Genomic DNA, 115343 nt, shown 5'->3' with positions numbered 1-115343 from the left:
GTTCTTCCACTTTCGCCTTGTGGCTGCTTTTCAAGTGGGTCAGCAGGGATTGCTTCTCACTGTCAGTCACATTTTCTTCGGCGGCGGTGTGCGGCAGACCTGCCTCACGCATCTGCTGCAACAGGCGCTCTACCGGTGTTTTGACCTCATCGGCCAGTTGTTTCACCGTGACTTGCGTCATGCACTTCTCTCCTCAGGCCGCGCCCAATTACTCGAACCAGTGGGCTCGGGCGGCCATGATCAACTTGCCGGCACGATCATCGTCAATGCCGTCGATGTCGAGCAGGTCGTCAATAGACTGCTCGGCCAGGTCTTCGCGGGTAATTACGCCGCGCACCGCCAGTTCCATCGCCAAATCCTTGTCCATACCCTCAAGCGAGAGCAGGTCTTCGGCCGGATGGGCGTCTGCCAGCTTTTCCTCAGTAGCGATGGCTTTGGTCAACAAGCGATCCTTGGCACGAGCGCGAAGCTCGTTGACGATGTCTTCGTCAAAGCCGTCGATGTTGAGCATTTCTTCCAACGGTACGTAGGCAATCTCTTCCAGGCTGGTGAAGCCTTCGTCTACCAGCACCTGAGCCAGCTCTTCGTCGACTTCCAGCTCGTCGATGAAGTTGCGCAGGATGTCGCCGGTTTCCGCTTGTTGCTTAGCCTGGATGTCCGATTCGGTCATCACGTTCAGGGTCCAGCCAGTCAGCTGGCTCGCCAGACGCACGTTCTGACCACCACGACCGATGGCCTGAGCCAGATTGTCTGCGCCAACGGCGATGTCCATGGCATGGGCATCTTCGTCAACGATGATGGCCGCCACTTCTGCCGGCGACATGGCATTGATCACGAACTGGGCCGGGTTGTCGTCCCACAGGACGATGTCGACACGCTCGCCACCCAACTCGCCCGACACGGCCTGGACGCGCGAACCGCGCATACCGATGCACGCGCCTTGCGGGTCGATGCGTTTGTCCTTGGAGCGGACAGCGATCTTGGCACGCGAACCCGGATCACGGGATGCGGCCATGACTTCGATCAGGCCTTCAGCGATTTCCGGCACTTCGATACGGAACAGCTCGATCAGCATTTCCGGCGCGGTACGCGACAGGATCAGCTGAGGGCCGCGGTTCTCGGTGCGGATTTCCTTGAGCAGCGCACGCAGACGCACGCCGACACGGAAGGTTTCGCGAGAGATGATGTCTTCACGGGCCAGCAACGCTTCAGCGTTATTACCCAGGTCGACGATCACGTTGTCGCGGGTCACTTTCTTCACGGTGCCGGAGATGATTTCTCCCAGGCGCTCGCGATAAGCGTCAACCACTTGAGCGCGCTCGGCCTCGCGCACTTTCTGCACGATGACCTGCTTGGCGGTCTGTGCAGCGATGCGGCCGAACTCGATGGACTCGATCTTTTCTTCAACGACGTCGCCAACCTTGGCGCCAGGGTGCGTTTCAGCAACCTTGCTCGGCCAGGTTTCAATGGCCGGATCATCGAGATCATTCTCTTCGACGACCGTCCAGCGACGGAAAGTTTCGTAAGAACCGGTGTGGCGGTTGATTTCCACACGCAGATCAACTTCGTCTTCAAAACGCTTTTTGGTAGCAGTGGCCAGAGCCAGCTCCAGCGCTTCAAAAATTACGCTTGCCGGTACACCCTTTTCATTGGATACCGACTCAACAACCAGCAGTACTTCTTTGCTCATCGTACGCCTCGCCTTTCGCAAGCCATTGGATCCGCGGGATCCGCGTCTCAGTCAAAACTGGGAATAATGTTGGCCTTGTCGATCATATCGATCGGCAACAGGAACTCATGGTCATCTACCTGCACCACGACATCCTGCTCTTCTACACCGCGCAGAAGGCCCTGAAAGTTGCGTCGACCTTCAAAAGGCGAGCGCAGCTTGATCTTCACTTGTTCACCGACATATTTGGCAAACTGCTCAAGAGTGAACAGTGGGCGTTCCATGCCTGGCGAGGAAACTTCAAGGGTGTATTCAACGGAGATTGGATCTTCAACATCCAGTACACCGCTGATCTGGCGGCTGACGATGGCACAATCGTCCACCAGTACGCCGCCTTCCTTATCGATATAAACGCGCAACATTGAGTGCCGACCTTGAGCCGAAAACTCAATACCCCAGCATTCATAGCCTAGGGCCACGACCACCGGGGCCAGCAAGGCCTGCAACTCTTCTAGCTTGCTCGACACCTGAACCCCCTCGTGCATGTATGTGCATGCTATGCAAAATAAAAAAATGGGCGAAACGCCCATCCTTGAAACGCCGTCGAACAGCGGCGTTGAAAGTGTCCAGCTAACAAAAAGCCCCTTAAAAGGGGCTCCTTAAACTGGTTGCGGGGGCCGGATTTGAACCGACGACCTTCGGGTTATGAGCCCGACGAGCTACCAGACTGCTCCACCCCGCGACAAAGCTGGGGCGGAAGTATACGACCGATCCCTTATAGGGTCAATGTAACCTTCCACCTGCAAGAAAGCCCGCAACAGCGGGCTCTCCTGACTAATTGGTACCGAGAAGGGGACTCGAACCCCTACACCCTATGGGCACAACCACCTCAAGGTTGCGTGTCTACCAATTCCACCACCTCGGCAATACTACGTTTGAAACCCTTCTTACTTCTGCTCTTGAGCTGGAGGTACGTCAGTCGCTGGAGAAGCCGACTTTTGCTCTTGAAGCACCGGTACATCATCAGAAGCCGGTTGTTGCTTTGGAACTTCCAACACTGCCGGATTTGGCAAGCCTGCTTGAGTCAGCTGATGAGCCTTCTCTTTAGCAAAGTAACCTAACCCCAAGCTGGTTATGAAGAAACCGGCGGCAAGTATAGCAGTAAACTTACTAAGAAAGGTAGAGGAACCTTGGCTTCCGAACACAGTATTTGAAGCACCTGCTCCGAAAGACGCGCCAGCATCCGCACCTTTACCCTGCTGCAGCAAAACCAGAGCAACTACGCCCAATGCACCCAGCAGATGAAAAACGACTACGACTGTTTCCAGCATTTTTTCAGTTTCCCGCGGCGCGACAAATCGCACCGAACTCATCTGCATTCAGGGAAGCTCCACCAATGAGCCCCCCATCGATATCCGGCATGCCGAACAGTTCGACCGCATTGGCCGCCTTCACGCTGCCGCCGTATAGAAGCCGCACACCTCGTGCCACTTCAGAATTCTCTGCCGCCAACTGCTCGCGAATGGCTTTATGCACATCCTGAGCCTGCTGCGGCGTTGCAGTCAGCCCGGTACCAATCGCCCAGACCGGCTCGTAAGCGATCACTGCGTTGGCAAAAGCACCTACACCCAGCTCCTCGATGATACTGCCCAGCTGACGCCCGACAACCTCAAGAGTTTTTCCCGCTTCGCGCTGCTCCAGGGTCTCCCCTACGCACAACACCGGGATCAAGCCACATGCCTGTGCCGCTGCGAACTTGCGATTCAGCATTCCGTCTCGCTCGCCCATGATCTGGCGGCGTTCGGAGTGCCCGACAAGCACCAGGGAACAACCTGCATCCACCAACTGACTCGGCGCAATCTCGCCCGTCAACGCACCTTGCATGGATTCCACCGCAGAGTTCTGCGCACCGACCGAAATCGATTTGCCTTTCAAGCCATCAATCACTTGATTGATATACAAGCAAGGCGGGAATACCGCGACATCAACACCGCTTGGCAAGGCCAGATGACGAAGGCCGTTGATCAGCTCAGCGACGCTGGCGCGGGTACCGTGCATCTTCCAGTTACCAGCTACCATAGGGCGACGCATGCTGTACCTCGTCGGTCAAAGTGGGCGCAGATGTTACCCAACACAATCATGGCTGGCAAGCCGAATCAGGCAGAAACTTCAGTTACCAGTTTTGCCAGTTCTTCGGCATAGCCACGAACCTGCGTTTCGTCCTCACCTTCGACCATCACACGCACCAGAGGCTCTGTTCCGGACTTGCGCAGAAGCACACGCCCCCGCCCCGCCATCGCCTGCGTTACGCGAGCACTCGCTTCCTTGACAGCCGGGTGTTCCAGCGGACTATCGCCCCCACCGAATCGCACGTTTATCAGCACCTGCGGACACTTGCGCAACGCCTGGCGAGTTTGAGCAAGCCCCTCGTTACGCGTCTTCAGCGCCATCAGCACCTGCAAAGCCGCGATGATCGCGTCACCCGTGGTGGTGTGATTGAAGCACACGACATGCCCCGAATTCTCGCCACCCACCAGCCAGTTACGCTCCAGCAGTTCGGCGATCACATAGCGGTCACCGACATTGGCGCGCACAAAAGGAATACCCAGATCCGCGAGCGCAAGCTCAAGCCCCAGGTTACTCATCAAGGTACCGACCACACCACCCTGCAACTTGTCGCGATCATGCAGATCACGCGCAATGATGTACAGCAGCTCGTCACCATCAACAATCGCACCGGTGTGGTCGACCATCAGCACCCGGTCACCATCGCCATCGAAGGCGATACCCAGATCCGCATGTTCGGACAACACCGCCGCCTGCAATTGCCCCATGTGCGTGGAGCCACAGTTGTCATTGATGTTCAGACCGTTAGGCTGAGCCGACAGAACGACGACCTCAGCACCCAGCTCACGGAAAACACTCGGCGCAACTTTATAAGTGGCACCGTGTGCGCAGTCGATAACAATCTTCAGACCGGAGAAACTGGTGCCGGTCGGCACGGAGCTCTTGCAGAACTCGATATAGCGACCGGACGCATCATTGATGCGCGACACCTTGCCGATCTTGCTCGACTCGACAACGGTCATCGGCGTATCGAGCAATTCCTCAATCATCAGCTCCAGCTCATCAGGCAGCTTGGTGCCCTTGCCGGAGAAAAACTTGATGCCGTTATCGTCATGCGGATTGTGCGAAGCACTGATCACGATTCCGGCCTCAGCCTGGAATGTACGCGACAAATAGGCAATTGCCGGAGTCGGCATCGGGCCCAGCAGCATCACATCGGCACCTGCGGATGTCAGGCCAGCCTCAAGGGCCGATTCGAACATGTAGCCGGAAATCCGCGTGTCCTTGCCGACCAGCACCTTGCAGGCACCCATCTTGCGAAAGGCCATACCGGCAGCCCAGCCGAGCTTGAGCATGAAGTCAGGAGTAATCGGATATTCCCCGACGCGACCACGAATGCCGTCAGTACCAAAATATTTCTTGCTCATAAGTGCTCCATCATTCTTATTCGGCTGATTCCACGGCCGCGAGCATTCGCACCACGTCCACCGTTTCCGCCACATCATGGACGCGCAATATACGCGCACCTTTCACCGATGCCAGTGCAGCCAGTGCCAAACCACCATATAGACGCTCACCCACAGGGCGATTCAATGCATGTCCGATCATGCTTTTGCGCGAAACGCCCACCAACAGCGGCCGCCCCAATGCATGCAAGGCTTCCATATGCTTGAACAAGCTTAGATTGTGCTGCAGGGTTTTGGCGAAGCCGAAGCCCGGATCGAGAATGATCCGCTCGGCCGGAATACCTGCCAACTCACACTGAGTCATGCGCTCGGCGAGAAATTCGCCCACTTCCCGGGTGACATCCTGATAACGCGGATAGTCCTGCATATCGCCAGGTTCACCGAGCATATGCATCAGGCACACGGGCAATCCCGTGGCAGCAGCAGCATCCAACGCGCCATCCCGCCGTAGCGAACGAACGTCGTTGATCAAGCCAGCGCCCAACCGCGCCGTTTCGCGCATGACCGCCGGAGTGGACGTATCGACGGATATGACCACGTCCAGCTCACGATTGATCAGCTCCACGACAGGAGCGACACGCTCCAGCTCCTCCAAGGGAGAAACTGCCCGCGCACCCGGCCGGGTCGACTCGCCGCCAACATCGATCAGCGTTGCACCCGCCGCAACCATGGCTTCGGCATGGCGCAAGGCCGCATCGAGCTGGCTGTATCGGCCACCGTCGGAAAAAGAATCGGGAGTGACATTGAGAATGCCCATGACATGCGTCCGGGCCAAATCAAGAACCCGGTTGCCGCAAGGCAACCGGGTCAGGGACTGTACAGAAGTCATTTCAAACCTTAAACGTCGGCAGCCGGGCCGCCAATCGGTGTTTCCGGACGCTCGCCCTGAATGACAGGAGGCGTGCCAGTACCGGTACCACCCGACCAGTCGCGAGGTTCGCGAGGTGTTCGACCAGCCATGATGTCGTCGATCTGCTCGGCATCGATCGTCTCGTACTTCATCAGAGCGTCCGCCATCGCATCAAGCTTGTCGCGGTTGTCCGTGAGGATCTGCTTGGCCGTGCCGTAGCACTGATCGATGATGCTGCGCACTTCAGAATCGATCAGCTTGGCCGTCTCACCGGAGAAGCTTGCGTTCTGACCGCCACCACCGCGACCGAGGAATACTTCACCCTCTTCTTCCGCGTACATCAGAGGACCCAGCTTTTCCGAAAGGCCCCACTTGGTCACCATGTTCCGCGCAATCTGACTCGCTCGCATGATGTCGTTGGAAGCGCCAGTGGTCACACCATCAAAGCCCAAAGTCATTTCTTCAGCGATACGGCCGCCGTACAGCGAGCAGATCTGACTGATCAGCGCACGTTTGGACAGGCTGTAGCGATCCTCTTCCGGCAGGAACATGGTCACACCCAACGCACGACCGCGCGGGATGATCGATACCTTGTAGACCGGATCATGCTCAGGCACAACGCGACCAACAATGGCGTGACCTGCTTCGTGATAAGCGGTGTTCTGCTTTTCTTTCTCGGACATGACCATGGATTTGCGCTCGGCGCCCATCATGATCTTGTCTTTGGCCAGTTCGAATTCCTTCATCTCGACAATGCGCTTGCCGGCACGGGCTGCGAAAAGCGAAGCCTCGTTGACCAGGTTCGCCAGATCCGCACCGGAGAAGCCCGGAGTACCACGTGCGATAACGGCCGGAGCAACGTCGTCACCCATTGGCACTTTACGCATGTGAACCTTGAGGATCTGTTCGCGACCACGGATGTCCGGCAAGCCGACCACCACCTGACGGTCGAAACGACCAGGACGCAGCAATGCAGGGTCCAACACGTCAGGACGGTTGGTCGCGGCGATGACAATGATGCCGTCGTTCATTTCGAAACCGTCCATCTCGACCAGCAACTGGTTGAGAGTCTGTTCGCGCTCGTCGTGACCGCCACCCATGCCGGCGCCACGATGGCGACCAACGGCGTCGATTTCGTCGATGAAAATAATGCATGGAGCGTGTTTCTTGGCCTGTTCGAACATGTCGCGAACGCGGCTGGCACCGACACCGACGAACATTTCGACGAAGTCGGAACCGGAAATGGTGAAGAACGGCACTTTTGCTTCGCCGGCAATCGCTTTGGCCAGCAAGGTTTTACCGGTACCCGGAGGACCGACCATCAGCACGCCACGAGGAATGCGACCACCCAGGCGCTGGAACTTGCCCGGATCACGGAGGAACTCGACCAGCTCGCCAACTTCTTCCTTGGCTTCGTCGCAACCGGCAACGTCAGCCAGGGTGGTTTTCACCTGATCTTCGGACAGCAGACGCGCCTTGCTCTTGCCAAAGCTCATCGGTCCGCCTTTGCCGCCCGCGCCGCCCTGCATCTGGCGCATGAAGAACATGAACACCGCGATGATCACGAGGATCGGGAAGCTGGCCACCAGAAGCTGGGTCCAGATGCTTTGCTGCTCGGGCTGCTTGCCTTCGACCACAACGTGGTTGTCAACCAGATCGCCGATCAGACCATTGTCCTGAATTGCCGGACGAATGGTCTTGAAGCTGTCGCCATCATTGCGCTTGCCGGTAATCACATAGCCGTCAACGGCCACGCGCTCGACCTTGCCATCCTTGACCTGCTGGATGAAGTCGGAATAGTTGAGGGTCTGCGGCTCGTTAGGGCTGGAGAAGTTGTTCATCACCGTCACCAGGACAGCCGCGATGATCAACCACAGGATCAGATTCTTTGCCATATCGTTCAATTAACTACCCTCTGAAGCAAGCTCCGCTACTGGCGCGCGCTTCGCATGATATTCACCGGCCTAACTTACTACATTACCTACAGCTCTGGCAGGCGCCGTCTGTAACCCTTTGTGAAACACTTTCTACACAATATTCGCTTATGCACCCGGGGCGAAATACGAAAAACCTATCACCCCGCCAAAAAACCTCGTTTTACTCACTACGCCCGCGGTAGCCCCAAGCCAGCATGTATTGCTCACGAGAGCTGCCACGAGAAGAGTCCGGCTTGATCATCTGGATCTTGTCGAACTTCTTGCGAGCGTCCTTCAGGTAAGTATCGAACCCTTCGCCCTGAAAAATCTTGATCAGGAAATTACCGCCCGGCTTGAGTATCCGCTCCGCCAGATCAAGCGCCAGCTCGCAAAGAAACATGGCTTTGGGCATGTCCACTTCAGGCGTACCACTCATATTGGGGGCCATATCGGAAATCACAAGGTCTACCTGCGAATTACCCACAGCCTCGAGAATCTGAGCAAGCACTTCGTCCTGGGTAAAGTCCCCCTGAATGAAGGTCACGTCCGGAATGCTGTCCATTTCCAGGATGTCCGATGCGATCAGACGGCCCTGACCACCGATCAGCCGGCTGGTGACCTGAGACCAGCCGCCGGGCGCTGCGCCCAGGTCGACGACGCTCATACCCGCACGGATCAGCTTGTATTTTTCCTGGACCTCGAGAAGCTTGTAACTCGCACGCGAACGGTAACCGTCCTTTTGCGCCTGCTTCACATAGGGGTCATTGACATGTCTTTTCAGCCAACCAAGGCTTGTCTTGGAACGCGCCATTGGGCACCTCGTTGATTAGGGTCGTGATTAATTGGGCGGATCCACGAGCCCTCGGGTAAAATGGCCGCCATTTTACAGAATCCAGACGAAAGGGTCAGATTATGCCGCTCAATAACGAGCAGAAGAAACAGTACAAATCCATTGGTCACGACCTGAAACCGGTCCTGATGGTGGCAGGCAATGGCCTGACCGAAGGAGTTCTCGCCGAACTGGAACGCGCACTGACCGATCATGAGCTGATCAAGGTGCAGGTCAAGCTCGAAGATCGCGATGATCGTCGTGCCGTCATGGAAGAGCTGGCCAAGGCTGGCCGGGCCGAACAAGTGCAAGTCATCGGCAAGATGGTTCTGCTTTATCGCAAGAACCCGCAGCCAAACAAGCAATTGTCGAACATCCACCGTTACAAATAACGGTGATCCGGTCAGCGGTGCGATTCTCGCACCCTGACCGGCACGGATTGTGCCACCAGCACGATTCCGCTGATCCCCAGCACCACGAAACAGAACATCTGCCAACGCTCGCCGACAGACATCCCGTATCGCAACGTGTAATAGCCAAAGCAGGCGGCCAAGCCGACCAGCAGTATCTGACCACTGAACGCCCGCCACCATGCCGAGATACCGGCAACCCTCGCCAGCACCACCAGCTGTGTCAACACCCCCAGCGCCGCAACACCGATCAGCCAGCGATCGATCTGCACAGAGATATCCTCAACCAGCAGCGGTGCCAACCCGCTGACTTTCAGCGCCGGCACCAGGCCGACGTGAAACACCCAAAGGCCGCCGACCCAGAAAACCTGGGACAGCTGCCAAAGGATGGCCTCAATGGAGGGCGCCCGGAGTATCGCGTCAGATGTGTTTGACTTCGACAATCTCGTACTCGATATCGCCACCTGGCGTTTTCACGACGACCGTATCGCCCTCTTCCTTGGCGATCAAGGCGCGAGCGATCGGTGAGCCGACCGAAATCTTGCCGAGTTTGATGTCCGCCTCATCCTCACCCACGATCTGGTAAGTCACGCTTTCATCAGTCTCGACGTTGGCGATTTCGACGGTAGTGCCGAAAATCACTTTGCCGGTGTGCGGAATGGTCGTCACGTCGATGATCACCGCGTTCTGCAGGCGACCTTCGATATCACGGATCCGCGCCTCGACCATGCCTTGCTGTTCGCGCGCGGCATGGTATTCAGCGTTTTCTTTCAAGTCACCCAACTCGCGGGCCGTACCGATGTCCTGGCTGAGCTTCGGACGAACGACCTTGGTCAGGTGAGCATGCTCTTCTTCCAGGGCCTTGGAGCCCTGGACGGTCATTGGGTATTTATTCATGCCTTCAATCCTGCGTGTAGATCCTGCAAGCGGCGCACGGTCTTCTCGGGACCGAACTTCAGCGCTTCACAGATAGCTTCGCCAGCAGCAATGGTGGTGGTGCAGTAAATCTTGTGCTGCAAGGCGTTACGGCGAATGGAATAGGAATCGGCGATCGACTGGCGACCTTCGGTGGTGTTGATGATCAGGGTGACTTCGTCATTCTTGATCATGTCGACCACGTGCGGACGACCCTCGGTCACCTTGTTCACGCGACGCACTTTCAGACCTGCGGCTTCGATCAGCTTGGCAGTGCCGGCAGTGGCGACGACTTCGAAGCCCAAGTTGATCAGATCACGAGCTACGCCTGCAACCAGTGGCTTGTCATCATCACGTACGCTGATGAATGCGGTACCGCCGGTCGGCAGCACTTCGCTGGCGCCCATCTGGGCTTTCGCAAAGGCTTCACCGAAGGTGTCGCCGACGCCCATCACTTCACCGGTGGACTTCATCTCAGGGCCGAGGATCGGGTCAACGCCTGGGAACTTGGCGAACGGGAACACCGCCTCTTTCACGCTGTAGAAATTCGGGATGATTTCCTTGGTGAAGCCGATTTCCTTCAGGGTTTTACCGGCCATCACGCGAGCTGCGATCATCGCCAGGGAAACACCGATGCACTTCGACACGAACGGTACGGTACGGGAAGCACGCGGGTTGACTTCGATGACGTAGATGTCTTCGCCTTGCAGCGCCAACTGAACGTTCATCAGGCCGACCACGCCCAGCTCCAGGGCCATTTTCTTGACCTGTTCGCGCATCTCGTCCTGGATGTGCGCCGGCAGCGAGTACGGCGGCAGCGAGCACGCGGAGTCACCGGAGTGAACGCCCGCCTGTTCGATGTGCTGCATGATCGCGCCGATCACTACGTCCTTGCCGTCGCAGACCGCATCCACGTCCATCTCGATGGCGCAGTTGAGGAAGTGGTCGAGCAGCACCGGGCTGTCGTTCGACACTTGCACCGCGTCACGCAGGTAACGCTTGAGTTCTTCTTCCTTGTAGACGATTTCCATCGCCCGGCCGCCCAATACGTAGGACGGACGCACCACCAGCGGGTAACCGATCTTCGCGGCAGCACGAACGGCTTCGTCCTCGCTGCGCACGGTGGCGTTTGGCGGCTGACGCAGGTTCAGACGCTCAACCATCTGCTGGAAGCGCTCACGGTCTTCCGCACGGTCGATGGCGTCAGGGCTGGTGCCGATGATCGGCACGCCGGCGGCTTCCAGGGCGCGAGCCAGTTTCAGTGGAGTCTGGCCACCGTACTGGACGATCACACCTTTCGGCTTCTCGACGCGGACGATTTCCAGCACGTCTTCCAGTGTTACTGGCTCGAAGTACAGACGATCGGACGTGTCGTAGTCGGTCGATACGGTTTCCGGGTTGCAGTTGACCATGATGGTCTCGTAACCGTCTTTGCGCAGCGCCAGTGCCGCGTGTACGCAGCAGTAGTCAAACTCGATGCCTTGACCGATACGGTTAGGGCCACCGCCGAGGATGATGATCTTGTCGCGACCGGACGGCGCGGCTTCACACTCTTCCTCGTAGGTCGAGTACAGGTAGGCGGTGTCGGTGGCGAACTCGGCTGCGCAAGTGTCGACGCGCTTGTAGACCGGGAACACTTCCAGCTTGTGGCGGTGAGTACGCAGGTTCTTCTCGGTGACGCCCAGCAGCTTGGCCAGACGCTGGTCGGAGAAACCTTTGCGCTTGAGCTTGTACATCAGGTCGCGGTCGATAGCGGACAGACCGAGGGTCTTGACCTTTTCTTCGTCCTTGATCAGATCTTCGATCTGCACCAGGAACCACGGATCGATCATGTTCATGCCGAAGATTTCTTCGACGGTCATGCCGGCGCGGAAGGCGTCCGCCACATACCAGATACGCTCGGCGCCCGGCACGGTCAGCTCGCGCTTGAGCACGCTCATGCTTTCCGGGTTGCTCAGGTCGACTTTCTCGTCCAGACCGCAAACGCCCACTTCCAGACCGCGCAGAGCTTTCTGCAGGGATTCCTGGAAGGTACGGCCGATGGCCATGACTTCACCGACCGACTTCATCTGAGTGGTCAGGCGCGCGTCAGCGTTGGCGAACTTCTCGAAAGCGAAGCGCGGCAGCTTGGTCACGACGTAGTCGATGGACGGCTCGAAGGACGCCGGGGTACGGCCGCCGGTGATGTCGTTCTGCAGTTCGTCGAGGGTGTAACCGACGGCCAGCTTGGCCGCGATCTTGGCGATCGGGAAGCCGGTGGCTTTCGAGGCCAGAGCCGACGAGCGGGATACGCGTGGGTTCATCTCGATCACGACCATACGGCCGGTGTCCGGGCAGATACCGAACTGAACGTTGGAACCGCCGGTCTCCACGCCGATCTCGCGCAGCACCGCCAGCGAGGCGTTACGCAGGATCTGGTATTCCTTGTCGGTCAGGGTCTGAGCCGGGGCAACAGTGATCGAGTCACCGGTGTGCACGCCCATCGGGTCGAAGTTTTCGATCGAGCAGACGATGATGCAGTTGTCCTTTTTGTCGCGGACAACTTCCATTTCATATTCTTTCCAGCCGATCAGGGATTCGTCGATCAGCAGCTCTTTGGTTGGCGACAGGTCCAGACCACGGGCGCAGATTTCTTCGAACTCTTCACGGTTGTAAGCGATACCGCCACCGGTGCCGCCCATAGTGAAGGACGGACGGATGATGCACGGGAAGCCCAGGCGCTCGAGCACCGCGTTGGCTTCTTCCATGCTGTGGGCGATACCGGAACGCGGGCATTCCAGGCCGATGGCTTTCATCGCCTTGTCGAAACGCGAACGGTCTTCAGCCTTGTCGATGGTGTCGGCGTTGGCACCGATCATCTCAACACCGAACTTTTCCAGAACGCCTTCGCGCTCCAGGTCCAGGGCGCAGTTCAGAGCAGTCTGGCCGCCCATGGTTGGCAGCACGGCATCCGGGCGCTCTTTCTCGATGATCTTGGCAACGGTCTGCCACTTGATCGGCTCGATGTAGGTCGCGTCGGCCATGTCCGGGTCGGTCATGATGGTGGCCGGGTTGGAGTTCACCAGGATGACGCGGTAACCCTCTTCGCGCAGGGCTTTACAGGCCTGGGCGCCGGAGTAGTCGAATTCGCAGGCCTGGCCGATAACGATCGGGCCAGCGCCGAGAATCAGGATGCTTTTAATGTCTGTACGTTTTGGCATGGGTTTGTCACTCAAATCCGCAGGTCAGTCGGCAAGCCGTCTTGATCGATTTCTGAAGTCCCGAGGGGGCCGCCGGTTCCGGGGCCGCCCTCGAGGGGCTTCTCGCTACAGTCTCAAGGCGAGCGCTTAGCGTCGCTTGGCCATCTCGTTGATGAAGCGGTCAAACAGAGGGGCCACATCGTTCGGGCCCGGGCTCGCTTCAGGGTGACCCTGGAAGCTGAACGCGCTCTTGTCGGTGCGCTCGATACCTTGCAGGGTGCCGTCGAACAGCGATTTGTGGATCGCGCGGACGTTGGCTGGCAGGGTCTCTTCGTCAACCGCGAAACCGTGGTTCTGGCTGGTGATCATCACGACGCCCGTGTCCAGATCCTGGACCGGGTGGTTGGCACCGTGGTGGCCGTGGCCCATTTTCAGGGTCTTGGCGCCGGAGGCCAGAGCCAGCAGCTGATGACCGAGGCAAATGCCGAAGACCGGAATTTCGGTTTCCAGCACTTCCTTGATCGCCTTGATCGCGTAGTCGCAAGGCTCCGGATCACCAGGACCGTTGGACAGGAACACGCCGTCCGGTTTCAGAGCCAGTACGTCGGCAGCCGGAGTTTGCGCTGGAACGACAGTGACGCGGCAGCCGCGCTCGACCAGCATGCGCAGGATGTTGACCTTGACGCCGTAGTCGTAGGCAACCACGTGATAAGGCAGCTCGGAGGCTTCGATGGTCGCGTGACTGTCGGTTTTCAGATCCCAGACAGTGGAGCGCCATTCGTATTGGGTCTTGGTGCTGACGACTTTCGCCAGATCCATGCCCTTCAGGCCCGGGAAGCCTTGCGCCGCGGCGATGGCCGCTCCTTCGGAGATGTTGTCGCCGGCCATGATGCAGCCGTTCTGTGCGCCTTTTTCACGCAGGATGCGGGTCAGGCGGCGGGTGTCGATACCGGCGATCGCCACAACATTGTTGGCTTTCAGGTAGTCGGACAGGGACATCGTGTTACGCCAGTTGCTCGCTACCAGCGGCAGGTCACGGATAACCAGGCCAGCGGACCAGACGCGATCGGACTCGGCGTCTTCCGGCGTGGTGCCGGTGTTGCCGATGTGCGGGTAAGTCAGGGTAACGATCTGTTGGGCGTAGGAAGGATCGGTAAGGATTTCCTGATAGCCGGTCATTGCGGTGTTGAACACCACCTCACCAACGGTCTGACCGTCGGCTCCAATGGCTTCGCCGCGAAAAATGCTGCCATCAGCAAGGGCGAGTATGGCTGGCTTAGTCAAGAAGACCTCCCGTAAATAACGCATGAAAGGGCAATCGCAGGTTGTAAAAAAGCGGAGTGACGTATGGACACGTCACCCCGCTTCTTCACTGAATTATTCTGCGCGCTTTTAGTGGACACACTAAAGCTGTAGCTTACAGAAAAAGGGTTTTTTGGTCTACCGCCAATGAGCCTGAAAGGCCGGAGAATGCGACAGGGCGTCGCTCGGCGGAGCAAAACCGGCACAAACAGGGCGTTTGCGCCGGTTTCAGAACATCTCAATGCAGGTCGAGCACGTCCTGCATGTCGTACAAACCAGGCTCACGAGCATCCAGCCACAACGCCGCACGTACAGCGCCCTTGGCGAACGTCATGCGACTTGAAGCCTTGTGCGTGATCTCCAGTCGCTCGCCCTCGCAGGCGAACAACACCGTGTGATCACCCACCACATCACCACCACGAACAGTGGCAAAACCGATGGTTTCACGCTCACGGGCACCGGTGTGGCCTTCACGACCATAGACCGCGACTTTTTGCAGATCACGATCCAGCGCATTGGCAATCACCTCACCCATGCGCAGAGCCGTACCCGACGGCGCATCGATCTTGTGCCGGTGATGGGCTTCGATGATTTCGATGTCCGCGTCTTCCGCCAACACCCGTGCCGCCATGTCGAGCAGCTTCAGCGACAGGTTGACGCCGACACTGAAGTTGGCGGCGAACACGATCGGAATATCCTTGCCCGCCTCGGCCAGCAACTGTTTCTGCGCAGCGTCCAGCCCGGTCGTGCCGATCACCATCGCCTTGCCGGCCTTGCGGCAGAAGGCCAGGTTTTTCAGCATGACTTCCGGCAGGGTGAAGTCGATCAACACATCAAACTCTTCCGCCACCGACTCCAGATTTCCGGACAGCGGCACGCCGATTCGACCGAGCGAAGCCAGCTCACCGGCATCCACACCGATCAGCGTACTGCCAGGGCGGACAATCGCGGCCGTCAGACAGGTCAGTGGCGCGCGCTGCTGCACGGCCTCGACCAGAATCTTGCCCATGCGCCCGGCAGCGCCCATCACAGCTATACGTCGCATGCCGACTCCTTACAGATCGCCGAAGAAGCGTTTCACACCGTCGAACCAACCGGTGGTTTTCGGGGAGTGACTGTTGTCGTCCGCCAGGGAGCTGCGGAACTCTTCCAGCAATTCGCGCTGACGACGGTTCAGATTGACCGGCGTCTCGACGGCCACACGGCACATCAGGTCGCCCGCACCACCGCCACGCACTGGCGCAACGCCTTTGCCGCGTACGCGGAACTGCTTGCCGGTCTGAGTCCCTTCCGGAATCTTCAGTTTGACACGACCGTCGAGGGTCGGAATTTCCAGCTCGCCGCCCAGGGCCGCGTCGACGAAGCTGATCGGCACTTCGCAGAACAGGTGCTTGCCGTCACGCTGGAAGATGTCGTGTTCGCGAACGTTGATCACCACGTACAGGTCGCCGGTCGGGCCACCTTGAGTACCCGCTTCGCCTTCGCCGGACAGACGAATGCGGTCACCGGTATCAACACCGGCCGGCACTTTGACGGAGAGGGTTTTGTATTCTTCAACGCGACCGTCACCGTGGCAGGAATCGCACGGATCGGAAATGATCTTGCCCTGACCATGGCAGCGCGGGCAGGTCTGCTGCACCGAGAAGAAGCCTTGCTGCATGCGCACCTGACCGATGCCGCCGCAAGTCGGGCAAGTCGAAGGCGACGAGCCCTTCTTAGCGCCCGAACCATCGCAAGGCTTGCAATTGACCAGTGTCGGAACGCGGATATTCACGGTCGTACCGCGCACCGCTTCTTCCAGATTCAACTCCAGGGTGTAGCGCAAATCGCTGCCGCGCTGGGCGCCGCCACGGGAACCGCCGCGACCGCCACCGAAGAAGTCACTGAAGACATCGCCGAAGATATCGGAGAAGTTCTGACCGCCGAAGCCTGCACCGCCGCCACCCATGCTAGGGTCGACGCCGGCATGACCGTACTGGTCGTACGCTGCACGCTTGCTGGAATCGGACAGCACTTCGTAGGCTTCGTTGGCCTCTTTGAACAGCTCTTCCGACGCTTTGTCATCGGGATTACGGTCCGGGTGGTGCTTCATCGCCAGACGGCGATAGGCCTTTTTCAGGTCTGCTTCGCTTGAGCCGCGCTCAACACCCAACACTTCGTAATAGTCACGCTTAGCCATAAGTTCTTCATACTCTTGAGGACGTTCGGCAAATCCCTCCTGAGCTTCGCCAAACTCGTTGAGCCCCAATACAGGCCCGGACCCAACTCACGTCAATTCAACGATCCTGGTCTTTTGGTTCATGCGGTATTTGCGGCGCGAAAAGCAGGAGCATTCCCGGCCATACCGCCAGCACCCGAACCTTGTCGCATGCTGTAAAAATTCGCGTATTCCAGATACGCCAACGCGGGAGCAAGCTCCCGCGCGGCGACATCCTACCAGTCAGTGCCCAAAGGCAGTCAACCGGCCGACCAACAACTTACTTGTGGTCTTTGACTTCTTCGAACTCGGCATCGACAACATCGTCAGCCTTGTCAGCTTTCTCGTCGTGCGGTGCCGCGCCTTCAGCAGGCTGAGCCTGTTCGGCGTACATCTTCTGGGCAACCGGTGCAGAGACTTTCGACAGTTCTTCAACCTTGGCGTCGATGGCAGCCTTGTCGTCGCCTTTGACGGCGGCTTCCAGGGCAACCACGGCCGCTTCGATTGCAGTCTTCTCTTCTGCAGTCACTTTGTCGCCAGCGTCAGCGATCATCTTGCGAGTCGAGTGAACCAGTGCATCACCCTGGTTACGGGCAGCGGCCAGCTCTTCGAACTTGCGGTCTTCCTCGGCATTCAGCTCGGCGTCGCGCACCATCTTCTGGATTTCTTCATCCGACAGACCGGAGTTGGCCTTGATGGTGATCTTCTGCTCTTTGCCGGTTGCCTTGTCTTTCGCGCCGACGTGCAGGATGCCGTTGGCGTCGATGTCGAAGGTTACTTCGATCTGTGGCACACCACGTGGAGCTGGTGGAATCTCGGCCAGATCGAACTTGCCCAGGGACTTGTTCTGAGCGGCTTGCTTACGCTCACCTTGCAGGACGTGAATGGTCACGGCGCCCTGGTTGTCGTCGGCAGTCGAGAACACTTGCGATTTCTTGGTAGGAATCGTGGTGTTTTTCTCGATCAGCGCGGTCATCACGCCACCCATGGTTTCGATACCCAGGGTCAGCGGGCTGACGTCGAGCAGCAGAACGTCTTTCACGTCACCGGCCAGAACGGCGCCCTGGATGGCAGCACCCATGGCAACAGCTTCGTCCGGGTTCACGTCTTTACGTGCTTCTTTACCGAAGAAATCGGTAACTGCCTTCTGCACCAGAGGCATACGAGTCTGGCCACCGACCAGAATCACGTCGTCAATTTTGCTGGCGTCGATGCCGGCGTCTTTCAGAGCGATGCGGCATGGCTCGATGGTACGGTTTACCAGATCTTCGACCAGCGACTCGAGCTTGGCACGAGAGATCTTCACGTTCAGGTGCTTAGGACCGGTCGCATCTGCTGTGATGTACGGCAGGTTGACGTCTGTCGACTGCGAAGAAGACAGTTCGATCTTGGCTTTCTCAGCAGCTTCTTTCAGACGCTGCAGGGCCAGAGGATCGTTCTTCAGGTCCATGCCGGACTCTTTCTTGAACTCGTCGACGAGGTAGTCGATCAGACGCATGTCGAAGTCTTCACCACCCAGGAAGGTGTCACCGTTGGTGGCCAGTACTTCGAACTGGTGCTCACCGTCAACTTCAGCGATTTCGATCACGGAAACGTCGAAAGTACCGCCACCCAGGTCGTAAACGATCACGGTGTGATCGCCCTTGGCCTTGTCCATACCGTAAGCCAGCGCAGCTGCGGTTGGTTCGTTGATGATACGTTTTACGTCCAGACCGGCGATGCGACCGGCGTCTTTGGTCGCCTGACGCTGGCTGTCGTTGAAGTAGGCCGGAACGGTGATCACCGCTTCGGTCACTGCTTCGCCGAGGTAGTCTTCGGCGGTCTTCTTCATCTTCTTCAGGACTTCGGCGCTGATTTGCGGCGGAGCCATCTGCTTGCCGGAGGCCTCGACCCAAGCGTCACCATTGTTGGCCTTGACGATCTTGTAAGGCACCAGCTTGATGTCTTTCTGCACGACTTCTTCGTCGAAGCGGCGGCCGATCAGGCGCTTCACCGCGAACAGTGTGTTGTGCGGGTTGGTCACAGCCTGACGCTTGGCGGACTGACCGACCAGGATTTCACCATCGTTGGCGTAAGCGATGATCGACGGCGTGGTACGCGCGCCTTCGGCGTTTTCAATAACTTTGGCTACGCCGTTTTCCAGCACGGAGACGCAGGAGTTGGTAGTCCCCAGGTCGATACCGATAATTTTGCCCATGTTCACTCTCCCGAAACTTTGGATTTGGTTGCCGCAGCAGTGGTGGCTAACTGCGGTAATACTTAAACGCTTGACTTCTAAATGGGGGCCTTGCGGCTAATTTCAAGCCTTCTCGTCAATCGAAGGCGAAACTGGCGCCGGCGCCTTGCTGACCACAACCATCGCCGGACGCAGCAGGCGGCCATTGAGCTGATAGCCCTTCTGGAACACTTTCAGAACACTGTTCGGTTCCAGGTCAGCACTTTCCTGCATGGCCATCGCCTGATGTTCCACGGCGTTGAACGGCTCGCCTTCCTGCGGGCTTACAGCGACAAGCTGATAGCGCGCGAGGGTGTCGTGAAACATTTTCAGGGTCAGCTCGATGCCTTCGCGCATCGGACGGATGCTCTCGTCATCCGGGTTCGACAGCTCTAGGCCGCGCTCCAGGCTGTCGACGATCGGCAGCAGGTCGCCGGCGAATTTTTCCAGCGCAAACTTGTGCGCCTTTTCGACGTCCTGCTCGGCACGGCGGCGGACGTTCTGCAGATCGGCAGCTACGCGCAGCGATTGATCCTGCGCGGCGGCCAATTGCTCTTCGAGCACTTGTACACGGGTCGCCAGGTCATCACCCGAAGTCTCGGGCGCCTGATTGGCTTCTGGATTTTGCGTATCTACTGTCTGTTCGTCAGCCATAGAATTCTCCTTTCAATATCGTCCGCGAGTTCGATTCGCGCTTCTGCCCCGGTATATGGGGCCGCAAAATCAGGCTTCAAGGGCTGACAACGATTAACCCTACAAAAAAGTGCTGCATTGTCATTCCCTGGCGCGACAAGCATTTGATCGGATCCTCCCCATCGAGCTAAGCGAGGGCATTGTCAGCGCGAAACAAAACACTGTATAAATAACCAGACCTAAAGCCTGGGAGCGGCCTTTATGCTGGTGCACCTGTCCGTACACAACTACGCCATCGTTGAACATCTCGATCTCGAACTTGATCGCGGCATGAGCGTGATTACCGGGGAAACCGGCGCCGGCAAGTCGATCATGCTCGACGCCCTGGGCCTGACGCTCGGTGATCGCGCCGACAGCGGCGTGGTTCGACCAGGCGCCGACAAGGCCGATATCCTGGCGACCTTCGATCTGGCCGACATCCCCGAAGCCAGTGCCTGGCTGGCGGAACGCGACCTGGAAATCGACGGGCCGTGCATCCTGCGCCGGGTCATCACTTCCGAAGGTCGCTCACGCGGCTATATAAATGGCACGCCCTGCCCGCTTGGCGACCTCAAGGCGCTCGGCGAGCTGCTGATCGATATCCACAGCCAGCACGAACACCAATCCCTGCTCAAGACTGATACCCACCGACGCCTGCTCGACGAGTACGCCGGGGCTACCGATCTGGCGCGCCAGGTTCACCTCGCCGCCCAGCGCTGGCGTCAGACCCGTCAGGAGCTGGAACGCCTTTCCAACTCCGGCGACGAACAGCGCGCGCGCCATCAGTTGCTCAGCTACCAGCTCGAAGAACTGGAAAACCTCGGCCTCGGCGAAAACGAGCTGGAAGAACTGGAGCAGGAACACAAGAACCTGACCAATGCCGAAACCCTGCTCGGCATTTGCCGGCAAGTAGTCGAGCAATGCAGCGAAAGCGATTCCGGCAACGTACTGAATGCCCTGACGGCCAGCCTCAATCGGCTGTCGAGCGTGAACAACTCGGTCGGCGCACTGGGTGAGGCGAGCAGCCTGCTGACCAGTGCGCAGATCCAGGTCGAAGAGGCTGTCGGCGAACTCAATCGTTTTCTCGACAACTTCGACGCCGATCCGGCGCGCCTGCAATACCTGGAAGAACGTCTGGACTCTATTTACACGCTGGCACGCAAGCACCGCATTCAGCCGACGGAAGTGGCAGAGATGCAGCAGAAGCTGCTCGACGAAATCGAAGCCTTGGACGCCAACGATGAATCCATCGAACGTCTTGCCGAAGAACTCGCATCCTATGCCCGCCACTATCAGGAAAAGGCCCGGGAACTGAGCGAGCTGCGTCATCAGGCGGCCGGCAGCCTGGCAAGCGCGGTGGAGCAGGAGATTCAGCGACTGGGTATGCCCGGCGGTCGCTTCACCATCGAATTGCGCGCCAACAACAGCAGCGAACTGCAGCCCAACGGACTGGAGCAAGTCGAGCTGCTGGTCAGCGCCAACCCGGGCCAACCCTTGAAGGCCCTGGCCAAAGTGGCGTCCGGCGGTGAGCTGTCACGGATCAGCCTGGCCATCCAGGTGATCACCGCCCAGACCTCTCGCGTACCGACGCTGGTGTTCGACGAAGTGGACGTGGGGATTGGCGGTCCGACGGCCGAAATCGTCGGCCAGTTGTTGCGTCGCCTCGGGGATCGCGGACAGGTACTGACGGTCACGCATTTGCCGCAGGTCGCGGCTCAGGGGCATCAACATCTGTTCGTGCACAAGGTGCGCGGTGAACAGGCCACTCACACAGCCGTTTCGAAGCTGAGCAAGAATGACCGTATAGAAGAAGTCGCGAGGATGCTTGGTGGCATTGACCTGACCAAAGAGTCTTTGGCGCACGCGAAAAAGATGGTCGTGACCGCAAAGGTTTAAGTACGACAGAAAGCACGAAGGCGACCCTTGGGTCGCCTTCGCTCGTTTCGCGAACCTGAAATTCGCGCGACATGCTTATTTTTTCTTGCGTACGTACAGCACCAGGTTGTGATCCACCAACTCGACACCGTGCTCCTCGGCGATTGCCTTCTGGAGTTTTTCGATTTCGGTGCTGACGAATTCGATGACCTCACCGGATTCCACGTTGACCATATGGTCGTGGTGGCCACCGTCGGCCAATTCGAATACCGCGTGGCCGCCGTCGAAGTTGTGACGGACCACGAGGCCAGCCGCTTCGAACTGGGTCAGAACACGGTAAACCGTGGCCAGACCGACGTCCTCGCCAGCTTCCATCAACGCCTTGTAGACGTCCTCGGCACTCATGTGACGCTGCTCTGTAGAGTCGAGCATTTGCAGGATCTTGACCCGTGGCAGGGTCACTTTGAGGCCGGCTTTGCGTAGTTCGCTATTTTCAACCATGGTCAGCTTTCTCGCGATGCTGCTTCGCAGCTTCTCTTAATGCGGGTATGATCGGCGTTTACGTTGTCCCAGCCAAGATAGTGGAAGTCGCCCACCGATGCAAAACACCAAGCTCTTGCTAACCAGTTTCACCTTTGTGGGACTGCTCGCACTCGCCGGTTGTTCATTCCCCGGGGTTTACAAAATCGACATCCAGCAGGGCAATGTCGTCACGCAGGACATGATAGACCAGTTACGCCCGGGAATGACCCGGCCGCAAGTACGGTTTATCATGGGCAACCCTCTGCTTGCCGACACGTTCCATGCCAACCGCTGGGATTATCTGTACAGCCTGCAACCTGGTGGCGGTGAACGCCAGCAGGAACGCATGAGTGTCATTTTCGACTCGAATGACCGTCTTGTCAGCCTGTCCGGTGACTTCATGCCGGGTGTCAGCCGTGACGAAGCCATTCTCGGTAAGGACAGCGGCACCAGCGTGACCGCTCCTGCCGAAAACGTCGAGCAGCCTAAACCGGAAAAACCGGTCAAGCCTGGCTCCTTGCTGGATCAGATCCAAAAGGACGTCGATGGTGTGGAAACCGTTCCGGTTCCAACGCCAGAACCGCTGGACACCTCGCCGCAATAATTTGCGACGCAATAAAAAACCCGGAAATACCGGGTTTTTTATTGCCTGCCGTTTGGCCAGCCTACTGGTTTCGCGCCTTGGCTTCGGCAGCCTTGGCGGCACGCAGACGGCGCACTTCTTTCGGATCAGCCAACAGTGGCCGATAGATCTCGATGCGATCACCTTCCTGAACCCGTCGAACATCCGGATCAGTGATCACTTTGCCGAAGATCCCCAAGGGACAGCTCTTCAGATCCAGCTCCGGAAATTCAGCATCAATCCCGGACGCCATCAGCGCCGCACGCACCGTCGTCCCCTCAGCGACGCTGATTACACGCAAAACCTGACGATCAACGGCGGCATACACCACTTCGATTTCGACCACCGGCTCAACCATGCATCTGCTTGGCGCGCTGGCAGAACGCATCCACCAGCGTATTGGCCGCCTGATTGAACAAAGGGCCAAGCGTCGCGCGGACCAGCGGGCCGGCGTAGTCGAAGGACAGATCCAGACTGATCTTGCAGGCTTTCTCGTTCAGCGCCTTGAACACCCAAACACCGTGCAACTGATTGAACGGGCCTTCTTCGAGATTCATCTCGATCGACTGCCCCGGCACCAGCGTATTGCGCGTCACGAAGTGCTGACTGAGGCCGCCCTTGGCCACGCCGACACTGGCGCGCATATGCTCGGGCGAGCTTTCCAGGACTTCAGCAGACGAACACCACGGCAAAAACTCCGGGTAACGCGCCACGTCATTGACCAGGTCGTAGAGAAATTGCGCCGGGTAAGGCAGCAGCGCCGATCGTTGAATATGTGTCGTCATGTAAGCGTCACTTCCAGAGCTGGGCGGCAAACACTACAAGAATGCCGATGGGCGCCACATAGCGCATCAAGAACAGAGACAGGGCGAACAGCGCCGGACTGCGAATCGACAATTCGTCACGCACCGCTTCACGCCCCATCACCCAACCGGCAAACAGCACGAAGCACAGCCCGCCGAGCGGCAACATGATCCGCGAGGTGAAGAAGTCGATCACACCAAAGAAGTCCAGGCCACCGGCCGCCCCCCATTGGTAGAGATGGAACACCCCGCCATCGTTCACGAAAAATTTGGCTTCCTTCCAGATATTGAAGGAGAACACCGTGCCCAGGCCGACGAACCAGCAGGTGAACGCCAACCAGAATGTCACCCAGGCACGACTGATTTTAGTCCGCTCGACCAGATAGGCGACCATCGGCTCCAGCAGGGAAATCGCCGAGCTCCAGGCGGCAATCGCCACCAGAACGAAAAACACCACGCCCATCAACTGGCCGAAAAGCACGTTACCGAAAGCAAATGGCAGGCTGACGAACATCAGCCCCGGGCCTTCGCTCGGGTTCAAACCACCGGCGAACACAATCGGAAACAAGGCCAGACCGGCCACCAGCGAAACGAAGGTATCAAGCAGCGCCACACCCACGACCGTGCCGGACAGCGAGGCTTCCTTGGTCATGTAGGCGCCGTAGATCATGATCGAGCCCACGCCCACACTCAGGGAGAAGAACGCGTGGCCCATGGCCGGCAGCAAGCCGTCGAGGACTTTCTCCGGGTGGAAGTCGAACATGAAATGCACGCCCTCCATGAAATGCCCGGTGGTCATGCTGTAACCCAGCAACACCAGCACCATCACGAACAGCAGCGGCATCATGATACGCAAACTGCGCTCAAGCCCGGCGACCACGCCTTTGGCGATCACTACAGCCGACAACAGCATGAAAACCGTGTGCCACAGCGTGATGCGCCACGGGTCGGCGATGACATTGCCGAAGTACGCCCCGACCTGATCGGCCGTCGCGCCCTGGAAGTCTCCGCGTCCCATATCAATGATGTAATCCAGCGACCAGCCGCCGACCACACTGTAGAAAGACAGAATCAGCAACGCCGTGATCATCCCGGCGAAAGCGCCCCACGACCATTTGCCCGAATGCCCGGCTTCCAGCGCCAGCACCTTCAAGGCATTCGCCGGACTCTGACGGGCACGCCGACCGATCAGGGTTTCAGCGAGCATCACCGGGATGCCGATCAGCGCGATACACGCCAGAAACATCAGCACGAAGGCGCCGCCACCGTAGACCCCGACCATGTAGGGGAATTTCCAGATGCTGCCCAATCCCACGGCCGAACCGGTCGCGGCGAATATGAAAACCCAGCGGCTAGCCCAACTGCCGTGGACAGAAACCTTGTCTGTCGACATCGTTTATCACGCCCAAGCGTTAGAAAAAGAGGCCGCATTGTCCGGGATTCACTCAACCTGCTCAAGCACGCAGCATCACCGTAGCCGACAGCCGTTTATCTCCATATAATGCCGCCCCTATGGCTAAACAGAAGAAACACCCAACAGGGACCATCGCGCAAAACAAAAAGGCGCGACACGATTACTTCATCGAGCACAAGTTCGAGGCTGGTCTGGTCCTGGCCGGCTGGGAAGTAAAAAGTCTGCGGGCAAGCAAACTGCAACTGGTCGACAGTTACGTGTTGCTCAAGGATGGCGAAGCCTGGTTGCTCGGCAGCCACATCACGCCTCTGATGACCGCCAGCACCCACGTCATTGCCGACCCGGTGCGTACCCGCAAGTTGCTGCTCAACCGCCGCGAGCTGGACAAGCTCGCCGCCGCCGTGCAGCAAAAGGGTTACGCCTGCGTGTGCCTCTCCTGGTACTGGAGCAAGCACATGGTCAAGTGCGAGATCGCACTGGGCAAGGGCAAGAAGGAATACGACAAGCGTGATACCGAACGCGAACGCGACGCCGGTCGCGAGTTGCAGCGTGCGGTGCGCAACAAGGGCAAGGAAGACTGATTCTTCTGCCCTGATGACCGCTCCCGCGCCCGGCACGGGAACGGTCATGCCTACATCCCTTTGCGTCGCTCGGCGCGAGCCATGCGCTGCACTTCCTGACGCACCTCTTCCAGCACTTCCTGCACATACAGAATGTGTCGGCTGGAAACCTCACGCGCCTGTTCTGCGCGCCCTTCGATAATTGCCAGATACAATTCCCGATGCTGTGTGATCAGCATGTCGCGGGTTTCCGTGCGCTGTTTGTACATGCCGCCGATATTGGTCACAACGTTGCGCTTGAGCAGATCGAACAGCCCGCGAATGGTGTGCAGCAACACCGCGTTATGACTGGCTTCGGCAATCGCCAGGTGGAATTTCGCATCCGCCGCGCCCTCTTCCGCCCGGCTCACTTCGTCGTGACGCGAATAGCAGTCCTGTAACTCTTCAAACGCAGCCGTCAGCCGCTCGCGGTCCACATCAGTGGCGCGCAATGCTGCGTAATAGGCACACGATGCCTCCAGCGTGTGGCGAAATTCCAGTAGATCACGCTGCGCCTCGGGATTGCTTTCCAGCAATTGCAGCAGCGGATCGCTGAACGTCGAACCGAGGCTTTCCACGACATAGTTGCCACCGCCCTGCTTGCTGACCAGCAAACCCTTGGCCGCCAGCTTCTGAATCGCCTCGCGCAACGATGGCCGGGAAACGCCGAACTGTTCCGCCAGCACTCGCTCGGCCGGCAGACGTTCGCCGGACTTCAGCGTGCCCTCGAGAATCATCCCTTCCAGTCGCTCGACAATGTCGTCAGACAAACGGCGCTGACGTATCTGATCAAACCCCATCACTCAACTCTCCACCATCCCGACCGCTCGCCGGGCTCTCTATTCTGGCCTATCGACGCTGCGGCGACACCTGCCAGATGACGCCAATTCAACCGGTGCAATCCGACTCGCCGTCCGGTTGTTCGACAAAAGTTTTAGGGCGGCAAATTGACACACCGATATCAAGGCTTTTACCCTAGCCAACAGCGATTGTAAATTGGTCTTACCAATTAACCAAGAACGCTGACAGTGCCTGACCAACAACAATTAGGGGCCACCCCATATGCAAACCTGGCAACAGCTCTATAGCCCGCTCGGCAGTCTCGGCGTGTCCGCACTCGCGGCCGTCATCCCCATCGTTTTCTTCTTCCTCGCTCTGGCGGTGTTCCGCCTCAAAGGTCATGTAGCCGGCAGCATCACGCTCGCCCTGGCCATCGCAGTGGCGATCTTCGCGTTCCAGATGCCGGTCGACATGGCATTCGCCGCTGCCGGATATGGCTTCGCCTATGGTCTGTGGCCGATTGCCTGGATCATTGTGGCGGCGGTGTTCCTGTACAAACTGACGGTCAAGAGCGGTCAGTTCGAGGTCATCCGCAGCTCGGTGCTGTCGATCACCGATGACCAGCGTCTGCAGGTGCTGCTGATCGGTTTCTGCTTCGGTGCATTCCTCGAAGGTGCCGCCGGTTTCGGTGCGCCAGTGGCGATTACCGCTGCACTGCTGGTGGGCCTGGGCTTCAACCCGCTGTACGCCGCCGGCCTGTGCCTGATTGCCAACACCGCACCGGTGGCGTTCGGCGCACTGGGGATTCCGATCATCGTGGCCGGGCAAGTCACCGGCATCGACGCGTTCAAGATCGGCGCCATGACCGGCCGCCAGCTGCCGCTGCTGTCGCTGTTCGTGCCGTTCTGGCTGGTGTTCATGATGGACGGTCTGCGCGGTGTACGTGAAACATGGCCCGCAGCGCTGGTCGCCGGCTTGAGCTTCGCCGTGACCCAATACTTCACTTCGAACTTCATCGGCCCGGAACTGCCGGACATCACGTCGGCCCTGGCCAGCCTGATTTCGCTGACCCTGTTCCTGAAGGTCTGGCAGCCGAAACGTGCCGCCGGCCAGCACATTGCCGGGGCCGTTTCCGCTTCGGTGGTGACTGCAAGCGTCGGCGGTTTCGGCCAGAAGCGCACCACCGTCGCTTCGCCTTACAGCCTCGGGGAAATTTTCAAGGCGTGGTCGCCGTTCCTGATCCTCACCGTGCTGGTGACCATCTGGACCCTCAAGCCTTTCAAAGCCATGTTCGCCGCCGGCGGTTCGATGTACGCCTGGGTGTTCAACTTCGCGATTCCGCACCTGGATCAACTGGTAATCAAGACCGCGCCGATCGTGGCCGCCCCGACCGCGATCCCGGCCGTGTTCAAACTCGATCCGATTTCCGCGACCGGCACGGCGATTTTCTTTTCCGCGCTGATCTCGATGCTGGTGCTGAAGATCAACTTCAAAACTGGTCTGACCACTTTGAAAGAGACCTTCTACGAACTGCGCTGGCCGATCCTGTCGATCGGCATGGTGCTGGCGTTTGCCTTCGTCACCAACTATTCCGGCATGTCCTCGACCATGGCTCTGGTACTGGCAGCAACCGGCGCGGCATTCCCGTTCTTCTCGCCGTTCCTCGGCTGGCTCGGCGTGTTCCTGACCGGTTCCGATACCTCGTCCAACGCCCTGTTCAGTTCGCTGCAAGCGACCACCGCGCACCAGATCGGGGTCAACGACACCCTGTTGGTGGCGGCCAATACCAGCGGCGGCGTGACCGGCAAGATGATCTCCCCGCAATCGATCGCCGTGGCCTGCGCCGCGACCGGTCTGGTGGGCAAGGAATCCGATCTGTTCCGCTTCACTCTCAAGCACAGCCTATTCTTTGCCACGATCGTCGGCCTGATCACTTTGGCTCAGGCCTACTGGTTCACCGGCATGCTGGTGCATTAAGACTACAAGCGACATGGAAATAACCGACGCCGGTTCGTGATTCCGGCGTCAGCAATTCACAACCCGGTCTGTAAGGCTGCTGAAAGCAACGCGCTCTATATTCGGCAGCCTCAACAGACGGATAACCGGGCCCACCCGGAGACACGCCTGATGAGCGAGCTTTTTTACAACGCTGTGCCCAACGCCACTCGCGTCGCACCGCCACTGCCCGAACCCCGGCAATACCCCGGCGAGAAACCGTCGCGGGTCTACCTGTTCGGCACGTGCGTGGTCGACCTGTTCTACCCGGAAGCCGGGATGGACGCGATCCACTTGCTGGAACGCGAAGGCATCCGGGTCGACTACCCGCAAGGGCAGAGCTGCTGCGGACAACCGGCCTACACCTCGGGTTACACCGAGCAGGCACGGACGGTAGCGCGCTCGCAACTGGCGCTGTTTGCCGGGGACTATCCGGTGGTGGTGCCGTCGGGTTCCTGCGCCGGGATGATCCGCGAGCATTACGCCGACTTGTTCAAGGACGAGCCGGAAACGTTGAAACAGGTTCAGGCCCTCGCGGCCCGCACCTATGAATTGGCCGAGTTTCTGTTGTTCGTCTGCAAGGTGCAACTCAAGGACAGCGGCGAGCCGGTGAAAGTGGCGCTGCACACCTCGTGTTCGGCGCGACGGGAAATGAACACCCACCTGCACGGCCGCGAGTTGTTGGCGCAGTTGAGCAACGTGGAACGGGTCAACCACGACCATGAAAGCGAATGCTGTGGCTTCGGTGGGACATTCAGCGTCCGTATGCCAGACATTTCCGGCGCGATGGTGGCTGACAAGACCCGGGCGTTGAAGGAATCCGGCGCACATCAGGTACTCGGTGCCGACTGCGGCTGCTTGATGAACATCAACGGCTCGCTGGAAAAACAGAAGGAAGCGCTGCGCGGGCAACACCTGGCGAGCTTCCTCTGGCAACGAACCGGAGGTGCGCGATGAGCACCTCCACGATTATTCCTACGGTTGCCGTAGAAGAAGATTTCCGCACCCGGGCACACAATGCCCTGGGCGATTCGCAGTTACGGAACAACTTCCGCACCGCGATGGATTCACTGATGACCAAGCGGGCAGCGGCTTTCAGCGATGCCCACGAAAGAGAACATCTGCGCGAACTGGGCAATGCGATCCGTGCCCGCGCGCTCTCCAAGTTGCCCGACCTGCTCGAGCAACTGGAACAGAACCTGACCCGCAACGGTGTGACAGTGCACTGGGCGGAAACGGTGGACGAGGCCAATGGCATCGTCCTTTCGATCATCCGCGCTCACGAGGCACGGCAAGTGATCAAGGGCAAATCGATGGTCAGCGAAGAGATGGAGATGAACCATTTCCTCGAGGCTCGGGACATTGAATGTCTGGAGTCCGACATGGGGGAGTACATCGTCCAGCTCGACCACGAGAAGCCTTCACACATAATCATGCCGGCAATCCACAAGAATGCCGGTCAGGTCGCGTCCTTGTTCCACGACAAACTTGGCGTGGAATACACCAAGGACGTTGACCAACTCATTCAGATCGGTCGCAGGGTCCTGCGGCAGAAATTCTTCGAAGCGGACATCGGCGTCTCCGGCGTCAACTTCGCCGTGGCCGAAACCGGCACCCTGCTGCTGGTGGAAAACGAAGGCAACGGCCGCATGACCACCACCGTGCCGCCGGTGCACATCGCCGTCACCGGCATCGAAAAGGTCGTGGAAAACCTGCGCGACGTGGTGCCGCTGCTGTCATTGCTGACCCGCTCGGCGCTGGGCATTCCGATCACCACCTACGTCAACATGATCTCCGGCCCCCGCAAGGAACATGAACTCGACGGCCCGCAGGAAGTGCATCTGGTGTTACTCGACAACGGTCGCAGCCAGGCGTTTGCCGACAGCGAACTGCGTCAGACATTGAACTGCATCCGCTGCGGTGCGTGCATGAATCATTGCCCGGTCTATACCCGCGTCGGCGGTCATACCTATGGCGAGGTTTACCCCGGGCCGATCGGCAAAATCATCACCCCGCACATGGTCGGTCTGGCGAAAGTCCCGGATCACCCGAGTGCGTCTTCGTTGTGCGGCGCCTGCGGTGAAGTGTGTCCGGTAAAAATTCCTATTCCCGCACTGCTGCGCCGCCTACGCGAAGAGAACGTCAAAGCCCCCGACAGTCCTCATCAAGTGATGCGCGGCCAGGGCAGCAAGTATTCGCGAAAGGAACGCTTCATCTGGAACGCCTGGGCGAAGCTCAACAGCTCGCCGACTCTGTATCGGCTGTTTGCGTTTTTCGCCACACGCCTGCGCGCATTGGCGCCGAACAATGTCGGCCCCTGGACGCAGAATCACAGCGCGCCGAAACCCGCCGCCCGCTCATTGCATGACATGGCTCGCGAACACCTGGCCAAACAAGGAGACCGTTGATGAGCGCCAAGCAAAACATCCTCGGCAAGTTAAGGAAAAGCCTGACCGGCACCACACCGATTGCCGACAACTTCGACGTCGATCTGGTGACCCAGCCTTACACCTACAGCGCCGAACAACGCATCCCGCAACTGCGCAAACTGATGGAAGCGGTGCACACCGAAATCCACCTGACTTCCGCTGAAGCGTGGCCGGCGCTGCTGGCGCAATTACTGCGCGACCGTCAGTTGCCAAGCCTGTTGATCGCACCGACTACGCCTCACGGGCAGCGCATCACACAACACTGGGCGAACAATCCTGATCTGCCGGCGCTGAAGTCCTACGATCGGCCGATGGAGGAATGGAAAGCCGAGTTGTTCAACGACACCCCGGCCAGCCTCACCGGCACCCTCGGCGCCATTGCCGCCACCGGCAGCCTGATTCTGTGGCCGACCCGCGAAGAACCACGGCTGATGAGCCTGGTACCGCCGGTGCATTTCGCCCTGCTCAAGGCCAGCCAGATCCGCGACAACTTCTATCAGGTGCAGCAGGAGTTCGAGTGGGCACAAGGCATGCCGACTAATGCATTGCTGGTGTCCGGCCCGTCGAAAACCGCCGACATCGAACAAGTCCTGGCCTACGGCGCCCACGGCCCGAAAGACCTGGTGGTGTTGATCCTGGAGGACCAATGACCTTACCGGCGACTTTCCTGCGCGATGCGCAGCAACTGATTCCTGCCGAACGCCGTTTCGACGATCCGCTGTCGACCCTGGCCTTCGGCACCGACGCCAGCTTCTACCGGTTGATTCCGCAACTGGTGATCCGCGTCGAATCCGAAGATGAAGTGGTGGCACTGCTGAAACTGGCCCAGCGTGATCAGGTCCCGGTGACCTTCCGCGCCGCCGGCACCAGCCTGTCCGGTCAGGCGATCAGCGATTCGGTGCTGATCGTGCTGGGGGATAACTGGAACGCCCGTGAAATTCGAGGGCAAGGTACGCAAATCCGCCTGCAACCGGGCGTGATCGGTGCCCAGGCTAACGCATGGCTCGCGCCATTCGGGCGCAAGATTGGCCCGGATCCGGCCTCGATCAACGCCTGCAAGATCGGCGGCATCGTCGCCAACAACGCCAGCGGCATGTGCTGCGGCACCGCGCAAAACACCTATCACACGCTGGCCGGGATTCGTCTGGTGCTGGCCGACGGCACACGCCTCGATACCGAAGATGCCGCCAGCGTCGCGGCGTTTCGAGTCAGCCACGGTGAATTGCTGGAACGCCTGGCGACTTTGGGCCGCGAGACCCGCGCCAATGCCGAACTCGCCGCGCGAATTCGCCACAAATATCGTCTGAAAAATACCACCGGCCTGTCGCTCAACGCCCTGGTGGATTTCGATGAGCCTGTGGATATCTTGAGCCACTTGCTCGTCGGTTCCGAAGGCACCCTCGGCTTCATCAGCGCGGTGACTTACGACACGGTGATCGACCACCCGAACAAGGCCTCGGCGCTGATCGTATTCCCTGACGTCGAGACCTGCTGCAACGCCGTCACCGTGCTGAAAAGCCAACCGGTGTCCGCCGTGGAACTGCTAGACCGCCGCAGCCTGCGCTCAGTGCAGGACAAACCCGGCATGCCGGATTTCGTACAGCAGCTGTCGAACAATGCCTGCGCGCTCTTGATCGAATCCCGCGCCGCCTCTTCCACTTTGCTGCAGGAACAACTGGCGCAGATCATGGCGTCGCTCAGCGCCTTTCCGGTGGAAAAACAGGTCGACTTCACCGAAGACCCGGTCGAAAACGCCCGCCTCTGGGCGATCCGCAAAGACACCTTCCCCGCCGTCGGCGCCGTGCGCAAGACCGGCACCACGGTGATCATCGAAGACGTGACCTTCCCGGTGGAACAACTGGCGATCGGCGTGAACCGCCTGATCGAGCTGTTCGACAAACATCACTACGACGAAGCGATCCTTTTCGGACACGCACTGGAAGGTAATCTGCACTTCGTCTTCACCCAAGGCTTCAACAGCCCGGAAGAAGTCGCACGCTATCAGGCGTTCATGGACGACGTGGCGCAACTGGTGGCCGTGGAGTTCGGCGGTTCGCTGAAGGCGGAACACGGCACCGGACGCAACATGGCGCCCTTCGTCGAACTGGAATGGGGCAGCGACGCCTATCAGTTGATGTGGCAGCTCAAACGCCTGCTCGACCCCAACGGCATTCTCAATCCGGACGTGGTGCTCAGCGAAGATCCGCAGATCCACCTCAAGCACCTGAAACCGCTGCCGGCGGCTGACGAGATTGTGGATAAATGCATCGAGTGCGGTTTCTGCGAGCCGGTCTGCCCTTCGAAAGGTCTGACCCTGAGCCCGCGCCAGCGCATCGTGATCTGGCGTGACATTCAGGCGCGAAAGCGCGCCGGAATCGACACCACCGAACTGGAAAAAGCCTACGAGTACCAAGGCATCGATACCTGCGCCGCGACCGGTTTGTGTGCGCAACGCTGCCCTGTAGGCATCAACACCGGCGAGCTGGTGAAAAAGCTTCGCGGCCGTCACGCCACGCATACGAAAACCGCCAACTTGATCGAAGGAAATTTCGCCACCACCCTGCAAGGTGCGCGTTTCACCCTGCACGTGGCCAACGGTGCGCGGATGTTGTTGGGGACACCGCGCCTGGCGAAGCTTTCGGCCACCCTTACGCGGCTGTCCAAAGGTCAGGTGCCGCTGTGGACCAACGCGATGCCGCAGCCGGAAAAAGCCATTCGCTTCAGTCCGGCGGTGTCGGACGAACGCCCGCGCGTCGTGTATCTGGCGGCCTGCGTCTCGCGTGTTATGGGGCCGGCGGCGGGCGACAAGGAGCAGATGTCGCTGTACGACAAAACCCGCAGTCTGCTGGAAAAGGCCGGTTATCAGGTGGTGTTCCCGGACAATCTGGACAACCTCTGCTGCGGTCAGCCTTTCGCGTCCAAGGGCTATGCCGAACAGGCCGAGCACAAGCGTCAGGAACTGATCGGCGCATTGCTTCAGGCCAGTCGCGGCGGGCTTGATCCGATCTATTGCGACACCAGCCCTTGCACGCTGCGGCTGGTGCAGGATGTGGGAAATATTCGCCTTGATCTGTATGACCCTGTGCGATTCATCCGTACGCATCTGATGGATCGTCTCGAGTTCACGCCGCAGGAAGCACCGATTGCCGTTCACGTGACCTGCAGCACTCAGCATCTGGGGGAAAGCCAGGCGCTGATCGACCTGGCGCGCAAATGCAGCAAGAACGTGGTGATCCCGGAAGGCATTCACTGCTGCGGTTTCGCTGGTGACAAGGGTTTCACCACGCCGGAGCTCAACAGCCACTCACTGCGAACGCTCAAGGATGCGGTGCAACAATGCAGCGAGGGGATTTCCACCAGCCGTACCTGTGAGATCGGTCTGACGCAACACGGCGGAATCGACTACCACGGTCTGGTGTATCTGGTGGACCGGGTGACCCGCGCCAAAGCCCCCACAACCGCCGTCTGAAGAAAAATAGAACCCTTGCGAGCGACCGCAGTCCACAGAACAGGCCCCGAACAATCGGGGCTTGTCCTCCATTCGGTTGCCCGTCCTGACGGCCAGCGAAGTCTGGATCCCTCAGTTCAAGGAGATTCATATGAAACGTTCTGTACTGTTAGGTCTGTTCGTTACTGCCTCGATGATGGCGTCTGCTTCGTTCGCCGCCGACAAGCCCGCCGATTTGTGCGATGCCAATCTGCAAACCATCAACAACGCCAAGGCGCAGGCAATGGCATCGCCCGATCTGAATCAACGGGTAGAAGCCAGTGTGCAGAAGGCCCAGGCGCTCAAGGCCCAGGGCAAGATCGACGAATGCGTGGCTGAAACCCAGCAAACCATTCTGGAACTCCGCAAAACCAGCGGAACCAACAACTGATCGAAGCTCAGGCCAACCTTCGGGTTGGCCTTGTGAGCCGTTTGGCGTACACTGCGCAGGCTTGTTGCTCACAAGATACACAGAGCACCAGGCTCGGGGCCGTTTAGGATTCGACGCCGGTTGCGAAACTCTAGGTGCATGCCGACTTGGTAACAGAAGTCGTAAATCCACTGTTGCAACTTCTTATAGTTGCCAATGACGACCAATACGGTGCTGCTCTCGCTGCTTAATTGCAGCTGACATGCACTCCTGGTACCTTCGGGTCCAGCAATCATCAGGGGATGTCTGTAAACCCAAAATGATTGTCATATAGAACAGAATCGCCGTGCAGTACGTTGTGGACGAAGCGGCTAAAACTTACACAACTCGCCCAAAGCACCCTGCCCGTCGGGTCGCTGAGGGTTAACTTAATAGACACGGCTACGCATGTAGTACCGACAGCGGAGTACTGGCGGACGGGGGTTCAAATCCCCCCGGCTCCACCAAATAGCGATCTAGACATGTTTCAGACAGTCTACGAAACACCTCAAGAAGCCCGCCTTATGCGGGCTTTCTTGTTTCTGGATATCCATCTCAATCTACCCCTATCCTAAAGCTCCATGTATCCTCACCTGTACCACGGATGAAAATTGAAACTGAGGGGTACATAGCAATGAAACGTAGTGACATCAAGCGTCGCCCCTTGGCTGACACGGTCATAGCGACGCTTGAGCCTGAAATGAAGGAGTACCGCGAACACGATGGCAATAGCCTTTACCTGCGAGTTCGGTCGGACGGCAACAAGTCATGGCAGTTTCGTTATAAAAAGCCGGACGGGAAGTGGTCTTGGTTGGGACTAGGCAGTTATCCGGAGGTAAGCGGTTCTCTAGCCCGACAGAAAGCCGCAGAGCTGCGGGCAGACGCTGCGAATGGAAGCAATCCCATGGCAACCAAGCGCGCCAGAAAAGCAGCAGAGCTCGAAGCCACCAACAGTACATTCGAGCGTCTTGCGCGTGAGTGGTACGCATCTAAACGTAAAAATTGGACTGACGGAACGGCGGTTAGAACCATCGGAGCGTTGGAGCTGCACGTTTTTCCTATCTTCGGTAAACGCATTTACCAAGAAATCCTACCGATGGAATGGATGGAGTTTCTACGCTCGATGGAGCGCAAAGGAATAATCGAGCAAACCAGCCGTGTTCGGGGCATGTGCCGAGAGATATACGACCTCGCTCGTGTGACCGGCAGAGCAACTCATAACCCACTGGAGGGTCTGCACAAATTCCTGCAAACCAAGCCTGTTGAAAACTACGCGCATGTATCCCTAGAAGAGCTGCCTCCCCTTCTAAGAGCAATACGCTCATATCCAAGCGCACCGGACATCCGTATAGGCCTGCACCTTCTATCCATGCTCGCATGTCGCCCCTCTGAACTTCGTGAAGCCAGGTGGACAGAATTCGATTTAGGTAAAGCGCTTTGGACTATACCTTCAGAACGAATGAAGCGTCGGCGTGAACATCTAGTGCCTCTGCCTCATCAAGCGATTGAACAGCTGCTGCTGCTTCAAAACCTCACCGGTCACTATCAGCTTCTTTTCCCAGGGCGCAGCGATTCAACCAAGCCTAGATCTAACACCGTCTTCTTGATGGCGCTGAGGCGCCTCGGTTACGAAGGCAGACAGACAGGCCACGGTTTCCGACATATCGCCAGCACGATCCTCAACGAACATGGTTTTGAAGAAAACCACATCGAGGCTCAGCTTTCTCATGTTAAGGAAGGTGTTGCAGGTGTATATAACAAGGCAATTTACCTGAAATCTCGCACGGCAATGATGCAGTGGTATGCCGATTTTCTGGACAGTCTGGAAAAAGGAAATGTGGTACATGGGCAGTTCGCCAAGGCACCGCAACTACGCGCCCCCTGAATCCATAAAAAACGGTGTTCCGAGTGTTCCATGTGTTCCGCCACTGCTGAAAGCCTTTAATTTCGAGGCTCTCAGCGATGGAACACAAACGGCCTGCAGTTGGAACACATGGGCGATGGAACACAAAAGGTGTTCCAAAATCAGCAACAGCTCGGATCTAAACAGCCCTGGCGGCCCCCAAGCTTCGCCGGGCGCAAATATGCGCATTCTTTCGGTCCCAGCTATGGGGCGAGGGGGTAGGAATGAGTAACAAGTTCTATCTCAATGTACCCATCGATGGCGAAGGGTGGGAACACATCGAGACGCTCCAAAACTTGGCGCTTTACAGCGAGTTTGAAGAGCGCATCGATGACATTGTGAAACTGATAGAAGACAGTGAGCAGCATTGGGCGGCACATCGTAACGACGATGAAGAATGGTCAACAGACGCACTGCGTGTTCTAGGGTCAGTCAGACGACACTCCTACAGCATTCACCAGCGCATTGAGCTGTTTCAGGATGACCTCGCCTACACCATCCGCTGGGTGATCGGAGATCTGTCTGTCCTATCTGTTAGCAACTCCCAATATGTCGCTGCATTGGCAACAGACCATGCATGCCGCGCCTTCGAGGAGCTCGTCCGCTGGCTAAGGGACGTTGACGAAAGCCTGTACGTTGGCGGGCGCTCGAACGTAATTGCAATGTTCAAAGACGACCCACAAAGCTACAAAGCGCTTTTGCGAGAGATACGTTCTGAGCTATTTCCTATCGAAATTGAGACAAGGGAGTCAGTTGCGAATTTGATGGGCACGGCTCGCGAGTACCTCATCCTTGCCAGGATGTATGACTCGCCAGTATTGAGCAGCTGCGAGAGGGCGCGGATCTTTGCCAACGCAAGTAAAGCAGGCAAAAATTCGGGGCTGAGCCGCAATGAAGCCACTCTAGATCGCAATGAAAACATCCGCCGCTATGGCAAACGACTACGCGACAGCGGCAGATCGAAAAAAGAAGCACTGGATATCATTCTGCAAACCGACACCGCTTTAAAGGAACCCGGTACTAGTAGAAAACTTTCCAGAAAGCAGCTCGGCAATATTTTGGTAGAGGCTGGAATTTTTTCGTAGAAAACTGGAAATGAACCACCGTTCATTTCCACCTCCGTATTTAACGTTAGCCCTGTAACTCTCCACGACTACAGGAAACGCTAAATGACTGCCGCAACGCTTCAATCAATCGTCCCGCTCTCCCCCTCTGCAACTGATTTACTCACCCCCGATCAAGTGGCCGCCACTCTGGGACTGTCGCATCGCACGCTCGCCGCCTGGCGCAGTTCGCGCCGTAATCCGCTGCCGTATGTAAAAGTCGGAAGCCGCGTACGTTATCGCCCTAAAGATGTGTCGACGTGGCTGGAAAGCCGCACGCACAGCGCTGCCGTAACTGCGAGGAACGAGAAATGAAAACCTCTCGTCTACACACCTCTGCAAACGACTCTTCGCCAATTGACCCATCACTGACGCTCATCCGAATTGGCGAGGTTATGAGTATCGTCGGTCTCGCCCGCCCGACTATCTACAAGCTGATGAATGAGCCTGAAAGTGGTTTTCCAAAAACCGTAAAGCTCACGAACAGCAATGCTCGCGGCGCCCCGGTCGCCTGGGTTTTGTCCGAAGTCCAAGCGTGGGCACGTGGTCGCATTGAAGCCCGTGATGAGGTGGCCGCATGAAGCGTAATTACTGCCCATTCAAAGGGCCCTTCCACGACTCCTACAGCGTCGGCTTTCAGCTCTACGATCAAGGCGGCATCAATTGGCGGCATCGCACCATCGCCGGCGTAAGCTGGAACGGTGAAGAAAAAGAGGCGTTCTTTTTCAATCCTGACGGCCTCGTTTTACCGCTCACTCCCAATGCCTGGGAACTGCCAGAGATCATCCGCAAACACGCTATACGCCGCGAGTTTTCCAGTGTTCATGGCCATGGTCATTTCGCGATGAAAGAAGGCCGCCGTGCTGGGCTAAGTCAATTCGCACTCAACAACTGGGTCACCTACTGGCTGATCGATCAGAAGGACGGCTACTCGAATGACCCTCAAGTCTGGAGCCAGCTCGTTGAAAAGGACATTGAGCAAGAGAAGATCATCAACGAACGGCTCTACGCAGACCTACGCATTACGTCCGATCTCACGCAATACATGGAAACGTGCCTGAACGAAAGGCGCAATGTGCTCGCCGAGCGGCACCGTCGTCGCTGCGCAGAAGACAGCAAGATTGCCGCGTGGCTCAAAGGTGAAACTCCGCCCCCATTGTTTGCGAATGTGCAGGAGGCAGCATGAGCCGATCCGTTGCCACTCAAGCGTTGATGCATCCCTTTTCAGTTCTGCGCCGCATTGGTTTTTCATCCGCCACGATGCAGCGCCTCGAGCGCCATCGCAGCCGACAGGAAAAACAGGGCCGCGTTGTCAGCGTACTTAGCTGGGCCGACGGCACCTGGTGCGCCCTCGCGCTCCACTGCGAAAACATCGGTGCGGTGATCGTCGACGAAGGCCAGCAAACGGAAGCCTACGAAGACGCCCGCTCAATGCTCGATGACGGCTTCCTGCCCCTGCTCAACCTGCGCTGGGAAGCCCACGCCTGAAACGAAAACGCCCCCGGCGGCAACCGGGGGCGTTTGAGATCAATCTTTATGCCCGGTCAATTTATGTCGCATCAAAAAAATGCGCAAGGCTTCGTGCTGGTTGCGCTCGTAAAAACTCGGAGTTATCCTGCCGCCGTCGCTGCAAATTCAGCGACCGGGCGTAGGAACCCGAGAATTAGTAGGCGCATCAGCGCCCAGATCACAACTGCAGGCGTTTTTTTTCGCCCGCAGTATCGTGTTATGGCGGCTGTGTGTGGGCAGGCTTCGGCCTGGCCGGGTGCCTACTATCCCGGTATTCCTACCCCGCGCACAGCTGCCACCCAATCCCGTAGGAAGGACGGTGGCGGCTCCAGTCTGAAAGTAGGAGCCTCACCCATGCACGCCCTCATTCCGTCCAAAAATCGCGCCGCTGCACACCGTGCAATGGCTCTCGCCGCTCTACACGCCAACTCCAGTCTTGCTACTCGTCTCGCACGCTACAACGCACACATGGCCAAAGCTCGCGCTCTCGAAGCCGCAGGCGGTGCCCAATGAATAACGCTCTGAGTTTCGCCCTGCCCGAAGATCTGCTCTGCGTGAATCCAACCGCTGAAGCCGGCGTGCCCATCGATGCTATTACCTGCGCCATCGACCGCGCTGACTCGGTACTCACGCTGCTAGAGGATCACTTCGAAAACGATTCCTCGCGCCTTGCAAATCACGTCATCGCCGCTGTCCTCTGGGACGTGCGTGGCACCCTCGGCCTGATCAAAACGCTGGCCATGCACGGCGACACCACCTCAACACCTGCGGTGCAGAAAGGCGGTGCGCTATGACCACCTCCACCACCCTAGGTCACGCCACCTTTTCCCGCGTTAACACCACTGACCTGAAGCTGTTTCGCGTCAATGCCGGTGTTCCGGTCGAAGACGCACTAGAGATGGTGTCGTTGCTTCAGCATCACGCGAATCAACTCAATTTCGACGCCGCCATGAGTGATAACGGCGAGCGCTTCAGCTGGCCCGCCCTGTACCTGGGCGAGATGGCCAAAGCGCTGATCGACGACATCAACGACGCGCTGTTTCTGCCGAGGGCTGAGCCATGAGTCAGCGATCGAACAACGCTAAACGCCCAAGCTTTGCCGACGTGAAAACCGCCGCGCTGAAAGATATTGAGCGTGTCTTGTCGAACTGGCTGCCCAACGGCAAGCGCGTGGATGGCGGCAAGGAATACACCGCCCCCAATCCAACCCGCAGCGACAAGCGCGCCGGATCGCTCAAGGTAAATTTAAGCAAGGGCACCTGGGCCGACTTCGCCACCGGCGACAAAGGCGGCGACATGATCGATTTGGTGCGCTATCTGGACGGCGGCACCGACGTTGAAGCCTGCCACAAACTAGCGGACTGGCTGAACGTTGCGCCCGGAGCCGCCAAGACCAAGACCATCCCGAGCAAGCCTAAGGCCCCGGCATGGAATGCCATCCAGCCGATCCCCACCGAGGCCATGAAGAAATGCCCCGTAAAGCACCGTGAACACGGCGTGCCCTCCAAGGTGTGGATCTACCGAGACGAGCAGGGGCAACCCCTTATGGCGCTGTATCGCTTTGATCTCGGCCCCGATGAAGACGGCAAGCCGAAGAAAGTCTTCGCGCCCCTCACGTGGTGTCAGCGCGCTGATAGCCAAATAAAGCAATGGCGCTGGCAGGGCCTGCCGGATCCACGACCGCTGCTGCGCCTTGATGAGCTGGCCCAGCGCGCTGACGCACCGGTGGTTCTGTGCGAAGGCGAGAAAGCAGCCGATGCCGCCGCCGACCTGTTGCCGGACTACGTGGCCACCTGCTGGCCGAACGGCTCCAACTCCTGGCACAAAGTCGACCTGACGACGCTCAAGGGACGCGACGTTTTGCTGTGGCCGGACAACGACGACAGCGGTAAAGCCTGCATGGCTACCGTAGCCGAAAAGCTGCGTGAAGTTGGCGCAGCTTCGGTCCGAGTCATCGCGCTGGAGGTGTTCAAACGCAAGCCGACGCTGAAAAACGACCGCGCCGCGTTTACCAAAGGTGGCAAGTGGGACGACGGGGACGATGCTGCCGACGCGCTCGTTAAGGGCTGGACGGCGGCGCACGTCGCGGAGCTGGAGCGCGACGGCAGTCTTTTCGTCTCTCCTACTGATGAATCGTTTGACGAGCCCGCAGAACCGAAAATCGCAGCGAAGCAACCGGCAAAATCAAAAACCGACTTGCTTCCCGCAGGCTTTAGATTGGCCCCCGAAGGCGTGTTCTATACCGGCGATGATGGTGAGTCGCGACCGGTCTGCTCATCCTTAGAGATCCTCGCTCGTACCCGTGACGATAAGGGTCACAACTGGGGATTGCTGGTTGAGTTCGACGACCCAGACGGAGCAAAAAAACGCTGGAATATTCCCGCCCGCAACATGACAGGAGATTTTGGCAAGGATGTTTTAGGGCCACTTGTGGACATGGGATTGCGCTTACCTGGTACTCGATCAGGCCGTAATGCGCGCAACGATCTTCAAAGCTATCTGCAAGGTTTCGACAGCAACGAGCGGGCGCGTTTGGTCACTCGCCTTGGATGGCATGGACCTGCGTACCTGCTGCCTGATCAGCAGATCGGCAACAGTCACGAACACCTGTTTTTCTGCGACTCCGGTGCTCAGCTTCCTCCGATCAGCGAGGCCGGGACGCTGGAGCAATGGCAGCAACAAATCGGAGCGCTGTGCGTTGGCAACCATCGCTTGGCGTTCGTCGTCAGCGTGGCCTTTGCCGGGCCGCTGTTGCACTTGCTGGGTCACGAATCAGGCGGCTTCCACCTTTATGGCGATAGCTCCGGCGGTAAGACGACACACCTGCAAGTCGCCGCGTCGATTTACGGCGGGCCTCGACTGGTCCGGTCATGGCGTTCGACAGATAACGCTTTGGAGTCCATTGCCGCTGCGCACTCAGACGGCGTACTGGTACTCGACGAAATCGGTATGTGCGATCCGCGCATCATCGGAGAAACGGTGTACATGCTCGGCAATGGCACGGGCAAGGCTCGCGCTAATGACAGAGGACAAGCTGGCCGACAGGTGCAGGAATGGCGGTTGTTATTCCTCTCGACCGGTGAGAAGACGCTCGCGCAGCACATGGCCGACGCCAATAAAGAGCTCAAAGCGGGGATGGAGATCCGAATGCTGGCCGTACCTGCGGACGCGAGCAAAGGCCTGGGAATGTTCGACGTATTGAGCGGTTTCGAAGACGCCGCCGCCCTGTCAGACGCCCTCAAGGCTCGCGTAGCCAAGTACTACGGCACGCCACTGACTGCCTTCCTGTCGGCGCTGTGTAAGCCCGGCGAAATGCTCGGCTGGACAGCCATCTTGCGTCGCACTGTTGAGCGCTTTATCGCCAACGCGCTACCTGCGTCGGCCAGTGGACAAGCACACCGAGCTGCTGCTCGTTTCGGCCTTGCCGCTGCTGCTGGTGAGCTGGCGACAGCACTGGGCGTGACCGGCTGGCCGGAAGGCACCGCCACCACAGCAGCTCAGGTTTGCCTGAACGCTTGGCTCGAAGAACGAGGTGGCGCCGGGAACATGGAAGGTGACGCCATCGTGAGCCGACTGCAACAGGTCATTGAGCGATTCGGTGAAAGCCGCTTCACCCGCTGGGACGGGCTCGCGGCCAAAACCGACGATCACGCTCCACGAACCGCCGACCGACTCGGCTTCCGGCGAACGGTTGAACACGGTATGGGCGACGGTGTTTACACGCTTGTTACCTACTACTTCCTACCAACCGCGTGGAGAGCGGAAGTTTTCAAGGGCATGAGCCTCACCTTGGTCAATCGTGAACTGATCGAACGCGGAATTTTGGAAGCCAGTGCAGAAGGCCGTGCTGCGCAGTCTGTGCGGCTTCCCGGCTTGGCCAAAACTAGAGCCTACGTGGTACATGCCAACGCTCTCCTCTCCTCTGAAACCGAAGCCGCTTGAGGCTGAGGCATCACGAGGGAGAGCCGGCCGCTATGGGTCTGGCCCGCCCAAACCAAACCGAACGAACCATCAATTTAAGATACGGAAATTTTCAAATGAGCGAATATCAGAAGCAACTCAAGCAACATCAAATCGACATCGAACAACTCAAAAAGCAGTTACCGAGCCTACGAGAAAATGCCCAAGAAGCTAAAAAGGCATTCGCACGAAGCCGCGCCGGTAGGCCCGAATACCCGCATGAAATTGTTGACGCTTACAACAACGTCAAAACGGCGATTGAGGCGCACACGTCCGAGATTAAGCGGCTACAAATTCTGATTGAGTGGGAAGACGGTGTGCGATTCGCGAACACCAATATCAAAAAGGCCCAGAAGGAAATCAGCCAAGCGCAGACAGATCTCCAAAAGCTGCAGGATAAGCGTGCAAAGCTTTCAACCAAGCTTCAGAAACTGGAGAACGAAAAACGCACCGAAATTGAGAAAGCTCAGTCTGCTGAGCAACAAGCGGCAGCCGGTTATGCAGCGGCATTGAGTGAAGGAGACGACGCGGACGAACAACGAGCGGAGAAGCTTCTCAAGCAGGCATCAGAGGCCCTGACGCTGGCGACACGCGGTAAGCGCGGAGTGGCAACGGTTGTGAATGCCTTGACGGCCGAAGTCGAAAAGCTCAATGAAACTATCACCGTCACCAAACAGCACTTGACCGATCTGCGCCAAGACCAGCTACGAGCAGTTCGCTTCCTCTGGGCCGACCGCCTGGACAAAGCCGCTCAGGACTTTGTAAACGTTGCAGCACAGTTGTCCGCCGCCGAAAAAGCACTGGGCCGTTATAGCTCGCTGCAGGATCTGTACCTGCCATTGCAGGCGCCTATGGGTCGGCAACACATTAGCCAAAGTGAAATCCGTGAGAAGGCAAACGCGATCTCTATCGAGCAGCTACTGGCTGCGTGACCATCTATGCATCGCCGCGGAAGGCGGTGATGCTCTCCCCTCCAACCGGAACAGCATTCGCGGAACACCAAACGTGTTCCGCGCAACTGGTGTTCCGGTTGTTCGCATTTGGTGTTCCACCTCTGAAAGCCTTGAACGACGTGGCCTCCAGTAAAGCTGGAACACATGGAACACACGGAACACCTGTATTTGCACACCTCCGCATTAGCATTCCCCCTCGCCCCTTTTCACAGCGTGAACCTTCAGCGAGAAGGGACGCGGCAGGTAGCTCCGGATCTTCGAAGGTCTGCCCTGACTTCATCGCAGCCTGCGCACCCGACACGGCAGATTTTACGGGTCCTCCCAAAGGGGGGCCCCCTACACGGGTTATCAGACTCGCGAGTTTCCTCTAGCTGAGATTTCTACGTGAATGTCCGTCTTTCCATATCCATCCCAAACGCGACATTGACAGTGCAGGGCGCTGACCTATAACTCAATGAAGTGATTTGCGCGCTGCTATGCCAATACATAAGCCCAAACTAAGCATGATGTAATTTAGGAATCTGGCCATTTCCAAGCGTATTTTCATATCCAAGGAGAAAATCATGGACGTGCTTGCGCTATCTGCATCAAAGGAACTCGGACTATTAGAACGGTTAGAATCCTATCGAACCGCTTTGGAAATTGATGACAATGAAGCTCAAACAAGATTTCACGTTATCAACTCTCTACTAACGATAGAGCTAGATTGGAAACGTGATTCAGTACGCGCGGAACCCTACATTTCCGGCGCTGGATATGCGGACTATGCACTAGTGAAAGGGCTAAGATGCAGGATGATACTAGAAGCAAAACGCGACACTATTGATTTAGTTTCATCCAATCAAGCAGAACTTTCAGTACTACCGCTTTCAAGCTCAGCCCTTAGCAAAGCTCAAGAAGGCATCGAGCAAGCTTTGCGTTATGCTGCGAAACTTGGATCACCTATCGGGATTGTTACAAACGGCCGCCAATGGATTGGTTTTTTAGCATCTAGAGCTGATGGATTATCTCCTTTGGAAGGACTTGCTGTAGTCTTTCCGAACATCCATTCACTTGTACAGAACTGGTCCAGATTTTATGAGTTTTTCTCAGATGCAGGACTAGAAGAAGGGCGTTTATTTTCCTATATCAAAGAAAAAGAAAGTGGTGTATCGCCCATCTCAACAAACTACTTCAAGGCATTTGACCGAAGTTACAAGCGAATGCCAGCCAGCAGTGAACTTGGATACGCGCTCGAAGAAATATTCCGCAGCTCATTTATTAAAATGAGCAACCATTCACTTGACGTCTTAGTTGACTGCTTCGTTGAAACAAAATCGAGTGAAGAAACAGATATTGCATTCGAAAAAATTCTAGAAGAGTTACTTGGAAGGGTGAGAAGAGTCCAGCAAATCGACAGCGCGGAACCCGAAGAGCTGCAGGCACTGCTCGAAAGTTCAGTAGAATTAAAATCTGGTGAGTTTGTACTTCTAGTTGGAAACAAAGGTTCCGGAAAAACCACCTTCCTACAAAGATTTTTTCAAAAAATCGTACCAAAAACGACCAAAGACCAGACAATTATACTTAGTGTGAATCTACTTAAGATTGAAGGTTCGCAAAAACATTTAACAGACTGGCTCTCCAACAGCCTAATAGATCAAGCTGAACGCGCATTATTTGGGTCATCAACACCAACATTTGATGAATTGAGAGGAGCATTCTGGAATCGCTATAAAAGAATGCGCGTGGGAGAACTAGCCCCGCTATACATTAGAGACAAAGAAGCTTTTAGACAAAAATTTGGAGAAGAGCTCCGCCACTTGAGAAACACTCAACCAAGAGAATACCTACTAGCTCTTTTGAAAAACGCCTTGGCCGGACGCAAACGACTACCAGTACTGATTATTGACAATGTCGACCATCTTCCTAGAAATATGCAAGACTCGGTTTTCCAATACGCAATAGGTATCTCTAGCAGCGTTGCTTCGTTCCTCGTATGTCCTGTTACAGACACAACAGTATGGTCACTTACAAAAGCCGGCCCACTTCAAAGCCTTCATTCACGGGCATTCTTTTTGCCAGTACCTAGTTTAAAAGAAGTATTTGCCAAGCGCCTTGACGTGTTGAGAGCAACACCGGCACTCGCCGGCTCTGCAGGTAAGAAATTCAGTGGCACTGTGGGTCAAGGCTGGAAGTTAGAAATCAGCGATTTGGAATCATTCTGCGCTACGGTAGAAGCAATATTTGTATCGAGTTCAGATGTAACCATTTTGATAGGCAGATTATGCAACTACGATGTAAGGCGAAGCTTAGAACTTGCAGGATCACTACTTTCGTCACCATGGATAGGATTAGAACAGCTTCTCCGACTCTACGTTGCGAGAGGCGAGACTAATCTAAAACGCACGGCGCTTTTAAATGCATTAATTTTACAGAAGGGATCTCTATTTGATGAGGACAAGCACAGCTTTCTGTTCAATCTCTTTGCCAGGCCACCTGGAACTGCCTCATCCCCCTTCATGGCGCTTTACATCCTTAGATTCCTTATGAACACTGACGAACATGCATCAAATACGAGAGACAAATTTGTTAGAACATCAGAGCTATGGTCGATATTTTCGGCGTTATTAATCCCTCGCGAAACTTTTCGCCACTTCATGGACAGGCTTTTTGGAAAGGGTCTGATAGAGTGTTACGATCCTTCTGAAAAAACTTTAAACGATGAAACCCTTGTAAGAATAAGCCCAGCAGGAAGCGCTCACTACAAGCTAACACTTAGTGACAATGTTTATATTTCGCAGATGGCCCTTGTCACGCTTGTGGAAAGTGAATCACTAGCAATAGCTATAAAATATGAAGCACAAAAAGAACACCCTGGATGGCTTAAAATTTGTCGAATCACACTGACCGGGCTCATCGAAGAAGATCACAGGTTAATAAAAATCGCTCCAGTTGGAATATTTGCATTTATAGGAGCCGTGCGAAACGACCTTGGAAAGGTACTAGCTCAGGTATCTCGGCGTCCTTAGCACTCAGATAAAATTATTATAATTATAGCGATTAGTGCGACTATAGAAGCCACACTAACCTTACCCAATCACACTACCTAGAAAGCATCAGCTTTCTAAAACCTCTTCAAGGTCCTCTTCACCAATGAAGTCAACCTCTGGAAGTTCTTCATGAGCCTCCTTTTCCGCCAAAACTTCTAAATAGCGCACTCCGTAGGGCTCAATCTGAGATAGCATCAAATCAATACGCTCTAACTCTCTGCCTCCACCATACTTAAGAGAGTAGTCCCTATACTCTCCTATCTTTAATACAAGTTCAGAATCACCCCAAACGTTCCCAGCATGAAACGCGATGACTAATGCTGCACTTGCATTTTTATTATTTGGATCGCCTGGCTTGCCCATATTTACTGATCTTAAGCGACTTACTTGCTCATCAGTAAGTTTCGGAGCCCAATTTCCACGCTGAAGCCCTAGACAACTATGCAACGCAAAGGCAAACAAGTTGGTTTCTTCTTCTAAATTAAGCTCCAAATAGTTCCTCAAGAAAAACTCAAGCAATTCAACACGCACAACTCCTGCGGATTCAGCATTGTGTAGACTCAAACTCCAAGTCCATAATGCTACATGCGCCACAGCCGAATTATCGTCAAAAATCAGTGCTTCAATTTTTGGCTTCATTCGATCATCTACTACGGCGCTATTTTTTCGTCGACGAATTGATCCATTCCATAAGACGCCAACAGTAGTCATAAGACCTAGACAGACTTTTTCGCTGTCGGAACTATTTAGCAGATCAAATATTTCGTTCTGCCCCGTTGCGCTTAGCCAATGACTCGTAGGTTGCCTGTAAGCAGCAAAGCAAGCGTAACTGTTTCGGACCCAAGCATCTTTTGGTGTATCAAGACCTTTATATAGAAGCCAAGCCTGATGCAGAAGTTCACCAGCATATGGTCCACGACACAAAGCTCTCCAATCTAATCCTGATTTGCATCCACGTGCAAAATATGAAATTTGCCTTAGAGCTTCTGTAAGTGTCTCAGGGCCCGCTTCTGCTTCCTCAACAAGACTTTGCACTAACCTAGCTACAGCTCCAGGCAAAGTATTCGGATGACTTAACCACTCTTTTTTACCAGCAAAGCCCTTTCCAGCATCCATTCTACGCTTCATTAAATTGGCTTTGTGCACCAAAGCCTTTATTATGGAATCGGCCCTTTTCCCTGCCAGAACTGCTGTCATGGGTATAACTTCTTTCCACTCATCAGAAACCAATCGGTCGCTGATTGGCTTTATAAGCGGTGTTTTAGAATCATAGCCATCATAGTTACCATCGACTATCGCCAGAGCTGCCAAATACTCTTGAAAAGTCAAATGCCTAAATTGATAGAAAGGAACTGCGCGTCCATTTTCAACTTGTCTCCCAGCCTCTAGCAACAAACTAGATCGAAGCTCCACCCTTTTTAAAAACTGATAAGGGGTATCCTTAGCATATCGCTTGATTTGCGGTACATTTTCTCTCGCTTTCTCAAGAAGCCTAAGGAGTTCCTCTTCGGTCGCAGTTTGCTGCCCTGCACTCATAAGTTCGAATGCAATATATGAAAGCTGAGGAATTGCTTCTTTAGTATCTAGCGCATCGTGACCTTTGATATTCCAAGTATCAAGAAGAACTTCAACGGCTCTACTGTACAAACGAACCCTATCAGGAGGAAGCCTGCCTGCACCATGTTTGACCACGAGAAGCATTGTCAACAAAAGTGGATTTTCCGCCAACCTTCTCAGCCCCATATTTGAAGTGAGTATTTCACCTAGCGACTCTGCTTCTTCAAGTGCCTCGGGAGAGCTTCCAACCATCAATTTGTGCCAGTGGCGGCATAGCAACAATATCGCGTTAGAGCTTAATGGAGCTACCCTCCACTGCTCACAGCATGAGGCCAAATAAGGTGCCACCAAACTAAAACCAGCTTCGCGGCTAGTAACTACCAACTTAATATCTGGGAATTGATCCAAAAAAGAACGAAGATTTTCGACAAAAACTGTTCGATCTCCGTCATCATGAATTTCATCTAACCCGTCAACCAACAAAAGAATTTTCCCTTGCTTTAACACTGGAATTAGAGCGCCGCTCAACCCCTCGAGATCCGGTTGTCCGGTAATATCGGGCAAGCTTTTCAACAATGTCGCAATGGGAAGCTTTATGTGGTCTCGCCATTCTCGACATTTTATTAGAACAGGAATCAAATCAAGATCCGGTAGATTGTCTTTACTCTTTGACCTTCGCTCCGGACTTGCATACGCCACCGCAAGCCTCTTTAATAGCAGGCTTTTGCCCCCACCAGGAAGAGCCAGCAGTGCCAATCCTTTTGAATTCTTGAATACATCACCAAAGGATTGAACCTCTTTATTTTTTCTTTTCCAGTTGAGAAGCTTGGCTGGACGTAATGGATCATCCAGAGAAATATCTGGTGGACAGGGCATTAATTCTAATGGAACAAAGAGCTTCTCAAGATCAAACCGGCGCTGTGCCGTGTCCATATCGGCGTTAACGCCTTCAATGGTCATCTGACCACAATCTCTTACGAGAAAGTCTTTATAATTTTGAATAAGCTTGCGATCCTTCTCACTTTTCACTGCTTTTTTAGCATCGGCCTTTATTGGAATAGTTGATACTTTAACGCTTTTAAACAACTCATTCAGGAAAACTGGCATATCTGAATATGCGCTACCATAACTTAGAGGATCTACAAAACCATGCCAAGATGAATCAGCATTCCTGATCTTACATTGCTGCTCATTCACCAATGCATAGTGCTGAAGTGTAGATGCTCCAAACTGAGTCCTTAGCCACGTAATGAGAGCAGTAAAATTTGGATCGGAAAAGGTGTCACCGCATCCTATAAACAGCAAGCGCTTAAATGCCCCTAGATGTCTTTGAAAAAGATCGCGCGTCTCATTATTAAGAGTTTTTTCGTAATCTCGAATTCCTAGTACGCATGTTTCAGGTTGCTGCCAATGGCCATGAAGATGCAAGATCCCTTGCTCCTCCCTTCTCATCCAAGCCGTTGTTTTTCGCGTGTCTGACAGTGTAATAGCGGGAAGCCCAGTGACCTTTTCTAGCAATGAGTCATAATTCAATGTACATATAGGCACACCCAAGCTTGAAATGGCTTTTACTGAATCTACAACCGCATCATCGTTAGGGGAAACAGCGTCAAATGAATTGTTCAGCCAACGAGCGTATAGTTCACCAGTTGGCGCCCCCAATTTACGACCTACGAACTCTGCAGCACATAAAACGTCTTCTATATCTGATGAGTGTAATTGATCACTCCAGGATTCAATTTGAGCATCCGTAATCTTGCCTTTCTCGCCCCCGAAAACAAACCCACTTTCAATTAATCCAATCCAGGACAATTGACTATATAAATTACTTGTCAAAGAAATGCTCAGACCTGTCCCTACTACAACAACTAACTCCTCTTTACTGATTGAGTCAACAATATTTTTTATAGCAGATTCTTTGGTCATTGTCTGATCTTCGGCAGGGTCGGTTTCTTAAAATCCGTTTATGAGCCGATGGGGCCGAACGCTCCACGAGGCTGGCGGACCTGGTTGCAATAAAGCATAACCTCATGGGACAGCTTAAAAAACGACTTCTTCGCAATGTTTTGTGAAAACAAGGGCAAGTAACCTCCGAATCGTTTGGCTGACTTTCTGGGGCCAAGGAGTCGCTTCGTCGAGAAACTCTTTAGGTAACCGAATAGATTCATTATGGAGTTCCTTTCTACGCGTCTAGGTCGTTGATAGAACCACCTGATACCTTCAGGCAATGTTTTTCTTCAGTGGAGCATCACCGACCGTGTATCCCATCCTGTATCCCAGATTTCTTCAAAACCATCCAAGCCCAACATATACAGAGCCTTATGCAACCGGTTCAAATGCCCCCGGCCCAACTCTCAACGACAAGGCCCGCCAAGTGCGGGCCTTGTTGCATCTGGGGATTCATGTCCGGAGAGCAAGCTCCGATCCTCTCCCGTGAGCATCCTAGGAAATTTCCCTCAACCCGCGTCGACTTCCATGAACTAGCCCCCCCGCCCCCACCCGGTTACCCTCCACCCCTCGCAACAAAAAGGTGAACGGCACTACCCCGCCGAAGCGCAAGGATCACCCCTCACATGGAGTCCGGTCATGAAAAAAGATACCCACGATCCATCCGAAAATTCCCCGGTTACCGAGTCCAGGACGATCTCGACTTCCGAACGCCCCATTACCGTTGCCCGCAGGCGCGATTCCCGGCTTCTTCCGGTCGATCAGATCTTCAGCGTGCGTCCCGACGTCGACCTGGTCAAGCTGTTGACCCACGCCAGCCAGAATCTCGCGGCACTCAATATGATGGCCCATGATCTCGTCCACCGACCGGATGAGGTGCAACGTGCGCGGATCGTTGCGATGCATCAGTTGGCGGGGTTGGCGGAGATGCTGGTCAGCAGCGCCCTGAGCAAGCTTGACCCACTGCAGCAGGCGGCCGATTCGAAGCCGGTTATCTGCCACTGACCCTCTTGAAAGAGCCGAAATCAGGGGACCTGGCGTCTTGAACGAAGGTGCAGCGAGATGAATTTTTCTTCACTGCTCTGCTTCCGCCAAAGCTGTACAGTCCGCTCGCTCATTCAAGAAACTACGGTTCGCCCGCGCTCCTGCGGGCTTTTTTTTGCCCGGAATCTGGCGGCGATTTGTGTTTTCCTGCCTGCCGGGCAATTCTGGTGATCAATCCCGAGACCCGGAGCACCCGATGCCGCTGCTGACCCTGCCCTGTCAACGCCTGACGCTCGCGGTGCTCGACCCCGATCAAGCGCCGCTGGAAAGCGCGTTCTACCAGCGCAATCAACGCCATCTCGCCCCGTGGTCGCCGATCCGTACCACCGACTATTTCTCCACCGAACAGATCCGCCGGCGCCTTGAAATACAGGCCAGTGCCTTCGAAGCCGGGCTCGCGGTGCATATGGCGCTGCTGACCCCGGATGGTGAGCAGATGATCGGTGCCTGCAATTTCAGCGGCATCATCCGCGGTGCATTCCAGGCGTGTTATCTGGGTTATCACATCGACGAGGCGCATCAGGGCAAGGGGTTGATGCAGGAAGCGCTGGAGGCGGCCATCGCTTACATGTTTGAGACCCAGAACCTGCACCGGATCATGGCCAACTACGTTCCCGGCAATGAACGCAGCGCCCGGTTGCTGGAGCGCCTCGGGTTCGAGCGTGAAGGTTACGCCAAGGCGTACCTGAACATTGCCGGGCGCTGGCAGGATCATGTGCTGACGGCGCGGGTCAATCCGCGTTTCGAAACGCCGGAGCAACGCTGGTCACGACCGCTGTCCTGACGTTCACAAATTATTAAGGATTGGCCGCGTAAGCTCGGGTTTCCGCTCACTTCCGGTTGCCTGAACCCATGTCGCGTGCCGCCTCTTCCCTGCTTCTGCTTGCCGCCCTGCTGTTCTTTTTCGCCCTCGGCAACCATCAACTGCAAGGTTCCACCGAGGCCCGGGTTGCGGGCATTGCGATGGAAATGCACTTGGACAACGACTGGGTGACGCCGCGTCTGTTCGGCGAGCCCTTTCTGGAAAAACCGCCACTGAGCCTGTGGCTGGATGCCGGCGCCATGCGTATTTTCGGCGTCTCGCCCTGGGCAGTGCGACTGGCGTCGGCGGTGGCCGGGTTGCTCAGCGTGATGCTGCTGTACGCCATGTTGCGTCGCTTCGAACGCCCGAAAGCCATCGCCTGGACGGCGGGGATTCTGCTGGCGACCATGGCCAGCTACTGGAGCAACGTGCGCGGCGTCGGCGAGGATGCGTTGCTCGCCCTCGGTGTGACCACGGCGCTGTTGGCGTTCTTCCAGGCGCAGCGAGCACCGACTTCAGCCAATTCGTTGCTGTTTGTAGCCGGGATCGCCATCGCCACGCTGAGCAAAGGCGTGCTCGGCCTGGCGATGCCCGGTGTGGTGATTTTCGCTTATCTGCTGGCCGACAATCTGATGGACAAGCGCTTCAAACTGACGGACTGGCTGCGTCCGGGTTTGCTGACACTGCTCGGCCTGATCCCGCTGATGATCTGGCTCGCCGTGTTGTATCAGCGCGGCGGCGTCCAGGCGGTCAGCGAAGTGTTGCTGACCAACAGCGTAGGACGTTTCAGCGGATCGTTCGTCGAAGCCGGGCACTACGAGCCGTTCTACTATTACATCGCCAAACTGCCGCAGGCGTTCCTGCCCTGGAACATTCTGGTGTACCTGGGCCTGTGGCATTTTCGCAAGGAACTGAAGGCCAACCGTTACCTGCTGTTTTTCAGCCTGTGGATCATCGCGCAGTTCATCCTGCTGACCCTGGCTTCGAGCAAACGCACGGTATACCTGATGTCGATGACGCCCGCAGCGGCAGTAATTGCAGCGGAATATGCGGGCGTGCTGTTCGACAGGTTGAAGGATCACAAGAATGGTTTTGTCGGACGAATCGCCCGTCATCGTCAGACAGTGGCGGCGGGGATACTGACGGTGGTCATCGCCAGCTACCTTGGCGCCGCGCAATGGGCACTGCCGAACGCCGATAAACACCTGTCGTTCCTGCCGCTGACCGAACACATCCAGTCGCTGCAAGCGAGCGGCAGTCAGGTCGCACTGTTTCAAGCCAACGAACGTGTCGGCGGCGCCAGCGTGTTCTATACCCGGAGCGTCCTCAAGGGCCTGGACACCGATGCGCAATTGAAGGATTTCCTCAGCGCCTCGCCATCGAACATCGCCGTGATCTCGGGAGACAGCGAACCCGCCGCCCCGCTGAAAGTCCACAAGACCATGATGGTCGGGCGCCAGGCGTATTACTTCGTGGGCTATTGAAACCACAACAGCACAAACGAAAAACCCGCCGATGATGGCGGGTGTTTCATTTCAGCGGCGAGAACTCAGAGAGAAACCTCAGGCTGTGCAGCGAACACCTTTCGCTCACGCTTGCTCAACACCGGCAATTCCAGACGAGCCCGCCCGTAGAACGCCAGCGCCGTCAGCAAACACGCCAGCCACACGAAGATACCGGCCCAGAACGTGTGGGACATGTAATGCCAGCCCTGTAGGACCCGCGTAGTGCCGTAGACAAAACCGAGCAGCAGCGAACCCCACAGCAACGCGCTGGAAAAGCGCCACTGGTAACGACGCGCCACGAAATACAGCGCCAGCATGGTGAAGCCACCGGAAGCATGGCCGCCGGGCCAGCAACGCCCTTCACCCGCTTCGTGGAACAGCTGGAAATTGTTGTACCACTCGATGTGCGGCATCTTTCCGCCGTACAGCGTGGTCTCGATCGGGCAGTAAACGCTGGTGTGCGCCTTGAGGAAATGGATCACCCCGGTGCAGACCGCGAAAGCCACCACCACAAACAGAAAATCCCTACGGTGATCGGCGGCAAAGCGCAGCACCGGCGCGACTTTGCTGCGCTCGAGAAAACCGCCCAGACGCGGATGTTTTTGCGGTTTAACCAGCGGCCAGACAAACGACAGCATGGCGCCGATCAGGGCAATTTCCGCCGTCCAGTTCGGAATGATCCGCGCCCACTTGTGGGTCAATTTTTCGAAGAAATGGATCTTGTCGAGCGGGAATGTCTGGCTCAACGGATCGAACAGCAGATTGCTGAAGGCGATGTCGATACGGGTCATGTCGAACATCAGGAACACCAGCGCGGCACACAGCAGCGGGATGCCGAAGTTGTAAGCATAAAAGCGTGATTTCATTGGGTGGTCACCGTGCGCCAGTCGGAGGCTTCAATGAAGCCGAGCATCTGTGGGGCCGCCGGGCTGGCGGCGGAAACAAACAGCGATGCGCCGTACCCGAGGGTCGAGGCCGGCACCTTGAGGTCTTTTTCCAGCTGCGCCATGCATTCGCTGTGGGTCACCAGAATCAGGTTGCGTCCCGGGACTTTGTGCGCGAGCGCGTCCTGCAGCATCCGGCCCTTGCAACTGATCAGCCAGTCTTCGCCGGTTGCGGCTTTGTTGAACATGTAACCGGCGGTCTGCACGGTGCGCATCATCGGGCTGTTGTAGACGTCGGCCTTGTCCAGGCCCAACTGCTCGAACTGGGCGCCGACGCTCACCGCGACACTGCGCGAACGGTCAGTGATGCCGTCATTGCCGCTCAGGCACGGGGCTTTCGAGTGATCGCAGCGCTCGACATGGCGTACCAGCACAATCATCTCGCCCTTGTCCCAGCCGTCCTTCAGCGCCTGCGCCCCGGCCACATTGCCGTGGGCAAGGTCAGGCACCGCCGCCGGCGCCAGCAGCCACAAGGTCAGCGGAATCACCAGCGCCGACGCCGCCAGCACCACCCAGGTGTTTCGAAAACGGGCCAGACCACTCAGATCAACCGAGCGTTTGACGCCGAACAGACTCAGTCTCAATTCCACAAAAAGCCGCCATCACTTGTCATTCGATGCGGCGAGGGTAGAGAGGACGGCGTAGGCAGCCGGTGAAACTCATGTGAAAAAAGTCTTGGGATCGCTTGTTACAAATTCTGTCGGACAAAATCCTTTCAGCTCTCGGATTTGCGGCCGATACAGTCCTGCTACACCCTTGCTGGCTCAAAAAAACAACAATCTTCCAGCCTGACCGACGATCAAGACGCACAACGTTTTCTGGAGGATTTTTGATGAATAGCTGGTTCGGCAACATCAGCGTAAACCTGAAACTGGGGCTCGGATTCGGCCTCGTCCTGGCCCTGACCTGTGTTCTGGCACTTACCGGCTGGACCAGCCTGGGCGGCCTGATTGACCGCAGCAACTGGATGAGCGACATCACCCAGCTCAACGCTGGCCTGACCAAACTGCGCGTGGTGCGCCTGCAATACATGCTGACGAATGGCGACGAAACCGCCGCGCAGAACGTGCAGACCACCCTCGACGGTTTCGCTGCGCAGCAGCAAAAACTGATCGGCAGCTTCAAGAGCCCCGAGAACGTCAAACTGCTCAAGGAGCAGGCGGCGACTATCGCCGAGTACCAGACGTCGCTGAATAAAATGCGCAATGCCTACCGCACCGGCAACACCGCGCGCGACACCATGAGCAGCAACGCCGAAGCGGCTTACAACCAGATCGAAGCGATCAGCGCCCGCGTTCAGCAAATGCCGCTGAGCGATGAGCGTTTCGAGCAGTTCCAGGCCATCACCGCCGCCAAGGAAGCCTTCATCCTGGCGCGCTACGAAGTGCGCGGCTACACCGCCACTGCCAACGCCGAGACCGAGCAGAAAGCCGTCGGCCAACTGGACGCCGCCATCGCCAGCCTCAAGCAGCTGAATGTGCATTTCGCCAGCAGCCAACAAGACGCGCTACGTCAGCTGGAAACCGCACTCACCAATTACCGCAGCGCCTTGCAGGCCTTCAAGAACGCCAACACCGATGCGGTGCAGGCGCGCAAGGAAATGACCGACCAGGGCAACCTGATCGTATCGCTGAGCGAGCAGCTGTATCAGATCCAGCTAGACCGTCGTGACGCCGAAAGCGCCCAGGCCCGCACCCTGCAACTGATCAGCACCCTGCTGGCCTTGCTGGTGGGCGTCATCGCGGCGTTCATCATCACCCGCCAGATCACCCGTCCGCTGCAGGAAACCATGGCCGTGGTCGACCGCATCGCCAGCGGCGACCTGAGCCACAACGTGATCGTCACCCGCCGCGACGAACTCGGCGTGCTGCAACAAGGCATCGCGCGCATGGGCGTGACCCTGCGCGACCTGATCAGCGGCATCCGCGACGGCGTGACCCAGATCGCCAGCGCCGCCGAAGAACTGTCGGCCGTGACCGAACAGACCAGCGCCGGCGTGAACAGCCAGAAGGTCGAGACCGATCAGGTCGCCACTGCGATGCACGAGATGACTGCCACCGTGCAGGAAGTCGCGCGCAACGCCGAAGAAGCCTCGCAAGCCGCAGCCGCCGCTGACGGCGAAGCCCGCGAAGGTGACAAAGTGGTGAACGAAGCCATCGCCCAGATCGAGCGTCTGGCCAGCGAAGTGGTGCGTTCCACCGAAGCCATGAGCGTGCTGCAACAGGAAAGCGACAAGATCGGCAGCGTCATGGACGTGATCAAGGCCGTCGCCGAACAGACCAATCTGCTGGCGCTCAACGCTGCAATTGAAGCGGCGCGTGCCGGTGAAGCCGGTCGTGGTTTTGCCGTGGTCGCCGACGAAGTCCGTGGCCTGGCCCAGCGCACCCAGAAATCCACCGAGGAAATCGAAGGCCTGGTGGCCGGTCTGCAGAACGGCACGCAACAGGTTTCCGCCGTGATGAACAACAGCCGCGCCCTGACCGACAGCAGCGTCGCCCTGACCCGCAAGGCCGGCGACTCCCTGGAAAACATCACCCGCACGGTGTCGAACATCCAGTCGATGAACCAGCAGATCGCCGCTGCCGCCGAACAGCAAAGCGCCGTGGCCGAAGAAATCAGCCGCAGCATCATCAATGTTCGCGACGTGTCGGAGCAGACGGCAGCCGCGAGTGATGAGACCGCCAAGTCCAGCGTTGAACTGGCGCGGCTGGGTGGGCAGTTGCAGCAGATGGTGAGTCATTTCCGCGTTTGATGTTTAGCGTCGAATAGCGATCTACAACGAAAAAGCCCGCGCCCGAAATGATTAATCATCACTTCGGGCGCGGGCTTTTTTGCGAGAGTGCTACAAACGGCTAAGGCGTCGCTACGGTCACCCAGGGATTAATCACCTCAACCCCGCTGAACTCAAAATCCTTCACATTGCGAGTAGCAATCGGCACTCCGTGAGTTCGACAGATGGCTGCAATCTGAGCATCTCCCATCGACGCGGTTCGCCCCTTTGATTCACAGTCTGCAACCAGTGTCGCGTACTCAACTGCGGCATGAGCATCAAATGGCAAAATGCGGCCGGCGAAGTCCTCTTCGAACATCGCCATGGCAAGGGCTTCAAGATTTTTTTTGCGCTTGCCCGAGGGAAGCCGTGCGATTCCGTGGAGTATTTCCGCCACTGTTATCGCGCTGACTGCCAAATCCATCGCAGGTTGTGCATCAACCCAGGCAAGCACCCGGGTCTCAGGTTCGACGCGCATAAACTCTGAAAGAACGTTGGTATCGAGCACTATCATTCAGAAAAATCCACCCCGGTAGCTTTCTCTGAACGCTCAGGCAGATCAAGGTCCACTCCGCCTACAGCACTGAATCTATTGCGTATCCGGCTTCCAAGACCTCCGGCGCGATCAACTGCTGCCAAGGCCCGGCCGAGTATCAAACGAGCCTCTTCCTCCATAGAGTGTCCGTTGTGAGCAGCGGTAATTCGCAACTGCTCCTTGAGCTTTTCATCAAGGTTTCGAATGGTGATGCTGGCCATGACGCCTCCTGCAATCAATGAAATCATTGATTGCAGACTAACACACTCGATCTTGCTCAAACTTGAAAACTGCCGAACGGCCGATTTACCTGTTCAGCGCGTCCCCCGCTGCCGCAACGCGGACGGCATAAAATACGAATCCTCCGGCACCGGTTGCGAGAAGTCGACGGTCGAGGCCTCTTCGTTATCCAGGTTCTGCACGTAGTACCGACGCGCCTGCAAGTCGTGGAAGACGTCGAGTGCGCTCCAGGTGGTGGGCAGGTCGTAGAAGTTTTTCAGGTAGGCCATCGACACGCGCCACAGCTCCCCTCGCCCGTCGTATTGGTCCACCAGGGCGGCGCCCCAGCTGTCTTCGTCGAGGAACAGCACGCGTTTGGAATAGATATGCCGTGACCCCGGTTTGAGTGTGCCTTCGACCACCCAGACCCGGTGCAGCTCATAGCGGGTGTATTGCGGGTTGAGGTGGCCGGGGGTGAGCAGTTGGGCGTATTTCACGTCGGGGCTGCCGACTTTGTAGTTGTTGTAGGGGATGTAGATTTCCTGCTTGCCCTTGAGCTTCCAGTCGAAGCGGTCCGGCGAGCCGTTGAACAGGTCGGTGTCGTCTGCGGTGCGCAGGCCATCGGAGGAGGCAATCGGCGTGTCGTACGCGAGGTTCGGTGCGCGGCGCACGCGGCGTTGGCCGGCGTCGTAGATCCAGGCCTGGCGGGCGTCCTTGAGCTGGTCCAGTGTCTCGTGCACCAGCGCTGCGCCACCGGCGAGGCGCGCCGGGCTTTTCACGAAGGCGAGGTAGTAGAACAGGATGTTTTTCAGGTCGGCGAACTGGCTACCCGGGCGGTAGTAGTTGAAGAAGCCCTCCTGCTGCGAGGTCACCAGCGCGAAGCTGCCGTTGCGTTGCACGGGTGCTTCGGAAGCGCGACGGACGACGTAGATGCCGCGATAGCGGGTGATGTGATTCCACAGCACTTCGACGCCATCCTTCGGCACCGGAAACGGCACGCCGCCATAGGCGTCGGCGAACCCGCTGCCGCCCTCCAGCAGTTTGGCCGAGGTCGCATTTTTCAGGGTGTTGTCATACAGCCACTGCGGTGCGGAGCCGGAGCGGCGCGAGGGGTAGACCGGCATCTGGAAGGTGTCGGGGTAGCTGTTGAACAGGGCGATCTGGCCCGGCGTGAGATGCGCTTTGTACTGGTCGAGATTGGCCTTGGTGATGGTGAACAGCGGTTTGTCCGCCGCGTATGGGTCGGGGTGATGCTGGCCGGGTTTGTAGCCGGCCGGTGCCTGGGTGATGCCGCCGGTCCAGGCCGGAATGGTGCCGGCAGCGTTGCCGGCGCGCTCGGCGCCCATGGGGGTGAGCGAGGTTTTCAGTTGTTCGGCTTGCTGGGGCGAGATGGCCGCCAGTGCACTGCCGGTGACTAGGCCGAGGACGAGCGCCAGCGAGATCTTGGTCAGTCTTGAAGTGTGAAACATGATCTTCTCCGAAGTACAAAAACCTGTGGGAGCGAGCTTGCTCCGGGCGGCGTTCCGACGAAACGGTTTGTCAGGCGACAGCTTTGTTGAATGTGCCGGCCTCTTCGCGAGCAAGCTCGCTCCCACAGGGGATGAGCTGCCGCAAAAACTGTGTTTGGTACTCACAAGAAATACTTGAGGTTGAAACCGACGTTGTCGCGGTCGCGAATGCCGTTGTTCTGCCCACCGCCGTAGAACTCGGTGTACTGCAACTCGGCTTCGAGCCTGTTCTGGTAGTTAGCCTTGATCCCCAGCGTGTAGGCCTTGCGGCCCTCGATGGTGTTGCCGGCCTGGTAGCTGTTGCCCTTGAAGTCGTCTTTGTAGACGACGTAAGGCGAGACGTTGACCCCGGCGTAAACGTCGTTCCAGGTGCCGTTGAACATCACCGTGTAGCTGTAGGAATCGCGGTTGACCTGATCGTCGCGATCGCCGCCGGACACATATGAAGTGTTGCCGGTGCCGGCGTAGTAACGGTTGCTGCCGTCGTAGGCGGTGTATTGCAGGCTGCTGCCGCGCAGGTGCTCGGAGGCCAGTTCGAAGATGCCGAACATCGAGTCGAACGACAGCGTCGGGCCGAAGTTGTAGATGCTGCCCAGCGAAGTGTTGAACGCCTCCACCCGCTCGGCGTTGTTGATCTGGCTGTCGAGGGTGACCATTTGCCCGCCGACGTTGATGGTCTTGCCGGACACCGCTGCGGCAGCGCCATTGGCCAGATCGCCGATCAAATCGTTGGTGGCCGCGACGCCGATGGGCAGGTTCGGCCGATAGGCCACTTCACCGAACACCGAGGCCTCGCCCAGCGTGGTGTTGAAGCTGAAACCGTACATGCGGATGTCTTCGGCATAGCGTCGATGGGCCTGGATGTTGCCCATCACATCGGCAGTCGCCAGCCCGTTGGCAAGGGCCCCGGCCTGACTGCCGGCGACGCTCGACAGCATGTTGGTCAGGGCATTCATGTCGATTCCGTTGTAACCGCCCAGGTCGGCAGCGATGGTCGGTTCCTTGGCGTGGTAATTGACCATGTACAGGCCGAACTCGGTGCTGTTGAGCTCTTCGGCGATGTAGCGAAAAGCGAAGCCGAACTGACCGTCGTTGCGCGCGTTGTAGTCCTTGCCGATCGACGCCACCTTAAGGGTGTTGCCGTAGGCCGGAGTCACGCCGTTGGCGTACAGACCGGTGGACTTCAGCGCCGGGCCGAGCAATGGATTGTTGCCCAGCGCGCTGTACAGGCCGATGACATTGCCAAACCCCGGCACCGGCGTATCAAGCGCGGTGCCGCTGAAGTTGTTGTAAGCGGTGTTGCCGCCGTCAGCGAATAGGTCGGTCTGCGAGTAGAAGGTGCCGACCGGGTCGATGCGGGTTTCTTTCCAGTTGGTCTGGTAGAAACTCTCCATCATCAGGTTGTCGCTCAGGCCGATGTTGAAGCTGACCGCCTCCACCGGCATCAGCACTTCCTTGACCTCGGCACCCGGCAAGCGATACTTCGCCGCGTCCACCGGGTTGGTGGTGTTGACCCCGCCGCGATAGAAAATCCCCTCGCCCCAGTTGAACACCTGACGCCCCACTCGCGCGGTGACAGGCATTGTCGCGACATCCCAGGAACCATGGACGTAGGCGTCGAGCATTTCAATCCGGCTGCCGGCGATGTCGCGGGTCTGGCCGGTGAAACGGTCGTCCTGGGGATAACTCTGGCTCGGCTGCGACGGGCTGTTGTTGTGGTAGTAGTCGTTGCGCTTGTCCATCAACTGGGTGTCGTAGAACGCCGTGCCGCGCAGGAACACCCCGTAGTTCTGGTAGTTGGCTTCCAGCTCCGAAGTGATCTTGTACACCTCGGAAACCAGCCCGGTGTCGAAGTTGCGATTGCCGTCGTTGGTGTTGACGTCGTCGTTGGTCTTGTCCCGGCCCTGGACCCGCCACAAGCGGCCATAGGACAAGGTCGTGTCGAGCGAGCCGGTGACCTGATTGTCCAGCACGCTGAACTCCGCGGCCTGCACCGCGTCGACTGCGCAGAGTTGCAGCAGCCCTGCCAAACCGACACCGGGGAGCGCTACGCCAGACAGGCGCAATCGAGTGTTGATCATCTATTCCTCCTTCCCTGTTCTTATTGTTGTGTGTTGCCGCGATGCTTATGGCGCCAGCCCCGCGCTGACATAAATCCGGCTGTGGGCGCCGAAATGGCCGAGCAGCCTGAGCAGTTGCTGATTGAGTTGCGGATGCTCGAAGGTCTCGCGCTGCAACTGATTGCCCGCGCTGAAATCACTGGTGACCGGTGCCGTTTCCAGCCACTGGCCGATGGCCTCATCGAAGGCCGCGGAGTCGTCGACCGACTCGGCACTCACCACTTCGCGCAGGTAGTCCACGGAGTACGACGGGTAATGCGCGTCCCCGGCGGCATCGGCGTAAGCGTCGAGCATCGGATGCGGCTGACCGGCGCGCAGCACGCGGCGCAGCCAGGTCGACTGGTATTTCTCGACTTCCATGTGGCGGGTCGCGACCCGTTCGATGGACGCCTGTTTGTCATCCGCAAAACCGGCCAGCGCCTTGCCCTCCAGCAGCAGAAGGCTCGGCAATTCGACGCCCGGCAATGGCTTGGCGTGATACGGCTGAGTCAGGTCCTGAACGTGGTGCAGGCCCCAGCCGAGAAAGCGATAACCCCAATAAGAGTGACCACTGGCAAACGCCAGTCGCGCCAGCCCCATGTATTGATACGCGCGCCAGTCTGGCCAACTGCGTTCGAGGAATCCGGCGGCCGCATACACCACCGGGCTCTCATGGAAGAAGCCCATGTGGAACGGCGCCTGGGAACTGTACTGGAATCGCGCATCGCCAAACGGCTGCGGGCCGAAGCCATACAGCGCGGCGACTTCGCCGGGGTTGTCGCTGAACAGATTGATGTCGTGGCCGTAATCCGGCTCGTCGGCGGCGCTCGCCAGCACGGCCAGGGGCGCGACTTTTTCGTGATCGGCCACGCGAATGAAACGCTGGCGATTCCACGGCGAAAGTGTCTGCTCGACCATCACCTGATCGGCCTGCAGATGCTCGCGCTCGTGCAGGTCCTTGCCCGGCAACGGCTGGATGACCATCGCCAGATAAATCTGCGGATTGATCCGCAGCGCGGTGAGGAAGTCGTGGCGCAGATTGTCGCTCGGCACAGCGGGCAACTTGAGGTTGTCGGGGCGCGGCGGGTACTGGTTGAAATGTTCGCGAGCGAAGCGCTCCTGCTCGTCGAGCAACGCGACGATGGCCGGGTATTGCTCGGAGAGAAACTGCTCCAGCGGTTCGACTTCGACGGGCGACGCATCGCGCAACGCCGGCAGGTCCTGCAACGCCAGGTAGCTGCCCACCGTATGATTCGACCAGCCCCACGCCGTCGGGGCTATTGCGCAAAGCAGCAGGAGGGAGATCAGCTTCATTGCTTCTGGTTCTTGTTATGTGTGCCGTGGGGATCGAGCCTAACAATCGACCCCGCCCCTGACACTGTCCGATCTCACCAGAAAAGTTCTCCGATAGCGCCACGTGCGCTATTCGTTCAGGCCGGGTAACCGGTGATCTTGCGGATGCTCTGGTACAACGGTTTGAGCTGTCGATACATGCGCAGATAGACGTCCTTGTACAGGCGCTCATAGACCTGTTGCGCCTCGGGTTGCGGCTGAAACACAGCACCGACCCGGGTCATCGCCGCTATCGCCGTGGGGAAATCCGCGTGCAGCCCCAGCCCCACCGCGCAGCAAATCGCCGCGCCCAGACCGGACGCTTCATAGACGTGCGGACGCTCCGCCGGCAGGCCGAAAATGTTCGCCGTGAGTTGCATCGCCGCATCACTTTGCGAGCCACCGCCAGCGACTCGCAAACGGGTGACGGAGATCTTCGAGCGCTTCTCGATTTTCTCCATGCCTTGGCGCAAGGCATACGCCAAGCCTTCGAGAATTGCCCGGTAAATGTGCGCGCGGGTGTGCACGTCGCCGAAGCCGATCATTGCGCCTTTGGCTTCCACGCCCGGTTCGCGAATACCGGGCGACCAATACGGTTGCAGCATCAACCCCATCGAGCCCGGCGGCACCGCATCGACCAGCGCATCGAACAGTTGCTCGGGCTCGATACCCTGCTCTTTGGCCTGCTGCATTTCCCGCAGGCCGAACTCGTTCTTGAACCAGCTGACCATCCAGTAACCGCGATAAATCATCACCTCGCAGTTGTACTGATCCGGCACCGCCGACGGGTACGGCGGAATCAGCGGGACGATTTCCAGATAGCGCGAACGGGTGCTGGTGATCGTCGCCGTGGTGCCGTAAGACAGGCACACCGTGCCCGAGTCGACGACGCCGGAGCCGAGCACTTCACAGGCCTTGTCGGCCCCCGCAGCAATCAGCGGCACGCCTTTGGGAATGCCGGTGTGACGACTGGCTTCGGCGCTGATATGGCCGAGGGTTTCACCGGGTTTGTGCAAGGTCGGCAGTTGCTCGGGACGCACCGCCAGCGCCTGCCATTTCCAGTCACGGGTTGCGGCCCAGCGCAGGCGTTTGAAGTCGAATGGCAGGTAACCGACGCAACAACCCACCGAGTCGACAAAGCGCCCGCACAGCCGATGCGTGAGAAATCCAGAGAGCAACAGAAACTTGTCGGTCGCCGCCCACACGTCAGGTTGATGGCGAGCAATCCAGTTGGCCTCGGCCTGGGCGCGAAAGTAATCCACGGTGGCCTGCGCGCCGGCCAGTTTGAACAGCCAGCCCCACGGCCCCTTGATCCCGCCTTCGACTTCGCTCTGGCGCTGATCGAGCCAGAGAATCGCCGGGCGCAACGGTTTGCCCTGAGCGTCGACATTGATCACCGTGCCACGCTGGGTCGTGAGAGAAACCCCGGCAATCTGCGAGCGATCGATGCCGGTTTGCGCCCACACCTGCTGGCAGGCTTCGCCCAGTTTCGCCCAGTAATATTCCGGATCTTGTTCGGCCCAGCCCGGTTGCGTCGAGTAATAAGCCTGCAATTCAACCTTGCCCTTGCCGAGCAGATTGCCCTGCAAATCGAAGAGCAGCGCGCGCACGCTCTGGGTGCCATTGTCGATGGCCAGCAGGTAACGCTTGTTCGGGTGGTTGTCCATGGAGCTCTCTTCGAAGGGCATCACTGCGCGATTTCCGGCAGGCCGTGATGGCGTTGCCATAACGCCTGATAGCGTTGCTGTTCCTGTTGCCAGTGTTCGTCGTCCCAGCCCAGCCGTGGTTGGCAGAGTCGGCGAATGGCCGGGAAATACTCCGCGCCGCCACGGGGCAGCAACAAGCCGAGACGGGTTCGGCGCAGCAGCAGGTCATCCAGGTGCAGGACCATTTCCGCTTCGCAGGCGAAGGCCAGTTCGGCCCATAAGGTGTCGGTGGCGCCGACGGTGTCGTGGCCCAGTTCAGTGAGCAGTTGCGCAAGCCTCGGCAGGTCTCGGCCATGTCTCCCGGCCAGGCGTCGCCACTGACCGGGGCTGAGATCCGGGATCGCCAGTGGCGGCACGGCGGCAAATACCGGCACGGCATCGTCTTCGAAAGAACGGCCGAGCATGTCGGCGCAGGCCTTGAGCACTTCGATGGCTTGCGGGCGGAACGTCGTGAGTTTGCCGCCGGCCAGGGTGACGCAACCCGGCTCCTGCCACAGCACATGTTCACGGGTTTCGTTCGACGGCTTGTCTTGATGCTCACCCGCCGCGCTGCCTACTACCGGACGCACGCCGGACCAGGTTGAAAGCACGTCGGCGGTTGTCACTTCAGCGCCGGGAAACTGCTGTCGGCAGGCGGCCAGCAGGTAGTCGAGTTCTTCCGCACTGATGCTCGCACTCTGGTCCAGATTCTCGCGGTGATCGAGGTCGGTAGTGCCGACCACCGTCGCACCTTCCCACGGGAAAACGAACACCGGACGCCGATCCCGCTCATGCAGAAACGTGAACGCCTGCGCCACCGGCAAGCGCCAGCCCGGCAGCAGCAAATGACTGCCGCGCAACGGACGCAACTGGCGGGGCGCCTCAGATGGACGCAGGCGTTCGGCCCAGGCACCGGTGGCCACCGCCAGCACACCACAACGCAATTGCAGTGAGGCGCCGGCCTCGCAGTCCTCGACCTGAACCCCGCACACCCGCCCGTTTTCACGCAGCAGATGTTCGACGCGTACACCGTTGAGCACCACCGCACCATCGGCCCGCGCTTCGCTCAACACGCGCATCACCAGCCGCGCGTCATCGGTCAGCGCATCGATAAAACAGGTGCCACCCAGCAGGTCATGTTCTTTCACGCCCGGCGCCAGATATCGCAGTTGCTGCGCGTCATGGAAACGATGATCTCGGCGCCCGGCCAATGCGTCATAGATCGACAACAGACCACCCAACACTCGCGGCCCGGGAAAACCGCCGCGATAGTGCGGCATCATGAAACTCATCGGCTCCACCAGCCCCGGTGCCTCGTCGAGCAGACGCTGGCGTTCGCGCACCGAATCCCGGGTCAGGCGCCACTGGCCCTTGGCGATGTAGCGCAAACCGCCATGGACCATTTTCGACGACCGACTGGACGTGCCCCAGGCGAAATCACGCTGCTCCAGCAGCAGGCAACGCCAGCCACGGCGCGCGGCTTCACGCAGGATGCCGGCACCGCTGATGCCGCCGCCGATGACGATCAGATCCCAGGTTTCAGCCGCCAGCGTCGGCAGGACTTGCTGGCGCCATTCGGCGTTCCAGTCCGCGCTCATCGCAGTCACTCCTGCAACAGCGTGCCGGGGTTCAGGCGCCCGGCCGGGTCGAAGTGCCGGCTCAGCGCCTGCAAGGTGTCCATCGCCAGCGCGCCTTTCTCGCGTGCCAGATACGGCGCGTGATCCTTGCCCACGCCGTGCTGGTGGCTGATGGTGCCGTGGTTGTCGACGATGGTCTGGCTGGCCGCGTGCTTGAGGGCCTTCCAGCGAGCGAGCGTCGCGGGATAGTCCGCCGCCGGGCGAAACACGTAAGTGGTGTAGATACTCGAGCCTTCGCCGTAGACGTGGGACAGATGGGTGAATACATGCACGCGCTCACCCTCCGCCGCCAAGGCATCCCGCAGGCTGTTTTCGATCAGGCTGAGCAGGTTGTCGACGTTGCTCCAGTCGGTGGCGGTTTCGAGGGTGTCGACCACGTAACCGGCGTTCCACAGGTTCTCCCGCAGGTAGGGAAAACGGAAGCGGTTCTGCGCCCATTTCTTGCCCAGCAGCGTACCGGTGAACACACCGCCGAATGCCTTCAGATGCTGACGGGCCTGACTCAGGGACAGCGCATTCTGCTTGCGATTGCCGGTTACGCCGAAGGTCAGCAGGCACTTGCCCTGCCCCGCGCCACGCAGGCTCAAGTATTTTTCCAGCCAGGCGATCTGTTGCGGATGGCCGGCCAGCGCCAGTTGAGTTTCGGTCTCCACCGCGTTGGACAGACGCAGCATCGACAGCGGCACCCGCGCCTGAGCCAGTTGTTGAATGGCTTGCAGCGCCTTGCTCCAACTGGGCAGAAACACACCGTAGAAACGTTCATCGGCCGGCAACGCACTGACCCGCACCTTGACCTCGGAAATGATCCCGAAACGCCCCTCGCAACCCAGCACCACTTCGCGCAGATCAGGGCCGGCTGCCGAGGCCGGGAAGTTTGGAATCTGTAGCGGTCCGGCAAAGGTTTCCAGGGTTCCGCCAGCGAACAGTTGCTCGATCCGCCCATAGCGCAGCGATTGTTGACCACTGGAACGACTGGCCACCCAACCGCCCAGCGTCGACAGCTCCCACGACTGCGGGAAATGCCCCAGCGTGTAGCCTCGGGCGCGCAACTGACTTTCCACCTGCGGGCCACTGGCGCCAGGGCCGAAAGTCGCCAGCAGGCTCTGTTCGTCGAGGTCGATCAGGCGGCTCATCCGCGCCAAGGACACCGTCACCACCGGCCGCGCAGAGTCCGGCGGATTGATGTGACCGGCCACGGATGTACCGCCGCCGTAGGGAATCAGGCACAGATCCTGCGCCTGGGCGAGCGCCAGCAACTGGCGGATGTGTTCGGTGGTTTCCGGGAACGCCACGGCGTCGGGATAATTGCCCAGCGCGCCCTCGCGCAATGCCAGCCAGTCCGGCAGGCTCTGCCCCCGGGCATGCAGCAGACGATCATGGGCATCGATGCTGTACAACGCGTGTTCCGCCAGCCGCGAGACCGGCACCCGGGCCAGCGCCCCTTCGAGTGTCGCATCGGGCAGCGCGCGTCCCTCCCCCAGTCGCTCATGGAGAAAACTTGCGCCCTGGGCCGGCAGTTCGACCACCGTGGTTGCATCTCCCCAGCCGTTCCAGCGTCGCATGCGTGTGTCCTTCTGTGCAGTCTGATCAGTGAGATTTCAGGCCCTCATACTAGTCAGCCGGCCGAAAGTGTCACGGTCGCATCCGGCCAGTTCGAGTAGCCAATTGAGTCAAACGTCGCGCAAGCGTCAGCCATTTACTTTAGTCGTGGATTCAAATTACCTTTCAGGGCGCTCATCCGCCCGTGGCGGCCTCGTTCAAGGGAATTCGGTCATGCAATCGCTCGGCTTCACCTCCGTTCCGCCTCTGCTCAAATACCTGCGTCATGCCGAACATCTGGGCCTGGCCATCGAGCCTGCATTGGCGGCGGCCGGGTTGCAGGCGCAGCAGTTGAGCGACAACAGCCTGCGCCTGCCGGGTGAAACCCATGAGCGGTTGCTCGATTACTTTTGCGAACACTCGGGCGATCCGTTGTTCGGTCTCAACGCCGCGAATTTCGTGCTGCCCAACTCCTGGAGCGTGCTGGGTTACATCACCATGAACTGCGCGACACTGGGCGACGCCATGAGCCGCATCATGCCGTTCGAAAAACTGGTGGGCGATATGGGCGTCAGCCGCGCCGAGGTGCGCGACAGCCACGTGCACCTGATCTGGAGCTGCCGCTTTGAACGCCCGCGGATCCGCCGACATCTGGTGGAAAACGTGCTCGGTTCCTGGCTGCAATACGCACGCTGGATTGCCGACACCCAACTGTCGCCGGCCGCCGTGTGGCTGGAACACTCGATCCCGCCGGACACGACGCTGGCGCAATATGAAGCGTTTTTCGAATGCCCGGTGCTGTTCGATCAGCCGTATTCCGCGCTGATCGTGCCGCTGCCGTATTTGCAGTTGCCGTTGCGCCAGGCCGATGCGCATTTGCTGCGCACCCTGGAAGAACACGCGCAGAGTTTGATGGCGACGCTGGAGGATGCCTCGCTGGAACAGCGGGTCAAGAGCATCCTGCGCCAGTTGCTCAAGGAAGGTCTGCCGCGCAAAGAACAGGTGGCCGAACATCTCGCTGTGTCCGTGCGCACGCTGCAACGCCAGTTGCATCAGGCCGGCACCTCGTATCAGCAGATTCTCGATGAGCTGCGCCAGGAACTGGCCGAGCATTATCTGCTCAACAGCACCTTGCCGATTCAGGACATCGCCCAGTATCTGGGCTTCACCGAACCGCGTTCGTTTCACCGCACGTTCAAGAGCCGACGTGGCATGCCGCCCGGCGAGTTTCGGCAGACTCACCGGGTAGCGAACGACAGTTAGAGGCTGATCGCGTTGGTGAACACCAGGCGATTGCCGAACGGATCGGCGATGGTCATGTCCTGGCTGCCCCACGGCATGGCCTGGATGCCCGGGTGCGAGAACTTGTAGTTCTTGGCGACCAACTGCTGCTGGAACGCCTCCAACTCATCGGTCTCGATCCGCAGGGCCGAACCCGGTGTTGCATCGCCGTGGTGTTCGGACAAATGCAGCACACATTCGCCGCGCGAAACCTGCAGGTACAACGGGAAACCGGGTTCGAAACGATGCTGCCAATCGATCTTGAAGCCGAGGAAATCGACGTAGAATTCCACGGCCTTGGCTTCATCGAAAATCCGCAGGATCGGGGTGGTTTTGCCGAAGCTCATGGGTTGCTCCCTGACTGATTGGCCCCAGAGTGTAGCCGGGGTGGATGTCAGCAATTCGGCTTGGTGATGGCTTTCTTTAATTGCAATGTGCCATCACCGTGACACAGTCAGCAAAATTCAACGAAAGCCGTCGCGCAGATCGCCCTGGCGCGCCAGAAACCGCCCGGGTCTCTGGCCGTTGGCCTGACCGTCGCGGTAACTCAACACGCCATTGATCCACACACCGTCGATACCTTGCGCGGCACGTTGTGGGTCGTTGAAATCCGCCACGTCACGCACGGTCGCCGGGTCGAACAACACCAGATCCGCCCAGTGTCCTTCACGAATCTCGCCCCGTTCCTTCAGGCCGAAACGCGCGGCCGACAGACCGGTCATCTTGTGCACGGCGGTGTGCAGCGGAAACAGCCCGACATCGCGACTGAAATGTCCGAGCACCCGAGGGAAAGCGCCCCACAGACGCGGGTGCGGGAACGGGTCTTCCGGCAGGCCATCGGAACCGACCATCGACAGCGGATGAGCAAGGATCCGGCGCACGTCGTTCTCGTCCATCCCGTAGTACACCGCACCCGCCGGTTGCAGACGCTTGGCGGCGTCGAGCAACGACAGGTTCCATTCGGCAGCGATGTCCATCAGGTCGCGACCGCCCATTTCCGGATGCGGCGTCGACCAGGTGATGGTGATGCGGTGGGCGTCGGTGACCTGTTTCAGATCCAGCGTCGAAGAACTCGCCGCATACGGATAGCAATCGCAGCCGACCGGGTGAGTTTTCGCCGCCTCTTCCAGCGAGGCAAGCAACTGCAGACTGCGGCCCCAGTTACCGGCGCCAGCACATTTGAGGTGGGAAATGATCACCGGCGATTGTGCGTGGCGTCCGATACGGAAGGCCTCATCCATCGCCTCCAGCACCGGTTCGAATTCACTGCGCAGGTGCGTGGTGTACACCGCACCGAAGGCATTCAGTTCTTCGGTCAGTTGCATGACTTCATCGGTGGAAGCCGAGAACGCGCTCGCATACGCCAGCCCTGTGGATAAACCGAGGGCGCCCGCCTCCAGGCTTTCACGCAACTGCTCGCGCATCGCGCTGATTTCATCGTCGGTGGCGGTGCGAAACAGATCATCAAGATGATTGCTGCGCAGCGCCGTGTGCCCGACCAGTGCCGCGACGTTCAGCGTGGTGTTGGCCGCCTCGACCGCCGCCCGATAATCGCTAAAGCGCGGATAGACGAACGCCGCCGCCGAGCCGAGCAGGTTCATCGGATCCGGTGGATCGCCGCGCAAACTGACCGGCGCCGCACTGATCCCGCAGTTGCCGACAATCACCGTGGTCACGCCCTGGCTGAGCTTGGGCAGCATTTGCGGCTGGCGGATCACCACGGTGTCGTCGTGGGTGTGCACGTCGATGAAACCCGGCGCCAGCACACGGCCGGCGGCGTCGGTTTCATCGGTGGCGCGGGCCTCGTGCAAATCACCGATGCGCGCGATTCGGCCATCGAGGATCGCCACGTCGGCGGCGTAACCGGGGCTGTTGCTGCCGTCGATGACCAAGGCGTTGCGAATCAGGGTGTCGTACAGCATGTCAGTCTCCCAGCGGCAGGTGATCGTCGCCGCCACGGTATTCGTCGAGGGCGAGTTTGATCCGCCGCAGACGTTCTTGATTGTCTTCAGGATTGGCCAGCGCCAGCTCGGTGGCCAGCACGTCGATGGCGAGCAGCATGCCGTAGCGCGCCGCCGTCGGTTTGTAGATGAACGAGGTCTCGGCGCCTTGCAACGGCAGGACGATATCGGCCAGTTCCGCCAACGGCGAGTCGGCGCGGGTGATGGCGAGAATCCGTGCGCCGTAGTTGCGCGCCAGCGCCACGGTCTCCAGCAACTCCGGGGTGATGCCGGTCAGCGAACAGACGATCACCACCTGCTCGGCGCTGAGGCTGGCGGCGGTGACGCGCATCATCACTGCATCGTGGCACACCGCAATCGGGTAGCCGAGGCGCACCAGCCGCACTTGCAATTCGTCGCTGCACAGGGTCGAGCAACCGCCGATGCCGAATGCGTGAATCATCCGCGCCTGGCCCAGCAGTTTCACCGCATCGGCGAAGCGCGATTCATCGAACGCCGCCAGATGCTGACGCAGGGTGGTTTCGATATCGCCGACGATCTGCCCGTAAAACGCCGACTGTTCGGGCTTGCCCGCCGGGTCGAGGAAACGGCTGCCGACGCCACTGGCCTGGGCCAGTTGCAGGCGCAGATCGCGCAGGTCGCGACAACCGACAGTGCGGGCGAAGCGCGACAGCGTGGCGGTGCTGACTTCGGCCCGCTGCGCCAGTTCTTCGAGGCTGGCGGAGGCGGCAAATCCTACGTCGTCGAGCATCAGACGGGCGATGCGTCCTTCACCGGCGCTGAAGGAATCCTGACGGGCGCGGATCTGATAAAGGATGTCCATGGCGGATAACTCCGACTACAGCAGGTAAGAAAGACCGACGGTCAGGGCGAAAGCGACAACCGAGATCAGGGTTTCCAGCACCGTCCAGGTCTTGAACGTCTGGGCCACCGTCATGTTGAAGTATTCCTTGATCAACCAGAAGCCGCCGTCGTTGACGTGGGAAAAGATAACCGAGCCCGCGCCGGTCGCCAGCACCAGCAGTTCCGGGTGTGGATAACCCAGACCGATGGCCACTGGCGCGACCACGCCGGAAGCCGTGGTCATGGCAACGGTGGCCGAACCGGTGGCAATACGCATCAACGCGGCGAACAGCCAGCCCATGATCAGCGGCGACAGGTGAAATTCGTGGGCCAGGCCGACGATCTGATCGGTGACGCCGGCGTCCACCAGAATCCGGTTCAGACCGCCACCGGCGCCCACCAGCAGGGTGATGCTGGCGGTCGGGGCCAGGCATTCGTTGGTGAACTTGAGGATCGATTCCCGGTTGAAACCCTGCGCAATGCCGAGCGTCCAGAAACTCAACAGCGTCGCCAGCAACAGCGCAATCACCGAGTTGCCGATGAACAACAGGAACTGGTTGAAACCGCTGCCCGGCGTGGAAATCAGGTTGGCCCAGCCGCCGATCAGCATCAACACCACCGGCAACAGAATGGTCGCCATGGTGATACCGAAACCCGGCAGGCTGTCGCGGGGTTCGCGTTCGAGGAATTGTTTTTCCAGCGGGTTATCCGCCGGCAACTGAATGCGCGGCACGATGAATTTGGCGTACAGGGGGCCGGCAATGATCGCCGTCGGAATACCGATGGCAATCGCGTACAGCAAGGTCTGCCCGACCGACGCCTGATAGGCCTGCACCGCCAGCATCGCCGCCGGGTGCGGCGGCACCAGCGCATGCACCACCGACAGACCGGCGACCATCGGCAAACCGACCATCAGAATCGACACGCCAACCCGCCGCGCCACCGTGAAGGCAATCGGCACCAGCAACACGAAACCGACTTCGAAAAACAGCGGCAGCCCCACCAGAAACGCAATGCACACCATCGCCCAGTGCGCGTTCTTCTCGCCAAAGCGCTCGATCAGCGTGCGCGCCATCTGCTCGGCCCCGCCGGACTCGGCCATCATCTTGCCGAGCATCGTCCCCAGCGCCACCACCAGCGCAATGTGCCCCAGCGTCTTGCCCACCCCGGCCTCATACGCCCCCACCACGCCGGACGGCGGCATCCCCGCCACCAGCGCCAGGCCGATGGAAATCAGGGTGATGACAATGAACGGATTGAGCCGGTAACGGGCGATCAGAACGATCAGGGCGATGATGGCAACGGCGGCGTACACCAGCAGCCAATAGCCGAAGGACGGTGTCATGCGGTACTCCTCGAAAGGGTCACGTTCGAATGGGTTGTGAAACTCATAAATCATTTCGAGATCGAGTTTTCAAACGAAGTGAAAGTAATTTTCGTGGAGGGATAAGGGTTGTCGTTTTTGGATATGTCTTGTCGCGAATAATGAAAATCGCGGGGTGGGATTTTCATGACCCGGCTGAAGGTTTCGCCCGGGCCACAAGGTTTTCAACATCAGGCAAGACGCTATACTCGGCTGACGCTTCCTATCGAGTTCCTGACATGACTGCTTCGCGCCGCCGCCCCAAAAAGCTCACTGCCGAAGCGTTGATACGCGCGATTGCCAGTTCGACAGCCATCGAAACGGGTCAAAGCGTTGAATCGATTGAACGCAAGCTGAAGCTCAAGGACAGCAAGTTTTTGCACCTTTCTCTGGCCAAATGAGGTCGTCACTCAAGTCCACAATGCCTGCCGAACCCAATACTCCATGGGTTCGTAATTGCAATTTAGCCCTTGGTTGATTGCCGCAAAATAAGCCTCTTTGTTTCGCTCCCAACTGCTGTAGTCGAGCGGCACATACCCCGCCTGCACCGCCATGACATCGGCCAACAATCGCGACAAGCGCCCATTACCCTCGCGAAATGGATGAATCAGGATGAACTCCACGTGCGTGACAGCGATGGCGTGGATCAGGTTTTCATCTAGGTCAGGCTTGCAGGGTGTGTACTTGGCTAAACAGTCCCTCTCGAAACCATCAAGCAGTCGGGGAATCTGCGGTGCTGCGGCAAAGAAAAAGCCGTCCTTCCCCATATTCACCGCGCGCACATCGCCGGCCCATGAATAGAGATTGCCCAACCAGTGTCGGTGCCACTCTTTCAGGTCCTGAATGGTTAATGGCCGATTTGGCAAATGCTCGATGAGCACGAACTGGTACAACTTTTCCAACAGGATGAGCTCTGCGTCATCCATGTCTTCAGGATCGGTTATCCCTAATTTATTGCTCAGTACCTGTTCGTCGGAGCCTGGTTCATAAGAACTTTGCGAGCCCTCGGCATCATAACGATCAACCATCCTTGCGCCTCCTGATGCCACTGAACATTGAAAAGCGCCGGGTGTTTCTCCCCGATGCCAAGACAAATCCAAAAACACAAACGGCTGCCCAAAGGCAGCCGTTCACAGGTTAGTCGCAAAGCCCTCTCGGGTTTAATCAACCCTCACACCATTTCGTTACGAATCCATTCAACCACCGACGTGCGCTTCGGCGTCCAGCCCAGCAGTTCGCGGGCGTGTTTGCCGCGTACGCGGCTGTTGGAGCCGAGGCCGTAATTGGCCATTTCGTAGCCCCACTCGGCTTCGGCGTCTTTCAGTGGCCAGTCTTGTGGCTCGCCGAGGTTCAGGGCCTGGGCCATGGCGGTGGTCATGTCGATGAACGACGCTTCGCCGCTTTCGACGAAGTAGAAGGTGCCCGGTACGTTTTTGGTCAGGGCCAGCAGGTACAGCGCCACCACGTCTTCGATGTGCACGTTGGACCAGATGTTCTGGCCGGTGCCGACGTGACGCACCACGCCGCTTTTGCGCGCCTGTTTCAGCAGGCGCGGCAGTTGCACGCTGTCGCGATTGACGCCCAGGCTGTGGCCGTAGATCAGCGTGTTGCAGATGACGGCCGAGTTCACGCCGTCCTTCGCTGCGGCGAGGATCAGGTTGTCGATGGCCACGCGTGCGGCCTTGTCGACGGTCGGCTCCGGCAGGTTGTCTTCGAAGTAGATGACGTCGCTGGATTTGCCGCCCGAAGCATCGCCGACGATGCTCGAACCGCTGGTGTGCAGGAACACTTTGTTCGAGCCGCGCAGGGCATCGAGCAAGGCTTCGACCGCGCCGCGATGGTCGCTGCTGGCGGCGTTGATCACGGCGTCGGCGGCGCGGGCCTGTTCGGCCAGCAATGCGTTGTCGTCGAGGGTGCCGATCACCGGGGTGATGCCCAGTGCTTTCAGCTCATTGGCCTGTTCGGCGCTGCGTACCAGACCGGTGACGGTGTGGCCGGCCTGGACCAGGCCGGTGGCGATGGAGCCGCCGATAAAACCGGCGGCGCCGGTGACGAATACGTTCATGGAGAAACTCCCTGCGTGAATAAATGATGGAGCGAGTATCGACCGCTGAGCCCGGTGGAAAAACCCGCCCACAACCAAATCACTGTTGCGCAGGGATCACGAATCAGCCTTTGAAATCGGCGCTGGCGTAAGCCGCCAGTTTGCTCTGGATGAAATCCAGGAAGCACTGGATGCGCAGCGCCAGCTGCGAGTTGCGGTAGTACACCGCGTTGATCGGCTGGCGATAACCGCTGTTGAATTCCGCCAGCAACACCTTGAGGCGCCCGGCGCGAATGTCGTCGATGGTCATGAAATGCGAGAGGCAGGCAATGCCCTGGCCTTCCAGTGCCAGATGCCGAACCGTCTCGCCGCTGGAGGCGCTGATCGCCGGAGTGATCGGCCAGCGGTCACCGTGCACGTAACGTAGCGGCCACTGGTTGAGGCCTTCGTTCTGGGTGAAGCCGAGCAAGGTGTGCTCGCTCAGGTCAGCCACTTCGATCGGCGCACCGTGTTTTTCCAGATAGGCAGGACTGGCGACGATCAACAGCGGACTGCAACCCAGCGAGCGGGCATGCAACGTCGAATCGGCGAGGGTGCCGATGCGGATGGCGACGTCGGTGCTTTGTTCCAGCAGGTCAATGATCAGGTCGTTGCTGTTGAGTTCGAGCTGGATGTCCGGGTACAGCCGACGGAACTCGTCGATGTACGGAACGATGGCGTGGAGCATGAACGGCGACGCGGCGTTGATGCGTAGCCGTCCTGATGGCGTCTGCTGACGGGAAGAGAGGCGCTCTTCGAGTTGATCCATCTGGTCGAGGATCAGCTTGGCCTGCTCGAAGAAATACTTGCCCTCCTCGGTCAGGTCCATGCGTCGTGTGGTGCGGTTGATCAGCGTGGTGTCGAGCTTGGCCTCCAGCCGCGACAGCGTACGACTGACGGCCGACGGCGTCTGCCCGACCTGCTCGGCGGCGGCGGAGATCGAACCGCATTCGATCACGCAGACAAAAATCTGCAACTCATCGGATCTGGCTTTCACGGGTGTCCTCGAATCGAAAGGCCTGCTGCGCAAGCTCAGGCCTTCGATAGTAGCCGAGCGTCAGGCCTTGAGGCCAAACACCTCGGTCAGATGCTGCTCGTAACGCGCCACATCCGCTTCGATGTTCGGGCGTTTCATCACGTCCACACAGAGGAACGTTGGCAGGCTGGTCATGCCGAGAAACTCGTTGGCCTTGTGGAACGGGAAGTACACGGCGTCCACGCCTTTGGCTTCGAAGAAGTCGGTCGGATCATCGAACGCCTGCTGCGGCGCGTTCCAGGTCAGCGACAGCATGTACTGCTTGCCCTGGATCAGACCGCCGCTGCCGTACTTCTGCGAGGAGTCGGAACGGGTGCGGCCATCGCTGGCGTAGAGGCTGCCGTGGCCTTCGGTGAAGACTTCGTCGATGTACTTTTTCACGGTCCACGGTGCGCCCATCCACCAACCCGGCATCTGATAAATGATCACGTCGGCCCAGAGGAATTTGGCGACTTCTTCGGCGATGTCGTAACCCTCGTCGATGAAGGTGGTCTTGACGTCGACACCGCCGCGATCCAGCACGCTCAGCGCGGCTTCGTGCAGGGTGGTGTTGTAGCGACCGTCGGAGTGGGCGAATTTTTTACCGCCATTGAGCAACAGCACTTTTTTCATGGGAGAGCCTCGAACGGATTCCGATACGCAGCGCAGAGCGCTGGATGGAGAAGGGGAAAAATTGAATGGCGGCAGATTAGCGATCCGCCTCGCGCGGAATAAGCACCGATTGCGCAAAATTCATTTGAGTAAAACGCACGAATCGAATGCTGATTGTTGCCGTAGGATTGGCCGCCATCTGAATCTGAATGGAGTTTTTTGCGATGAGCGAACGCCAGGGTTTCATCCTGCACGCCAAGACCCGCCCGGAAAAAGCCGAGGCTTTCGAAGCGTTTTTCCGCGCCTATGTCGAACCGAGCCGCGCCGAACCCGGCTGCATCGAGTACCACATGCTGCGCGACAAGGAAGACCCGAGCCTGTTCATTTTCTACGAGATCTGGGAAAGCCAGGCGCATCTGGACGTGCACTCGAACCTGCCGCACATGCAGCAATTCCTGGCCCAGCGCATGGAATACCTGGAGCGTGATTTCGATATCCGCCCGATTGAAATGCTCAGCGCATCGTCCGCTAGCCGCTGATCAGCAGATGGGCGCCGAGCGCGCCCAGACCGATGAAAAACACCCGCTTGAACAGCACGGCGCTGATGCGCTGACGCAGCCATTGGCCGAGCAACATGCCGAGGACAGCGGGGATCAGCGCCAGCAGCGAAGCGCTCAATTCCGCGCCGCCGAGCGACCCGCGCCAGAGCAATCCGCCGGCCAGTGCCAGGGTCGACACGGTGAAAGACAGGCCCAGCGCCTGCACCAGTTCATCGCGGCTCAAACCCAGTGCCTGCATGTAGGGAACGGCGGGAATCACGAACACCCCCGTGGCCGAAGTGATGACGCCGGTGATCACGCCACACAGCGGACCAAGCCACAGTTCATGGCGGCGACTGACACTCAGCGTTGGCAGGAACAATCCGCTCAGCGCATAGAGCAATAGCGCCGCGCCGAGCCCGCGCACTACCCAATGCCCGCCCGCCATGCCGATCCACAAAGTGCCGACGGCCGTGCCGAGAAAGATCGCCAGCAGCATCGGCCATAAGCGTTTCACCAGCCCGCGCAAATGCCCGCCGAACGCCAGTTGCCAGACGTTGGTGAGGGTCGCCGGAATAATCAGCAACGCCGCAGCCTGCGACGGTGCCATAGCCAGACCGAGCAAACCCATGGCGACGGTGGGCAGGCCGAGGCCGATCACGCCCTTGATCAGGCCGGCGACGACGAAAGTCGCGATCACCAGCAATGACAGGGCCAGACCGAGGTTTTGATAGAAATCTGCGAGTGCGTTCATGGCCACACTTTGCGCCTGCGCGGGTGAACTGAAAATCTGTCATACACTGAGGCAGCCTCTCCCTATACAAGAGGCTTGTTTATTTTTCGCGGCCGCTGGCCTCTTCGCGGGCAAGCCCGCTCCCACAGGTCCGATGTCGAATACAAATTCTGTGTACAACACGAACACTGTGGGAGCGGGCTTGCCCGCGAAGGCGTCGGGACTGACACCACTGATATTGAGGCTGCCCCATGCACTTTGACCTCACCGACCTGCGCCTGTACCTGCACATTCTCGACAGCGGCAACATCACCGCCGGCGCTGCGCGCAGTCATCTGTCGCTGGCGGCGGCCAGTGCGCGGATCCGGGCGATGGAAGCTTCACTGGGCACCGAGTTTCTTGAGCGCGGGCGCCGTGGTGTCACGCCGACGCCGGCCGGCAAAGCCCTGGCGCAACATGCGCGGGTGATGCTGCAACAGGCCGAACGTCTGCAACAGGATCTGGCCGAATACGCCCGCGGCGTCAAAGGCCAGGTGCGTCTGCTGTGTAACACGACGGCACTCAGCGAATACCTGCCGGAGGTGCTGGCGGATTTTCTGCGGGAGCATCCCAATCTCGACATCGATCTGCAGGAGCTGCCCAGCGCTCGCATTACCCACGCCTTGCGTCAGGGCGCGGCGGATCTGGGCATTGTGTCCGACGCGATCGACACCACCGACTTGCAGACCCGAGCCTTTCGCGATGATCCGCTGGTGCTGATTCTGCCTTTGGAACATCCACTGTCTGACGCGACCGAAGTCAGCTTCAACGACGCCCTGCGTCACGACTTCATCGGTCTGCACGCCGACAGTGCGCTGGCGGTGTACCTGGAGGAACAGGCCCTGCACAGCGGCTCGCGGATGCAGATCCGTATCCGCGCCGATGGCTTCGACGGGGTGATGCGCATGGTGGCCCGAGGTGCCGGTCTGGGTATCGTGCCGCTGGCGGCGGTTCAGCGCGCCACGCCGCAAGCCTTCAAGACCCTACCGATGAATGAAGGCTGGGCCAGGCGCAAACTGTTGCTGTGCGCCCGCGACTTCGCCGCCCTCCCCGCCTATGCCCGTGCGTTGCTGGATGCCTTGACTCTGCCCTGAGGGGCAGACTTTACCCTTGGGGTTTCTTCCTCAGGGGCAGTCATGATGGGCAAGCGGATTCTGCTGATTCTCGGCCATCCATCCAGCGTAAGTTTCTGCGCGGCACTGGCCGGACGCTACGCTGAATCGGCCCGCACAGCCGGGCACGAAGTGCGGGAAATCGCCCTCGGCCAACTCGATTTCGACCCGATCCTGCGCGAAGGTTACCGTCAGGTTCAAACCCTTGAACCGGATCTGCTCCAGGCCCAGGCCGACATCCTTTGGGCCGAACACCTGACGCTGGTGTACCCGATCTGGTGGGGCGGGATTCCGGCGCTGCTCAAAGGTTTTTTCGACCGGGTCCTGCTCCCTGGTTTCGCTTTCAAATACCGCGAGGGCAAAGCGTTTCCCGACAAACTCCTGCACGGTCGCAGCGCCCACCTGCTGGTCACCATGGACACCCCACCCTGGTATTACCGCTGGATCTACCGCATGCCCGGCTTGCATGAAGTGCGCAAGACCACGCTGGCGTTCTGCGGGATCGAACCGCGCCGGACGCAGACCTTCGGGCCGGTGCTCGGCGCCAGCGACCATCAGCGCGAAACCTGGCTGAAGCAGGCCGGATCGATTGCCCGCCATTGAGTTTTCCGCTATTGGTGCGCATGCCCGCTGACGGAGAAAAGGGATTTGCACATGTACATCGGCCAGGCCGCACAGCGTTCGGGAACCACGATCAAAACCATCCGCCATTACGAGTCGATCGGCCTGCTGCCCGAGGCCCCGCGCCAGGGCAAATACCGGGTCTACGACCCGCAGACGGTCGAACTGCTGAGCTTTATCAAATGCGCGCAGGCCCTGGGTTTTCGCCTCAGGGAATTGCAGGCGATCTTTGCCGGCCAACCGGAATTGACGCCCTACGAAAAAGCCCGCCGCGCGATTGCCGACAAGCAACAGGAGATCGCGGTGCAGCTGCTGAAACTCAGCCGACAGAAAGAGGAATTGAGTGCGCTGGAGGCCAGTCTTGAACACGCGCAACAGCAATGCCTGTCGAGCGTATCGACCGCAAAATAAGCACAAGGAATAGCTTGCAAGGTACGTATACATACGTACTATATCGCCAGAGCGAACGTGTTGCCCGATACCCGTTTTCGCACAACGACAACGGACAAGGAAGAACGGATCGGCTCCATTAAACCTACATGGAATGAGGTGACGCGATGGTTGATTCAACGGAGTTTCGTAATGCAATGGCGATGCTGGGGAGTGCCGTCACCATCGTCACGACCGATGGCCCTGCGGGGCGTTTCGGCTTTACCGCATCGGCGGTTTGCAGCGTGACGGATTCACCGCCGACGCTGCTGGTGTGCGTCAATCGCTCTTCGTCCAATCACGAGCATTTCAAGACCAATGGCGTGCTGTGCGTGAACGTCCTGACCGGCGATCACCAGTCGACATCAGGTGCATTTGCCAATCGGCAGTTGAGCATGCAGGAGCGTTTTTCCAGCGTGAATTGCCAGACCCTCAAGACCGGTTCGCCGGTGATCGAAGAGGCGCTGGTGAGCCTCGATTGCCGGGTCAGCAAGGTCGACGAGGTCGGCACCCACAGCATCTTCTATTGTGAAATCCTCGAACTGCAGCAACACAGCGAGGCCACGGAAGGCCTGGTCTATTTCAACCGCAGTTACTACCGTCTGAACGACGAACTGCGCCTGGCACCCGAGCAGTGATCCAGACACCCGCCGCCCTCGGCTGAAGCCGGCCGGCGGGTCATGACAGGGATGTAACCATGCTATTCAATGAAGACAACTTCGCGGATATCGACCTGAACCTGATCATCATTTTCCTGGTGCTGTTCCGCGAACGCAGCGTGTCACGCACGGCCGAGCGCCTGCACGTCAAACAACCCGCCATCAGCGGATCGCTGGCACGGCTGCGCAAGCGGTTCGATGATCCGTTGTTTCTGCGCTCGTCGCGAACCATGCGCCCGACCTCGAAAGCCGAGCAACTGGCGCAAGCGCTGACGCCGGCCATCAAGCAGATCGAAGCGGTTATCCGGCTCTGAAAAAACGGCAAAAAAACCTGCGGGATTTCACTCCCGCAGGTTTTTTTGTCAGGCCGACTTGAGCGCCTGAGCGTACTCGACCCGAGCCCAGAACGCCGGCAGAAAGCACTCGCTGACCAGCAGCGCCGAACCATTGCGGGTGAAACGCGAACGCCGGGCCAACAGACGTTTGGCCTGTGGCGCGAAGCGATAGGACAGCGCCGCCAGCGGTGCGCCGGGGGACAGCAAGGCGCACTGGAAAGGCTCGCGCAAGGTCTGCTCCGAGGTGTAGAGAATCTCGGCCAGCGGTCGACGGCCATAGCCGTTCAGATCCGCCCAGTCACCATTCAGCGCCGGCACGCTGGTCAGGCTGCGCGCGGTGACGCAGGCCTCGCCATCAAGCTTCATCACCACTTCGCGCACCCAGCCGAGGGTGGCCGGCGGAACGTTCAGCGCTTGCGCTTCTTCAGGATTGAGCGGGCCATGGGACTGCTCGACGACTTCGATTGAATAATCGCCCATGGCTTTCAGGCGTGGGGTCAGTGCCCCGGGCAAAAACAGCCAGTGATGCTCGGAGCCGGTCAATTCCGACAGCGGTCGCGATGACCAGTAATGACTTGTATCCATACCCGCTCACACCTTCCTGGTGATGGTGAATTGTTGGTTGCCGTGGAAGGCCAACCCTTCACCGGCGGTGTCTGTCACTCGGCTCCGTTTTCTTCGGTCACTTCGTGTTTGCTGATGACGCTGATGGTCTGTTCATCGGTCTTGACCGCCGACAGCAACGAGTCGAGCAATCCCGGAAAACGCATGTCCATGTCTTCACGACGCAGGGACAGCAGGTTTTCCCGACCGTAAGGGCGCTGCCAAATCAGACCGCTGTCGCGCAGCACCCGCCAGTGGTGGGTCATGGTCGACTTCGATGCACCCTTGAGGATCCGGCCGCATGGATGTTCCTGGCCATCGGACAACACTTTCAACACGGTCAGGCGTAGCGGGCTTCCCAATGCGTTCAGCACATTTTCCAGAAGGATCTGATCCTGATTGGGATGATTCGGGACGTTCATAGGTAGGTACCCTTGATGATATAGGCGGGAAAAATCCGGCTTGTATTCGTCTATACGAGAACAGTAAGACTATACACAAGATGCTTTTTCCCCGCGACAGCCGCCCCGAGGGCGGCGTCCCGGAAAACACTACAAATCGCTGCTCTGCGCTGTCTCCAGCGCGGGCGCCTGGAACCCGCCGCCCAGCGCCGCCATCAACGAAACCGAGCTGTCGATGTGCTTGCTGTTGAGGAAGGCCAGACGCATTTCATCCTGAATCAATTGTTGCTCGATGTTCAGCGCATCGAGGAACGTGTCCTCCCCGGCCTTGTAGCGCGACTGCGACAGATCGTAAGACGACTGCGCGATCGAACAGGCATCGCGCTGCACGACGATTTGCTGCTCGAAAGAACGCAGTTGAGTCACCGAAATCGCCACTTCGTGCAGGGCCGAATTCAGCACCCGGTTGTACTGCGCGATCGAGCTGTCGAGTTCGGCATTGCCGGCCTTCAGATCCGAGCGCAGACGTCCCGCATCGAAGATCGGCAGCGACACCGTCGGCGCCACGTTCCAGAACTTGCTGACCCCGGCGAACAGCGCATCGCCGGTCAGCGCATGCGAACCCGCCGCTGCCACCAGATTGATGTTCGGGTAGAACGTTGTTTTCACCGCCTCGACGTTTTTAGTCTCGGCCTCCACGCGCCAACGTGCGGCGACGATGTCCGGACGACGGCCCAATAGTTGAGCCGGCAACTGCGCCGGCAAAGCCACCACACTGGCTTGCAGATTCGATGGTCGCTCAAGGGTGTGCGCACGGTCGACGCCCTTGCCGATCAGCGCCGACAGTTGAAGACGAGCAATTTCGATGTCGTCGTTGGCGCCGATCAGGGTCGATTCCGAACGCGCCTTGAGGCTCTCCACCTGCTTGAGTTGCGACAGGTTGTCGAGGCCCGAGCCGTAACGTGAATCCGTCAGGTCCACCAGTTTGCTCAGGCGTTCCAGATCCCGTTGATTGAGCTCCGAGACCCGCCACGCATACGCCAACTGGTTGTAAGCCTTGACCACGTTGACCGCGAGAATCAGCCGCGACGATTGCAGGTCGACTTCCGCGGCTCGTGCGCTGTTGAGCGCCGATTCCCAGGCGGCACGCTGGCCACCCCAGAGGTCGAAGGTGTAGCTAAAATTCACCGCCAGATTGCGTGCGGTGAAGTACTTGTGTCCCTCGCCGCTGTAGTCCTCGAAGCGCGACAGCCGACCGCGAGTGACACCCGCCGACGCGTCCATTTCGGGATAACGCTCGGCGTCACGCAGGTCGAGAAAAGCGTTGGCCTTGGCCACCCGGGCAGCGACTTCCTGCAAATCCGGATTGCTGGCATACGCCTCTTCGATCAGCGCGCCCAGACGTGGATCACCCAGCGACGTCCACCAGTCCGAACGCGGCCATTGAGCCGGCGGCAATTTGTCTTTCAGGCTGTCGGACGGCGCATCGCCGACCGCCAGCAATTTGCCTTGATGATCGATCCCGGCGTAGTTCACACAACCGGCCGCCAACAGGATGGACGCCGCCAGCGGCGCCAGCATCAAACGTGTAATCGAATGCATGTCACGTCCTCACAGGATGGGTTGCGGCACACCGGCCGGTTCGGCTTCGGGTGCGTGGCTCGGTTGCTTGATCGAACTGAGCAGCGTGTACACCGACGGCAGAATGAACAGGGTGAACAAGGTGCCGATCAGCATCCCCACCACAATCACCAGGCCCAGGCCGAAGCGGCTGTTGGCGCCGGCACCGCTGGCGAACAACAGCGGCGCGAGGCCGACCACCATGGCAGCGGTGGTCATCAGGATCGGCCGCAGACGCACCTGCGCGGCGTGCTGGATCGCTTGCACGCGGTCCATGCCTTGCTGGCGCTGCAACTCGTTGGCGAACGCGACCATCAGGATCCCGTGCTTACTGATCAGACCGATCAGCGTGATCAGGCCGATCTGGGTGTAGATGTTCATCGAAGTCATGCCCAGCGCCAGCGGCACCAGGGCCCCGCAGATCGACAACGGCACGCTGATCAGGATGATGAACGGGTCGCGGAAGCTCTCGTATTGCACGCTCAGCACCAGGTAGATGATCACCAGGGCCAGGCCGAAGGTGAACGCCAGGCTGTTGCCTTCCTGCACGTATTGGCGGGCGTCGGACTGCCAGTCGAAACTGAAGCCGGCCGGGAAACCTTCCGATTGTTTTTGCAGGAAGCCCACGGCATCGCCCAGGGTCACGCCCGGCGCCGGGATGGCCTGGAACGTGGCAGAGTTCTGCTGGTTGAACTGGGTCAGGCGATTCGGCTCGACCTTGACGCTGAGGGTGGCCAGTGTCGACAGCGGCACCGGATTGCCCTTCTGGTCCTTCACGTAATACAGCTTCAGGGTTTCCGGGGTCAGGCGATCCGCCGACACCGACTGCGGAATCACGTCGTAGGAGCGGCCGTGGAACGAGAACCGGTTGACGTACTTCTCGCCGATCAGGCTGTTCAGCGTCTCGCCGATGTCCTGCATGCGGATGCCCAGGGCGTTGGCCTTGGCCCGGTCGACCTGGATTTCCACCACCGGGTTGTTGAAGTCCAGATCACTGTCGACCACCGCGAACAGACCGCTGGCTTGCGCCGCCTGCTTGAGCTGATCCATCACGTTGTACAGCGCCAGGTATTCCTGATCGCTGCGGATCACCATCTGCACCGGCAGACCACCGGTGGAACCCGGCAACGGCGGCATCTGGAACACGAAAATGCTCGTGCCTTCGATCTGGTTCACCCGCGCCTGCAAGTCGGGCTGGATGGTGTTGGCATCGCGGCCGCGTTTTTCCCAGTCCACCAGGTTGATCCCGCCGACGCTGTTGGACAGGCCGTCGGAACCGTTCGCCACCCAGTTGCTGTAGCCCTCGGGAATTTCGTTGAAGGTCTTGTACAGCTCGTGGGCGTAGGCCTCGAGGTAATTCAGGTTGGCGTGCTGCGGCGCCTTGATCGCGGTCAGCAGGATGTTCTGGTCTTCCAGCGGCGCCAGTTCGGTCTGCGCCGAGCGATAGAGGAACGGCAGGCTGAAGAAGATCACCAGCGCCACGCTCAGGCTGATCCAGCGACGGGACAGCGAACCACCGAGCAGCGCGCCGTAACGACGGGACAGGTACTGGAAGAAACGGTCGGCCTTGACGGCCATGAAGCCTTCGCTGGTTTTCGCGTCCAGCAGACGGGTACTCATGATCGGCGACAGGGTCAGTGCGACGATGCCGGAAATCACCACGGCACCGGCCAGGGTCAGTGCGAACTCCTTGAACAGCGTGCCAGTGAGGCCACCCATCAAACCGATCGGCGCGTACACAGCTGCCAGGGTGAAGGTCATCGCTACCACCGGCCCGGCCACTTCACGGGCGCCGATCAGTGCGGCGTCGAACGGCGTCTTGCCCTCTTCGATGTGACGGTGAACGTTTTCCACCACGACGATGGCGTCGTCCACCACCAGCCCGATGGCGAGCACCATGGCGAGCAGTGTCAGCAGGTTGAGGCTGAAACCGAACATCTGCATCAGAATCGCCGCGCCGAGCATCGACAGCGGGATCGTCACCAGCGGAATCAGCACGGTGCGGAACGTACCCAGGCACAGGTAAATCACCAGCACCACGATTACCAGCGCTTCGAGCAGGGTGTAGCTCACCTCGTCGATCGACGACTGAATGAAGTGCGCCACTTCGAACGGGATCTGTACGGTCACGCCCGGTGGCAGGGTTTCCTGGATCTGCGGCAGCAATTCGCGCACACGCTTCACGATCACCAGCGGGTTGCCTGTCGGCGCCGCGTCCAGACCGAGGAACAGCGCCGGCACATCGCTCATCGCACCACTGGTGTCGGTGGAGGCAGCGTTCAGTTCTACAGTGCCGACGTCTCGCACACGGATGATGTGGCCGTTGTCGTTGCGCAGCACCATGTCGCGGAAATCTTCGACGCTGTTCAGGTCGGTGTTGACCCGCAGGTTGCTGACCACGTACAGGCCTTTGACCTGACCGGGAGCCGCCTGGAAGTTGTTGCCCTCGATGGCCGCCGACACGTCCTGCCCGGTCATGCCGTAACCGGCCAGACGCTGCGGATCGAGCCACAGGCGCATGGACAGTTTCTGCTCGCCCATGATGTTGATCTTGGCCACGCCTTCGATGCCGGCGAACATCGGTTCGACGACGCGGGAGATGTAGTCCGACATCTCCGGAATGGTCAGGTTGGAACTGGCGAACGCGACGTAGGCCACGCTGGTAAAGCCACCGGAAGTACGCTCCACCACCGGGTCGTAAGCGTCCTTCGGCAAGCGATATTTGATCTGGTTGACCTTGGCCATGACCTCGGTCAGCGCCGCGATGGAGTCACTGTTCAGTGCCATGCGGATCGTCACCTGGCTGCGGCCCTGGGTCGAGGTCGACGACAGATAGTCGATGCCTTCAACCGAGGCCACGGCCTGGCTGATCGGTTGCGTGACGAAGCCTTGCATCAGTTCCGAAGAGGCGCCGGGATACTGGGTCGTGACCGTGATGGTCGACGTTTCCAGCATCGGGTACTGGCGGATCGGCAGGTTCATCAGCGCGCGCACCCCGAACAGCAGGATCAGCGTGCTGACCACCACGGCCAGCACCGGGCGGCGAAGAAAGAGGTCGGTGAAATTCATTTTTCCAGCCCACTGAGTTTAAGAGCAATCGTGTCCGGGACACCTTCCACCGCCACGCCGTCGTGGAGCTTGAGCTGGCCGGACGTCACCACTTGCACGCCTTCGGTCAGGCCCTTGTCGACCACCGCCCAGCCATCGCGGCGCTCGCCGACCTTGATGCTTTCGCGCTTGACCTTCTGCACGCCGGCCTCGTCGGTGTAGACGGAGAACACGCTCTCGCCGTAGGCGTTGTAGGTGATCGCGGTTTCCGGAATCAGCAGCTCGGCGGTCTGCGGCAGGGTCACCGAGACCCGTGCGTACATGCCGGGACGCAGGCGTTTTTGCGTGTCGGTGATGACCGCTTGAACGTTGATGGTGTGGGACTGGTTGATCTGCGGGTCGACCGCCACGATCTTGCCGGCGAAGGTCACATCACCCCAGGCATCGACCTTGGCTTGCACGATCTGGCCCAGTTGCACTTGCGAACCGTCGCGTTCGGCGAGGGTGAAGTTGACGCGCAGCAGACCCGGATCGGTCAGGGTCGCCACCGCGCTGCCGGCTTGCAGGTATTGGCCCAGATGCGCCTGGCGAATGCCGAGGGTGCCGGCGAACGGCGCGCGGATATGCCGTTGGGCGATCTGCGCCTGCATGCGCTCCATGTCGCCTTTGGCTGCGTCGTATTGAGCGCGGGCACTGTCGAAGGCGCGACGGCTTTCGGCGCCGGTCTTGGCTAGTTCCTGAACCCGGGCAAACTGCGCCTTGGCCGATTCGTACTCGCCTTTCAGGCGTACCAGTTCGCCTTGCTCCGGCGCGTCGTTGAGCTTGAGCAGCACTTGCCCCGCCTTCACTTCATCGCCGGACTCGAAATCGATGTCCACCACTTTGCCGCTGACTTCAGCCGACACCAGCACCTGACGCTGGGCTTCGAGTTTGCCGATGGCTTCGAGGTAGTAGGTGTAGGGTTGTTTCTTGACCACGGCCAGACCGACCCGGGTGCTGGGGATCCGTTGTTCGGCCGCCGCCGGTGGCGGCGACCAGAAACGCCACCCCAGTGCAGCGGACAACACCACCACAAGAACAATAAAGATCAGCGACTTGATAATGTTTCGAGCAAGCATGTGGCACTCCCTTGACTCTTTGCTGCGAGCACAAAAGTTTGAGTTTTAAGAAAATAAAGGTGCAACTTAAGGCGGGCGCGTTATCGATCCCTGTGAACTTTCACTTGTAAACGCGCCCGCTTTATTTATCCGCTGTTACGCCGCGGCCAGTACGTTGGTTTTATCCAGGTAGTACTTGCCGATACCGTGCAAGTTCAAAGGCGAAAGCGTGAAGTGCTTCGAACCAGTGTGGATATCGCGGAAGCAACGCTCCAGGAAGTGCGACTTGTAAACGGCTTTGGAACCGGCCATCGAATAGATCTGGTTGACCGCATTGACCGAGTTCTCGGTCAGCACCGAGGCTGCCAGGCCGACACGGGCGCTGACCGGTTCGCCGATGGTTTCACCCCGGTTGATGACCTGGTGGATCGCATCTTCCAGCAGCAATTGTGCGGTGTGCACCGAGGAGATGGCGCGGCCGGTCTTCTCGAAGATCACCCCTTCCAGACCCGGATCGGTGTTCACGGCGCGGTCGTTGCGGAAATGATCGACCGCCGCCCGGGCCACGCCCAGCACGGTGGACATCGCCGCCAGGGTGCCGAATTCGTAGTAACCGGTGGCATAGGCCCGGGAGCTGCGCGCTTCGGGGGATTGCTTGAGGGTTTCGACGTCCAGCGAGAAGGACTTGTGGACGATCACATTGGAGCACTGGAAGTGATGGCTGCCGGTGCCGCGCATGCCCAGGGTGTCCCAGGTCGGCAGGATGGTGCACTGGCTGGCGGGGACGAAGAACATCCGCACTTCCGGGGTGGTGTTGTTTTCGGTGCCTTTGACCGTGGCGGTGCAGACCAGCCAGTCGGCGTGGGCCGAGCCACTGGCGAACGCCCATTTGCCGCTCAGCAGGTACTCGTCGCCCATCGGCAGCGCTTCGCCACCTGAGTGGATGGCGCCGATCACGAAACCGTCGCAGTGGTTGTAGATCGCTTCGGAAGTGGCTTCCGGCAGGTAATCCGACAGGCGCCCCATCGCCACTTGCACCGCCAGCTGCCAGGACAGCGAGGCGTCAAACCGGGCGAATTCCAGCAGCAGGGCCGAGGTGGTCTGGATATCGACCTGGGATCCGCCAAACGCCTTGGACACCGAGGTGCGGCCAAAACCCTCCTTGAAGAATCGGGACATCACATCCTTGTGCGTCGCATTTGTCTGCTCGCTGTAATCGCGGTGCTGAATAATCAGCGGATTGAGTGCACGCACCTTCTCGAGCCATTCATTGGATTCGGAGGGAAGGCTGTTCCATTGCATTAGATTTTTCATAACGGCTCCTAGCTATTATTTATTTACGATCAGCAGACGAAAAAACAGACAGAACTTTTTATTGTTGTTAAACCCCGATAAAAATGTACGTCTACAGTCGTACATTTGACAAGCACTATTATCAGACTTCTTTCATTTCCCAATAAAAGAGCAATCACTGTCCGACAATTACGCAAGGCGCAAGAGGCCAACGTAACTTGCGAACAAGTTACGTTTCTTGAATCTTTTTGATTACTTCACGCCGGCACGCCGGTCACTAACTTTCGACAGTGAGGCCCAGTCCTGATCGGCCTGACCATGGGCCATTCCGTCCAGCAGGTTGTCCTTCAACACGCTGGCAAACGGCAGCGGCACTTGGGCAGCCTCCCCGGCTTCCAGCGCCAGGCGTACGTCCTTGAGACCCAGCGACAATTTGAAACCGGCCGGCTCGAATGTTTCATCGACCATCAGCTTGCCGTAGCCCTGATAGACCGGCACGGCGAACAGGGTCGAAGTGATCATTTCGATGAACGCCTCGCGACTGATCCCGTAACCGCCGGCCAGGGTCGAGGCTTCGGCCAGGGACTCGATCGCCGACGCGATCATCAGATTGGCCGACAGTTTGGCGGCGCAGGCCACCTCGGCCGTGTCGCCGAACGTCCAGGTCTTGCGCCCCAGCACATCGAACAGCGGCTGCACCCGGGCCAGTGCTTCGGCGGGCCCGGAGGCAAGAATGTTCAGATTGCCGGCAGCCGCCACATCGACCCGCCCCAGCACCGGTGCCGACACGTAACCGACGCCGCGTGCTTCATGCACGGCCGCCAGTTCTTTGGCCAGCGCCACGGACACCGTGGACATGTTGACGTGAACGCTGCCGGCCCGCAGACCTTCCAGCGCCTTGGCGTCGAAGAACACCGAGCGGATCGCCGCGTCATCGCCGAGCATCGAAATCAGCACCTCGGCCTGCGCCGCCAGTGCCGGTGTCTCGACAGCTTCAGCGCCGGCCTTGGCCAGTGCTTCCAGCGGTGCCGACGAACGATTCCACACGCGGACCCGATGCCCGGCTTTCAGCAGGTTCAGCACCATCGGTACGCCCATCGTGCCCAGACCGATAAATCCCAGTTCCATGTCGCGCTCCTCTCTCGATGAGGTCTTCAAATCCGTTTGTGCAATGACCCATGTTTGCGATTGTACGTGTACAGGCGTACATTTCAAGTGCCGCGATGATTCATTCTTCGCGGCAAGGGTTTCAAACACACCTTTACCCAAGGCAAGGAGGCTTTATGCAATTCGGGATCTACACCGTTGGCGACGTCACACAAGACCCTACCAACGCCCGTACCCCCAGCGAATCCGAGCGCATCCAGGCCACCCTGCAAATTGCGCAGAAGGCCGAAGACATCGGACTGGACGTGTTCGCCACCGGCGAGCACCACAATCCCCCGTTCATCACCTCCTCTCCCACCACGCTGCTGGCCTACATCGCAGCCAAGACCCAACGCATCATTCTCTCGACGTCCACCACCCTGATCAGCACCAACGATCCGGTGCGTCTGGCCGAAGAATATTCGCTGCTGCAAAACCTCTGCGGCGGCCGCATGGACCTGATGCTCGGCCGGGGCAACACTGCGCCGGTCTATCCCTGGTTCGGCAAGAGCATCGCCGACGGTCTGCCACTGGCGATGGAAAACTATCGCCTGCTGCACCGGCTCTGGCGCGAAGAAGACCTCAACTGGAGCGGACGCTTTCGCACCCCGCTGAAAAACTTCACTTCGATCCCGAAGCCCCTCGATGACCTGCCGCCCTTCGTCTGGCACGGCTCGATCCGCACCCCGGAAATCGCCGAGCAGGCCGCGTATTACGGCGACGGTTTTTTCGCCAGCCACATCCTCTGGCCCCGTGAGCATTTCATGGCGCTGGTCGAGTTCTACCGCGCGCGGTTTGCCCATTACGGTCACGGCACGCCGGAGCAGGCGATAGTCGGTCTCGGCGGGCATATTTTCATGCGTCGCAACTCTCAGGATGCACGCCGTGAGTTCCGCCCCTACTTCGACAACGCCCCGGTGTACGGCCATGGCCCGTCCCTGGAAGAGTTCATGGAAATGACCCCGCTGGCCGTCGGCAGTCCTCAGGAAATCATCGACAAGACCCTGACCTTCCGCGAGTACTTCGGCGACTATCAGCGCCAGCTGTTCCTGTTCGACCATGGCGGCATTCCGCTGAAGACCGTGCTGGAACAACTCGACATGTTCGGCAAGGAAGTGTTGCCGGTGCTGCGTGAAGAAACCCGCAAACGCCGCTCGCCGCTGGCGGCCGAAGCGCCGACACATGCCAATCGCCTGGCCCGTTTGCAAACGCCGTCTGCCGATCCACGCACCATGGTCAAAGCTGCCGAACTCGACAGCGTGACCGGCCACTGAACCTGTGGGAGCGAGCTTGCTCGCGAAGGGGCCGTCACGTTCAACAGCATCATTGACTGATGGACCCCTTTCGCGAGCAAGCTCGCTCCCACATTGATCTCGCAACGGTCAGGCAGCGCCCTTGAGCGGGCGCTGCGCATCCATCGAAACCACCACATCATCGTTGATCAGCCGCGCCAGATACTGACCGTAACCGGTCTTGCTCATGCTGCCCGCGTGCACCAGCAATTGCGCGTCGTCGATCCAGCCCTTGTGGTAGGCGATCTCTTCGAGGCAGGCGATTTTCAGACCCTGGCGTTTCTCGATGGCCTGCACGAAATTGCCGGCTTCCATCAACGCATCGTGGGTGCCGGTATCCAGCCACGCCATCCCACGGCCCATCACCGACACGTTCAATTTTCCGCGTTGCAGATAGACGTTGTTGACGTCGGTGATCTCCAGCTCGCCGCGCGGCGACGGCTTGATGTCGGCGGCAATCTGCAGCACTTCGTTGTCGTAGAAGTACAGGCCGGTGACGGCGTAGTTCGACTTCGGATCGCTCGGTTTTTCGCAGATGCTCAGGGCCTTGCCGTCAGCATCGAATTCCACCACGCCAAAGCGCTCGGGATCGGCCACGTAGTAGCCGAAGACTGTGGCGCCTTCATCGCGAGCGGTGGCCTGCAGCAAGGTTTCACCGAAACCGGCGCCGTAGAAAATGTTGTCGCCGAGCACCAGGCACACGTTGTCTTCACCGACGAATTCGCGACCGATGATGAACGCCTGAGCGAGGCCGTCCGGACTCGGCTGCACCGCGTAGCTCAGGCTCAGGCCCAACTGGCTGCCGTCGCCGAGCATGCGCTGGAAGCCCGGCAGATCTTCCGGCGTGGAGATGATCAGGATCTCGCGGATTTCCGCCAGCATCAGCACCGACAGCGGGTAATAGATCATCGGTTTGTCATACACCGGCAGCGACTGTTTCGAGACGCCCAGAGTGATTGGGTGCAGACGCGAACCGGCGCCGCCCGCCAGCAGAATTCCTTTGTACTTGGCCATGCCTTTTTCCTTTCAAGCAGTGAGATTTGAATGACTGAGTGTTCAGGCCACGAGGGCTTCGTCGCGCTGCTCGCCGAGGCGCTCCAACGCGTAGGCACCGGACATCATCCGCACCCACCAGGGGCGGTTATCCAGATACCAGTCGACGGTTTTCTGCATGCCGCTTTCGAAGGTTTCCTGCGGCGTCCAGCCAAGCGTCGCGTGGATTTTTCCGGCGTCGACCGCGTAACGTTTATCGTGGCCCGGACGATCCTTGACGAAGGTGATCAGGTCGCGGAAGTGCGCAACGCCCGCCGGTTTTTCCGCACCGCGCGCCTCAAGCAGATCGCACAGGGTGTGCACCACTTCCAGGTTGGTTTTCTCGTTGTGGCCGCCGATGTTGTAGGTCTGCCCGACCTCACCGCGCGTGACCACCGCATACAGCGCGCGGGCGTGATCTTCGACGAACAGCCAGTCGCGAATCTGCGCACCATCGCCGTACACCGGCAACGGTTTGCCTTGCAGTGCATTGAGAATGACGTGGGGAATCAGTTTTTCCGGGAAGTGATAAGGCCCGTAATTGTTCGAGCAGTTGCTCATCACCACCGGCAGGCCGAAGGTGCGATGCCAGGCGCGGACCAGATGATCGGAACCGGCCTTGGTCGCCGAGTACGGCGAACTTGGCGCGTACGGCGTGCGCTCGGTGAACGCTGGATCTTCAGGCTCCAGGTCGCCGTACACTTCATCGGTGGAAATATGATGGAAACGGAACGCCGCCTGTCGCGCCGCGTCCAGTCGGCTCCAGTAACCGCGCGCGGCTTCGAGCATCGTGTAGGTGCCGACGATGTTGGTTTCGATGAAGGCTTGCGGGCCATCGATCGAGCGGTCCACGTGGGACTCGGCGGCCAGGTGCATCACTGCATCCGGTTGCAGCCGTGCGAACAGTTCGTCCAACGCGGGTTTGTCACAGATGTCGATCTGACAGAACCGGTAACGCGGCGAGTCAGACACATCGGCCAGCGATTCAAGGTTGCCGGCGTAGGTCAGTTTGTCGACGTTGATCACTTCACATTCGGTCTCTTCGATCAGAAACCGCACCACGGCCGAGCCAATGAAGCCCGCGCCCCCTGTCACTAAAATTTTCATCAGCGCCTCCCCTGGCAAAATGATGATTGAACGTCCTTCGATGCTGTGTGCAGGTCAGTTCAACAACGCGACCCAGTATGGCGACAGCCCTTGCTCGAGAATCAGCAGCGTCTGGATGCAAACGAAGCTTTCGTCGGTGGTCGCCGAGGTCGCATTGAGCGGACCGAATCCACCGTCCTGCTTCTGATGGGAAGCGATCCAGTCTTTCGATTCCTGCAAATACGTCGGCTGCGCGTCGAGCAGAAACATTGCCGCGATGGCCATGTAAGTGCCCACCAGACTGACCGCTTTGCCTGGCCGGTAGTGGAACGAACCGTTGGCCAGTTGCAGCTTTTGCAGCCAGGCGACGGTCTGCTCGGCATCGACGATGCGTCGGTTGAGAATGAACAGCGTCGACACCACGCGGTACACCGAAAACGCGTCTGGCGGATATCCGGGCTTGTTGGCGAAACCGCCGTCGGCGGAGCGGCAGCGCAGGGCAAACGCCATCACGCCCTGCTCGTCCGGCGCCTTGGCTTCCAGCGCGTGCAGCGACAGCACTGCCAGGTTGGTGTGCCAGATGTCCGAGCCGAAACCCGGCACATCGCCGAACCCGCCATCGGGGTTTTGGCACGCTTGCAGGTAACGCACGCAACCGCCGATATCGTTCGGCAACGCGCCCAACACCCGCAGCGACAACACCGCGCAGTAGGTGGCGAACACATCGCTCAGATGCCCCGGTTGCTCGGCGAATCCGCCGTCGGTGTTTTGCGAGGCCCTGATGCAGTCGATCAGGCTGGCCTTGTTTTCGATTTGCAGACCCAGCGCGTGCAAGTCCGAAATCACGTGCAGCCCGGAAAACACCTGCCAGGTCTTGTCGGCACGGAAACCCAGCGGCGCGGTTTCGGCGGTCAGCCCATATGGCGTTTCATTCGATGCCCGAGCCTTGGCCAGCCACGCCAGATAACGCTGCAGATCAACATTGATGGTCGGCACGCCATTCGGATGAATGCGCTGCACATCACCACTGCCATCGATCACTTGCAGCTCACGGTTTACCAACGCCGCATCGTCATGATGATTGACGGCAGCAGTCGGTTCGATGGACTGCAAGGCGTGAGCCGCGGCGAGCTGGGTTTTCAGGCTCTTCAGGTGCAACGGCAGGTACGTCAGGTTGCCGATGCTGAAGATCCCCGGCTGACGCGGCGGCGCCCAGAACTGCCGAATGAACGGCACCGTCGGGTCATCCGGTGTCGACCAGAAATAGCCCTTGCCCATGAACAGACCGCCATTGCGGGCGTCGTGAAACTCCAGCAAAGCGGATGTCACCGAAGCCCGGTCGGCTTCGCTCGCGCCGGATGGCAAGGCCTGAATCGCCTGCAACAGCAACGCCACGTCGTAGGCAGTCTTGATCGGAAATGGCGACTCGTGATTTTTGTACGAGGTGTGCCAGTCGCAGCGCACTTTGCCGTTGATCCCGACCCGATCCCAATACCCGCCGTAGGCCGGATCGCGGAACAGCGCCAGAGTTTGCAGCAGGAATGAACGGGCCAGATTCGACAACGCATTGTCGTCGCGCACATCGGCCAGTTGCGCCAGCACCAGGCTGACTTGAGCCCGCACACCGCAACGGGTCAGCGCCACATCGACACAGGATTGGCTGTCGCTACCAGCCACCCGACCGATCAGGTTCTCTGCATGAATCTGCAAGTGCCCGACCAGGCCGAGACCCAACGACTGATTGTCGATACGCGCCAGCAACGCCGTGGCGCTGATGTCGAGATCGATCGAAGTCGCGAGTTCCAGCGGCGTCGACCAGTCGCTGCTGTACAGACCGGCGACTGTGGAACGGGCGTAGAGCGCTTCAACCTTTTCCAGCAGACCGTGGATCGCTGCATTGTTCGCTGCGTCCTGCGGCACCCGGCGCTGATAGGCAATCAATGCCGCCAGCGCGTCCAGTTGCTGCGCCAGCGTGCGGCAGCGTCCGGAGCCGTGCGGCGTCCAGTAGCGGTCGGCCAGCTCGTGAAAACCGCCATTCGACGCATCATGCAAACGCATCAGCCCGTCATGGGCAAAACGCAGCTCGACATCATCGCCGTGCTCGGCCTGATAGAGCGTCGCCGCGACCTGATCCTGCAACTGCTTGTCGCTGGAAATCGCAACCTCGCCACTGGCATCGGTCACGGCGAAAAAGCCGCCGTGGTCGATATCCTTGAGGCCTTGATCAAATAGAAACTGCGGATGCAGTGACATGGTGAATCCCTCTTCCTTGAGGTTAAGCGGCTTTGCTTTCGGTCAGCGACACAACGCTGCCCTGGCACAACTCGATGATGCGCGTCGCGGCGCGGGCGGCACCTTCGCCATCCGGCGCGGCCACTTGCTGATGCGGTGCGTAGTAGGCCGAGGCATCGGTGTCTTTTTCCAGTTCGCCCTGGATCAGTTCGACGATCGCATCGCGGTCGTGGCCCAGATGCGTCGGGAAACCCAGCAGCTCCAGACGGCGCAGCGCCTCGAGTTCGTGGTACTCGGATTTGGACGGCAGCACGAACAGCGTCGGAATCTGCAGTGCGGCGATTTCCGTTACGGTGATCCAGCCCGGCGCCGAAATCAGCAGGCTGGCTTCGCGTAGCAGGCCCATCCAGTCCGGGTAGTACGGCACGCAGACGACGCCGTCCTGAGCCTGGATATCCTGACGGCCCAGCAACACCAGTTTCAGTTCCGGATTGCGCTCGCGCAGGACCTTGAAGCTGTCGAGGTAGGCGGCGAGCAGCGCGTCCTTGTTCTGGGCAAACATCGTGGTGCCGCTGATCGAAGCCACAATGAACGGCGAGTCGCCGAGGTTCAGTTGCTCGCGCACGTTCAAACCGGTCTGCACATTGATGTCGCGGATCATCGGGCCGACAAAATGCGCCTTGCCGCTGACCAGCGCTTCGGCCACCGGTGTGCCCTGATCGAGGGAGGCCACGTAAGGTTTGTCGGTCAGCACCAGTTGGCTCTGATTGATCATCCAGTTGAACTGGCTGTGCAGCGCGGTGCGGGCCCGGGCCATTTCCAGCGCATTGACCTCGAAACCGCCGTCGGCCAGATCATGGTCTTCGAGCTGGCACAGGGTGAAGTCGTAGCGCTCGGTGACGAACACCAGCGGCGTGCCGCTGAAAATCGCGGCCAGGCAGGCGGCCATGTTGTAGTCCGACACCAGAGCGGTCGGCTTGTATTCGGCGATCAGCGCCAGGTAAGACAGAATCCGCTCACCGGACAGGAAGGTATTGGCGATATAACCGCCAATGTAATTATTCCAGTCGAGTTCTTTCGACAAGTTGCTTTTTTTCGAGTAATCGACCAAACGACCGGCAATATCCACTACTTCAACGCCGGACTTTTCGAACATCGGCGTGAAAGTCGGCTGCAAGGAAGCCAGGGCCACGGTCAATGACATGTCGGGACGCTGTTTCTTGATCGCTTGAGCGATGGACAGCGCGCGCATGTTGTGACCGGAACCGGTTGGATTGGGGGCAAATAAAATCATTCTTGAATCTCCATTAGTTGAACAACGCCATGAACCACAGTGTTTTCCAATACATCCCTTATAACCACCGAGTACTGCTTGATAACGGCACCGTCACCAATATTCAGTGGACCTACCAAGATGGCGCCCTCGCCAATAACGCAACGACTTCCAATGCGCACCGGTGCCTCCTCCCAGGGCAGTGAGCGGAAAGAATGATCATGGGTGGAGGCCACGATCGTGACCCCCTCGGACAACTCGCTGAAGGCACCAACGGAAACACCGCCGGCCGCCTCGATAACCACACCGGCCGCCAGTCGCACGCCGGTGCCCAATTCGATGCCGCCCAGTTGCGACATGCCGCCCTGACGGTTGCTGCGCCCGATCAGGATGCAGTCCCGGGCGATTTCCACCGACGCTCCGCCGCGCAGTTCGGCATCGATCAAAGCGTCGTCGCTGATGTCCCAGGTCAGGGTGTCGGGGTTCAGCGACTTGAGCCGCGCGACCGACTGCGTGGACCGATCGAGCATCGACGGCAATCCCTGACGCGCCCGCTCCTGGACTTTGGCCAGCACCGGTTCCGGGCTCGGCCGGCCGTCCTCGACCACGGTGCGCCGGGCAATGACCCGCGCCGGGCGGCCGACGACGATTGCGTCCGGCGGCACATCCGCTGTCACCAACGCGCCAGCCGCCACTACGGCCCCGGCACCGATGGAAACACCGGCAGCCACGGTGGCCTTGGCGCCCAGCCAGACGTTTTCGGCAATCCGAACCGGCGACTGCGCCGTCCCCAGGCACTGGGCGCCGGTGGCGAACATGCTGGATTTGCCGATGGACGCGTGCTGCAAATCGCACCTGAAGCCGATAAAGCAGTCATCGCTGATCTGCACATGTGTCAGGCGACTGCCGGCACGCACCCAGACGTTCCGGCCAAGCTCACTCGCACTATCAACAGTCGTCGAAACTTCAACTACGTTTATGTCGTCCACAATAAAGCCTCATTCCATTGATGCCGGGCACATAAAAATTCAATAGGCGTGCGTATCCCGCAGATATAAATCCGCCAGTGCACAAATAATAATTAACTGTTTACTTAAGGCTTTTACTCAAAGCACGCGAGACATTGCGTCCGCGCCACTTATTAACTGCCCGGTTCATTCAACTGTCATTATTCATTAACAACAGATAGAAGTTCACACTTGAGCCGAAGTCCAAGTCAGTTATCGAGATGAGAAAAAGCCGATTCAAGTCTGTCCGTGACTCAGTTGGAGCTCCCTTCCGAGGAATAGTCCTTTAGTACGAATGTTATAGTACAGACGATTTTGTTTTGCAATAGGTGTCAGAATGGTTATCTCGTTTTAGTCTAAAAATTGATTGAACTTTTATGGTGCATGCTTGTATTAGAATCGTCATATATGCACAGCAATGGTGCAAATCCAGGTTTTACGCAAGTCTGCGCCAGCGCTTACAGACATCTCGAGGTCGACCCCAGACATTCCGACAGCACCCGCGAAGGCTACGGTGACGGCTCTAACTTCCTCTGGCCTGGAGCCGTCATGCCCGCACCTATCACCGTTTTGCGCGACACCCATCCCCTGCCCGTACTCGATGCCTGCAAATGGGAAAAGCTCGAGGGCGACCCGCACACCGTCAACCTCAACGCTTACACCAGCGAAGACGGCAGCAAGATCATGGGCACCTGGATCTGCACGCCAGGCAAGTGGCGGGTGGACTATGTGAAGTGGGAGTACTGCCATTTCCAGGAAGGCTACTGCGTCATTACTCCGGACGGCATGGAGCCGATCCACCTGCGCGCCGGCGACATCTTCGTGGTCGAGCCAGGCATGAAGGGCACCTGGGAAGTGGTCGAGACCGTGCGCAAATATTTCGTGTTCGCCTGATACAAAAAAGCCGGGAAACCACCCGACGTGATTTCCCGGCAACACCTACTGCATCTGAATTGCAGACCTGTGACGAGCACAGGCCTGACGACGATTACTGCGGCTTGCGATAGCTGTTGATGATCGCCGAGAAGTCCTTGCCCCCTTCCCCGCGCTGACTCATCGCCTGATACAACTGCTGCGCCACCGCGCCCAGCACCACCGGCTGATGGGCCTGACGCGCCGCTTCGGTAGCCAGCCCCAGATCCTTGAGCATCAGCTCGGCGCCGAAGCCACCGGTGTAACCACGCGAGGCCGGGGCCGTTTCGACGATGCCCGGCCACGGGTTGTATATTTCCGAACTCCAGCAACGCCCGGTCGAGCTGTTGATGATTCCGGCGAGCACCGTGGTGTCGATGCCCAGCGCATCGCCCAGCGCCATCGCCTCGCTGACGCCGACCATCGAAATGGCGAGCAACAGGTTGTTGCAGATCTTGGCGATCTGCCCGGTGCCGACCTCACCGCAATGCACGATGTTGCGGCCCATCTGCGCCAGCACCGGTTGCAGGGTGGCGAACAGTTCCGGGGTGGCGCCGACCATGAAGGTCAGCGTACCTGCGGTGGCACCACCGGTTCCGCCGGACACTGGGGCATCGGCCATGGCCACGCCTTGTTTGGCGGCCGCCGCCGCCACATCGCGCGCAGCCTGCGGGTCGATGGTGCTGCAATCCACCGCCGGCACGCCTTTGCCGATCCCGGCGAGAACACCGTCGTCACCGAGCCAGACGCTGCGTACATGCACCGCGGCCGGCAGCATGGTGATCACCAGTTCTGCATCTTCAGCAGCTTCGCGAGCAGAAGCGCGGATGGTGCCGCCCAGTTGCTCGAGTTCCGCCAGCACGGTTTTGTTCAGGTCCACCAGATTCAGCGAATGCCCGGCCTTGATCAGGTTGCGCGCCATCGGCGCGCCCATGTTGCCCAGACCGATAAATGCGATTTTCATGGCCATTCCTCAGCGCAGGTTGATGGTGGTGTTCACGCCGTCGTTGACGCTGTCGTCGTCGAACCAGCGCGCCGTGACCGTTTTGGTCTGGGTGTAGAACTGCACCACTTGCTTGCCGTACGGGCCGAGGTCGCCGAGTTTCGAACCGCGCGAACCGGTGAAGCTGAAGAACGGGACCGGGACCGGAATCGGAATGTTGATGCCGACCTGGCCGACGTCGATTTCAGTCTGGAATTTACGCGCCGCCGCACCGCTCTGGGTGAACAGGCCGGTGCCGTTGCCGAACGGGTTGGCGTTGACCAGCGCGATGGCCTGATCGAGGGTGTCGACTTCCAGCACCACCAACACCGGACCGAAGATTTCCTGGGTGTAGATCTGCATGGAGGGGGTCACCCCGGAGAACAGGGTCGGGCCGACGAAGTTGCCTTTCTCGTAGCCCGGCACGCTGATGTCGCGACCGTCCAGCTCGAGTTTCGCGCCTTCCTTGATACCGCTTTCGATCAGATCGAGAATCCGCGCCTTGGCCTTTTTCGAAATGACCGGACCGACATCGGTGCCCGGCTCGTTGCCGGCGTTGACCTTGAGTTTCTGCGCCAGTGCTTTCAGATCCGGCAGCCACTGCTTGGCCGCGCCCACCAGCACCACCACCGAGGTGGCCATGCAACGCTGACCGGCCGCACCGAAACCGGCGCCGACCAGCGCATTGAGCGCTTGCTCGCGATTCGCGTCCGGCAGCACCACCGCGTGGTTCTTCGCGCCCATCATCGATTGCACGCGTTTGCCGTGTTTACCGGCCAGGTCATAAACGTGGGTGCCAACGGCGGTCGAACCGACGAACGAAACGGCCTTGATGTCCTTGTGGGTGCACAGGCCATCGACCACGTCTTTTCCACCATGGACGACGTTGAGCACACCGGCCGGAATGCCCGCTTCAATCGCCAGTTCCACCAGCAACAGGGTCGACAGCGGATCCTGTTCGGATGGTTTGAGGACGAAGGTGTTGCCGCAGGCAATGGCCATCGGGAACATCCACAGCGGAATCATTGCCGGGAAGTTGAACGGCGTGATGCCGGCGCAGACGCCGATCGGCTGGCGCAGGGTGTAGGTGTCGACGCCGCCGGCCACGTTCTCGGCGAACTCGCCCATTTGCAGGCTGCCGATGGAGCAGGCGTGTTCGACCACTTCCAGGCCACGGAAAATATCGCCCTCGGCATCGGCAATGGTCTTGCCCTGCTCGGCGCTCAGCACCACGGCGATGCGTTTGGAATGCTCGCGGATCAGCGCTTGCAGTTTGAGCATGATGCGCATGCGCGCGCCGATCGGGGTCAGTTTCCAGGTCTGGAAGGCGCGCTGTGCGGCGCTGACGGCGGCGTCGACTTCAGCGGCGGTGGCGAATGGAACCTTGGCCAGAACCTGCTGGGTCGCCGGGTTGACGATGTCGTGCCATTCGGTGGTCTGCGACTCGACCCACTCGCCGTCGATCAGCAGCTTGACCTTCTGGATCGTGGTTTCGTTGGGCGTAAGCGATGCGTTCATGCTGGTCTCCAGAACTTGTTTTTATCTTAGGAGCCAAGGCGATAGGTTCGCCTTGAGATGAGGCGTGTGTCACGAATTGGTTGTCGGACTGTTTTTGGAGTATAGATGTGCAAACTTCTAATAAGAACGCACATATAAGCCCGTCCATCATGCAAAAAAACATCACCTCTCTAGGCTCGCTGAACTGGGACGACCTCAAGTTTTTCCTCGAAGTCGCCCGTACCCGCAAGGCCAGCACGGCGGCCAAACGCCTGGCGGTGGACTACACCACCGTGTCGCGGCGGATCAGTTCGCTGGAAGCGGCGCTCGGCACTTTGCTGTTCGAAAAGTCGCGTACCAGCGGTTTCGTACTGACTGCCGAAGGCCAGCGCCTGCTGAGTTATGCCGAGTCGATCGAAAGCACGCTGCACATGGCCTGTGAGCAGGTGTCAGGCTCCGGTGTCGCCCTGTCCGGGCATGTGCGGATGGGCTGCACCGAAGGTTTCGGCAGCTTCTTCATCACCCCGCAATTGAGCCATTTCGTCGACGCCTACCCGGCGATCTCGGTTGATATCCTGCCGTTGCCGCACTTCATCAGCCTGTCCAAACGCGAGGCCGACATCGTCATCGCCCTCGAACGCCCGGAACACGGGCCGTACGTGTGCTGCAAACTCTGCGACTACCGCTTGCAGCTCTACGCGACCCAGGAATATCTGGACAAGCACCCGCCGATCCGCCGCCCCGCCGACCTGGGCAAGCATCAATTCATCAGTTATGTGGATGACCTGGCGTTCAGCTCGGAACTGCTGTATCTGGCGAACGTGTTGCCCGGCGCCAGCGCCAATTTGCGCAGCACCAGCGTGATTGCACAGTTTGTGGCGGCTCAGCAGGGACGCTCATTGGCGATTCTGCCGTGCTTCCTCGCGGCACAGGATCCGCGCCTGTTGCCGGTGTTGCCGGAGGAAATCGACATCACCCGGCAGTTCTGGATGTACTGCCGGGAGGACCTGCGCAAGCTCAAGCGGATCACCCTGTTGTGGGATTACATCCGCGAGGTGACGGAGCGCAATCAGGGTCTGTTGATGGGTGAGACCCGCGAAATGCAGTTCGCCGATTAATCGGCGCTGACCACAATCGACACCCTGCGGTTTTCGGTGCGGCCGGCGGCGGTGTCGTTGGAGGCGACCGGTTCGCGGCTGCCGAGGCCTTGCAGCTGGATGTTTTCTTCTTTCATGCCGACCGAGGTCAGCACTTTGCCGACGCTTTTTGCGCGGCGCAGTGACAGCTGCTGGTTGTAGGTTTCCTTGCCCGAAGCATCGGTGTGGCCATCGACCCGCACCCGCTCGATGCCGACACCCAGCAACGCTTTGCCGATACGCTCGACGATTTCGGTACTTTGCTTGTTCAGGCTTTCGACATCGCTGCCAAACAACACCTTGCCCGACAGGCCGAACTCCCAGCCGTCATCGGTCAACTCGAAGCCTTGCTGCTTGAGGACAGCGACCTGAGCCGGCGTCAGGCCTTTTTGTGGGGCGGTCTGGCAACCGGACAAGGCCAGCATGGCCGTCAGCAACAGGGTGGAAAACAGTCGAATGGAAAGTGAGAACACGGGCATCAGCTCCTGGTTTGAACGGGATCGACCGGGTGCTCCGACCCGGCCGTGAATTGGGCGCCGCGCGACAACCGCTTGGCTTGATACATCGCGGCATCCGCCGCATCGAGCAAGGTGCCGGGCGTGGCGCCATGATCGGGGTAAACCGCAATGCCGATACTGAGCGAAGTCACGACACTGCTATCGCCCGGCAGCGCAATCGGAGTGTCCATGCTGGCGAGGATCTTGTCGGCAATGCGCTCGGCGTCTTCGGTCTTGTGCAGGGGCGTCAGCAGAACGGCGAACTCATCACCGCCCAGACGCGCCACCAGATCTTCTTCACGCAACTGCGCCCGCACCCGATTGGCCACCGCCACCAGCACTGCGTCGCCGGCGGCATGACCGAAGCTGTCGTTGATGTCCTTGAAACGGTCACTGTCGAGAAACAGCACTGCCACGCGCTCGTTCAGTTTGTGGGCGCTGCGTAGTGCACGGATCAGGCGGCCTTCGAAAAAGGCCCGGTTCGGTAATCCGGTGAGACTGTCGTGACTGGCCTGGTGGGCGAGGGTTTCGTTCTCGCTTTGCAGGTGGGTTTGCCAGTCTTCGAGTTCATCGAGCAGAGCATTGAAGTCATTGCCGAGATTGTCGAGCTCGGCAATCTTTGCTGCCGGCACGCGCCGGTCCAGTGCCCGCTCACTACGGGCGGCGTGGGCTACTGAGGCAAGGCTGTGCAACGGGCCGATAATTCCGCGCAATTGCCTGCGCGCCAGGTAGAGCGCCACCCAGGCACTGATGGCAGTACAGAGAATGATGCCCGCCAGACCGCTCAGCAGAAAACGCATCAGGCTGCCGCCGTGGCCGATCAGCAGAATACGGCCGATTTCTCGATTCTGATGAAAGATCGGCAAACTGATCGGTTTCTCCAGAATGACCCGCGCCACCTGTAATTCAAGTTCGGAAAACAAACCGTTCTCCGGACGCTGCCAGCGTGCGAGCAATTGGCCTTGCGTGTCGAGCACCTGGGCGTCCGCCACCTCTTCGGTCGAGGCGATCAGCGCCAATGCCTCGGTCGCGGCAGCCTTGTCGTTGAACACCACGGCGGCTTCCACGGTGTAACTGATCGAGCGGGCAATCAAATGCAGGTTGTGATCGGCATAGACTCGCAGCGCCAGCACCCCTAGCAAGGTCAGGGAAACGCTGGCCATCGCCACGCCGACCAGCGCAACGATCAAATGCCCGCGACCGATGACTGAACCCAGGGTCGGACGCCCTGTAATTTTTTCGCGTCTCATGGCACCGCCGTTTTTCGGCGCGACAACTGCAGTACGCTGGGATGAATGCGCACACCGCTGCGGGCGACGGAGTCGAGATTGACCTCGAACGACACTTGCTCATCACCGACCCGCAGGCAGAAGAGGCTGCCGACTGTGCACTGATCGTCACTTTCGCTGATGCTTAGCACTGGATGGCCGATCAGAGATGTAAAGAGTCGGCTGCGCTCATCCGTGGTGAGTTTGCCGATGTAGACCGCATCGCATTCACTGACGATGGCTGGATTATCGGCCAACAGTCGACGCACGGTGACCGGCCGGCCCGTTGCCTGAGTCGTACCCTTGACCAGATCGTCGGTATATTCGGTAGGGCCGATGATGCACAAGCGCAACTGTGCCGGCTCGACCGGCCAACGCGCATAACTGAGGATACCGAGAACAACCTGCGTAACGGATTTGGCCCTTTGTTCGGCCAGGCCCGCCGAGGCTGGAGTCTGCGCAGCGGCCACACTTGCGAACAAACAGAGCACACAGGCAAGCAACACCTGTTTGCCGCCAACTACGCGCTCTGTCGCCCAGACAGCCAGCTTCATGCGGGGATTCTCTTGGATCGTTACGAAATGATGCCGCAACGATAGCACAGCGTTGGAACGCCAGCGATACAGCGACCTCTGACCGGTCGGTCAATTACCGGCGGCAATCGAAGGCACCTTCATCCTTTATGTGGCGCCCCTTCTTCCAGTTCCAGCATCAGTCCACTCAGGCGCTTCACCTTGCGCTGCACCGCTTCTTCAAACACGCCGCTCCGAGGCTCGATCAAGGTGAACCAGTCCTTGGCCCGGGTAATTCCGGTGTAGATCAGTTCCTTGGTCAACACGGGATTCAGGGCGTCCGGCAGGATCAGCGCGGTGTGGGCGAATTCCGACCCCTGCGACTTGTGCACCGTCATGGCATACACAGTCTCGACATCGTTGAGCCGGCTCGGCAGCACGAAGCGCACCCCGCCGCGCCCGTCGTTACGCGGGAACGCTACTCGCAACACCGATTTACCGGCGTCCGGTCCATCGCGCTCGGGCAATTTCAGGGCGATACCAATATCACCGTTCATCAGCCCCAGACCGTAGTCATTTCGGGTCATCAGCACCGGCCGGCCTTCGTACCATTGCTGGTCGCTCTCGATCAGCCGCGCCTTGAGCAGCGCGTCGGTGATGCGCTGGTTCAGCCCCTCAACACCCCACGGCCCTTTGCGCACTGCGCACAACAACTGGAAGGTATCGAAGGCCCGCAGGACGTCACGCGCCCAATCGACCCAACCCGGGTGCTCGAGCGGCGTTCCGCTCGCCGGACGGCGATCGCGCAAGACGCTCAGATAGTGTCGATAACCGTGAGGGCCTTCGCCGTGTCCATCGAGCACCAGGTTCTCAAGTTTCCGGTCGTGCTCGTTCTGAAGCGGCAACGAAAACACATCGCCATGAGTTTTGGCTTCCAGCAACTGGCGAGCCTCGACCGGGAGTTGCTGATTCACCCGACGCGCCAATTGACCGATGCCGCTGCCCTCGCCGAAACGCCGCGAATAACGCAACATCACCACTTGCTGGGCCAATGGATGCAAACTGTCATTGTCTTCCTGCAGGCCACTGTCCTGCAGGGATTCGCCGCTCCCCGCTTCGAGCCACTCGCGGGTCTGCGGACTGTACCAACCCGCTTCGGCATCTCGGCACAAATCCCCCAGCACCGCACCGGCCTCCACAGAGGCCAACTGATCCTTGTCCCCCAACAACACCAACCGGGCATGAGGCGGCAACGCATCAAGCAGGTTGGCCATCATTTCCAGGTCGATCATGGAGGCTTCATCGACCACCAGTACGTCCAGAGGCAGGCGGTTACCGGCATGGTGGCGAAAGTGTCGAGTGCCGGGGCGGCTGCCGAGCAAGCGATGCACCGTGGTCACCTCGGTCGGAATTTTTTCCCGGACGCTGCCAGCGACCTTCAGCGACTGCACCTGCTGACTGATGGACTCGGTCAACCGCGCCGCTGCTTTACCGGTCGGCGCCGCGAGCCGAATACGCAATGGTTGCTGCGCCTCGACCGCAGGTGCCTGGAGCAACGCCAGCAAACGGACTACCGTCGTCGTCTTGCCGGTGCCCGGCCCGCCCGTAATGATGCTGAAGGCACTTCGGGTCGCCAGGGCGCAGGCGAGTTTCTGCCAGTCGATGACATCCGCACGCTGGGCCGGATCGAAAAGTGCCTCCAGCCGCCGAGCAAGATCAGGTGGTGTCGCTTCCTGCCCGGCGAGTCGCTGACGCAATGCACTGTCGATACGTCGCTCATAGACCCAATAGCGCCGCAAGTACAAGCGTTTGCCCGACAAAACCAGCGGACGCTCTTGAGCCGACACACCTTCGTCAGCCGCCAGCGCCACCAGCGAACTGCCGGCCAGCACCTTGCACCAGTGCGCTGCGTCGAGGGTTTCGAGGAGCTGCGATGGCAGCAGCAACACGCCGGGTTGTGCATCACCCTCCGGCGGCAGGGACAGGGCGAAGTCGGGGGCCTTGAGGGTTTCGAACAGATCCAGGCACACATGACCATGGCCGAGCTGATGACTGGTCAATGCGGCGGCGAGCAACACCAGCGGATCGACATCGGGTGCCAACTCATGAAGAAAGGCCACGAATGCCTTGTCCAGTGCCCGCAACCAGCCACGTTCGACCCATTGGGTAAGCAACAGCAACAGATCATCGGCACAGGACAGAGGCGTCAGTTGCGCGAGGCTGTCGGCGGTCAACGGCGTTGGCAGCAGGTCGGCGAATGTCCGGTTCATAGCAGTACTCCCTGTTCCCACGCGGGCTCGGCCTTGGGTTGCGGCTTGCCCTGGAACATGAGGTCCAGACGCTCAATCAACTCCCGCGGTGGCCGCGCGAAGTAAACGCCACCACTCGGGGCCCGTGTCCCGCGCAGAAACAGATACAACGCACCGCCGATATGCCGGTCGTAGTCGTAATCGGCGAGCCGCGCCTTGAGCTGACGATGCAGTGCCAACAGGTACAGCACGTATTGCAGGTCGTAACGGTTGTCGAGGATCGACTGCTCCATGGCCCGTTCGGTGTACGCAGTGTCATCGACACCCAGCCAGTTGGATTTGTAATCGGCCACGTAGTAACGACCCTCGTGCTCGAACGTCAGGTCGATAAAGCCTTTGAACATGCCATTGAGCTGCACCGCTTCGGCGCCGACCCGGGCAACACCGTTGTGGGTGAATTGGCGCACCTGTTCGTCAAGCTTGAGCACATCGACTTTGTGGCTGGCGAACCAGAATTCCATCTCGACCCGATATTGCTTCAATTGCTCAAGCACCACTGGCGGTTGATCAAGGCCCGCAGGCATTGGCAGTTTGAGCAAGTGCTGCAACCAGTCGCCTAGGGTGGTGATCCAGCCCTCCCAGCCCCGTCGGTTGCAACGCCGGGCAATCGCATCTTCCAGCGACTCGCGGGTGACCGCGAAGCCCTGCTCACCAGCCCACTCCAGCAAACCGTGAAGAAACGTTCCTGGATTCGGTCCGCGAGGGAAGCGGTGAATATCGGCCCCGCCGGCAATGATCTCGCGCGGAGCTTCAGGATCGAGGCGTTCGTCGTCGAACTGCTTTTGCGCTTGCGGACTGTCGGGAGCCTCGTCATTGCCGACGCTCAGCACGTCGCTGATACGCAAGGCGCTGTACGACGCGATCCACCAGTTCTCACTGGCCCTGCGGCTCGGTGAAAGGGTGGCACGTAGTGTGGCCTCGTTACGCGGAGGCTGGTACTCCTCGCTGGTCGCCTCCGGCATTTCAACAACGCTCAACGACGAACAATCCTGTTGCAGATCGTCCAGCCAGCGAGCCAATCCGCTGGACTCATTCAACGTTGTGCCGCCGCCCAACAGATAGCCCAGTGCAGAAAGATGCAATACCGAGCTGCTGTGATTGCCGCGCTTGAGATCCGTGACCCCGAGCCAGCACGCGTGTTGTGCGCGGGTCAGCGCGACATAGAGCAAACGCAGATCCTCCGCCAGGCGCTCGTTGTCCGCCAAGGCGATCAGTTCGGCATCGGGCTTCAGACTGATGCGGGCCTTGCCGGATTCATCGTGGTAATGCAGCGGTAATCGACTGCCATCCACGGGTTTGGCCGAGCAGATGAAAGGCAGAAACACCAACGGGTACTCAAGCCCCTTGGACTTGTGAATGGTCACGACCTTGACCAGTTGTTCGTCGCTTTCAAGACGCAGGATCTGCTCTTCACCTGCCTGTCCGGACAGCGCCAGATGCTCGGCCAGATGACGGATCAGTGCCTGCTCGCCATCGAGTTCCGACGCGGCCTGTTGCAACAACTCCGACAGGTGCAACAGGTTGGTCAGCACCCGCTCGCCATCACTTCGGGCGATGAGCATCTGCGGTAGTTGAAAGTCGTGTAGCAGGCGCCGCAACATCGGCAGCACCCCTTGCTTGCGCCAGAGCTCACGATAACCACGGAACTGCATGACCCGGGTTTCCCAGACCAGCTCGTCCTGATTCAGACGCTCCAGCTCAGCCAGCGGCAGGTTCAGCGTGATGCACGCCAGCGCCGCTTTCAGGGAGCGTTCGACATCCGGCTCGGCGCATGCCTTGAGCCAAGACAGCAGGTCATGGGCTTCCTGAGCGGCAAAGACCGAGTCCTTGTCCGACAGGTAAACGCTGCGGACTCCGCGCGCTGCGAGCTCACCGCGTACCGCCTGCGCCTCTTTACCATCGCGCACCAGGATCGCAATGTCCGCTGGCCGCAGCCCACGCCAATCCTTGCCCTCCTGCGCAAACCCGGCACGACCGGTTTGCCCGCCATTGAGCAGCGTCGCGATCTCACTGGCGCAGGCCGCCGCCAACTGCTGGCGATAAACCGCCCCGGACAGTGGTTTGTCGGTGGATAAATGCCAGATGTTCAGCGCTGGTACGTCCAGCCCGGATACCTGCAAATGTTCTTTACGCCCCTGAGCTTTCACTGGCTGGAACGGCACCGGGTTTTCGCCGTTTTTCTCTCGGAACAGAAACGCACCGCGCCCTTGCTCACGGGACTCGGCACGCTCGAACACATGGTTGACCGCACTGACCATCCCGTGACTGGAACGGAAGTTCGTGCCCAGGGTATGCAAGCGCCCGGTTGTGGCCTGCCGGGCTCGCAGATAGGTGTAGATGTCCGCGCCACGGAAGGCATAGATCGCCTGCTTGGGGTCGCCAATCAGGAATAACCCGGTCTCGGGGTTATCCTCTTCAATGCGATAGATGCTTTCGAAGATCCGGTACTGCACCGGGTCCGTGTCCTGGAATTCATCGATCAGAGCGACCGGGAACTGCTCGCGGATGAGCGTGGCGAGACGTTCCCCACCATCGGATTGCAGGGCAGCGTCCAGACGCAACAGCATGTCGTCGAAACCCATTTCGGCCCGACGGCGCTTTTCGTCTTCAAAGCGGGCACCGACCCATTTGGCAGCATGCTGCAGCACGGCCGCATCGGGCGTCGGCAAATTTTCGAGGCTCGACTTGAGCACAGGCATGGCATCCAGGCCCGGGTGACTCGGCGGCTCGCCTTTCCAGGCTTCAGCCATGCCGTCCGGCGTGAGCCGGGCAAACCCGGTGCCGATATCCAGTTGCTCGAGCGTCTCGTCCTCGGCCCAGGCCTTGAGCTTTTCGAACCAGGGTTCGAAATAACGGGCCTGCATCTTGCGCCCGTCCACGGTTTTGTTGGCAACGCCCTGATGGCAGATGGCGAGTAACTCATCGGCCCACTGCCGCCAAGGTCCCTTCAACTCCACCAATGCCGCACGGCGTTCCTGCAGGCATTCTTCGATCAGTTCGGATGGCGTCTTGTCTGAATCCCCTTCGCGCTCGGTGCCAAACAACCCTCTCACACGCGGCAACAGGGCCGCCGGCCCTCCCCAGTGACTGCGAACCCAACTCAGTGCATCGCCCTGCATCGGGTAGCAGAACAGCCGCCAATAATCGCGCAGCACTTCGCCAAGCAGTTCACTGTGATCGGTTTCCAGAGTCTGGGTAAACAGACTGCCACTGTCGAATGCATGCTCACGCAGCATCCGCTGACACCAACTGTGGATCGTCGAAACCGCGGCTTCGTCCATCCATTGCGCGGCGATATCCAGGCGGTTCGCGCAACCGAGCCATTGTTGCGGATCGAACTCTGCACGCAGTTCATCGATCAACGCATCGGGGGGCGGCGTCTCGTCACGGAAGAAACGGGCGGCTTCGGCCAGGCGCGTACGGATGCGTTCGCGCAACTCTTTGGTGGCCGCGTCGGTGAAGGTCACCACGAGTATCTGCGGGGGCAACAGCTCACGACCGAAACCACTCGCCTCGCCTCCGTGACCGAGGATCAACCGCAGATACAAAGCCGAAATGGTAAACGTCTTGCCCGTGCCCGCACTGGCTTCAATCAGTTGGCTGCCCTTTAACGGGAATGCCAGCGCAAGCGGCTGTTGGTTGCTCATTCGCCTGCCTCCTCATGAGTCCATGAGCGCCACGGTGCCTCAAGCAGAGGGCGATACAGTGCATCACACCAACCGGAGAAGGTTTCATCCGCCTGCAGTGCATCGAAGTCGGCGAATTGTCGGGACAGAGCCGGGCTTTCGCGACGCTCGCCTTCGTTGGTCTGACCATCGCCCTCATAGGCTTTGCGGGCAGCCGCTTCAGCCTTGACCGGATCAGTCTGGGCCAGCCATGCAAAAGCCGTTTTCACCGCGACCGGAAGTGGCTGGCGCATGCCCGTCTGCCAGGCGAGCAGCAGATCCTCGAGAATTCGCCCCGCTCGAGTCTGTTCCAGAGGCTCAAGAAGGAGCGTGTCATCACTGGCCACCAGTGCGGTCGTCAGGGAGAGCCCACTGGCACACGCGACAAGATGGCTGACCCAGGGCTTGGTCAGGCGATGCCATTTGCGGCTCTTGATCGAGCCAATGCTGTTGGGGATCGTCGTGACCGACAGTACGCCGCCATCGGCGCGCCGGTGCAAACCACCCAGCCATCCTTCGAGGCGCAGTTCCTGCCATTCAAAATTGATCGGTAGCGCGTTGGTCAGGGGTGTTGGCCATAACGCCAACAGCTGTTGATATCGTTGCAACAAGTCTGGCAAAGGCTCGATCAGCTCTCGCTGAAGGCATTCACCGAACCCGGCCATGGGCAACAGTCCGCTGTTCTGCAGGCGTCGGGCTTGAGACTCGAGCGCCTGATCAACATTGTCCGGGTGCCTCATGGCTGCCCCGAGCAAGCTGTCGCTGAGCATGTATCGCTGCAATGCATCCAGCACAAAAGGCTCCTCGTCAGCCTGAGGTACCTGCGCCGCTTCGAAGTAAACCTTGAGTCGCTGAGTGAAAAAGTGTCGAACCGGATTACGCAGGAAGTCCTGCAGCAGCTCCAGACTCAACGGTTCCTCCTGGACATGAGGGGCTAGCATTGTTGCGACGTCATTATGCTCGTGATGTTGATGCAGCACCTGCCACTCGCTGGCATAGCTGAACAGCTTGTCTTCCTCATGGAAGTAGCGCGAACTGAATGGCTGCAACGGATGCTCCTGAGTCATGGTAATCAGGAGATCCTCGTTGTCGTCGGTCGATCGCCATCCATTGGCGAGATGATCGCGCAACTGGCCGATCAACACGGAGGCTGGCCGCTCACTGTTGTCGCGAATGCTGCGGCCGACCCAACTGATATAGAGCTGATGGCGGGCGGACAAGAGCGCTTCGAGCAGAAGATAGCGATCATCTTCACGACGGGAGCGATCTCCCGGCCGGTAGTCGCTGCCCATGAGATCGAAGTCCAGCGGCGGTTGAGCGCGTGGATAATCGCCATCATTCATGCCCAACAGGCAAACCAGCTTGAACGGGATCGCGCGCATCGGCATCAGTGTGCAAAAGTTCACGGCTCCCGCCAGGAAGCGCTGCGACAGACGCCCCTGATCCAGCCCTGCCAACCAGGCCTCGCGGACGACAGTCAGTGGCAGCTCGTCCAGCAGACCGACGGCCTCGCAGGTTTCCAGCCAGGTTTCGCGTAACTCCTCGAGTTGAGCCAGCAGGTAGTCGTCATGCTCGTCTTCGGGCTTGAAAAACAGTTGCATCAACGCCTGAAGCCTATGCCCCCATTCCTGGGGTTGCGCGGGTTTCATCAGTTGCTGATGCGAGAGCTCCAGTGCATCCAGCAACGCGACCAACGGGCCGATCAACGCGGCATCGAGACCGCCGATTTCATCGTAGGGCTCGATATCCCCACAGGCACCGGAACTGCCGACCGCATAACCGAGCAGCATCCGACGCAGGCCGAAGCGCCAACTGTTTTGCTCCAGCTCATCGGGTAATCCCAGCTCGGCCCGTTGCCCCGCATCGATGCCCCAACGCACACCGGCACCTTCGATCCAGCGATGCAGGGTCGGCAAGTCTCGCTCCTGCACACCAAACCTGGCGCGTAACGCAGGAACATCGAGCAAGTCGAGAACTTCACTGACGGGGAAACGACTGTCCGGCAGCTTGAGCAGATGCTCGACAGCGATGAGTAATGGATCCCGTCCGCGCTGCCCCTGATCGGCCATGGTGAAAGGAATGAAGCGTGGGTCCTGACGATCCAGTTGCCCAAATACGGCGCGGATATGCGGCGCATAACTATCGATGTCAGGCACCATCACGATCACGTCGCGAGGGCGTAATTGAGGGTTGGCACTGAAACGGGCCAGTAGCTGGTCGTGGAGAATCTCCACTTCGCGCTGGGCGCTATGGGCAATGTGAAAGCGGATCGAATCGTCTTGAGTCAGATCAACTGCAGTCCACAGCGCTCGAGTCTCGCTGAGCGGCCGCAGTTCCAGAATGTCATCCTGTAGCTGATTGAGCATGTTATTTGGCTGGTTTTCGCTGAACAGATCGATCCGTCCATTGCGAAATGCTGCGCGATAGCTATCCGGCTCATCGTAGCTGTCGAGAAGGTTGATGTAATCACGACCTTGCTTGCCCCACGCAGCGAGGAGCGGGTGAGCGTGCTGGTGGAGTGATTCCGAATCCAGCACCACGGGCATGCCGTTTTTTCGGGCTTGCCGCTTGTATTGATGACGCAAGAGATCCTTGTCGGCAACGATATCGGCCCAGTGATAACGGCAGGGGTTATGGACACACAACAGAACCTGGCTGAAACGGGAAAGCCCGGCCAACGCTTCCAGTACCTGCGCAGGCAACGAGGAAATTCCGAAAACAATCACTCGCTGGGGAAGTCCGGTCGGTGCGCTTTCAAGACTGTTGATTCGCTCCATGAATCGCTGGTGTACGCCTGCCCGACTCTGGGCCATGCCTTGCGCGCCTACATCGTCCAGCAGGGCACGCCACAACTCTGCCTGCCAGCAACTGGTCGGTGAGAGCGGCTTCGCTTCACCTCTTACATTGCGGAGTTGATGATGCCCCTCTGCCCAATCCTCAAGCCAATCAGCTCGGTAAACCTGGTATTGGTCAAAGAGGTCAGCCAGGCGCTCAGACAACTGGTAGCGCTTGCGCAGATCGGTGTCATGGGTAAGAAAGCGTTGTAGCGGTTCAAAATGCGGACGGTTGATGACCTGTGGTAGCAGGCGCATCAGACGCCAGGTCAACGGCGCCTTGTCGAGCAGCGACTTTGCCGGAATTTCCTCACGCCCCAGCACCATCCGGTAAAGCTGCCACATGAAACTGCCCGGCAGCTGCACATCAATAGCAGCGGCGATACCACAGCCGCCTGAACCGTCCGCTTCAGGGTCTTCAACCAGTGCCAGTTTGAGCCATTGGGCAATGCCGTTGCTCTGCACCAGCGCAATTTCATTTTCCAAGGGAGCAAGCGGGTAGCGCCGCATTATGCTGATCACAAGGCTGCGCAGTTCATCCAGGCTGTTGCTCTGAACGACCATGAATGCAGCGTTGAGGGACTGGGTGTCCGGCATGAAGGATTCCTTGGAAAAGTACAAAAGCCAAGGCTGAACCTTAGCATTGTCGGCAGGCGAGGACAGCCGCAAGGCGGCTGAGAATGCTGTAAGAACTTTCCTGCGGACAAAACAAAACCCCAACTGCTTTCGCAATTGGGGTTTCGGAATTTAATCTTGACGATGACCTACTCTCAC

Annotated in this window: 98 protein-coding genes, 2 tRNA genes, 1 other RNA gene and 1 pseudogene (1 of these 102 running past the window's edge); 38 read left to right on the top strand and 64 right to left on the bottom strand. The window is 58.9% G+C overall.

Annotated elements, in window-relative coordinates; translation table 11 throughout:
• The 11 genes from infB to rlmE all read right to left on the bottom strand — a co-directional run.
• Nucleotides 1-181: the 5' portion of a translation initiation factor IF-2 gene (infB, locus tag N8H71_RS15435; protein WP_262194654.1), read on the bottom strand. It extends 2336 nt beyond the left edge of the window; the window shows 181 of its 2517 coding nt (coding positions 1-181); the start codon lies at nt 179-181; its stop codon lies beyond the left edge, outside the window.
• Between the two features lie 27 nt (nt 182-208).
• Complete coding sequence (gene nusA / locus N8H71_RS15430) at nt 209-1690, bottom strand: transcription termination factor NusA (RefSeq protein ID WP_003221546.1); 1482 nt, start codon at nt 1688-1690, stop codon at nt 209-211.
• A 47-nt stretch (nt 1691-1737) separates the two neighbouring features.
• On the bottom strand, nt 1738-2196 hold the full coding sequence (gene rimP, locus N8H71_RS15425; RefSeq protein WP_039769696.1) for a ribosome maturation factor RimP: 459 nt from the start codon (nt 2194-2196) through the stop codon (nt 1738-1740).
• A 138-nt stretch (nt 2197-2334) separates the two neighbouring features.
• Nucleotides 2335-2411, bottom strand: a tRNA-Met gene (locus N8H71_RS15420).
• Nucleotides 2412-2508: 97 nt separating this feature from the next.
• Nucleotides 2509-2594 (bottom strand) — tRNA-Leu (locus N8H71_RS15415).
• A gap of 22 nt (nt 2595-2616) precedes the next feature.
• Complete coding sequence (gene secG / locus N8H71_RS15410; protein WP_262194687.1) at nt 2617-3000, bottom strand: preprotein translocase subunit SecG; 384 nt, start codon at nt 2998-3000, stop codon at nt 2617-2619.
• Nucleotides 3001-3004: 4 nt separating this feature from the next.
• Nucleotides 3005-3760, bottom strand: coding sequence for a triose-phosphate isomerase (gene tpiA / locus N8H71_RS15405; protein WP_007953744.1), 756 nt, complete (start codon nt 3758-3760; stop codon nt 3005-3007).
• 65 nt (nt 3761-3825) lie between these two features.
• Nucleotides 3826-5163, bottom strand: a complete 1338-nt coding sequence (gene glmM / locus N8H71_RS15400; protein ID WP_262194653.1) for a phosphoglucosamine mutase — start codon at nt 5161-5163, stop codon at nt 3826-3828.
• A gap of 16 nt (nt 5164-5179) precedes the next feature.
• Nucleotides 5180-6031, bottom strand: coding sequence for a dihydropteroate synthase (gene folP, locus N8H71_RS15395; RefSeq protein ID WP_262194652.1), 852 nt, complete (start codon nt 6029-6031; stop codon nt 5180-5182).
• 8 nt (nt 6032-6039) lie between these two features.
• Nucleotides 6040-7947 (bottom strand): ATP-dependent zinc metalloprotease FtsH, encoded by a 1908-nt coding sequence (gene ftsH, locus N8H71_RS15390; protein ID WP_011332403.1) that lies wholly within the window; start codon nt 7945-7947, stop codon nt 6040-6042.
• 202 nt (nt 7948-8149) lie between these two features.
• The gene (rlmE, locus tag N8H71_RS15385; protein WP_262194651.1) at nt 8150-8779 is read right to left on the bottom strand and encodes a 23S rRNA (uridine(2552)-2'-O)-methyltransferase RlmE; all 630 of its coding nucleotides are present in this window, start codon (nt 8777-8779) and stop codon (nt 8150-8152) included.
• Nucleotides 8780-8880: 101 nt separating this feature from the next.
• Here rlmE and yhbY point away from each other — a divergent pair, with 101 nt between their 5' ends.
• A complete protein-coding gene (gene yhbY / locus N8H71_RS15380; RefSeq protein ID WP_262194650.1) occupies nt 8881-9189 on the top strand; it encodes a ribosome assembly RNA-binding protein YhbY in 309 nt (102 codons plus the stop codon).
• 11 nt (nt 9190-9200) lie between these two features.
• On the opposite strand, the gene N8H71_RS15375 is transcribed toward yhbY, so the two are convergent.
• The 8 genes from N8H71_RS15375 to grpE form a co-directional block, all read right to left on the bottom strand.
• A complete protein-coding gene (locus tag N8H71_RS15375; protein WP_085685612.1) occupies nt 9201-9650 on the bottom strand; it encodes an MFS transporter in 450 nt (149 codons plus the stop codon).
• Nucleotides 9628-10104, bottom strand: a complete 477-nt coding sequence (gene greA, locus N8H71_RS15370; RefSeq protein WP_085685610.1) for a transcription elongation factor GreA — start codon at nt 10102-10104, stop codon at nt 9628-9630. Before greA ends, N8H71_RS15375 begins: the two co-directional genes overlap by 23 nt.
• Complete coding sequence (carB, locus tag N8H71_RS15365; RefSeq protein ID WP_262194649.1) at nt 10101-13322, bottom strand: carbamoyl-phosphate synthase large subunit; 3222 nt, start codon at nt 13320-13322, stop codon at nt 10101-10103. The genes greA and carB overlap by 4 nt, the downstream gene beginning before the upstream one ends.
• 126 nt (nt 13323-13448) lie before the next feature.
• On the bottom strand, nt 13449-14585 hold the full coding sequence (gene carA, locus N8H71_RS15360; RefSeq protein WP_262194648.1) for a glutamine-hydrolyzing carbamoyl-phosphate synthase small subunit: 1137 nt from the start codon (nt 14583-14585) through the stop codon (nt 13449-13451).
• A 256-nt stretch (nt 14586-14841) separates the two neighbouring features.
• Nucleotides 14842-15648 (bottom strand): 4-hydroxy-tetrahydrodipicolinate reductase, encoded by an 807-nt coding sequence (gene dapB / locus N8H71_RS15355; protein WP_262194647.1) that lies wholly within the window; start codon nt 15646-15648, stop codon nt 14842-14844.
• Between the two features lie 9 nt (nt 15649-15657).
• A complete protein-coding gene (dnaJ, locus tag N8H71_RS15350) occupies nt 15658-16782 on the bottom strand; it encodes a molecular chaperone DnaJ (RefSeq protein WP_007953765.1) in 1125 nt (374 codons plus the stop codon).
• Between the two features lie 298 nt (nt 16783-17080).
• Nucleotides 17081-18997: a molecular chaperone DnaK gene (gene dnaK / locus N8H71_RS15345; RefSeq protein ID WP_262194646.1), complete on the bottom strand. Its 1917-nt coding sequence runs from the start codon at nt 18995-18997 to the stop codon at nt 17081-17083.
• 102 nt (nt 18998-19099) lie between these two features.
• Nucleotides 19100-19669 (bottom strand): nucleotide exchange factor GrpE, encoded by a 570-nt coding sequence (gene grpE, locus N8H71_RS15340; protein WP_262194645.1) that lies wholly within the window; start codon nt 19667-19669, stop codon nt 19100-19102.
• Nucleotides 19670-19909: 240 nt separating this feature from the next.
• On the opposite strand from grpE, the gene recN reads away from it, so the two are divergent.
• Nucleotides 19910-21583 (top strand): DNA repair protein RecN, encoded by a 1674-nt coding sequence (recN, locus tag N8H71_RS15335; RefSeq protein ID WP_085608031.1) that lies wholly within the window; start codon nt 19910-19912, stop codon nt 21581-21583.
• A 75-nt stretch (nt 21584-21658) separates the two neighbouring features.
• Here the strand turns inward: recN and fur are convergent, their stop codons facing one another.
• On the bottom strand, nt 21659-22063 hold the full coding sequence (gene fur, locus N8H71_RS15330; RefSeq protein ID WP_007953774.1) for a ferric iron uptake transcriptional regulator: 405 nt from the start codon (nt 22061-22063) through the stop codon (nt 21659-21661).
• Nucleotides 22064-22160: 97 nt separating this feature from the next.
• On the opposite strand from fur, the gene N8H71_RS15325 reads away from it, so the two are divergent.
• Nucleotides 22161-22688 carry an outer membrane protein assembly factor BamE gene (locus tag N8H71_RS15325; RefSeq protein ID WP_230735353.1) on the top strand — a complete coding sequence of 176 codons (528 nt, stop codon included), beginning with the start codon at nt 22161-22163 and terminating at the stop codon, nt 22686-22688.
• Nucleotides 22689-22749: 61 nt separating this feature from the next.
• Here N8H71_RS15325 and N8H71_RS15320 read toward each other — a convergent pair whose 3' ends face one another.
• Genes N8H71_RS15320 through N8H71_RS15310 form a run of 3 tightly spaced genes read right to left on the bottom strand, consistent with a single transcriptional unit; the run spans nt 22750 to nt 24902 of the window.
• Nucleotides 22750-23064: an RnfH family protein gene (locus tag N8H71_RS15320; RefSeq protein WP_262194643.1), complete on the bottom strand. Its 315-nt coding sequence runs from the start codon at nt 23062-23064 to the stop codon at nt 22750-22752.
• The gene (locus N8H71_RS15315) at nt 23057-23491 is read right to left on the bottom strand and encodes a type II toxin-antitoxin system RatA family toxin (protein ID WP_003221509.1); all 435 of its coding nucleotides are present in this window, start codon (nt 23489-23491) and stop codon (nt 23057-23059) included. The genes N8H71_RS15320 and N8H71_RS15315 overlap by 8 nt, the downstream gene beginning before the upstream one ends.
• A gap of 7 nt (nt 23492-23498) precedes the next feature.
• Nucleotides 23499-24902 carry a sodium-dependent transporter gene (locus N8H71_RS15310; protein WP_007953780.1) on the bottom strand — a complete coding sequence of 468 codons (1404 nt, stop codon included), beginning with the start codon at nt 24900-24902 and terminating at the stop codon, nt 23499-23501.
• A 119-nt stretch (nt 24903-25021) separates the two neighbouring features.
• On the opposite strand from N8H71_RS15310, the gene smpB reads away from it, so the two are divergent.
• The gene (gene smpB / locus N8H71_RS15305) at nt 25022-25504 is read left to right on the top strand and encodes an SsrA-binding protein SmpB (protein WP_007953781.1); all 483 of its coding nucleotides are present in this window, start codon (nt 25022-25024) and stop codon (nt 25502-25504) included.
• A 50-nt stretch (nt 25505-25554) separates the two neighbouring features.
• On the opposite strand, the gene N8H71_RS15300 is transcribed toward smpB, so the two are convergent.
• Nucleotides 25555-26322, bottom strand: a complete 768-nt coding sequence (locus N8H71_RS15300) for an FCD domain-containing protein (protein ID WP_262194641.1) — start codon at nt 26320-26322, stop codon at nt 25555-25557.
• 262 nt (nt 26323-26584) lie between these two features.
• Between N8H71_RS15300 and N8H71_RS15295 the strand changes: the two genes are divergently transcribed.
• The 18 genes from N8H71_RS15295 (at nt 26585) to N8H71_RS15210 (ending at nt 47058) form a co-directional block, all read left to right on the top strand.
• A complete protein-coding gene (locus N8H71_RS15295) occupies nt 26585-28279 on the top strand; it encodes a lactate permease LctP family transporter (RefSeq protein WP_007953783.1) in 1695 nt (564 codons plus the stop codon).
• A 150-nt stretch (nt 28280-28429) separates the two neighbouring features.
• A complete protein-coding gene (locus N8H71_RS15290) occupies nt 28430-29254 on the top strand; it encodes a (Fe-S)-binding protein (protein ID WP_262194640.1) in 825 nt (274 codons plus the stop codon).
• A complete protein-coding gene (locus N8H71_RS15285) occupies nt 29251-30705 on the top strand; it encodes a LutB/LldF family L-lactate oxidation iron-sulfur protein (protein ID WP_085711865.1) in 1455 nt (484 codons plus the stop codon). Before N8H71_RS15290 ends, N8H71_RS15285 begins: the two co-directional genes overlap by 4 nt.
• On the top strand, nt 30705-31376 hold the full coding sequence (locus tag N8H71_RS15280; RefSeq protein ID WP_085746872.1) for a LutC/YkgG family protein: 672 nt from the start codon (nt 30705-30707) through the stop codon (nt 31374-31376). Before N8H71_RS15285 ends, N8H71_RS15280 begins: the two co-directional genes overlap by 1 nt.
• Nucleotides 31373-34195 carry an FAD-binding and (Fe-S)-binding domain-containing protein gene (locus N8H71_RS15275; protein ID WP_262194638.1) on the top strand — a complete coding sequence of 941 codons (2823 nt, stop codon included), beginning with the start codon at nt 31373-31375 and terminating at the stop codon, nt 34193-34195. Before N8H71_RS15280 ends, N8H71_RS15275 begins: the two co-directional genes overlap by 4 nt.
• A gap of 130 nt (nt 34196-34325) precedes the next feature.
• Nucleotides 34326-34604: a hypothetical protein gene (locus N8H71_RS15270; protein WP_262158329.1), complete on the top strand. Its 279-nt coding sequence runs from the start codon at nt 34326-34328 to the stop codon at nt 34602-34604.
• A gap of 95 nt (nt 34605-34699) precedes the next feature.
• Nucleotides 34700-35089, top strand: a transfer-messenger RNA (tmRNA) gene (ssrA, locus tag N8H71_RS15265).
• A 167-nt stretch (nt 35090-35256) separates the two neighbouring features.
• Entirely contained in the window at nt 35257-36507 is a 1251-nt protein-coding gene (locus tag N8H71_RS15260) for a tyrosine-type recombinase/integrase (protein WP_262194636.1), read from the top strand.
• Between the two features lie 242 nt (nt 36508-36749).
• Nucleotides 36750-37610 (top strand): hypothetical protein, encoded by an 861-nt coding sequence (locus N8H71_RS15255; RefSeq protein WP_262194635.1) that lies wholly within the window; start codon nt 36750-36752, stop codon nt 37608-37610.
• An 84-nt stretch (nt 37611-37694) separates the two neighbouring features.
• On the top strand, nt 37695-37943 hold the full coding sequence (locus N8H71_RS15250) for a helix-turn-helix domain-containing protein (RefSeq protein WP_262194634.1): 249 nt from the start codon (nt 37695-37697) through the stop codon (nt 37941-37943).
• Nucleotides 37940-38209, top strand: coding sequence for a helix-turn-helix transcriptional regulator (locus N8H71_RS15245; RefSeq protein WP_262194633.1), 270 nt, complete (start codon nt 37940-37942; stop codon nt 38207-38209). The genes N8H71_RS15250 and N8H71_RS15245 overlap by 4 nt, the downstream gene beginning before the upstream one ends.
• Entirely contained in the window at nt 38206-38814 is a 609-nt protein-coding gene (locus tag N8H71_RS15240; RefSeq protein ID WP_262194632.1) for a hypothetical protein, read from the top strand. The genes N8H71_RS15245 and N8H71_RS15240 overlap by 4 nt, the downstream gene beginning before the upstream one ends.
• A complete protein-coding gene (locus tag N8H71_RS15235; RefSeq protein WP_262194631.1) occupies nt 38811-39116 on the top strand; it encodes a hypothetical protein in 306 nt (101 codons plus the stop codon). The genes N8H71_RS15240 and N8H71_RS15235 overlap by 4 nt, the downstream gene beginning before the upstream one ends.
• A 530-nt stretch (nt 39117-39646) precedes the next feature.
• On the top strand, nt 39647-39931 hold the full coding sequence (locus tag N8H71_RS15230) for a hypothetical protein (RefSeq protein ID WP_207867126.1): 285 nt from the start codon (nt 39647-39649) through the stop codon (nt 39929-39931).
• Nucleotides 39928-40200, top strand: coding sequence for a DUF3077 domain-containing protein (locus N8H71_RS15225; protein WP_207867125.1), 273 nt, complete (start codon nt 39928-39930; stop codon nt 40198-40200). Before N8H71_RS15230 ends, N8H71_RS15225 begins: the two co-directional genes overlap by 4 nt.
• Nucleotides 40197-43079: a DUF927 domain-containing protein gene (locus tag N8H71_RS15220; protein WP_262194630.1), complete on the top strand. Its 2883-nt coding sequence runs from the start codon at nt 40197-40199 to the stop codon at nt 43077-43079. Before N8H71_RS15225 ends, N8H71_RS15220 begins: the two co-directional genes overlap by 4 nt.
• Before the next feature lie 95 nt (nt 43080-43174).
• On the top strand, nt 43175-44029 hold the full coding sequence (locus N8H71_RS15215; protein ID WP_262194629.1) for a hypothetical protein: 855 nt from the start codon (nt 43175-43177) through the stop codon (nt 44027-44029).
• Between the two features lie 584 nt (nt 44030-44613).
• Nucleotides 44614-47058: an AAA family ATPase gene (locus N8H71_RS15210; protein WP_262194628.1), complete on the top strand. Its 2445-nt coding sequence runs from the start codon at nt 44614-44616 to the stop codon at nt 47056-47058.
• A gap of 87 nt (nt 47059-47145) precedes the next feature.
• On the opposite strand, the gene N8H71_RS15205 is transcribed toward N8H71_RS15210, so the two are convergent.
• Complete coding sequence (locus N8H71_RS15205; protein ID WP_262194627.1) at nt 47146-50562, bottom strand: SIR2 family protein; 3417 nt, start codon at nt 50560-50562, stop codon at nt 47146-47148.
• 660 nt (nt 50563-51222) lie between these two features.
• On the opposite strand from N8H71_RS15205, the gene N8H71_RS15200 reads away from it, so the two are divergent.
• From N8H71_RS15200 to N8H71_RS15190, 3 genes are all read left to right on the top strand, one after another.
• On the top strand, nt 51223-51588 hold the full coding sequence (locus tag N8H71_RS15200) for a DUF6124 family protein (protein ID WP_262194626.1): 366 nt from the start codon (nt 51223-51225) through the stop codon (nt 51586-51588).
• A gap of 235 nt (nt 51589-51823) precedes the next feature.
• The gene (gene rimJ, locus N8H71_RS15195; protein WP_262194624.1) at nt 51824-52411 is read left to right on the top strand and encodes a ribosomal protein S5-alanine N-acetyltransferase; all 588 of its coding nucleotides are present in this window, start codon (nt 51824-51826) and stop codon (nt 52409-52411) included.
• Nucleotides 52412-52479: 68 nt separating this feature from the next.
• The gene (locus N8H71_RS15190) at nt 52480-53913 is read left to right on the top strand and encodes an ArnT family glycosyltransferase (RefSeq protein ID WP_262194623.1); all 1434 of its coding nucleotides are present in this window, start codon (nt 52480-52482) and stop codon (nt 53911-53913) included.
• Between the two features lie 65 nt (nt 53914-53978).
• Here the strand turns inward: N8H71_RS15190 and N8H71_RS15185 are convergent, their stop codons facing one another.
• Nucleotides 53979-54800, bottom strand: coding sequence for a phosphatase PAP2 family protein (locus tag N8H71_RS15185; protein WP_262194621.1), 822 nt, complete (start codon nt 54798-54800; stop codon nt 53979-53981).
• Entirely contained in the window at nt 54797-55468 is a 672-nt protein-coding gene (locus N8H71_RS15180; RefSeq protein ID WP_262194620.1) for a histidine phosphatase family protein, read from the bottom strand. The genes N8H71_RS15185 and N8H71_RS15180 overlap by 4 nt, the downstream gene beginning before the upstream one ends.
• Nucleotides 55469-55710: 242 nt before the next feature.
• Here N8H71_RS15180 and N8H71_RS28870 point away from each other — a divergent pair.
• Together N8H71_RS28870 and N8H71_RS28865 are read left to right on the top strand one after the other, a co-directional pair.
• Nucleotides 55711-56772: pseudogene (locus N8H71_RS28870) on the top strand (methyl-accepting chemotaxis protein); the annotation flags it as partial.
• Nucleotides 56767-57630: a methyl-accepting chemotaxis protein gene (locus N8H71_RS28865; protein ID WP_371321019.1), complete on the top strand. Its 864-nt coding sequence runs from the start codon at nt 56767-56769 to the stop codon at nt 57628-57630. The pseudogene N8H71_RS28870 and the gene N8H71_RS28865, both read left to right, overlap by 6 nt.
• A 100-nt stretch (nt 57631-57730) precedes the next feature.
• On the opposite strand, the gene N8H71_RS15170 is transcribed toward N8H71_RS28865, so the two are convergent.
• The 8 genes from N8H71_RS15170 to N8H71_RS15135 all read right to left on the bottom strand — a co-directional run bounded on the left by N8H71_RS15170 (nt 57731) and on the right by N8H71_RS15135 (nt 68225).
• On the bottom strand, nt 57731-58162 hold the full coding sequence (locus N8H71_RS15170) for a type II toxin-antitoxin system VapC family toxin (protein WP_192563435.1): 432 nt from the start codon (nt 58160-58162) through the stop codon (nt 57731-57733).
• A complete protein-coding gene (locus tag N8H71_RS15165) occupies nt 58159-58404 on the bottom strand; it encodes a FitA-like ribbon-helix-helix domain-containing protein (protein ID WP_192563434.1) in 246 nt (81 codons plus the stop codon). Before N8H71_RS15165 ends, N8H71_RS15170 begins: the two co-directional genes overlap by 4 nt.
• A gap of 93 nt (nt 58405-58497) precedes the next feature.
• The gene (locus tag N8H71_RS15160) at nt 58498-59871 is read right to left on the bottom strand and encodes a DUF1329 domain-containing protein (RefSeq protein ID WP_262194617.1); all 1374 of its coding nucleotides are present in this window, start codon (nt 59869-59871) and stop codon (nt 58498-58500) included.
• A 161-nt stretch (nt 59872-60032) separates the two neighbouring features.
• Nucleotides 60033-61991 (bottom strand): DUF1302 domain-containing protein, encoded by a 1959-nt coding sequence (locus N8H71_RS15155; RefSeq protein ID WP_262194615.1) that lies wholly within the window; start codon nt 61989-61991, stop codon nt 60033-60035.
• A gap of 45 nt (nt 61992-62036) precedes the next feature.
• Nucleotides 62037-63323 (bottom strand): phospholipase, encoded by a 1287-nt coding sequence (locus tag N8H71_RS15150; RefSeq protein WP_262194614.1) that lies wholly within the window; start codon nt 63321-63323, stop codon nt 62037-62039.
• A 116-nt stretch (nt 63324-63439) separates the two neighbouring features.
• Entirely contained in the window at nt 63440-65008 is a 1569-nt protein-coding gene (locus tag N8H71_RS15145; protein ID WP_262194613.1) for an FGGY-family carbohydrate kinase, read from the bottom strand.
• 20 nt (nt 65009-65028) lie between these two features.
• Entirely contained in the window at nt 65029-66624 is a 1596-nt protein-coding gene (locus tag N8H71_RS15140; RefSeq protein WP_262194612.1) for a glycerol-3-phosphate dehydrogenase/oxidase, read from the bottom strand.
• A gap of 5 nt (nt 66625-66629) precedes the next feature.
• Nucleotides 66630-68225, bottom strand: coding sequence for an FAD-binding oxidoreductase (locus N8H71_RS15135; protein WP_262194611.1), 1596 nt, complete (start codon nt 68223-68225; stop codon nt 66630-66632).
• A 211-nt stretch (nt 68226-68436) separates the two neighbouring features.
• On the opposite strand from N8H71_RS15135, the gene gliR reads away from it, so the two are divergent.
• Nucleotides 68437-69465, top strand: coding sequence for an AraC family transcriptional regulator GliR (gene gliR, locus N8H71_RS15130; RefSeq protein WP_262194610.1), 1029 nt, complete (start codon nt 68437-68439; stop codon nt 69463-69465).
• Here gliR and N8H71_RS15125 read toward each other — a convergent pair.
• From N8H71_RS15125 to N8H71_RS15110, 4 genes are all read right to left on the bottom strand, one after another.
• Nucleotides 69462-69830 (bottom strand): glyoxalase superfamily protein, encoded by a 369-nt coding sequence (locus tag N8H71_RS15125; RefSeq protein WP_007953815.1) that lies wholly within the window; start codon nt 69828-69830, stop codon nt 69462-69464. The two genes, gliR and N8H71_RS15125, sit on opposite strands and share 4 nt — an antisense overlap.
• Before the next feature lie 117 nt (nt 69831-69947).
• Nucleotides 69948-71405 (bottom strand): D-aminoacylase, encoded by a 1458-nt coding sequence (locus tag N8H71_RS15120; protein WP_262194609.1) that lies wholly within the window; start codon nt 71403-71405, stop codon nt 69948-69950.
• A gap of 1 nt (nt 71406) precedes the next feature.
• Nucleotides 71407-72267, bottom strand: coding sequence for a MurR/RpiR family transcriptional regulator (locus tag N8H71_RS15115; protein WP_262194608.1), 861 nt, complete (start codon nt 72265-72267; stop codon nt 71407-71409).
• 15 nt (nt 72268-72282) lie between these two features.
• The gene (locus N8H71_RS15110) at nt 72283-73632 is read right to left on the bottom strand and encodes a GntP family permease (RefSeq protein WP_085608174.1); all 1350 of its coding nucleotides are present in this window, start codon (nt 73630-73632) and stop codon (nt 72283-72285) included.
• A 140-nt stretch (nt 73633-73772) separates the two neighbouring features.
• On the opposite strand from N8H71_RS15110, the gene N8H71_RS15105 reads away from it, so the two are divergent.
• Nucleotides 73773-74051, top strand: a complete 279-nt coding sequence (locus N8H71_RS15105) for a hypothetical protein (protein WP_262194607.1) — start codon at nt 73773-73775, stop codon at nt 74049-74051.
• A gap of 9 nt (nt 74052-74060) precedes the next feature.
• On the opposite strand, the gene N8H71_RS15100 is transcribed toward N8H71_RS15105, so the two are convergent.
• The 4 genes from N8H71_RS15100 to N8H71_RS15085 form a co-directional block, all read right to left on the bottom strand.
• Nucleotides 74061-74678 carry a Fic/DOC family protein gene (locus N8H71_RS15100; protein ID WP_262194606.1) on the bottom strand — a complete coding sequence of 206 codons (618 nt, stop codon included), beginning with the start codon at nt 74676-74678 and terminating at the stop codon, nt 74061-74063.
• Between the two features lie 143 nt (nt 74679-74821).
• A complete protein-coding gene (locus N8H71_RS15095) occupies nt 74822-75715 on the bottom strand; it encodes an NAD-dependent epimerase/dehydratase family protein (protein WP_262194605.1) in 894 nt (297 codons plus the stop codon).
• A 103-nt stretch (nt 75716-75818) separates the two neighbouring features.
• A complete protein-coding gene (locus N8H71_RS15090) occupies nt 75819-76730 on the bottom strand; it encodes a LysR family transcriptional regulator (protein WP_262194604.1) in 912 nt (303 codons plus the stop codon).
• Between the two features lie 60 nt (nt 76731-76790).
• On the bottom strand, nt 76791-77381 hold the full coding sequence (locus N8H71_RS15085; protein ID WP_262194603.1) for an NAD(P)H-dependent oxidoreductase: 591 nt from the start codon (nt 77379-77381) through the stop codon (nt 76791-76793).
• Between the two features lie 203 nt (nt 77382-77584).
• Here N8H71_RS15085 and N8H71_RS15080 point away from each other — a divergent pair, with 203 nt between their 5' ends.
• Entirely contained in the window at nt 77585-77899 is a 315-nt protein-coding gene (locus N8H71_RS15080) for a putative quinol monooxygenase (protein WP_102687323.1), read from the top strand.
• On the opposite strand, the gene N8H71_RS15075 is transcribed toward N8H71_RS15080, so the two are convergent.
• Nucleotides 77889-78653 carry a sulfite exporter TauE/SafE family protein gene (locus tag N8H71_RS15075; RefSeq protein ID WP_262194602.1) on the bottom strand — a complete coding sequence of 255 codons (765 nt, stop codon included), beginning with the start codon at nt 78651-78653 and terminating at the stop codon, nt 77889-77891. The two genes, N8H71_RS15080 and N8H71_RS15075, sit on opposite strands and share 11 nt — an antisense overlap.
• Nucleotides 78654-78883: 230 nt before the next feature.
• On the opposite strand from N8H71_RS15075, the gene N8H71_RS15070 reads away from it, so the two are divergent.
• The 5 genes from N8H71_RS15070 (at nt 78884) to N8H71_RS15050 (ending at nt 81806) form a co-directional block, all read left to right on the top strand.
• Complete coding sequence (locus tag N8H71_RS15070) at nt 78884-79765, top strand: LysR family transcriptional regulator (protein WP_262194601.1); 882 nt, start codon at nt 78884-78886, stop codon at nt 79763-79765.
• Nucleotides 79766-79810: 45 nt separating this feature from the next.
• Complete coding sequence (locus tag N8H71_RS15065; RefSeq protein WP_262194600.1) at nt 79811-80386, top strand: NAD(P)H-dependent oxidoreductase; 576 nt, start codon at nt 79811-79813, stop codon at nt 80384-80386.
• Nucleotides 80387-80437: 51 nt separating this feature from the next.
• Nucleotides 80438-80815 (top strand): MerR family transcriptional regulator, encoded by a 378-nt coding sequence (locus N8H71_RS15060; protein WP_262194599.1) that lies wholly within the window; start codon nt 80438-80440, stop codon nt 80813-80815.
• Nucleotides 80816-80961: 146 nt separating this feature from the next.
• A complete protein-coding gene (locus N8H71_RS15055; protein WP_007953834.1) occupies nt 80962-81471 on the top strand; it encodes a flavin reductase in 510 nt (169 codons plus the stop codon).
• Between the two features lie 59 nt (nt 81472-81530).
• On the top strand, nt 81531-81806 hold the full coding sequence (locus tag N8H71_RS15050) for a helix-turn-helix domain-containing protein (RefSeq protein WP_007953837.1): 276 nt from the start codon (nt 81531-81533) through the stop codon (nt 81804-81806).
• A gap of 48 nt (nt 81807-81854) precedes the next feature.
• Here the strand turns inward: N8H71_RS15050 and N8H71_RS15045 are convergent, their stop codons facing one another.
• The 7 genes from N8H71_RS15045 to N8H71_RS15015 form a co-directional block, all read right to left on the bottom strand.
• Nucleotides 81855-82412, bottom strand: a complete 558-nt coding sequence (locus tag N8H71_RS15045; RefSeq protein ID WP_179692734.1) for a chorismate--pyruvate lyase family protein — start codon at nt 82410-82412, stop codon at nt 81855-81857.
• Between the two features lie 74 nt (nt 82413-82486).
• Nucleotides 82487-82852, bottom strand: coding sequence for an ArsR/SmtB family transcription factor (locus tag N8H71_RS15040; RefSeq protein ID WP_262194598.1), 366 nt, complete (start codon nt 82850-82852; stop codon nt 82487-82489).
• Between the two features lie 129 nt (nt 82853-82981).
• A complete protein-coding gene (locus tag N8H71_RS15035; protein ID WP_262194597.1) occupies nt 82982-84433 on the bottom strand; it encodes an efflux transporter outer membrane subunit in 1452 nt (483 codons plus the stop codon).
• Between the two features lie 9 nt (nt 84434-84442).
• Nucleotides 84443-87520: a MexW/MexI family multidrug efflux RND transporter permease subunit gene (locus N8H71_RS15030; RefSeq protein WP_262194596.1), complete on the bottom strand. Its 3078-nt coding sequence runs from the start codon at nt 87518-87520 to the stop codon at nt 84443-84445.
• Nucleotides 87517-88617 (bottom strand): efflux RND transporter periplasmic adaptor subunit, encoded by a 1101-nt coding sequence (locus N8H71_RS15025; RefSeq protein ID WP_262194594.1) that lies wholly within the window; start codon nt 88615-88617, stop codon nt 87517-87519. The genes N8H71_RS15030 and N8H71_RS15025 overlap by 4 nt, the downstream gene beginning before the upstream one ends.
• 135 nt (nt 88618-88752) lie before the next feature.
• Nucleotides 88753-89910 carry an oxidoreductase gene (locus tag N8H71_RS15020; protein WP_262194593.1) on the bottom strand — a complete coding sequence of 386 codons (1158 nt, stop codon included), beginning with the start codon at nt 89908-89910 and terminating at the stop codon, nt 88753-88755.
• A 231-nt stretch (nt 89911-90141) separates the two neighbouring features.
• Entirely contained in the window at nt 90142-91146 is a 1005-nt protein-coding gene (locus N8H71_RS15015; protein ID WP_262194591.1) for an NAD(P)-dependent oxidoreductase, read from the bottom strand.
• A gap of 26 nt (nt 91147-91172) precedes the next feature.
• On the opposite strand from N8H71_RS15015, the gene N8H71_RS15010 reads away from it, so the two are divergent.
• Nucleotides 91173-92309, top strand: a complete 1137-nt coding sequence (locus tag N8H71_RS15010; RefSeq protein WP_262194590.1) for an LLM class flavin-dependent oxidoreductase — start codon at nt 91173-91175, stop codon at nt 92307-92309.
• A gap of 108 nt (nt 92310-92417) precedes the next feature.
• Here N8H71_RS15010 and rfbA read toward each other — a convergent pair whose 3' ends face one another.
• Genes rfbA through N8H71_RS14985 form a run of 5 tightly spaced genes read right to left on the bottom strand, consistent with a single transcriptional unit; the run spans nt 92418 to nt 98867 of the window.
• On the bottom strand, nt 92418-93341 hold the full coding sequence (gene rfbA, locus N8H71_RS15005) for a glucose-1-phosphate thymidylyltransferase RfbA (RefSeq protein ID WP_262194589.1): 924 nt from the start codon (nt 93339-93341) through the stop codon (nt 92418-92420).
• 42 nt (nt 93342-93383) lie between these two features.
• Nucleotides 93384-94466 carry a dTDP-glucose 4,6-dehydratase gene (rfbB, locus tag N8H71_RS15000; protein WP_262194588.1) on the bottom strand — a complete coding sequence of 361 codons (1083 nt, stop codon included), beginning with the start codon at nt 94464-94466 and terminating at the stop codon, nt 93384-93386.
• A gap of 54 nt (nt 94467-94520) precedes the next feature.
• The gene (locus N8H71_RS14995; protein ID WP_262194587.1) at nt 94521-96698 is read right to left on the bottom strand and encodes a prenyltransferase/squalene oxidase repeat-containing protein; all 2178 of its coding nucleotides are present in this window, start codon (nt 96696-96698) and stop codon (nt 94521-94523) included.
• A gap of 22 nt (nt 96699-96720) precedes the next feature.
• Nucleotides 96721-97971 (bottom strand): hypothetical protein, encoded by a 1251-nt coding sequence (locus tag N8H71_RS14990; protein ID WP_262194586.1) that lies wholly within the window; start codon nt 97969-97971, stop codon nt 96721-96723.
• Entirely contained in the window at nt 97968-98867 is a 900-nt protein-coding gene (locus N8H71_RS14985) for an acyltransferase (RefSeq protein ID WP_262194585.1), read from the bottom strand. The genes N8H71_RS14990 and N8H71_RS14985 overlap by 4 nt, the downstream gene beginning before the upstream one ends.
• A gap of 639 nt (nt 98868-99506) precedes the next feature.
• On the opposite strand from N8H71_RS14985, the gene N8H71_RS14980 reads away from it, so the two are divergent.
• Nucleotides 99507-99851, top strand: a complete 345-nt coding sequence (locus N8H71_RS14980; protein WP_007953863.1) for a cupin domain-containing protein — start codon at nt 99507-99509, stop codon at nt 99849-99851.
• 94 nt (nt 99852-99945) lie between these two features.
• On the opposite strand, the gene mmsB is transcribed toward N8H71_RS14980, so the two are convergent.
• Both mmsB and N8H71_RS14970 read right to left on the bottom strand, forming a co-directional pair.
• The gene (gene mmsB, locus N8H71_RS14975) at nt 99946-100833 is read right to left on the bottom strand and encodes a 3-hydroxyisobutyrate dehydrogenase (protein ID WP_262194584.1); all 888 of its coding nucleotides are present in this window, start codon (nt 100831-100833) and stop codon (nt 99946-99948) included.
• Between the two features lie 9 nt (nt 100834-100842).
• Nucleotides 100843-102369: a CoA-acylating methylmalonate-semialdehyde dehydrogenase gene (locus tag N8H71_RS14970; protein WP_262194583.1), complete on the bottom strand. Its 1527-nt coding sequence runs from the start codon at nt 102367-102369 to the stop codon at nt 100843-100845.
• A 149-nt stretch (nt 102370-102518) separates the two neighbouring features.
• Here N8H71_RS14970 and N8H71_RS14965 point away from each other — a divergent pair, with 149 nt between their 5' ends.
• A complete protein-coding gene (locus N8H71_RS14965; protein ID WP_007953866.1) occupies nt 102519-103466 on the top strand; it encodes a LysR family transcriptional regulator in 948 nt (315 codons plus the stop codon).
• Here the strand turns inward: N8H71_RS14965 and N8H71_RS14960 are convergent.
• From N8H71_RS14960 to recC, 6 genes are all read right to left on the bottom strand, one after another.
• Nucleotides 103463-103963 carry an OmpA family protein gene (locus N8H71_RS14960; RefSeq protein WP_279309618.1) on the bottom strand — a complete coding sequence of 167 codons (501 nt, stop codon included), beginning with the start codon at nt 103961-103963 and terminating at the stop codon, nt 103463-103465. The two genes, N8H71_RS14965 and N8H71_RS14960, sit on opposite strands and share 4 nt — an antisense overlap.
• Nucleotides 103963-105231, bottom strand: coding sequence for a diguanylate cyclase domain-containing protein (locus tag N8H71_RS14955; protein WP_262194581.1), 1269 nt, complete (start codon nt 105229-105231; stop codon nt 103963-103965). The genes N8H71_RS14960 and N8H71_RS14955 overlap by 1 nt, the downstream gene beginning before the upstream one ends.
• Nucleotides 105228-105803, bottom strand: coding sequence for a YfiR family protein (locus N8H71_RS14950; protein WP_262194579.1), 576 nt, complete (start codon nt 105801-105803; stop codon nt 105228-105230). The genes N8H71_RS14955 and N8H71_RS14950 overlap by 4 nt, the downstream gene beginning before the upstream one ends.
• A 119-nt stretch (nt 105804-105922) precedes the next feature.
• Nucleotides 105923-108031: an exodeoxyribonuclease V subunit alpha gene (recD, locus tag N8H71_RS14945; protein WP_262194578.1), complete on the bottom strand. Its 2109-nt coding sequence runs from the start codon at nt 108029-108031 to the stop codon at nt 105923-105925.
• Complete coding sequence (gene recB, locus N8H71_RS14940; protein WP_262194577.1) at nt 108028-111717, bottom strand: exodeoxyribonuclease V subunit beta; 3690 nt, start codon at nt 111715-111717, stop codon at nt 108028-108030. Before recB ends, recD begins: the two co-directional genes overlap by 4 nt.
• A complete protein-coding gene (gene recC / locus N8H71_RS14935) occupies nt 111714-115166 on the bottom strand; it encodes an exodeoxyribonuclease V subunit gamma (RefSeq protein WP_262194686.1) in 3453 nt (1150 codons plus the stop codon). Before recC ends, recB begins: the two co-directional genes overlap by 4 nt.
• Nucleotides 115167-115343 lie beyond the last annotated feature (177 nt).

The sequence above is a fragment of the Pseudomonas koreensis genome, assembly GCF_025447595.1.
In the GTDB taxonomy this organism is placed as follows: domain Bacteria; phylum Pseudomonadota; class Gammaproteobacteria; order Pseudomonadales; family Pseudomonadaceae; genus Aquipseudomonas; species Aquipseudomonas koreensis_H.
The sequence above is the reverse complement of the archived record's forward strand: the minus strand, read 5'-3'. Positions and strand labels throughout refer to the sequence as shown.

Bases quoted from the DNA above. Each gene is read 5' to 3' on its own strand.
- N8H71_RS15035 (WP_262194597.1), bottom strand. From the start codon at position 84,433: ATGCATTCGATTACACGTTTGATGCTGGCGCCGCTGGCGGCGTCCATC.
- N8H71_RS15245 (WP_262194633.1), top strand. From the start codon at position 37,940: ATGAAAACCTCTCGTCTACACACCTCTGCAAACGACTCTTCGCCAATT.
- N8H71_RS15235 (WP_262194631.1), top strand. From the start codon at position 38,811: ATGAGCCGATCCGTTGCCACTCAAGCGTTGATGCATCCCTTTTCAGTT.
- N8H71_RS15105 (WP_262194607.1), top strand. From the start codon at position 73,773: ATGAAAATCGCGGGGTGGGATTTTCATGACCCGGCTGAAGGTTTCGCC.
- N8H71_RS15070 (WP_262194601.1), top strand. From the start codon at position 78,884: ATGCACTTTGACCTCACCGACCTGCGCCTGTACCTGCACATTCTCGAC.
- N8H71_RS15145 (WP_262194613.1), bottom strand. From the start codon at position 65,008: ATGGACAACCACCCGAACAAGCGTTACCTGCTGGCCATCGACAATGGC.
- N8H71_RS15065 (WP_262194600.1), top strand. From the start codon at position 79,811: ATGGGCAAGCGGATTCTGCTGATTCTCGGCCATCCATCCAGCGTAAGT.
- N8H71_RS15210 (WP_262194628.1), top strand. From the start codon at position 44,614: ATGGACGTGCTTGCGCTATCTGCATCAAAGGAACTCGGACTATTAGAA.
- N8H71_RS15325 (WP_230735353.1), top strand. From the start codon at position 22,161: ATGCAAAACACCAAGCTCTTGCTAACCAGTTTCACCTTTGTGGGACTG.
- N8H71_RS15165 (WP_192563434.1), bottom strand. From the start codon at position 58,404: ATGGCCAGCATCACCATTCGAAACCTTGATGAAAAGCTCAAGGAGCAG.
- dapB (WP_262194647.1), bottom strand. From the start codon at position 15,648: ATGCGACGTATAGCTGTGATGGGCGCTGCCGGGCGCATGGGCAAGATT.
- N8H71_RS15190 (WP_262194623.1), top strand. From the start codon at position 52,480: ATGTCGCGTGCCGCCTCTTCCCTGCTTCTGCTTGCCGCCCTGCTGTTC.
- N8H71_RS15275 (WP_262194638.1), top strand. From the start codon at position 31,373: ATGACCTTACCGGCGACTTTCCTGCGCGATGCGCAGCAACTGATTCCT.
- N8H71_RS15300 (WP_262194641.1), bottom strand. From the start codon at position 26,322: ATGGGGTTTGATCAGATACGTCAGCGCCGTTTGTCTGACGACATTGTC.
- carB (WP_262194649.1), bottom strand. From the start codon at position 13,322: ATGCCAAAACGTACAGACATTAAAAGCATCCTGATTCTCGGCGCTGGC.
- N8H71_RS15250 (WP_262194634.1), top strand. From the start codon at position 37,695: ATGACTGCCGCAACGCTTCAATCAATCGTCCCGCTCTCCCCCTCTGCA.
- rlmE (WP_262194651.1), bottom strand. From the start codon at position 8,779: ATGGCGCGTTCCAAGACAAGCCTTGGTTGGCTGAAAAGACATGTCAAT.
- N8H71_RS15055 (WP_007953834.1), top strand. From the start codon at position 80,962: ATGGTTGATTCAACGGAGTTTCGTAATGCAATGGCGATGCTGGGGAGT.
- N8H71_RS14980 (WP_007953863.1), top strand. From the start codon at position 99,507: ATGCCCGCACCTATCACCGTTTTGCGCGACACCCATCCCCTGCCCGTA.
- N8H71_RS15160 (WP_262194617.1), bottom strand. From the start codon at position 59,871: ATGTTTCACACTTCAAGACTGACCAAGATCTCGCTGGCGCTCGTCCTC.
- N8H71_RS15025 (WP_262194594.1), bottom strand. From the start codon at position 88,617: ATGCTTGCTCGAAACATTATCAAGTCGCTGATCTTTATTGTTCTTGTG.
- N8H71_RS15060 (WP_262194599.1), top strand. From the start codon at position 80,438: ATGTACATCGGCCAGGCCGCACAGCGTTCGGGAACCACGATCAAAACC.
- N8H71_RS15295 (WP_007953783.1), top strand. From the start codon at position 26,585: ATGCAAACCTGGCAACAGCTCTATAGCCCGCTCGGCAGTCTCGGCGTG.
- recC (WP_262194686.1), bottom strand. From the start codon at position 115,166: ATGCCGGACACCCAGTCCCTCAACGCTGCATTCATGGTCGTTCAGAGC.
- N8H71_RS15205 (WP_262194627.1), bottom strand. From the start codon at position 50,562: ATGACCAAAGAATCTGCTATAAAAAATATTGTTGACTCAATCAGTAAA.
- N8H71_RS15290 (WP_262194640.1), top strand. From the start codon at position 28,430: ATGAGCGAGCTTTTTTACAACGCTGTGCCCAACGCCACTCGCGTCGCA.
- N8H71_RS15045 (WP_179692734.1), bottom strand. From the start codon at position 82,412: ATGGATACAAGTCATTACTGGTCATCGCGACCGCTGTCGGAATTGACC.
- N8H71_RS15315 (WP_003221509.1), bottom strand. From the start codon at position 23,491: ATGACGACACATATTCAACGATCGGCGCTGCTGCCTTACCCGGCGCAA.
- N8H71_RS15075 (WP_262194602.1), bottom strand. From the start codon at position 78,653: ATGAACGCACTCGCAGATTTCTATCAAAACCTCGGTCTGGCCCTGTCA.
- recB (WP_262194577.1), bottom strand. From the start codon at position 111,717: ATGAGCAACCAACAGCCGCTTGCGCTGGCATTCCCGTTAAAGGGCAGC.
- N8H71_RS14960 (WP_279309618.1), bottom strand. From the start codon at position 103,963: ATGCCCGTGTTCTCACTTTCCATTCGACTGTTTTCCACCCTGTTGCTG.
- N8H71_RS28865 (WP_371321019.1), top strand. From the start codon at position 56,767: ATGGGCGTGACCCTGCGCGACCTGATCAGCGGCATCCGCGACGGCGTG.
- grpE (WP_262194645.1), bottom strand. From the start codon at position 19,669: ATGGCTGACGAACAGACAGTAGATACGCAAAATCCAGAAGCCAATCAG.
- rfbB (WP_262194588.1), bottom strand. From the start codon at position 94,466: ATGAAAATTTTAGTGACAGGGGGCGCGGGCTTCATTGGCTCGGCCGTG.
- N8H71_RS15320 (WP_262194643.1), bottom strand. From the start codon at position 23,064: ATGGTTGAGCCGGTGGTCGAAATCGAAGTGGTGTATGCCGCCGTTGAT.
- N8H71_RS14955 (WP_262194581.1), bottom strand. From the start codon at position 105,231: ATGAGACGCGAAAAAATTACAGGGCGTCCGACCCTGGGTTCAGTCATC.
- N8H71_RS15040 (WP_262194598.1), bottom strand. From the start codon at position 82,852: ATGAACGTCCCGAATCATCCCAATCAGGATCAGATCCTTCTGGAAAAT.
- rfbA (WP_262194589.1), bottom strand. From the start codon at position 93,341: ATGGCCAAGTACAAAGGAATTCTGCTGGCGGGCGGCGCCGGTTCGCGT.
- N8H71_RS15030 (WP_262194596.1), bottom strand. From the start codon at position 87,520: ATGAATTTCACCGACCTCTTTCTTCGCCGCCCGGTGCTGGCCGTGGTG.
- N8H71_RS15100 (WP_262194606.1), bottom strand. From the start codon at position 74,678: ATGGTTGATCGTTATGATGCCGAGGGCTCGCAAAGTTCTTATGAACCA.
- N8H71_RS15095 (WP_262194605.1), bottom strand. From the start codon at position 75,715: ATGAACGTATTCGTCACCGGCGCCGCCGGTTTTATCGGCGGCTCCATC.
- N8H71_RS15135 (WP_262194611.1), bottom strand. From the start codon at position 68,225: ATGCGACGCTGGAACGGCTGGGGAGATGCAACCACGGTGGTCGAACTG.
- nusA (WP_003221546.1), bottom strand. From the start codon at position 1,690: ATGAGCAAAGAAGTACTGCTGGTTGTTGAGTCGGTATCCAATGAAAAG.
- N8H71_RS15125 (WP_007953815.1), bottom strand. From the start codon at position 69,830: ATGAGCTTCGGCAAAACCACCCCGATCCTGCGGATTTTCGATGAAGCC.
- N8H71_RS15120 (WP_262194609.1), bottom strand. From the start codon at position 71,405: ATGCTGTACGACACCCTGATTCGCAACGCCTTGGTCATCGACGGCAGC.
- dnaK (WP_262194646.1), bottom strand. From the start codon at position 18,997: ATGGGCAAAATTATCGGTATCGACCTGGGGACTACCAACTCCTGCGTC.
- N8H71_RS15285 (WP_085711865.1), top strand. From the start codon at position 29,251: ATGAGCACCTCCACGATTATTCCTACGGTTGCCGTAGAAGAAGATTTC.
- N8H71_RS15215 (WP_262194629.1), top strand. From the start codon at position 43,175: ATGAGCGAATATCAGAAGCAACTCAAGCAACATCAAATCGACATCGAA.
- N8H71_RS15085 (WP_262194603.1), bottom strand. From the start codon at position 77,381: ATGAAAAAAGTGCTGTTGCTCAATGGCGGTAAAAAATTCGCCCACTCC.
- N8H71_RS15170 (WP_192563435.1), bottom strand. From the start codon at position 58,162: ATGATAGTGCTCGATACCAACGTTCTTTCAGAGTTTATGCGCGTCGAA.
- smpB (WP_007953781.1), top strand. From the start codon at position 25,022: ATGGCTAAACAGAAGAAACACCCAACAGGGACCATCGCGCAAAACAAA.
- ftsH (WP_011332403.1), bottom strand. From the start codon at position 7,947: ATGGCAAAGAATCTGATCCTGTGGTTGATCATCGCGGCTGTCCTGGTG.
- N8H71_RS14970 (WP_262194583.1), bottom strand. From the start codon at position 102,369: ATGAACGCATCGCTTACGCCCAACGAAACCACGATCCAGAAGGTCAAG.
- recD (WP_262194578.1), bottom strand. From the start codon at position 108,031: ATGAACCGGACATTCGCCGACCTGCTGCCAACGCCGTTGACCGCCGAC.
- N8H71_RS15020 (WP_262194593.1), bottom strand. From the start codon at position 89,910: ATGAAAAATCTAATGCAATGGAACAGCCTTCCCTCCGAATCCAATGAA.
- N8H71_RS15115 (WP_262194608.1), bottom strand. From the start codon at position 72,267: ATGGACATCCTTTATCAGATCCGCGCCCGTCAGGATTCCTTCAGCGCC.
- N8H71_RS15110 (WP_085608174.1), bottom strand. From the start codon at position 73,632: ATGACACCGTCCTTCGGCTATTGGCTGCTGGTGTACGCCGCCGTTGCC.
- rimJ (WP_262194624.1), top strand. From the start codon at position 51,824: ATGCCGCTGCTGACCCTGCCCTGTCAACGCCTGACGCTCGCGGTGCTC.
- folP (WP_262194652.1), bottom strand. From the start codon at position 6,031: ATGACTTCTGTACAGTCCCTGACCCGGTTGCCTTGCGGCAACCGGGTT.
- N8H71_RS15050 (WP_007953837.1), top strand. From the start codon at position 81,531: ATGCTATTCAATGAAGACAACTTCGCGGATATCGACCTGAACCTGATC.
- N8H71_RS15255 (WP_262194635.1), top strand. From the start codon at position 36,750: ATGAGTAACAAGTTCTATCTCAATGTACCCATCGATGGCGAAGGGTGG.
- N8H71_RS14990 (WP_262194586.1), bottom strand. From the start codon at position 97,971: ATGATTTTATTTGCCCCCAATCCAACCGGTTCCGGTCACAACATGCGC.
- yhbY (WP_262194650.1), top strand. From the start codon at position 8,881: ATGCCGCTCAATAACGAGCAGAAGAAACAGTACAAATCCATTGGTCAC.
- N8H71_RS15280 (WP_085746872.1), top strand. From the start codon at position 30,705: ATGAGCGCCAAGCAAAACATCCTCGGCAAGTTAAGGAAAAGCCTGACC.
- greA (WP_085685610.1), bottom strand. From the start codon at position 10,104: ATGAATAAATACCCAATGACCGTCCAGGGCTCCAAGGCCCTGGAAGAA.
- N8H71_RS15080 (WP_102687323.1), top strand. From the start codon at position 77,585: ATGAGCGAACGCCAGGGTTTCATCCTGCACGCCAAGACCCGCCCGGAA.
- N8H71_RS15310 (WP_007953780.1), bottom strand. From the start codon at position 24,902: ATGTCGACAGACAAGGTTTCTGTCCACGGCAGTTGGGCTAGCCGCTGG.
- N8H71_RS15240 (WP_262194632.1), top strand. From the start codon at position 38,206: ATGAAGCGTAATTACTGCCCATTCAAAGGGCCCTTCCACGACTCCTAC.
- N8H71_RS15150 (WP_262194614.1), bottom strand. From the start codon at position 63,323: ATGAAGCTGATCTCCCTCCTGCTGCTTTGCGCAATAGCCCCGACGGCG.
- N8H71_RS15010 (WP_262194590.1), top strand. From the start codon at position 91,173: ATGCAATTCGGGATCTACACCGTTGGCGACGTCACACAAGACCCTACC.
- N8H71_RS15200 (WP_262194626.1), top strand. From the start codon at position 51,223: ATGAAAAAAGATACCCACGATCCATCCGAAAATTCCCCGGTTACCGAG.
- N8H71_RS14950 (WP_262194579.1), bottom strand. From the start codon at position 105,803: ATGAAGCTGGCTGTCTGGGCGACAGAGCGCGTAGTTGGCGGCAAACAG.
- secG (WP_262194687.1), bottom strand. From the start codon at position 3,000: ATGCTGGAAACAGTCGTAGTCGTTTTTCATCTGCTGGGTGCATTGGGC.
- N8H71_RS15230 (WP_207867126.1), top strand. From the start codon at position 39,647: ATGAATAACGCTCTGAGTTTCGCCCTGCCCGAAGATCTGCTCTGCGTG.
- N8H71_RS15140 (WP_262194612.1), bottom strand. From the start codon at position 66,624: ATGAGCGCGGACTGGAACGCCGAATGGCGCCAGCAAGTCCTGCCGACG.
- recN (WP_085608031.1), top strand. From the start codon at position 19,910: ATGCTGGTGCACCTGTCCGTACACAACTACGCCATCGTTGAACATCTC.
- N8H71_RS15260 (WP_262194636.1), top strand. From the start codon at position 35,257: ATGAAACGTAGTGACATCAAGCGTCGCCCCTTGGCTGACACGGTCATA.
- glmM (WP_262194653.1), bottom strand. From the start codon at position 5,163: ATGAGCAAGAAATATTTTGGTACTGACGGCATTCGTGGTCGCGTCGGG.
- gliR (WP_262194610.1), top strand. From the start codon at position 68,437: ATGCAATCGCTCGGCTTCACCTCCGTTCCGCCTCTGCTCAAATACCTG.
- dnaJ (WP_007953765.1), bottom strand. From the start codon at position 16,782: ATGGCTAAGCGTGACTATTACGAAGTGTTGGGTGTTGAGCGCGGCTCA.
- mmsB (WP_262194584.1), bottom strand. From the start codon at position 100,833: ATGAAAATCGCATTTATCGGTCTGGGCAACATGGGCGCGCCGATGGCG.
- N8H71_RS15220 (WP_262194630.1), top strand. From the start codon at position 40,197: ATGAGTCAGCGATCGAACAACGCTAAACGCCCAAGCTTTGCCGACGTG.
- tpiA (WP_007953744.1), bottom strand. From the start codon at position 3,760: ATGCGTCGCCCTATGGTAGCTGGTAACTGGAAGATGCACGGTACCCGC.
- N8H71_RS15155 (WP_262194615.1), bottom strand. From the start codon at position 61,991: ATGATCAACACTCGATTGCGCCTGTCTGGCGTAGCGCTCCCCGGTGTC.
- N8H71_RS15185 (WP_262194621.1), bottom strand. From the start codon at position 54,800: ATGAAATCACGCTTTTATGCTTACAACTTCGGCATCCCGCTGCTGTGT.
- N8H71_RS14995 (WP_262194587.1), bottom strand. From the start codon at position 96,698: ATGTCACTGCATCCGCAGTTTCTATTTGATCAAGGCCTCAAGGATATC.
- fur (WP_007953774.1), bottom strand. From the start codon at position 22,063: ATGGTTGAAAATAGCGAACTACGCAAAGCCGGCCTCAAAGTGACCCTG.
- N8H71_RS15225 (WP_207867125.1), top strand. From the start codon at position 39,928: ATGACCACCTCCACCACCCTAGGTCACGCCACCTTTTCCCGCGTTAAC.
- N8H71_RS15270 (WP_262158329.1), top strand. From the start codon at position 34,326: ATGAAACGTTCTGTACTGTTAGGTCTGTTCGTTACTGCCTCGATGATG.
- N8H71_RS14965 (WP_007953866.1), top strand. From the start codon at position 102,519: ATGCAAAAAAACATCACCTCTCTAGGCTCGCTGAACTGGGACGACCTC.